General features: G+C 44.2%; 106 protein-coding genes, 2 pseudogenes, 2 riboswitches and 1 other annotated feature (1 of these 111 running past the window's edge). Of the genes and pseudogenes, 89 read left to right on the forward strand and 19 right to left on the reverse strand.

Annotation, left to right across the window (positions count from 1 at the left end; genetic code table 11):
• Positions 1 to 70: 70 nt before the first annotated feature.
• From WMO28_RS03480 to WMO28_RS03505, 6 genes are all read left to right on the forward strand, one after another.
• The gene (locus tag WMO28_RS03480) at positions 71 to 931 is read left to right on the forward strand and encodes a carbohydrate ABC transporter permease (protein WP_119239679.1); all 861 of its coding nucleotides are present in this window, start codon (positions 71 to 73) and stop codon (positions 929 to 931) included.
• Between the two features lies 1 nt (position 932).
• A complete protein-coding gene (locus WMO28_RS03485) occupies positions 933 to 1,763 on the forward strand; it encodes a carbohydrate ABC transporter permease (RefSeq protein ID WP_173757142.1) in 831 nt (276 codons plus the stop codon).
• A 199-nt stretch (positions 1,764 to 1,962) separates the two neighbouring features.
• Positions 1,963 to 3,777 carry a sensor histidine kinase gene (locus WMO28_RS03490; protein WP_349056075.1) on the forward strand — a complete coding sequence of 605 codons (1,815 nt, stop codon included), beginning with the start codon at positions 1,963 to 1,965 and terminating at the stop codon, positions 3,775 to 3,777.
• Positions 3,755 to 5,257, forward strand: coding sequence for a response regulator (locus WMO28_RS03495; protein WP_349056077.1), 1,503 nt, complete (start codon positions 3,755 to 3,757; stop codon positions 5,255 to 5,257). The genes WMO28_RS03490 and WMO28_RS03495 overlap by 23 nt, the downstream gene beginning before the upstream one ends.
• 18 nt (positions 5,258 to 5,275) lie before the next feature.
• Positions 5,276 to 8,458 (forward strand): glycosyl hydrolase, encoded by a 3,183-nt coding sequence (locus WMO28_RS03500; protein WP_349056078.1) that lies wholly within the window; start codon positions 5,276 to 5,278, stop codon positions 8,456 to 8,458.
• A gap of 45 nt (positions 8,459 to 8,503) precedes the next feature.
• Positions 8,504 to 8,621, forward strand: a riboswitch (FMN riboswitch).
• A gap of 132 nt (positions 8,622 to 8,753) precedes the next feature.
• Entirely contained in the window at positions 8,754 to 9,389 is a 636-nt protein-coding gene (locus WMO28_RS03505; protein ID WP_178643589.1) for an ECF transporter S component, read from the forward strand.
• A gap of 94 nt (positions 9,390 to 9,483) precedes the next feature.
• Here the strand turns inward: WMO28_RS03505 and WMO28_RS03510 are convergent, their stop codons facing one another.
• The gene (locus WMO28_RS03510) at positions 9,484 to 10,872 is read right to left on the reverse strand and encodes an MATE family efflux transporter (RefSeq protein ID WP_349056079.1); all 1,389 of its coding nucleotides are present in this window, start codon (positions 10,870 to 10,872) and stop codon (positions 9,484 to 9,486) included.
• Between the two features lie 205 nt (positions 10,873 to 11,077).
• On the opposite strand from WMO28_RS03510, the gene WMO28_RS03515 reads away from it, so the two are divergent.
• The gene (locus WMO28_RS03515) at positions 11,078 to 11,689 is read left to right on the forward strand and encodes an NUDIX domain-containing protein (RefSeq protein ID WP_178643587.1); all 612 of its coding nucleotides are present in this window, start codon (positions 11,078 to 11,080) and stop codon (positions 11,687 to 11,689) included.
• 55 nt (positions 11,690 to 11,744) lie between these two features.
• Here the strand turns inward: WMO28_RS03515 and WMO28_RS03520 are convergent, their stop codons facing one another.
• From WMO28_RS03520 to WMO28_RS03530, 3 genes are all read right to left on the reverse strand, one after another.
• Positions 11,745 to 12,266: a hypothetical protein gene (locus WMO28_RS03520; protein WP_178643586.1), complete on the reverse strand. Its 522-nt coding sequence runs from the start codon at positions 12,264 to 12,266 to the stop codon at positions 11,745 to 11,747.
• A gap of 238 nt (positions 12,267 to 12,504) precedes the next feature.
• Positions 12,505 to 13,497 carry a uroporphyrinogen decarboxylase family protein gene (locus WMO28_RS03525; protein ID WP_349056080.1) on the reverse strand — a complete coding sequence of 331 codons (993 nt, stop codon included), beginning with the start codon at positions 13,495 to 13,497 and terminating at the stop codon, positions 12,505 to 12,507.
• Between the two features lie 15 nt (positions 13,498 to 13,512).
• On the reverse strand, positions 13,513 to 14,823 hold the full coding sequence (locus WMO28_RS03530; RefSeq protein WP_349056081.1) for a uroporphyrinogen decarboxylase family protein: 1,311 nt from the start codon (positions 14,821 to 14,823) through the stop codon (positions 13,513 to 13,515).
• A gap of 147 nt (positions 14,824 to 14,970) precedes the next feature.
• Here WMO28_RS03530 and WMO28_RS03535 point away from each other — a divergent pair, with 147 nt between their 5' ends.
• The 8 genes and pseudogenes from WMO28_RS03535 to WMO28_RS03570 all read left to right on the forward strand — a co-directional run.
• Positions 14,971 to 16,452, forward strand: a complete 1,482-nt coding sequence (locus tag WMO28_RS03535) for a PucR family transcriptional regulator (protein ID WP_349056082.1) — start codon at positions 14,971 to 14,973, stop codon at positions 16,450 to 16,452.
• An 80-nt stretch (positions 16,453 to 16,532) separates the two neighbouring features.
• Complete coding sequence (locus WMO28_RS03540; protein WP_349056083.1) at positions 16,533 to 17,639, forward strand: ROK family transcriptional regulator; 1,107 nt, start codon at positions 16,533 to 16,535, stop codon at positions 17,637 to 17,639.
• A gap of 262 nt (positions 17,640 to 17,901) precedes the next feature.
• The gene (locus WMO28_RS03545) at positions 17,902 to 18,930 is read left to right on the forward strand and encodes a zinc-dependent alcohol dehydrogenase (RefSeq protein ID WP_349056084.1); all 1,029 of its coding nucleotides are present in this window, start codon (positions 17,902 to 17,904) and stop codon (positions 18,928 to 18,930) included.
• Between the two features lie 97 nt (positions 18,931 to 19,027).
• Complete coding sequence (locus WMO28_RS03550) at positions 19,028 to 20,392, forward strand: glycoside-pentoside-hexuronide (GPH):cation symporter (RefSeq protein WP_178644006.1); 1,365 nt, start codon at positions 19,028 to 19,030, stop codon at positions 20,390 to 20,392.
• Between the two features lie 147 nt (positions 20,393 to 20,539).
• Complete coding sequence (locus tag WMO28_RS03555) at positions 20,540 to 21,010, forward strand: pyridoxamine 5'-phosphate oxidase family protein (protein ID WP_349056085.1); 471 nt, start codon at positions 20,540 to 20,542, stop codon at positions 21,008 to 21,010.
• Positions 21,011 to 21,064: 54 nt separating this feature from the next.
• A complete protein-coding gene (locus WMO28_RS03560) occupies positions 21,065 to 22,759 on the forward strand; it encodes an AAA family ATPase (protein WP_349056188.1) in 1,695 nt (564 codons plus the stop codon).
• A gap of 102 nt (positions 22,760 to 22,861) precedes the next feature.
• Positions 22,862 to 23,026: a hypothetical protein gene (locus WMO28_RS03565; protein WP_178644002.1), complete on the forward strand. Its 165-nt coding sequence runs from the start codon at positions 22,862 to 22,864 to the stop codon at positions 23,024 to 23,026.
• Positions 23,027 to 23,151: 125 nt separating this feature from the next.
• Positions 23,152 to 23,361, forward strand: a pseudogene (locus tag WMO28_RS03570) (MATE family efflux transporter); the annotation flags it as partial.
• Here WMO28_RS03570 and WMO28_RS03575 read toward each other — a convergent pair.
• A complete protein-coding gene (locus tag WMO28_RS03575; protein ID WP_349056086.1) occupies positions 23,360 to 23,797 on the reverse strand; it encodes a MerR family transcriptional regulator in 438 nt (145 codons plus the stop codon). The pseudogene WMO28_RS03570 and the gene WMO28_RS03575 sit on opposite strands and share 2 nt — an antisense overlap.
• Positions 23,798 to 23,885: 88 nt before the next feature.
• Here WMO28_RS03575 and WMO28_RS03580 point away from each other — a divergent pair, with 88 nt between their 5' ends.
• The 11 genes from WMO28_RS03580 to WMO28_RS03630 all read left to right on the forward strand — a co-directional run bounded on the left by WMO28_RS03580 (position 23,886) and on the right by WMO28_RS03630 (position 32,398).
• Positions 23,886 to 24,992 (forward strand): MATE family efflux transporter, encoded by a 1,107-nt coding sequence (locus WMO28_RS03580; RefSeq protein WP_349056087.1) that lies wholly within the window; start codon positions 23,886 to 23,888, stop codon positions 24,990 to 24,992.
• Entirely contained in the window at positions 24,989 to 25,525 is a 537-nt protein-coding gene (locus tag WMO28_RS03585) for a methylated-DNA--[protein]-cysteine S-methyltransferase (RefSeq protein ID WP_349056088.1), read from the forward strand. Before WMO28_RS03580 ends, WMO28_RS03585 begins: the two co-directional genes overlap by 4 nt.
• A gap of 164 nt (positions 25,526 to 25,689) precedes the next feature.
• On the forward strand, positions 25,690 to 26,187 hold the full coding sequence (locus WMO28_RS03590; RefSeq protein ID WP_178643996.1) for a nitroreductase family protein: 498 nt from the start codon (positions 25,690 to 25,692) through the stop codon (positions 26,185 to 26,187).
• A 36-nt stretch (positions 26,188 to 26,223) separates the two neighbouring features.
• Positions 26,224 to 26,826: an HD domain-containing protein gene (locus WMO28_RS03595; protein ID WP_178643994.1), complete on the forward strand. Its 603-nt coding sequence runs from the start codon at positions 26,224 to 26,226 to the stop codon at positions 26,824 to 26,826.
• A gap of 112 nt (positions 26,827 to 26,938) precedes the next feature.
• Positions 26,939 to 27,187, forward strand: a binding site (T-box leader).
• A 59-nt stretch (positions 27,188 to 27,246) separates the two neighbouring features.
• Positions 27,247 to 28,944, forward strand: coding sequence for a carbon starvation CstA family protein (locus WMO28_RS03600; protein ID WP_349056090.1), 1,698 nt, complete (start codon positions 27,247 to 27,249; stop codon positions 28,942 to 28,944).
• Positions 28,945 to 29,110: 166 nt separating this feature from the next.
• Positions 29,111 to 29,332 carry a hypothetical protein gene (locus WMO28_RS03605; protein ID WP_349056091.1) on the forward strand — a complete coding sequence of 74 codons (222 nt, stop codon included), beginning with the start codon at positions 29,111 to 29,113 and terminating at the stop codon, positions 29,330 to 29,332.
• 16 nt (positions 29,333 to 29,348) lie between these two features.
• On the forward strand, positions 29,349 to 29,474 hold the full coding sequence (locus WMO28_RS03610; protein ID WP_349056092.1) for an NAD(P)H-dependent oxidoreductase: 126 nt from the start codon (positions 29,349 to 29,351) through the stop codon (positions 29,472 to 29,474).
• 91 nt (positions 29,475 to 29,565) lie between these two features.
• Positions 29,566 to 30,006: an Rrf2 family transcriptional regulator gene (locus tag WMO28_RS03615; protein WP_349056093.1), complete on the forward strand. Its 441-nt coding sequence runs from the start codon at positions 29,566 to 29,568 to the stop codon at positions 30,004 to 30,006.
• A gap of 299 nt (positions 30,007 to 30,305) precedes the next feature.
• Positions 30,306 to 30,701 carry a pyridoxamine 5'-phosphate oxidase family protein gene (locus WMO28_RS03620; protein ID WP_349056094.1) on the forward strand — a complete coding sequence of 132 codons (396 nt, stop codon included), beginning with the start codon at positions 30,306 to 30,308 and terminating at the stop codon, positions 30,699 to 30,701.
• A 227-nt stretch (positions 30,702 to 30,928) separates the two neighbouring features.
• Positions 30,929 to 31,543 carry an SIR2 family NAD-dependent protein deacylase gene (locus tag WMO28_RS03625; protein WP_349056095.1) on the forward strand — a complete coding sequence of 205 codons (615 nt, stop codon included), beginning with the start codon at positions 30,929 to 30,931 and terminating at the stop codon, positions 31,541 to 31,543.
• Positions 31,544 to 31,576: 33 nt separating this feature from the next.
• The gene (locus WMO28_RS03630) at positions 31,577 to 32,398 is read left to right on the forward strand and encodes a protein-ADP-ribose hydrolase (protein ID WP_349056097.1); all 822 of its coding nucleotides are present in this window, start codon (positions 31,577 to 31,579) and stop codon (positions 32,396 to 32,398) included.
• An 84-nt stretch (positions 32,399 to 32,482) separates the two neighbouring features.
• Here the strand turns inward: WMO28_RS03630 and WMO28_RS03635 are convergent, their stop codons facing one another.
• Positions 32,483 to 33,409, reverse strand: a complete 927-nt coding sequence (locus WMO28_RS03635; RefSeq protein ID WP_349056098.1) for a LysR family transcriptional regulator — start codon at positions 33,407 to 33,409, stop codon at positions 32,483 to 32,485.
• A 120-nt stretch (positions 33,410 to 33,529) separates the two neighbouring features.
• Between WMO28_RS03635 and WMO28_RS03640 the strand changes: the two genes are divergently transcribed.
• The 8 genes from WMO28_RS03640 (at position 33,530) to WMO28_RS03675 (ending at position 40,861) form a co-directional block, all read left to right on the forward strand.
• On the forward strand, positions 33,530 to 34,687 hold the full coding sequence (locus WMO28_RS03640; RefSeq protein WP_349056099.1) for an MFS transporter: 1,158 nt from the start codon (positions 33,530 to 33,532) through the stop codon (positions 34,685 to 34,687).
• Positions 34,688 to 34,704: 17 nt separating this feature from the next.
• Entirely contained in the window at positions 34,705 to 36,183 is a 1,479-nt protein-coding gene (locus WMO28_RS03645; protein WP_349056100.1) for a subtype B tannase, read from the forward strand.
• A 157-nt stretch (positions 36,184 to 36,340) separates the two neighbouring features.
• Positions 36,341 to 36,982, forward strand: coding sequence for a nitroreductase family protein (locus WMO28_RS03650; RefSeq protein ID WP_178644144.1), 642 nt, complete (start codon positions 36,341 to 36,343; stop codon positions 36,980 to 36,982).
• On the forward strand, positions 36,982 to 37,344 hold the full coding sequence (locus WMO28_RS03655) for a metalloregulator ArsR/SmtB family transcription factor (RefSeq protein WP_178644146.1): 363 nt from the start codon (positions 36,982 to 36,984) through the stop codon (positions 37,342 to 37,344). Before WMO28_RS03650 ends, WMO28_RS03655 begins: the two co-directional genes overlap by 1 nt.
• Before the next feature lie 550 nt (positions 37,345 to 37,894).
• The gene (locus tag WMO28_RS03660) at positions 37,895 to 38,350 is read left to right on the forward strand and encodes a cytidylate kinase family protein (RefSeq protein ID WP_178644148.1); all 456 of its coding nucleotides are present in this window, start codon (positions 37,895 to 37,897) and stop codon (positions 38,348 to 38,350) included.
• Between the two features lie 14 nt (positions 38,351 to 38,364).
• On the forward strand, positions 38,365 to 38,673 hold the full coding sequence (locus tag WMO28_RS03665; RefSeq protein ID WP_178644150.1) for a hypothetical protein: 309 nt from the start codon (positions 38,365 to 38,367) through the stop codon (positions 38,671 to 38,673).
• A gap of 215 nt (positions 38,674 to 38,888) precedes the next feature.
• Positions 38,889 to 40,253: an MATE family efflux transporter gene (locus WMO28_RS03670; protein ID WP_349056101.1), complete on the forward strand. Its 1,365-nt coding sequence runs from the start codon at positions 38,889 to 38,891 to the stop codon at positions 40,251 to 40,253.
• A 20-nt stretch (positions 40,254 to 40,273) separates the two neighbouring features.
• Positions 40,274 to 40,861, forward strand: a complete 588-nt coding sequence (locus tag WMO28_RS03675; RefSeq protein WP_178642595.1) for a cytidylate kinase family protein — start codon at positions 40,274 to 40,276, stop codon at positions 40,859 to 40,861.
• A 108-nt stretch (positions 40,862 to 40,969) separates the two neighbouring features.
• Here WMO28_RS03675 and fliB read toward each other — a convergent pair whose 3' ends face one another.
• Entirely contained in the window at positions 40,970 to 42,118 is a 1,149-nt protein-coding gene (gene fliB / locus WMO28_RS03680; RefSeq protein WP_178642589.1) for a flagellin lysine-N-methylase, read from the reverse strand.
• A gap of 271 nt (positions 42,119 to 42,389) precedes the next feature.
• Between fliB and WMO28_RS03685 the strand changes: the two genes are divergently transcribed.
• Together WMO28_RS03685 and WMO28_RS03690 are read left to right on the forward strand one after the other, a co-directional pair.
• The gene (locus WMO28_RS03685; RefSeq protein ID WP_349056103.1) at positions 42,390 to 44,411 is read left to right on the forward strand and encodes a beta-galactosidase; all 2,022 of its coding nucleotides are present in this window, start codon (positions 42,390 to 42,392) and stop codon (positions 44,409 to 44,411) included.
• Between the two features lie 85 nt (positions 44,412 to 44,496).
• Entirely contained in the window at positions 44,497 to 46,224 is a 1,728-nt protein-coding gene (locus tag WMO28_RS03690) for a S8 family serine peptidase (RefSeq protein ID WP_178642585.1), read from the forward strand.
• A 44-nt stretch (positions 46,225 to 46,268) separates the two neighbouring features.
• Here WMO28_RS03690 and WMO28_RS03695 read toward each other — a convergent pair whose 3' ends face one another.
• Positions 46,269 to 46,715: a PAS domain-containing protein gene (locus tag WMO28_RS03695; RefSeq protein ID WP_349056104.1), complete on the reverse strand. Its 447-nt coding sequence runs from the start codon at positions 46,713 to 46,715 to the stop codon at positions 46,269 to 46,271.
• 82 nt (positions 46,716 to 46,797) lie between these two features.
• Between WMO28_RS03695 and WMO28_RS03700 the strand changes: the two genes are divergently transcribed.
• The 14 genes and pseudogenes from WMO28_RS03700 to WMO28_RS03760 all read left to right on the forward strand — a co-directional run bounded on the left by WMO28_RS03700 (position 46,798) and on the right by WMO28_RS03760 (position 57,888).
• Positions 46,798 to 47,028: a response regulator gene (locus WMO28_RS03700; protein ID WP_349056106.1), complete on the forward strand. Its 231-nt coding sequence runs from the start codon at positions 46,798 to 46,800 to the stop codon at positions 47,026 to 47,028.
• A gap of 171 nt (positions 47,029 to 47,199) precedes the next feature.
• Positions 47,200 to 48,033: a hypothetical protein gene (locus WMO28_RS03705; RefSeq protein ID WP_349056107.1), complete on the forward strand. Its 834-nt coding sequence runs from the start codon at positions 47,200 to 47,202 to the stop codon at positions 48,031 to 48,033.
• A gap of 67 nt (positions 48,034 to 48,100) precedes the next feature.
• Positions 48,101 to 48,925 carry a DUF4428 domain-containing protein gene (locus tag WMO28_RS03710; protein ID WP_349056108.1) on the forward strand — a complete coding sequence of 275 codons (825 nt, stop codon included), beginning with the start codon at positions 48,101 to 48,103 and terminating at the stop codon, positions 48,923 to 48,925.
• A gap of 219 nt (positions 48,926 to 49,144) precedes the next feature.
• Complete coding sequence (locus tag WMO28_RS03715) at positions 49,145 to 50,812, forward strand: histidine kinase N-terminal 7TM domain-containing protein (RefSeq protein WP_349056109.1); 1,668 nt, start codon at positions 49,145 to 49,147, stop codon at positions 50,810 to 50,812.
• Positions 50,767 to 52,152, forward strand: a complete 1,386-nt coding sequence (locus tag WMO28_RS03720) for a sensor histidine kinase (protein WP_349056110.1) — start codon at positions 50,767 to 50,769, stop codon at positions 52,150 to 52,152. The genes WMO28_RS03715 and WMO28_RS03720 overlap by 46 nt, the downstream gene beginning before the upstream one ends.
• A complete protein-coding gene (locus tag WMO28_RS03725) occupies positions 52,100 to 52,726 on the forward strand; it encodes a response regulator (RefSeq protein ID WP_349056111.1) in 627 nt (208 codons plus the stop codon). The genes WMO28_RS03720 and WMO28_RS03725 overlap by 53 nt, the downstream gene beginning before the upstream one ends.
• Before the next feature lie 88 nt (positions 52,727 to 52,814).
• The gene (locus tag WMO28_RS03730; RefSeq protein WP_349056112.1) at positions 52,815 to 53,666 is read left to right on the forward strand and encodes a hypothetical protein; all 852 of its coding nucleotides are present in this window, start codon (positions 52,815 to 52,817) and stop codon (positions 53,664 to 53,666) included.
• 58 nt (positions 53,667 to 53,724) lie between these two features.
• On the forward strand, positions 53,725 to 54,249 hold the full coding sequence (locus tag WMO28_RS03735) for a hypothetical protein (RefSeq protein WP_349056113.1): 525 nt from the start codon (positions 53,725 to 53,727) through the stop codon (positions 54,247 to 54,249).
• 70 nt (positions 54,250 to 54,319) lie between these two features.
• Positions 54,320 to 56,056, forward strand: coding sequence for a leucine-rich repeat protein (locus tag WMO28_RS03740; RefSeq protein ID WP_178643848.1), 1,737 nt, complete (start codon positions 54,320 to 54,322; stop codon positions 56,054 to 56,056).
• Positions 56,057 to 56,344: 288 nt separating this feature from the next.
• The gene (locus tag WMO28_RS17205; RefSeq protein WP_494337481.1) at positions 56,345 to 56,518 is read left to right on the forward strand and encodes a DUF2290 domain-containing protein; all 174 of its coding nucleotides are present in this window, start codon (positions 56,345 to 56,347) and stop codon (positions 56,516 to 56,518) included.
• Positions 56,508 to 56,837 (forward strand): helix-turn-helix domain-containing protein, encoded by a 330-nt coding sequence (locus WMO28_RS03745; RefSeq protein WP_016289755.1) that lies wholly within the window; start codon positions 56,508 to 56,510, stop codon positions 56,835 to 56,837. Before WMO28_RS17205 ends, WMO28_RS03745 begins: the two co-directional genes overlap by 11 nt.
• 210 nt (positions 56,838 to 57,047) lie before the next feature.
• On the forward strand, positions 57,048 to 57,254 hold the full coding sequence (locus tag WMO28_RS03750; protein WP_349056114.1) for a helix-turn-helix domain-containing protein: 207 nt from the start codon (positions 57,048 to 57,050) through the stop codon (positions 57,252 to 57,254).
• Between the two features lie 56 nt (positions 57,255 to 57,310).
• Positions 57,311 to 57,622 (forward strand): annotated as a pseudogene (locus WMO28_RS03755) (KilA-N domain-containing protein); the annotation flags it as partial.
• A 44-nt stretch (positions 57,623 to 57,666) separates the two neighbouring features.
• The gene (locus WMO28_RS03760) at positions 57,667 to 57,888 is read left to right on the forward strand and encodes a hypothetical protein (protein ID WP_349056116.1); all 222 of its coding nucleotides are present in this window, start codon (positions 57,667 to 57,669) and stop codon (positions 57,886 to 57,888) included.
• Between the two features lie 20 nt (positions 57,889 to 57,908).
• On the opposite strand, the gene WMO28_RS03765 is transcribed toward WMO28_RS03760, so the two are convergent.
• Positions 57,909 to 58,565: a DUF1638 domain-containing protein gene (locus WMO28_RS03765; RefSeq protein WP_349056117.1), complete on the reverse strand. Its 657-nt coding sequence runs from the start codon at positions 58,563 to 58,565 to the stop codon at positions 57,909 to 57,911.
• Positions 58,566 to 58,951: 386 nt separating this feature from the next.
• On the opposite strand from WMO28_RS03765, the gene rsxC reads away from it, so the two are divergent.
• From rsxC to udk, 6 genes are all read left to right on the forward strand, one after another.
• Positions 58,952 to 60,916: an electron transport complex subunit RsxC gene (gene rsxC, locus WMO28_RS03770; RefSeq protein WP_178644640.1), complete on the forward strand. Its 1,965-nt coding sequence runs from the start codon at positions 58,952 to 58,954 to the stop codon at positions 60,914 to 60,916.
• A gap of 1 nt (position 60,917) precedes the next feature.
• On the forward strand, positions 60,918 to 61,538 hold the full coding sequence (locus tag WMO28_RS03775; protein ID WP_178642806.1) for a methylenetetrahydrofolate reductase C-terminal domain-containing protein: 621 nt from the start codon (positions 60,918 to 60,920) through the stop codon (positions 61,536 to 61,538).
• A gap of 47 nt (positions 61,539 to 61,585) precedes the next feature.
• Positions 61,586 to 62,464: a methylenetetrahydrofolate reductase gene (locus tag WMO28_RS03780; protein WP_349056118.1), complete on the forward strand. Its 879-nt coding sequence runs from the start codon at positions 61,586 to 61,588 to the stop codon at positions 62,462 to 62,464.
• A gap of 360 nt (positions 62,465 to 62,824) precedes the next feature.
• Complete coding sequence (locus WMO28_RS03785) at positions 62,825 to 63,475, forward strand: BMP family ABC transporter substrate-binding protein (protein WP_349056119.1); 651 nt, start codon at positions 62,825 to 62,827, stop codon at positions 63,473 to 63,475.
• Between the two features lie 14 nt (positions 63,476 to 63,489).
• A complete protein-coding gene (locus WMO28_RS03790; RefSeq protein WP_349056120.1) occupies positions 63,490 to 64,410 on the forward strand; it encodes a PfkB family carbohydrate kinase in 921 nt (306 codons plus the stop codon).
• 6 nt (positions 64,411 to 64,416) lie between these two features.
• A complete protein-coding gene (udk, locus tag WMO28_RS03795) occupies positions 64,417 to 65,037 on the forward strand; it encodes a uridine kinase (RefSeq protein ID WP_178645517.1) in 621 nt (206 codons plus the stop codon).
• Between the two features lie 88 nt (positions 65,038 to 65,125).
• Here the strand turns inward: udk and WMO28_RS03800 are convergent, their stop codons facing one another.
• Positions 65,126 to 66,259, reverse strand: coding sequence for an ROK family transcriptional regulator (locus WMO28_RS03800; RefSeq protein WP_349056121.1), 1,134 nt, complete (start codon positions 66,257 to 66,259; stop codon positions 65,126 to 65,128).
• Positions 66,260 to 66,556: 297 nt separating this feature from the next.
• On the opposite strand from WMO28_RS03800, the gene WMO28_RS03805 reads away from it, so the two are divergent.
• From WMO28_RS03805 to WMO28_RS03840, 8 genes are all read left to right on the forward strand, one after another.
• Positions 66,557 to 68,173, forward strand: a complete 1,617-nt coding sequence (locus WMO28_RS03805) for a mannitol dehydrogenase family protein (RefSeq protein WP_349056122.1) — start codon at positions 66,557 to 66,559, stop codon at positions 68,171 to 68,173.
• Positions 68,174 to 68,236: 63 nt separating this feature from the next.
• Positions 68,237 to 69,595 carry a GntP family permease gene (locus WMO28_RS03810; protein WP_349056123.1) on the forward strand — a complete coding sequence of 453 codons (1,359 nt, stop codon included), beginning with the start codon at positions 68,237 to 68,239 and terminating at the stop codon, positions 69,593 to 69,595.
• Positions 69,596 to 69,609: 14 nt separating this feature from the next.
• Positions 69,610 to 70,830: a PfkB family carbohydrate kinase gene (locus tag WMO28_RS03815; RefSeq protein WP_349056124.1), complete on the forward strand. Its 1,221-nt coding sequence runs from the start codon at positions 69,610 to 69,612 to the stop codon at positions 70,828 to 70,830.
• Positions 70,831 to 70,902: 72 nt separating this feature from the next.
• The gene (locus WMO28_RS03820) at positions 70,903 to 71,316 is read left to right on the forward strand and encodes a VOC family protein (protein WP_435375808.1); all 414 of its coding nucleotides are present in this window, start codon (positions 70,903 to 70,905) and stop codon (positions 71,314 to 71,316) included.
• Between the two features lie 302 nt (positions 71,317 to 71,618).
• A complete protein-coding gene (locus tag WMO28_RS03825; RefSeq protein WP_349056125.1) occupies positions 71,619 to 72,629 on the forward strand; it encodes a leucine-rich repeat protein in 1,011 nt (336 codons plus the stop codon).
• Positions 72,626 to 73,978 (forward strand): vWA domain-containing protein, encoded by a 1,353-nt coding sequence (locus tag WMO28_RS03830; protein WP_349056126.1) that lies wholly within the window; start codon positions 72,626 to 72,628, stop codon positions 73,976 to 73,978. The genes WMO28_RS03825 and WMO28_RS03830 overlap by 4 nt, the downstream gene beginning before the upstream one ends.
• 145 nt (positions 73,979 to 74,123) lie before the next feature.
• On the forward strand, positions 74,124 to 76,538 hold the full coding sequence (locus WMO28_RS03835; protein ID WP_349056127.1) for a glycoside hydrolase family 94 protein: 2,415 nt from the start codon (positions 74,124 to 74,126) through the stop codon (positions 76,536 to 76,538).
• A 96-nt stretch (positions 76,539 to 76,634) separates the two neighbouring features.
• Positions 76,635 to 79,334 carry a GH36-type glycosyl hydrolase domain-containing protein gene (locus WMO28_RS03840; protein WP_349056128.1) on the forward strand — a complete coding sequence of 900 codons (2,700 nt, stop codon included), beginning with the start codon at positions 76,635 to 76,637 and terminating at the stop codon, positions 79,332 to 79,334.
• A 137-nt stretch (positions 79,335 to 79,471) separates the two neighbouring features.
• On the opposite strand, the gene WMO28_RS03845 is transcribed toward WMO28_RS03840, so the two are convergent.
• On the reverse strand, positions 79,472 to 80,212 hold the full coding sequence (locus WMO28_RS03845; protein ID WP_178641918.1) for a helix-turn-helix domain-containing protein: 741 nt from the start codon (positions 80,210 to 80,212) through the stop codon (positions 79,472 to 79,474).
• A 173-nt stretch (positions 80,213 to 80,385) separates the two neighbouring features.
• On the opposite strand from WMO28_RS03845, the gene WMO28_RS03850 reads away from it, so the two are divergent.
• The 10 genes from WMO28_RS03850 (at position 80,386) to WMO28_RS03895 (ending at position 92,996) form a co-directional block, all read left to right on the forward strand.
• Positions 80,386 to 81,753, forward strand: a complete 1,368-nt coding sequence (locus WMO28_RS03850) for a carbohydrate ABC transporter substrate-binding protein (RefSeq protein ID WP_178810327.1) — start codon at positions 80,386 to 80,388, stop codon at positions 81,751 to 81,753.
• A gap of 72 nt (positions 81,754 to 81,825) precedes the next feature.
• Positions 81,826 to 82,779 (forward strand): carbohydrate ABC transporter permease, encoded by a 954-nt coding sequence (locus WMO28_RS03855; RefSeq protein WP_110102965.1) that lies wholly within the window; start codon positions 81,826 to 81,828, stop codon positions 82,777 to 82,779.
• Positions 82,779 to 83,624 carry a carbohydrate ABC transporter permease gene (locus tag WMO28_RS03860; RefSeq protein WP_044961860.1) on the forward strand — a complete coding sequence of 282 codons (846 nt, stop codon included), beginning with the start codon at positions 82,779 to 82,781 and terminating at the stop codon, positions 83,622 to 83,624. The genes WMO28_RS03855 and WMO28_RS03860 overlap by 1 nt, the downstream gene beginning before the upstream one ends.
• Positions 83,625 to 83,644: 20 nt before the next feature.
• Positions 83,645 to 86,104 carry a glycoside hydrolase family 3 C-terminal domain-containing protein gene (locus WMO28_RS03865; RefSeq protein WP_178810324.1) on the forward strand — a complete coding sequence of 820 codons (2,460 nt, stop codon included), beginning with the start codon at positions 83,645 to 83,647 and terminating at the stop codon, positions 86,102 to 86,104.
• Between the two features lie 153 nt (positions 86,105 to 86,257).
• Complete coding sequence (locus WMO28_RS03870) at positions 86,258 to 87,745, forward strand: AAA family ATPase (RefSeq protein WP_349056129.1); 1,488 nt, start codon at positions 86,258 to 86,260, stop codon at positions 87,743 to 87,745.
• A gap of 200 nt (positions 87,746 to 87,945) precedes the next feature.
• A complete protein-coding gene (locus tag WMO28_RS03875; RefSeq protein ID WP_178641778.1) occupies positions 87,946 to 88,680 on the forward strand; it encodes an FCD domain-containing protein in 735 nt (244 codons plus the stop codon).
• 100 nt (positions 88,681 to 88,780) lie between these two features.
• Positions 88,781 to 89,983 carry an Ldh family oxidoreductase gene (locus tag WMO28_RS03880; protein WP_435375814.1) on the forward strand — a complete coding sequence of 401 codons (1,203 nt, stop codon included), beginning with the start codon at positions 88,781 to 88,783 and terminating at the stop codon, positions 89,981 to 89,983.
• Between the two features lie 56 nt (positions 89,984 to 90,039).
• Positions 90,040 to 91,215: an NAD(P)-dependent malic enzyme gene (locus WMO28_RS03885; protein WP_349056130.1), complete on the forward strand. Its 1,176-nt coding sequence runs from the start codon at positions 90,040 to 90,042 to the stop codon at positions 91,213 to 91,215.
• A 211-nt stretch (positions 91,216 to 91,426) separates the two neighbouring features.
• Positions 91,427 to 92,482 (forward strand): histidinol-phosphate transaminase, encoded by a 1,056-nt coding sequence (gene hisC / locus WMO28_RS03890; RefSeq protein ID WP_178641772.1) that lies wholly within the window; start codon positions 91,427 to 91,429, stop codon positions 92,480 to 92,482.
• Positions 92,483 to 92,495: 13 nt separating this feature from the next.
• The gene (locus tag WMO28_RS03895) at positions 92,496 to 92,996 is read left to right on the forward strand and encodes a small multi-drug export protein (protein WP_178641769.1); all 501 of its coding nucleotides are present in this window, start codon (positions 92,496 to 92,498) and stop codon (positions 92,994 to 92,996) included.
• Between the two features lie 109 nt (positions 92,997 to 93,105).
• On the opposite strand, the gene WMO28_RS03900 is transcribed toward WMO28_RS03895, so the two are convergent.
• The 7 genes from WMO28_RS03900 to WMO28_RS03930 are packed head-to-tail and all read right to left on the reverse strand — an operon-like array spanning position 93,106 to position 97,994.
• Positions 93,106 to 94,167 (reverse strand): PilT/PilU family type 4a pilus ATPase, encoded by a 1,062-nt coding sequence (locus WMO28_RS03900; protein WP_178641766.1) that lies wholly within the window; start codon positions 94,165 to 94,167, stop codon positions 93,106 to 93,108.
• A gap of 4 nt (positions 94,168 to 94,171) precedes the next feature.
• Positions 94,172 to 94,657, reverse strand: a complete 486-nt coding sequence (locus tag WMO28_RS03905; RefSeq protein ID WP_349056131.1) for a hypothetical protein — start codon at positions 94,655 to 94,657, stop codon at positions 94,172 to 94,174.
• On the reverse strand, positions 94,654 to 95,106 hold the full coding sequence (locus WMO28_RS03910; RefSeq protein WP_349056132.1) for a hypothetical protein: 453 nt from the start codon (positions 95,104 to 95,106) through the stop codon (positions 94,654 to 94,656). The genes WMO28_RS03905 and WMO28_RS03910 overlap by 4 nt, the downstream gene beginning before the upstream one ends.
• Positions 95,103 to 95,627: a DUF4860 domain-containing protein gene (locus WMO28_RS03915; RefSeq protein ID WP_349056133.1), complete on the reverse strand. Its 525-nt coding sequence runs from the start codon at positions 95,625 to 95,627 to the stop codon at positions 95,103 to 95,105. The genes WMO28_RS03910 and WMO28_RS03915 overlap by 4 nt, the downstream gene beginning before the upstream one ends.
• Positions 95,624 to 95,986, reverse strand: coding sequence for a hypothetical protein (locus tag WMO28_RS03920; RefSeq protein WP_349056134.1), 363 nt, complete (start codon positions 95,984 to 95,986; stop codon positions 95,624 to 95,626). The genes WMO28_RS03915 and WMO28_RS03920 overlap by 4 nt, the downstream gene beginning before the upstream one ends.
• Positions 95,987 to 95,998: 12 nt before the next feature.
• The gene (locus WMO28_RS03925) at positions 95,999 to 97,042 is read right to left on the reverse strand and encodes a type II secretion system F family protein (RefSeq protein ID WP_349056135.1); all 1,044 of its coding nucleotides are present in this window, start codon (positions 97,040 to 97,042) and stop codon (positions 95,999 to 96,001) included.
• 28 nt (positions 97,043 to 97,070) lie between these two features.
• Positions 97,071 to 97,994, reverse strand: a complete 924-nt coding sequence (locus WMO28_RS03930; protein ID WP_178645299.1) for a transglutaminase domain-containing protein — start codon at positions 97,992 to 97,994, stop codon at positions 97,071 to 97,073.
• Between the two features lie 139 nt (positions 97,995 to 98,133).
• Positions 98,134 to 98,223, forward strand: a riboswitch (cyclic di-GMP riboswitch).
• A gap of 169 nt (positions 98,224 to 98,392) precedes the next feature.
• Here WMO28_RS03930 and WMO28_RS03935 point away from each other — a divergent pair.
• The 15 genes from WMO28_RS03935 (at position 98,393) to WMO28_RS04005 (ending at position 114,611) form a co-directional block, all read left to right on the forward strand.
• On the forward strand, positions 98,393 to 99,376 hold the full coding sequence (locus WMO28_RS03935; RefSeq protein WP_349056136.1) for an anthrax toxin lethal factor-related metalloendopeptidase: 984 nt from the start codon (positions 98,393 to 98,395) through the stop codon (positions 99,374 to 99,376).
• A gap of 264 nt (positions 99,377 to 99,640) precedes the next feature.
• The gene (gene rho / locus WMO28_RS03940; RefSeq protein WP_178644701.1) at positions 99,641 to 101,239 is read left to right on the forward strand and encodes a transcription termination factor Rho; all 1,599 of its coding nucleotides are present in this window, start codon (positions 99,641 to 99,643) and stop codon (positions 101,237 to 101,239) included.
• Positions 101,240 to 101,345: 106 nt separating this feature from the next.
• Positions 101,346 to 101,549: a 50S ribosomal protein L31 gene (rpmE, locus tag WMO28_RS03945; protein WP_015526151.1), complete on the forward strand. Its 204-nt coding sequence runs from the start codon at positions 101,346 to 101,348 to the stop codon at positions 101,547 to 101,549.
• 93 nt (positions 101,550 to 101,642) lie between these two features.
• Positions 101,643 to 102,641 (forward strand): DUF1385 domain-containing protein, encoded by a 999-nt coding sequence (locus WMO28_RS03950; RefSeq protein WP_178644699.1) that lies wholly within the window; start codon positions 101,643 to 101,645, stop codon positions 102,639 to 102,641.
• Complete coding sequence (prmC, locus tag WMO28_RS03955; RefSeq protein WP_349056137.1) at positions 102,628 to 103,515, forward strand: peptide chain release factor N(5)-glutamine methyltransferase; 888 nt, start codon at positions 102,628 to 102,630, stop codon at positions 103,513 to 103,515. The genes WMO28_RS03950 and prmC overlap by 14 nt, the downstream gene beginning before the upstream one ends.
• Positions 103,508 to 104,584 carry a peptide chain release factor 1 gene (prfA, locus tag WMO28_RS03960; RefSeq protein WP_178644695.1) on the forward strand — a complete coding sequence of 359 codons (1,077 nt, stop codon included), beginning with the start codon at positions 103,508 to 103,510 and terminating at the stop codon, positions 104,582 to 104,584. Before prmC ends, prfA begins: the two co-directional genes overlap by 8 nt.
• Before the next feature lie 57 nt (positions 104,585 to 104,641).
• Positions 104,642 to 105,559: a sugar phosphate nucleotidyltransferase gene (locus WMO28_RS03965; protein WP_178644694.1), complete on the forward strand. Its 918-nt coding sequence runs from the start codon at positions 104,642 to 104,644 to the stop codon at positions 105,557 to 105,559.
• A 14-nt stretch (positions 105,560 to 105,573) separates the two neighbouring features.
• On the forward strand, positions 105,574 to 106,920 hold the full coding sequence (gene glmM / locus WMO28_RS03970) for a phosphoglucosamine mutase (protein WP_349056138.1): 1,347 nt from the start codon (positions 105,574 to 105,576) through the stop codon (positions 106,918 to 106,920).
• 8 nt (positions 106,921 to 106,928) lie between these two features.
• The gene (locus WMO28_RS03975; RefSeq protein WP_178644690.1) at positions 106,929 to 107,987 is read left to right on the forward strand and encodes a tetratricopeptide repeat protein; all 1,059 of its coding nucleotides are present in this window, start codon (positions 106,929 to 106,931) and stop codon (positions 107,985 to 107,987) included.
• Between the two features lies 1 nt (position 107,988).
• Complete coding sequence (gene hflX / locus WMO28_RS03980; RefSeq protein ID WP_349056140.1) at positions 107,989 to 109,224, forward strand: GTPase HflX; 1,236 nt, start codon at positions 107,989 to 107,991, stop codon at positions 109,222 to 109,224.
• A gap of 150 nt (positions 109,225 to 109,374) precedes the next feature.
• On the forward strand, positions 109,375 to 111,747 hold the full coding sequence (locus WMO28_RS03985) for a ribonucleoside triphosphate reductase (RefSeq protein ID WP_349056141.1): 2,373 nt from the start codon (positions 109,375 to 109,377) through the stop codon (positions 111,745 to 111,747).
• Positions 111,748 to 112,522: 775 nt separating this feature from the next.
• Complete coding sequence (locus tag WMO28_RS03990; RefSeq protein WP_178645257.1) at positions 112,523 to 112,969, forward strand: amino acid-binding protein; 447 nt, start codon at positions 112,523 to 112,525, stop codon at positions 112,967 to 112,969.
• 96 nt (positions 112,970 to 113,065) lie between these two features.
• On the forward strand, positions 113,066 to 113,434 hold the full coding sequence (locus WMO28_RS03995; RefSeq protein ID WP_349056142.1) for a hypothetical protein: 369 nt from the start codon (positions 113,066 to 113,068) through the stop codon (positions 113,432 to 113,434).
• 153 nt (positions 113,435 to 113,587) lie between these two features.
• Positions 113,588 to 114,307: an AzlC family ABC transporter permease gene (locus WMO28_RS04000; RefSeq protein WP_178645259.1), complete on the forward strand. Its 720-nt coding sequence runs from the start codon at positions 113,588 to 113,590 to the stop codon at positions 114,305 to 114,307.
• Positions 114,297 to 114,611: an AzlD domain-containing protein gene (locus tag WMO28_RS04005; protein WP_178645260.1), complete on the forward strand. Its 315-nt coding sequence runs from the start codon at positions 114,297 to 114,299 to the stop codon at positions 114,609 to 114,611. The genes WMO28_RS04000 and WMO28_RS04005 overlap by 11 nt, the downstream gene beginning before the upstream one ends.
• Before the next feature lie 183 nt (positions 114,612 to 114,794).
• On the opposite strand, the gene dapF is transcribed toward WMO28_RS04005, so the two are convergent.
• Positions 114,795 to 115,343 carry the 3' portion of a diaminopimelate epimerase gene (gene dapF, locus WMO28_RS04010; protein ID WP_349056143.1) on the reverse strand. The gene runs 306 nt beyond the window's last position, so 549 of the gene's 855 nt are visible here — the last part of the coding sequence; the start codon falls outside the window, past its right edge — the gene reads right to left on this strand; the stop codon is at positions 114,795 to 114,797.

Below are 115,343 nucleotides of genomic sequence, written 5' to 3' on the forward strand. Positions count from 1 at the left end.
GGCCGCCTGAAACACAGGCGGCCGGCTTTAATGTCAGCCAGACATCTGGAAATCGGAAAGGAAATGAAGCATGAACAAAAAGAAAATATACAGTTTATGGTTTCTTCTTCCGGCAGTACTGATTTTTGTGATCTTCTTCATCATCCCGATGGTGACATCACTGTTTTTCAGCTTAACTGTATGGGATCTGAAATCATTTACATTCTGCGGCCTTGATAACTATAAAACATTCTTCAGTGAAAACTCCTTAAGTATATCTGTAAAAAATACGTTGATCTATGCAGTCCTTACAAGTGGACTGAAGGTAATCATTGCATTCTTTATCGCATTGTTCCTGACAAGTAAGATCAAGACAAAAGATTTCTTAAGATCTCTTGTGTTTTTCCCAAACCTTGTCAGTGCAGTAGCAATCGGTATTATTTTTAAGGCACTGATGCATCCGAGCAAGGGACTTTTCAACACAGTTCTTGCAGCTATTGGAATTTCCGGACCTAACTGGCTGGGTGATACACATCTTGCCCTGTTTTCCGTAATTGCGGTTGATGTATGGAAAGGTGTCAGCATTTCCACAGTAATCTTTATTGCCGGTATCACATCTATTGATTCCAGCTATTATGAAGCTGCTTCTATCGACGGTGCAACCCGTTGGCAGACTATTCGAAACATCGTAATGCCACTGGTTCGTTCTTCAACAAATACCATTATCACACTTTCCCTGATCGGCGGACTTCGCTGCTTTGACCTGATCTGGGCTATGACAAAGGGTGGTCCTGGATTTGCAACAGACGTACTTGCATCCGTTGTTTACAAACAGTACGCAGCAGGATTCTTCGGTCTGTCTACAGCAGGAAACGTTATCATGTTTGCGGTAATTGCGATCATCGCATTCCCGCTTCAGAAATTCCTTAACAGCAGGGAGGTGTACAACTAAAATGAAAAAACAGAAAAGACTTACATTATTAGGAGACATCCTTGGATGTGTTTTCGGTATTCTCATTTTTGCAGTACCGTTTCTCTTCATGCTGATCAATGCACTGAAGGACAGAAAAGAAGCAAACCTTCTGAGACTTTCCCTTCCGACTGAGTGGATGTGGAGCAACTTCAAAGAAGTATTTTCCGCAAATAATTATCAGATCATCACAGCATTTAAGAACAGTATTATCCTTACGATAGGATCCCTGATCGTGCTTATCATTGTAGGATCCATGGCAGGCTATGTTCTTCAGAGAAGATCTGACAGACCTGTAAAGATCGTGGATACACTTGTTATGACAGGTCTTATGATTCCTCCTGCAATCCTTCCTACAATCTGGATTATGCAGGGACTTCACATTTACAAAACCATGTTTGGTATGATCATGGTTGAGACAGCACTTCAGATTCCGTTTACCATCATGCTTTACAAAGGTTTTATGAATACAATTCCTGTAGAGCTTGAGGAGGCAGGATACATCGACGGATGTACAAAAAGCAATCTGTTTGTAAAGATTATTTTCCCTCTTCTGAAACCGGTTACATCCACAATTATCATCCTGAATGCGGTAACAATTTTCAACGATTTTACTAACCCGCTGTACTTCCTTCCGGGAAATGATAATGTAACAGTTCAGCTTACTCTTTATAACTTTATGGGCAGATATTCCAGTTCTTATAACCTGCTGTTTGCAGATGTACTGATAATCACTATCCCGATGCTGATCCTCTTCCTGTTTTTCAACAAGAAGATCGTAGACGGTATGGTAGCCGGAGCTGTCAAAGGTTGATGCCAAATATGCAAAATCGGATTTGTGTGGTATTATCATAATTGAATCAACTGCGAAGCAGTTATTCGGTTATGATAAGCAAGCAGTGGATAAGGATGGTTTTATCCGCCAGACATGCCATGCAGATAAAAGAAAACAGATACTCTGCTGTGACGGCAGGGTATCTGTTTTGGCAAATAAAAATATATGAGGTGTGTTTATGAAATTTCGCACAAAACTGATTTTGGGTTTTTCCATTGTAATATTTTTTATATCGGCAATCCTGGGTATAGTCTGCTATAACTATAATTCAAAAAGGCTATCTGAAAAAGCAGCTCAAAGCCTGAAATTCTATTCCAGGCAGACAGCTGCTAATGTTGATTTTACAGTAGATTCCATGAAGCATGTGACAGATTATATCCTGTCAGAACAGGATATGCTCAATGCAATGAAAACATTGCCGAAATATTATGAAAAAGGCAATTATGGATTTGGTAAAACGATAAAACATAATGATCTTCTGGATACCTTAAATATAGGACTTGCCATGTACTATATCGACAGTAATTTTTACAGGGTGATCATTTTTAATGAGTTCGGAGATGTGGCATCCAGTACAAATACCGGTTCCAAGCTTACCAATAAGGCAAGGAATATATCCGACATCAAATGGCTGAATTCAGCAACCAGAATGCATGGTAAACCGATCCTGATAGCACCACATATGGATGGCTGGGGAATCAGGGAAAGCGAGGAAGTTTTTTCCCTGGCAAGAAAAGTTCAGGGTGGAGATTTCGGATATATTGAAGTTCAGTATGCTACGGATGAACTGAAGGATATATTTGAGATTCCGGATTCCGATATTAAAGTTGTGGCATTTCTTCCGGGAGGAGAAATCTTGTATCAGTCCGAGGGCCTGACCGATGATCTGGTAAGCTATATAAAAAAACATCCGGAAGTAACAAAAATGGATTCTATTACCGTTTCTTCAGACACAAGCATGTGGGCATCAGCATCAGAGATATCCGATAATTATGGGATTCGTGTGGTTGCCCTGGAGGAAAAAACAGAGATCATTGCGGGGATGAAAGAGGCTGTGATGATCGCTCTGGGAATGGCTATAGGCTGCTTTGTGATCTCCATGGGAGTGGTAATCTTTATTGCCAGCAAGCTTTCCAGGCCGTTGACTGTGTTAAAGGATCAGATGGAAAATACAGGAATCGAGAATATGGATGCAGAGCTTGTGGTACCGAATACAGATGATGAGGTTCAGGCAGTAGGAATCGCATACCAGAATCTGATGCACAGACTGAACGAATCCATTGTAAAAGAAAGACGAATGTCATTGCTTCAGCTTCAGGCACAGTTCGATACCCTGCAGGCGCAGGTCAATCCACATTTTCTTTACAATGTGCTCAATGTAATATCAAGCAGAGGCATTATGGACGGTGATGAGGAAATCTGCGAGATCTGCGGCTGTCTGGCAGCTATGCTCAGGTATTCCACGAACACAAAGGAGAGATATGCAACAGTAGAAAAGGAGCTGGAGTATCTTGAACGTTATATTTTTCTGCTGAAATCCAGATATGAACATCGGTTGGAAGTGGAAGTGGATTGTGAGGAATCCGTAAAACAGGAGCAGCTTCCCAAAATTGTGCTGCAGCAGCTGGTAGAGAACAGCATACAGCACGGATATAATAACAGCAAAAATATCATGAAAATTTACGTACATGGCTGGAGAGATGAAACAGGCTGGTACTTTGAAGTCCGGGATAACGGACAGGGTACCACGGAAGAAGTGCGTGAAGAGTTAAACAAAAAAATGAGAAAAATCCGGAAAAAGATCATGTCCAGAGGAAGCAGTATAGAATTGGAAATCGGAGGTATGGGGCTGGCGAATACCTATGCAAGAATGTTTCTTGTGTACAATGGAAGAGCAGTATTCCGGATACGAAACCTTGAAGAGGGATTAAGTGTCATCATAGGGGTATCGGAAAAGGAGGATGAAGCCGATGTATCAGGTGATGATTGTTGATGATGAGCCGATGGCAGCCAGTCTGATCGTCAACATTATAAAACGAAAATACAGTAATTTTGATATCATGGGAACTGCCTATGACGGTGAGGAAGCACTGGAACTGATGGAGAAAAAAGGAGAACCGGATGTTCTGATCACAGATATCCAGATGCCGGTGATGAATGGACTGAAGCTTGTAGAAGAGACAAAGAAACGTTATCCGGAAGTGCTCAGTGTGATAGTCAGCGGATATCAGGAATTTGAATATGCGAAGCAGGCTATCGCATTTGGGGTGTGTGATTATATCCTGAAACCGATCGTGCCGTCAGAGTTTGCCAAGCTGATCAAAAAGATTGAAGAGAAGCTGAGACAGAAATATTACAAGGAACGGAACGTTCTTATGCACAGGATGGTAAATGAGCTTCCTGTAGATGAAAAAGCTCTCAGAAGATACTTTCAGTCGGAAAATTACTACGGGGCGATCGTCAGGCTGAACGGACTTCCAAGCCGCTATGGGGAGCGCGGAAGAAAAGAGATCTTTTCGGATATCAATGAGATGATACTGGCTTATGGCCGTGACACACAGGAGACCTTATATCTCTGTCCGGGCGAGATCGTCAGTGATGTGGATTATGAACAGATGATCCGCAGACGTATTGGAAAGGAGCAGCCGGAAGCTGCGTATGTTACTACCATCATCCGCCGAAAATCTGTTCCTGTGGGTCAGATCGGAGAAATGGTCCGGGAGCTTTACCGTAAGCTGGACGCCTCAATCATTCTGGGAAAAAATCAGACTCTGATCATTGAAGAGACAGATGGAGGACAGAGTACAGGGGCGCCCGGCAGAGATTATGAGTATCTGGAAGAGCTGGAATATCTTGCAGGAAAACAGAAGTATGACCGTCTCCAGAAAAAAACGGAGGAACTGATCCGCAAATGGGTAAAAGAAGAACATACCCAGCTCTGGATCGAAGGACGTGTTCGGCAGATCGGTTATCTGCTCCAACGCTACGATGCCGGAAACTGGGATTACCGTGAGACAGAATTTCTTATGGATGACATTTTCTCTACAGCAGAAAATGTGGAGCAGCTTTGCAGCGGGATATCTGATATTTTCTTTAAGGATGTGCATGAGGAGACGGCTTCTGCGCAGAAAACAGATACAGAGGAATATTTTGAGAGTGTGAAAAAATATATCCAAAAGCATATGTCGGAACAGCTTTCCCTGCACAGTGTGAGCAAGGCTGTAGGTGTTTCACAGACATATTTAAGCCGGCTTTTCCGCAAGTATGAGGATGCGTCATTTAATACGTATCTTACCGCGCTTCGAATGGAAAAGGCGAAAAAGCTTCTTCTCCGTGAGGAAAAGATGTATGTAAAGGATGTAGCAGAGCAGGTAGGTTATAAAGATCAGTTTTATTTCAGCCGGATTTTTTATTCCTATACAGGAGTAAGGCCGTCAGAATACGTGGAAAAAGAAACAATTGAAACAATATAAAAAATGGAGGGCAAAGGTATGCTGTACCATAATGGGGAAAAACTGACAGAGGAGAAATTTCAGAATCCGGGAAGCGAGTACCGGGCAGCACCGTTCTGGGCATGGAACTGCAAAATGACAGAGGCGGAGATCGACAATACACTGGAGGCATTAAAGGCCATGGGAATGGGCGGCGGACATATTCACTGCCGTACAGGAATGGACAACCCATATATGAGCGAGGAATTTCTGAATCTGGTGAAGTATGCCTGGAAACAGAGCAGGGAAAAAGATATGCTCACCTGGCTTTATGATGAAGATCGCTGGCCGTCAGGAGCAGGCGGCGGACTGGTAACGAAAGATCATAAATACAGGATCCGTTTTCTTCTTTTTACACCGGAACGCCAGGAGGGAAAAAAGATCGAAAACAGCGAGCTGCGTTCTTCCGGACAGGCGGTAAGAAGCAACGAGAGAACTTTTCTCGGAAGATATCAGGTGCGTCTTGAGGGCGGGTATCTGGCCGAGTATGAAAAGATCAGCGAGGATGCACAGCTGAAAGATGGATTTGCGGAGTGGTTTGCATATCTTGAGGTGTCCGGTGACAATCCGTGGTTCAATAACGAAGCGTATCTGAATACCCTGGACAAAGAGGCTGTAAAGCGTTTTATTCAGGTGACACATGAAAAATATTTTGAAAATCTGGGAGAGGAATTCGGAAAAACAGTTCCTGCGATCTTTACAGACGAACCGCAGTTTTCTCATAAAGAATGCCTGGATTTTGCAGAAGAGAAAAAGGATGTGACGATTCCGTATACGGATGATCTGGATGAAACCTTTCAGGCTGCATACGGACACAGTCTGCTTGAACATCTGCCGGAGCTGTTCTGGGAGCTACCGGGAGAAGCAGTTTCCCGGATTCGATATGAGTATCATGACCATATTGCAGAGCGTTTCGCAGATGCTTTTGCAGATACCATCGGTGGATGGTGCAAGGAGCATGGAATTGCACTGACCGGACATATGATGGAAGAGCCGACTCTGGAGACACAGACAGCAGCACTTGGTGAGGCGATGCGTTCTTATCGTTCTTTTGAGATTCCGGGAATCGACATGCTCTGTGACAGAAGAGAGCTTTCTACCGCGAAACAGGCAGAAAGCGCGGTTCATCAGTTTGGAAGAGAGGCCATGACCAGCGAGCTCTATGGAGTTACAAACTGGGATTTTGATTTCCGTGGACATAAGCTTCAGGGTGACTGGCAGGCAGCACTTGGTGTAACCGTCCGTGTTCCGCATCTGACCTGGACTTCCATGGCCGGTGAGGCGAAGCGAGATTATCCGGCATCCATCAGTTATCAGTCACCATGGTATAAAGAATATCCTCTTGTGGAGAATTATTTTGCCAGAGTGAATACAGCACTGACAAGAGGTATTCCGCATGTGAAGCTTGCTGTGATCCATCCGGTAGAGTCCTATTGGCTTTTCTGGGGACCGAAGGAGCAGACAGCACCGATCCGTGAGGAGATGGATGAGAACTTTATTCACATGATCGACTGGCTGCTTTATGGGACAGTGGATTTTGATTTTATCTCAGAATCTCTGCTTCCGGACCTGAATAAGGGACAGAAGGATGAGAAGCTTCTGAAGGTCGGAGCTATGAAATATGACACGGTGCTTGTTCCTAATTGTCTGACACTTAGAAACTCCACACTGGAGATCCTGGAGAAATTTAAGGCAAGAGGCGGCCGCGTGATCTTTGCGGGACAGCTTCCGAAATATGCAGATGCCTATCCGTCTGACCGGGGAACGAAGCTGGCAGAAAAATGCGAGACAGTAGCATTCAGCAAGTATCGTCTTCTGGAAGCTGTAAAAGCTGCAAGAGATATCGAGATTCTGGAGGCAGATGGAAAACCATCCACAAATCTGATCTATCAGATGCGTGAGGAAGGGGAGAACCGCTGGCTGTTCCTGTGTCATGTGAACCGTACAGAGAAGGTTTCAGATGCCTGCATTGTGATCAATGAGCTGCAGGAGCGTAAGAAAAATCAGGATCTTCCAAGAGAAGAGAAGCTTCGTATCCAGATTCGTGGTTTATGGAAAGTAACGGTATATGATGCCATGACCGGAAAAATCTATCCGGTGACAGCAAAGTACCATAAAGGGGACACTGTTCTGAAACGCAGCATGTTCGACCATGACAGCCTGCTTCTCTGGCTGGAACCTCTGACAGAAGCAGAAGTGAAGAAACTTATTTTAGAGAGAAAGAGCTGTTCTGCCGGTGCATGCGAAGTATCAGGTTTCGGATATGAGCTTCCGATTTCTGATCAGGTGGAGATCGTACGAAGCGAACCGAATGTAAGTATTCTGGATCTTGCAGAGTATGCTTTTGACGGAGGTGAATGGAAGCCGGAGGAAGAGATCCTGCGTATTGATAACCGTTTCCGTGAAAAGCTTGGTTATCCGCTCCGTATGGAGGCTTTTGCACAGCCATGGACCAATGATAAGGTGGAAGGATTTGAGCATACACTGTCTCTTAAATTCCACATTCATACAGAAGCAGATCTGAAAGGAACTTTCCTGGCTATGGAGAATGATGAGAAGACGAAGATCTTCTTGGATGAGAAAACTGTGGAAAACAAGGCAGAAGGCTGGTATGTGGATCACTGCATCCGCAAAGTTCCAATGCCGGATATGGAAGCAGGTGAGCATGAGCTGATCGTGGAGATTCCTTATAATTCCAAGGTAAATATTGAAGCAATGTTCCTTCTGGGAGAATTTTCCGTGAAGGTTGTGGGACGGGATCAGGTGTTTGGAGAAGTGCAGCATAAGGCTGCATTCAGTGATCTCACAGCACAGGGCTATCCGTTCTACGGTGGAAATGTGACTTATAAGATTCCGTTTGTCAGCACCGGCGGCGAGGTGACAGTGCGCGAAAACATGTTCCGAGCACCGGTTCTCAAGGCTTCCGTTGATGGAAAGGAAGCCGGTTACATTGCGTTTTCTCCGTATGAATTATCTCTCGGAGAGCTGGAAGCCGGCGAGCATGAGCTGGAGCTGACTGTGTTCGGAAACAGAGTGAACACTTTCGGAACTCTGCATAACTGCGATCAGAAAGAGGACTGGTACGGACCAAACGCATGGAGAACAACCGGTGATCTCTGGGCGTATGAATACCAGCTGAAACCAACAGGACTTCTCAAGGCACCGGTGCTTATGAAAAAATAGGGTTGTAATTACTGAATAAGTGCGTTATAATGACCACAGAAAAGAAAATTTCTTCGGGGCAGGGTGCAATTCCCTACCGGCGGTATAGTCCGCGACCCGCTTCGGCGGCTGATCTGGTGAAATTCCAGGACCGACAGTAAAGTCTGGATGAGAGAAGAACGCGCAGTATTTTTAAACGTGATCAATACCCCGGGAAGAAGTTCCCGGGGCTTTTTATGTCAGGAAATATTTTTCCGGCATAAAGATTTCTTGTAGAAATTTTCTTTGGAATATTTCGAAAGAAGGAGAGAGAATTATGAGTGAACAGGTATTACAGAGAGGAAATGCCATGGAAAGGAGCAGAACAAGGACGATTGCCCAGGTAGCTATGCTTGGTGCTGTCGCAGGAGTATTAATGAATCTGGAATTTCCGATTCCGTTCCTTGCGCCGTCTTTTTATCAGCTTGACTTTTCCGAGGTGCCGGTTATGGTAGGAACTTTTGCCATGGGACCGGTGGCAGGTATTCTCATTGAGCTTGTGAAGATTCTCGTACATCTTGTGACTAAGGGAACCATGACAGCAGGTGTCGGTGATGTGGCCAACTTCCTTTTTGGATGTGCTTATGTAGTGCCGGCAGGACTGATCTACCGTTTCCGTCATAAGAAGAGCAGAGCACATGCAGTTGCAGGTATGGCAGTGGGAACGATCCTGACATCAATTCTTGCATGCTTTATCAATGCATTCGTATTGCTTCCGGCCTATGGTAAGGCTTTTGGAATGCCGATCGAGACCTTTATCCAGATGGGAAGTGCTGTACACAGCTCTGTAAACGGATTGCTTACATTTGCGCTGCTGATCATTGCACCGTTTAATATCTTCAAGTATGCAGTAACCTCCCTGATCGTATTTGTGATCTACAAGAAGATCCGTGTTGTGCTGAAGGGTGACTGATAAAATAAATAAAGCAAAAGTGCCATGTAACTGGTAGCTGCCATCTGGCAGCAAGGTTACATGGCACTTTTGTTTTATACGGCTTGTTGTATTGCTATGCAGCTCTTTCGGCATTTTTCATAATGCCGAGCTCTCTTCTGGCAAAAATAACTGCAAGTACGAAAGCAGCAGTATCTGCGATCGGACCTGCGTACATGACACCGTCGATTCCCATGAAAAGCGGGAAGATGATGATCAGCGGCAGCAGGAAGATCACCTGTCTTGTGAGGGACATGACAATACCCAGCTTTGCCTTACCGATGGAGGTAAAGAATCCGGAGGACATAGGCTGGATACCGTTGGCAAAGGTCATCAGCATGAAGATCTTGAGATAACGTTCTGCAAACTGGAAGTACAGGTCGCTTCCGTTTCCGAAGATGCTTACGATCTGATGTGGGAAAAACTGGAAGCAGATAAAAAATATCGTTGCGATCACAGTACATAAGGTCACAGAATAGCGATATGTCTGACGTACACGGCTGTAATTTTCGGCACCGTAGTTAAAGCCCCAGATGGGCTGGGAACCCTGCGATATTCCGATACAGATAGCCATGAATACCTGGTTGACTTTTGAGATGATACCAACGCAGGCGATGGGAATATCACTTCCATAAACAGAAGCTGCGCCATAATGACGAAGGATATTGTTCATGACGATCTGGACGGCAGCCATGGCGATCTGATTGATACATGCCGCAAGTCCCAGGGAAAAGATCATGGACAGATTTTGCATTTGGGGGATCAGCATGGAACGGTCAAGATACATTTTTCGCAGTCTTGCGAAATAGAAGATGACCAGTAATCCGGAAACCATCTGTCCGATCACGGTTGCCCATGCAGCGCCCTTGATGCCCCACCCGAATCCGAAGATAAAAAGTGGATCCAGGATCGTATTGATAATGGCACCGATCAGTGTACAGGTCATGGAGTATGTGGGGCTTCGGTCTGCACGGACCAGATGATTGCCGCCGGTACTCAGAACATAAAACGGGAGACCGATGGCTGTGATTCCCATATAGTCAATGGCATATGGCATTACATCCGGCGTTCCGCCAAAAAAAGTGAGCAGTGGCTTCAGGAACAGAAGAACGATCATTGCGATCACTGCGCCGAAGAGCACCAGTGAGGAAAGTCCGGTTCCTGCGATAGAGCTGGCTTTTTTTTCATGGCCTGCACCCATTTCCAGGTTATAATTGGAGGCACTTCCGATACCAAGGAGAAGTGCTGCCGCTGTGGAGATGATCGTTACCGGAAAAGCGATATTGGTAGCCGCATTTCCAAGCATTCCCACCCCCTGCCCGATAAAAATCTGATCGACAATATTATAAAGGGCACTGACCAGCATACTGATGATCGCGGGAATGGCGAATTTTGCGATCAGGCTGCCTACGGGAGCTGTTCCCAGGGGATTCCCAGCCTGAGTGGCAGTTGTCTGGTTTTTCAATTTTTTTCCTTCTTTCTTAGTAGATATTGCGTAATAAAAGACAGCATTTTTGCAGAAGCAGAAAGGCTGTCAAAGTGTAATTGTACGTTGAGTATAACATTTTTTTCAGATGAGTGAAAGCATAAAATTGACCTTTCTTCTGAGATGGGCTACAATGTTTTTATGAAATTTCAGCAGAAAATATTTCGGAAGGAGCTTTTTTAAGATGGGTAAGATCAACAGTGTAAAAAAACTTACAGACAATAAATTCGTGAATCTTTACGGGGTGGATGCGACCAGTGTACATAACACACCGGTTTCTTATTTTGTGGCTTCCAGAGCGAAGAGTGTAGAAGATATGAAGCTTTCTACAAGGGAGAATCACCCGGATGGCGTGATCATCTACAGTGTTTACGGTGAGAATCATGATAAAGTAGTTCTGATCCGTCAGTACCGCTACACGATAGGGGGATATATTTATGAATTTCCGGCAGGCCTGGTGGAGCCGGGCGAGGATTTTCATGAGAGTGCAGTGCGGGAGCTTTTTGAGGAAACAGGACTGAAGCTTGATCCGCTGAAGGTTGATGAGGCTTTTGAGAAGCCGTACTTTACGACGATCGGAATGACAGATGAGTCCTGTGCAACTGTTTACGGCTATGCCAGCGGTGAGATCAGTGCAGCGGCACAGGAGGACAGCGAGGAAATCGAGGTTGTCATCGCGGACAGAGACGAAGTCCGCAGGATTCTGAAAGAAGAGAGAGTTGCGATCGTATGCTCCTATATGCTGATGCATTTCCTGAATGAAGAGGAGCCGTTTGATTTTTTGAAGAGGATCTGAGAAAACACAGGGGGAATCTGCTGATATAGCAAATTCCCCCTGACTGTTTGTTGACTTACAATTCGACGATCATACCGGTTTCTTTATCATATTTACAATATTTACCGCTTCCGGAAATAAATGGCTGATAGGTATCGGTACGGGTATCTTTGATATAAACGATTCCTGTGGCAATCATCTCTACCAGTGAGAAACGTTTGCTGAGGCTGGAGATCCAGCGGTAGGTCTTCTGGTTGCCATCGTCCGCCATGATAAGATTGTAGCCGCCCGGACAGGCCTCCAGTGAAAAATATACCTTCTGTGCCCGGAAGGATACATTAAATACCTGACCTGTGATATAGTCGGAAAAATTATCTTCCACGAATTTATGGAAAGAAAGCAGATCATAGGTCTTGCCGGTCACTTCATCAGTGATCTTGTCACCACGTTCGATACGTGCTTTCAGCAGCTTCAGGACTTCGATCGTCCAGTTCACAAAGGAAATACTGCTGTAACTCATGCTCTCCTGAAGCTGATCGATCAGTTTCTTGGAAAGGACATTGGATCTTGACGCTTCGTTAAAAAGTTCTTCGTTCATAATATTCCCTCCAGAATTTTATTTCCATGTAGGATCTTACGTGTTTTTTGTACCTTTTATTATAAGTCTGAATTGTGCATAAAGCAATAAAAAAACACACAAAATAAAAACAAAAGCACATAATTGATACAAAATTAACAAATATATACGAAAAATGTCAGTATTTCAAATGAAAAAGAACCGACATTCCGGGTTTACGAAATGCCAGTTCTTCCGTCAGGATTCAATATATTTTATATTATAATGGAAAATAAATCTTATCAAACTCGCCGACGATCTCAGATACAGCCTCATAAAGACCAGGATAAGTAGTTTCCGGACCCCCCATGGTAAGTCCCGGAATGATATAGCGAGGTCCGGATGCCTCCAGAAGCTCCTTAAGACCTGCACGGACTTTTTCACGGGTCCAGTCTGCACGGTCATAGATACCGTTATCAAGCCCGCCCATGATGGTGATCTGACCGCCGTATTTCCGGATCAGCTCAGGAATATTATTAGTTCCGACGGCACCCTGGAAAACATCAATTCCCATTTCAATCATTTCAGGAACGAGATCAGCAGCATAGGAATCAGAGTGATGAATGATAACCTCAACACCGTGTGCTTTCCAGTAACCGTAGATCTTTTTGTATGCAGGAAGAATAAACTCATCAAACATCTCCTTGGAGATAAACAGGCTTCGCTGGCTGCCCCAGTCATCGTGGTGGAAAAGGGCATCCGGATGAACATATTTGATCGTTTCTTCTGCAAGAGTGATTTCCCAGTCAGTCAGATAGTCGATCAGTTCGTGCATAGCCTCCGGCTCGTCGTAGAAATTGATCATAGCGTCTTCCATACCCATCAGATAATGAAGCTTTTCAAAAATACCACAGAAAACCTTTGCAGTGACAAATTTCTCTTTACGGTCAATGTGGGAAACCTGTTCGATGCAGTCCTTCCATGCTTCGGGCGGAAGAACAAGATTTGGGGCTTTTACATAGTCACGCCAGTGTGCAACATCCTTGCAGACCTTGTCTTCACCTTCACAGCATGGAAACGGTCCGGGAACACCAGCTGGGAATTTGTTTTTTACGCCCCAGCCATTGACCCATTCACCGCCGGGAATGATATTTCCGAAGTAGATCGGAAACAGAGGATCGTTGATCCATTCCTGATATTCATACTGTTTCACGAAACGGTCCGGATGGCCGCCTTTGATTGTTTCCATAAAATTTTCACGAATTGTAAGCATGGTAAAAGCCTCCTTTTATTTATGTCCGTATGTATACAGTGTCTCAAACATTGCTTCCAGATTTTCGCGTTTTGCATTGTCGATGCAGGCGTTGGTGTCAAAGATATATCCGCCGCCAGGTGCACAGATATCGATCAGCTTCTTGGTCTCGTCAATAACCTGCTGTCTGGTACCATGCTCCAGAATATAGATCGGAAGATTACCGGAAATAGCAGCAGTACCGCCGAGGATCTTTTTTGCACGGGCCATGTCCGCTGTCTCAAAATGATAGATGACCTTGCCCTTCGGTATATCAGCCAGCTGTTCCAGACGGGTGTTGTAACGGCCTTCTGTATAAATATATGGAGTAACTCCCATATCGATCAGGGCCATCATACATTTCTTAAGCGGTTTCCAGTAGATACGTTCATACTGCTCCGGACTCATAAAGCCGTCCATTCCTTTGTGAAGTGGGAAGAAAACACGTTTTACAGGGAGCGGTGCAAAGCGGAAATACTGCCAGGATTCAATCTGGATATCGGCAAGCATATCACAGGCTGCCTCCAGCTCATCCGGATATTCCAGCTGGTCAGTAAGCGTTGCGAGAGTTCCGCGGTAGTAATCACCGATGATATCAAACGGTGCCTCGCCTGCACCTGTGAACATTGGTGGGAAGCCAAGATCAGCAAGGCGGTTGGATACGGCATTGGAAGCATCAGCAGCCTTGGCATCCTCTTCACCGATCTTTGCGAGAAGAGAAAAAGCTTCCTGTGCCTGCCTGGAATAAAGGGAAGCCAGCGGCGTGGTATTCAGAATGATGGATGGAACGAAACGGATATCAGCCAGACCTTTCAGTGCAGGAAAAGCTCTCGGAATATATTTACGTAGCATAAAACCGGTAAAATCCTTCAGAAGCTCGGGATATTCACTGTCATCCATATATTCGTTCTCGATAACCTGATGTGTGGAAAAATCAGGAACGCTGGTTCCGGGACGGCCCGGCCAGTCGATCATGGTGGACTGTGCCAGCTCATTGGCTTTTCCGCTGGTGAAGCCGGTATGTGTGGCTGCGTCAGGCTGAAATTCCTGATAAAATTTCACCAGAGCTTCGGAGGCAGCCGGAAAATCATACATGGCGGCTTTGTAAGAGGAGCCTTCCAGGTTATAGGGAAGAGCGCCGAACATGGGACACATCGGGATACGTTCCGGCTCTTTTAAAGCGGTGGCATCTTCTACCAGATGGATACGTTTTGCAAATTTTTCGGCTGCAGGAGCATCTTTTTCGGATGCACGGACATTAGTAGCAAACCATGAGGAACTTGCATCAAAATTCTTTCTATCTTCCATAACAATGAACACCTCTTTCTTGATTTATTTGTATATTTTAACTATACTTAAATTATATCAGACAATTATTTTTCGTATATATCCAGAAGAAACACAGATCAGAAGAAAAAAAGGAGGAAATTCGTCTGCACAGACGAAAAAAATAGCATGAAACTGAGTATGGACATTATCGAGCAGTGGATACGCAAATATGAACCAGTATCTACGATTGTTTCTAATGAACTAACCATAGCAGGAATCCGACTTTTTTCTTATGAAAAGACACCGGATCCGGATTATCTTTACATCGGACGGACAGGGGATTTTTTTGAAAGGTCACAGGCCAAGGAGGTTCTGCTTGTACACAGAAAAGATGTGATCAGTCTTCGGACAGAGGAGATGGAGGATGTTTTTGATATGGTGATGGATGCTTTTGTCTATTATCAGAAGTGGGAGCAGACGATGCTTGCAGCCTTTCAGCAGGCGAATCCGGAGCAGAAGATCATTGATGCATGCCGGGATATTTTCGGACCAATGTTTTTTACAGATACCAGCCTTCAGGTGACTGCTTTTTCCAGGCAGTATCCGAAAGGAAGTGTAAACCGGAACTGGGATGATTTCTGGGAGATCGGCACATTATCTGTGGATTCGCTGGTGAATATGCAGGACGGGGAATATATGGAAAGATTGCCCGGAAAATGGAACTGTGAGATCTTTTATGAAAAATGTGCAAGCGAATATCCATGGTCCATGATGATCAGCCAGGAAAACAGTGAGCATCAGCTGACAGGGCAGCTGACTATCATCAGCAGGGAAAAATTTCATAAATATCAGAAGCACCTGGCGCAGATCTTAAAGCAGGCACTCTGTCTTGTGGCGGGACATGATTCAGGAAGACAGCAGGGAACGGTAGCCCAGAGTCTGTTCCGGGATTTTCTGCAGGGGAGACATTTGGATGAAAACGGCTTTCGCATGTTTTATCAGATACAGGGCTGGGAACCGGAGCAACCCTGTATTGTGGCTATACTGGAAAGAGAAAATTTGGTTGGACGAAATTATGGATACCAGAGGTGGGTGCTTTGCAGATATTTTCCTGAGCTTGTGTTCTGTCAGGATCCTGATGGAAATCCCGGGAATATTGTATGCGGAATCCCGGTGCAGGAGCAGATAGCGGCAAAGTCAGAGAACCGATATGGGGTTTCATATCCGGAAAAATTTCAGGATATGTTGAAAAGACTGGGCTTTCGGATACATTGCAGCTATCCCTTTTCCGGAATCCGCAACATGAGCATTCAGTACAAGCAGGCAAAAGAAGCCTGGGAAAAGAAAACAGAGGACTACTACGACTGTGCTCTTGCAGATTTGACTGCGTTATACAGAGATTCCACACTCAGGCGACTTGCCATCCATCCGGCTCTGGGAAGACTGCGGGAATATGACAGTAAAAAATCCACGGACTTTTATAAAATCCTGAGAGAATATCTGCGCTGTGAACGAGATCGTGTTCTCACAGCAAAGCGACTTTTTGTGCACAAAAATACACTGGTTTATCGACTGAAAAAAATTGTGGAGCTGTTTTCACTGGATCTGGACGATGCCTATGAGCGGGAATATCTGATGGTATCTTTTCTGGTGATGGAGAATAAATGAGCCTGGATAAAAAACGCTTTACAAACCAGTCAGAAAAGGCTATCATTCTTTTATAAAAGAGTTTATAAAAGAGGTTCGATATGTCGCCAAAAGCAGAGAAAAAAAACAATACAAGATCCAGGATCATCAGCTATGTGATCAATAATCAGAATACCTCAAAGGTGGAGATCTCCAAGAATCTGAACATGAGTATGCCAACGGTTCTTTCCAATGTAAATGAGCTGATCGGCAGCGGGGTTCTGGTGGAGACCGGTGAGTATGCGTCAACAGGCGGACGGAAGGCGAAGCGCATAGGAATCAACCCAGGATACCGTTATGCTCTGGGAATTATGATCACAGCCAATCATGTGGGAATGGCTCTGGTAAATATGGGATATGAGATCGAAAAACAGCAGAGGGTTAGAATGAAATTTTCTCCGGAAGCATCCTACTGTGTGGAGTTATCTTCCCTGGTAAAAAAATTTCTTGCAGATATGGCAGAGCCGGATAAGCTTCTGGGAATCGGGATATCCATTCCGGGTATCATCAGCCGGGAGCAGCAGCTTGTTGTGAAGTCCCATGCACTGCGGATTGAGAATTACAGCTTAAGCTTCCTGGAGCAGGCTTTTTCCTGCCCGGTTTATTTTGAGAATGATGCCAATGCAGCAATGATGGCGGAGGATATTCACCAGTACAAAGATGCGATCTATCTGTCATTAAACAATACGCTTGGCGGTGCGTTCTGTATTGAAGGGAAACTGTTTGCCGGACAGAACCAGAAGGCGGGAGAATTCGGTCATATGATCCTGGTTCCAGGTGGCAGACAGTGCTACTGTGGAAAGAAAGGATGTGCGGATGCCTACTGTGCGGCCAGTGCACTGACCGGTGATAATTATGAAAATCTGGATCAGTTTATGGAGGTTCTTTTCAGGGGAGAAGCGGATGCCGCAGAAAAATGGTCAGAATATCTGGATCATCTGGCAATCCTCATTTCCAATCTCAGGATGGCTTATGATATGGATATTATACTTGGTGGAGAAGTCGGTGGATATCTGGCTGATTACATGCTGCCTCTTGGGGAAAAAGTGATGGAATACAATGGTTTTGATCGGGACATCCGATATCTGAAAAACTGCAGCTACCGTAAGGAAGCATCAGCAGTTGGTGCAGCGAAGCACTTTTTTAACGAGCTTATAAAAAATATATAGAAATAAAACAGATCGTATGTCTGTAGTTTTGAGGACCTGTAAATACAGTGGATGTTGATAAGACTGTATTTGCGGGTCCTTTTTTTGTTCGGTCAACTGCACAATAGTAAAAAGTGCATAAAAACGATAAAGCATATTTGTTCAACAGGTAGAATCCTACGAAACACTATTGACAAATCATCTCAAAAGAATAATAATGTAATTACTTTAATAAAACAATTAATAAAAGATAATATATAACAAAACAAGGAGGAAAAACATTATGATTCAGCAGGTAATGACAAATCCAGGAGAGATTATTTTCAGAGAGGTACCGGTTCCGGAAGTAGGAGACGATCAGGTTCTTGTTAAGATCATGAACATCGGTATCTGCGGATCTGATATTCATGTATATCATGGCAAGCATCCTTTTACCAAATATCCGGTAACACAGGGACATGAGGTGTCCGGTGAGATCACAGAACTGGGAAAAAATGTCACAGGATTTAAAGTAGGACAGAAGGTGACGATCGAGCCGCAGGTATATTGCGGACACTGTTATCCATGCCGTCATGGCAAATATAATCTCTGTGAAGAGCTGAAGGTTATGGGCTTCCAGACAACAGGAACTGCATCAGAATTTTTTGCAGTAGATGCGTCCAAGGTTACACCGATCCCGGAGGATATGTCCTATGAGGAAGGTGCCATGATCGAGCCGCTGGCAGTTGCAGTTCATGCTGTGAAGCAGATGGGTGATGTAAAGGGAATGAACATTGCAGTTCTTGGTGCAGGTCCGATCGGAAACCTGGTCGCACAGAGTGCGAAAGGAATGGGCGCAGCGAAGGTTATGATCACAGATGTCAGTGATCTTCGTCTTGAGAAAGCGAAAGAATGCGGAATCGATGTATGCGTAAACACAAAGGAAAAAGATTTCGGAGAGGCAATGGTGGAAGCTTTCGGACCGGATAAGGCTGATGTTATTTATGACTGCGCCGGAAACAACATCACCATGGGACAGGCGATCAAATACGCAAGAAAAGGAAGCGTGATCGTACTGGTAGCCGTATTTGCAGACATGGCAACGATCGACCTGGCTGTTGCCAATGACCATGAGCTGGATATCAAGAGTACTATGATGTATCGTCATGACGACTATGTGGATGCCATTGACCTTGTAAATGCAGACAAAGTTCACTTAAGACCGTTGATCTCCAAGACCTTTGCATTCAAGGATTACCTCAAGGCTTATCAGTATATTGATGCTAACCGTGAGACGACGATGAAGGTCATCATCAACGTACAGGAGAAATAACAGCAGGGAAGGCATTAACAGGAGCTCTCCCGGATGTGGCTGTCCGGGAGAGATATTATAAGTAGTATACGAGGAGAAACGGAAAACAGGAGGAGTTATGGGTAGCGAGGACAGATACGGAAAGGTACCGCTGATCAGTAAGATCGCGTATGGTTTTGGTGATGTGGGCTGTAATTTCAGCTGGATGTTTGTCAGTAATTTTTTGATGATATTTTATACGGATGTGTTTGGAATCAGTATGACAGCGGTTTCTGCACTGATGCTGTTTTCAAGATTCTGGGATGCGATCAACGATCCCATTGTGGGAGGACTTACTGATAAGACGAAAACCAGATGGGGACGGTACCGTCCGTGGCTGCTTATTGCGGCACCTATTACAGCAGTCCTTTTGATAATGACATTCTGGGCACATCCGGACTGGTCAGATACATCCAAGATCATTTATATGGTGATCACATACTGTCTGCTGGTTCTGGGATACACATGTGTAAATATTCCTTACGGAACCCTCTGTGGAGCGATGACACAGGATATTGATGAACGTGCGAAGATCAATACTTCGCGTTCTGTGTCTGCGATGATCGCGATCGGAATCATTAACATTATTACCGTACCGCTGATCGGAAAACTGGGAAGCAGCAGTCAGAAAACAGGATATCTTCTGGTAGCGATTATTTACGGATGTATTTTTGCAGCGTGCCATATTTTCTGCTTTGCAAAGACGAAAGAGCAGGTGACAATTCCGGAGAAGGAAAAAATCTCTATCAAAGTACAGATAAAGGCAGTTATGCAGAACCGGCCGTATCTTCTGGCACTGGTAGGACAGGTCCTTTTCGGATTTACCCTTTATGGAAGAAATGCAGATGTCCTTTATTATTTTACATATGTAGAGGGAAATGCTTCTTACTATACAACGTACTCTATGTGCATTATCATTCCGTCCATTATCGGAGCTGCCTGCTTCCAGCCGGTATTCCGTAAGCTGAATAATAAAGGACGGACAGCATCCATGTTTGCACTGCTTACAGGAATTGCCATGCTTGCGATGTATTTCTTTAATATAAAAGAATCTCCGGTCGCATTTTATGGACTGGCAGGAATTACGCAGTTCTTCTTCTCAGGATTCAATACAGCAATCTATGCGATCATTCCTGATTGTGTAGAGTATGGTGAATGGAAAACAGGACTTCGAAATGATGGTTTCCAGTATGCATTTGTATCTCTTGGAAATAAGATTGGAATGGCAATTGGAACCGCACTTCTTGCAGCGCTTCTCGGAAAATACGGTTATGTGGCAAACCAGGCTCAGAACTCTGCAGTGCTCAGTATTATGAAGCATTCCTTTACTACGATTCCGGGAATCCTGTGGATCGTTACAGCAGTAGTACTGTTCTTCTACAGACTGAACAGAAAGAGATATAATGAGATCGTGGAAGATCTGAAACATGGAAAAAGAGGATAATATCTGGATATGAAAAAACCTCCCGGGCGTGGCTGTCCGGGAGGTTTTGTTGTATAAGATTGTGAGTTGTCGGAATGTTTGTTTTTTGATATGTAGAAGTTCTGTAAAATATGATATGATAAAAGAAAAGCAACAGGAGCATATCTTATGAGAAGAAAAGAACGTGAAGTGACTGATAAAGAAGAAATCCGACAGATCCTGGAGAACGGTCAGGTGATCCGCATAGCAATGAATAATGGAGAATATCCGTATATTCTTCCTGTAAACTATGGATATGAAATGGAGAATGAAAGGATTACACTGTTTTTCCACGGAGCAAAGGAAGGAACCAAGTATGAAATCCTGGAAAAGGATGCACATGTATCGGTAGAAACAGACTGTGAACACCGTTTTATCCCACCAACAGGCGAGGAAGGCTGCACAGCCAGCTACGCATACGCAAGTGTGATCGGACAGGGAACCGCATCAGAAGTTTCTGGTGTGGAAAAAGAGAACGCACTTATCCATATCCTGGAGCATTACGGTGTAAAGCAGCCGAAGATGAACCCGGCTTATGTGGAAAAGACACGTGTTTTTAAGATCGAGCTTGAGAAATATACAGCGAAGCATCGCAGGTAAGGATTTTGGAGCAGATAGAAGGCATTTCTAATGAATGAGAAAGCAGGTAAAGGAATGGAAAAAGTAATCAGTATTGGAAAACAGAATTTTGCATCCCTGAGAGAAAATGATTATTTTTTTGTAGATAAATCTCTTTTTATAAAATCCTGGTGGGAAAATGGAGATGACATTACTTTGATCACCCGTCCGCGCAGATTTGGAAAAACATTGAATATGAGTATGCTGGAGAGTTTCTTTTCCAATAAATACGCAGAAAGGCAGGACCTGTTTGAAGGTCTTCTTATCTGGAAAGAAGAAAAATACAGAGAATTGCAGGGAACCTGGCCGCTGATATTTTTAAGCTTTGCAGCAGTGAAAGCTGCAAAGCTTGAGGATGCAAAAATACAGATTAAACAACAGATTACGAGAGTGTATGAAGAAAATCGGTATCTTCTGGAGGGAAATATACTCAGTGAAAATGAGAAGCGGGAATATGTAAATGTGACTATGTATATGGGAGATGCAGAAGCAGCAGCCGCACTTAACAATATGAGTATGTATCTGGCACGTTACTGGCGGAAAAATACAATCATTCTTCTGGATGAATATGATACACCTATGCAGGAAGCATATATTCACGGTTACTGGCAGGAGTTTACAGATTTTGTCAGAGGTCTGTTTAATGCAACATTCAAGACGAATCCATATCTGGAACGGGCAGTTATGACAGGTATTACGAGAGTATCCAAGGAGAGTATATTTTCAGATCTGAATAATCTGCAGGTGGTGACGACGACATCAGATCTGTATGCTGATTGTTTTGGATTTACGGAAGAAGAAGTATTTGCAGCGTTAGATGACTTTGGGCTGAAAAAAAATCGCGAGTTAGTCAGACAGTGGTACGATGGCTTTATTTTTGGAAAACATCGCGATATTTATAATCCATGGTCTATTACCAATTATCTGAAAGAAAAGAAAATAAAACCTTACTGGGCATCAACCAGTTCCAATACGTTGATTGGAAAGCTGATACGTATGGCATCAGCAGAAATAAAAGAAAAAATGGAAGATCTGATAAATGGTAAGGAGATACTGGTAAGCTTTGATGAACAGATGGTGTTTGAGCAGCTGGATCATAATGAGAATGCAATCTGGAGTCTGTTGCTTGCAAGTGGTTATCTCAAGGCGGAGACAGTTGAATATCGAGGAATCATATTAAAACCCTGGTATCGGCTTTGCATTACAAATCTGGAAACAGCAGGTATGTTTAATGAAATGTTCAGAGGATGGTTTGAACTGTCAGAGTCAGATTATGGAAGATTTATAAAAGCATTTATGCTGGGCGATCTGGAAGCCATGAATTATTATATGAATAAAATTTCTCTTACAACATTCAGCTATTTTGATGTGGGAAAAGAAGATAGTGAAAGTACAGAACCAGAACGCTTTTATCATGGGTTTGTTCTGGGACTGATGGCAGAACAGGCAGAATCTTATGAGATACGATCAAACAGAGAAAGTGGATTTGGTCGATATGATATCATGATGATTCCGCATGATTACAGACAGAATCCTGCTATCATCATTGAATTTAAAGTCTGTAACCGCATGCAGAAGGAGACGATGGAGCAGGCAGTTCAGTCAGCGTTACGGCAGATTAAAGACCAGAATTATGAGACAGAGCTTTTAGCTATTGGTATTCCGAAAGAGAGAATCAGGCATTATGGATTTGCTTTTAACGGAAAAAAAGTATTGATCGGACAAAATTAAAATAAGATTGTTTAGAAAATGTTTAACTTTTTCCCTTCCAAATGTTTAACGGACAGGAGTATAAAGAAACTGAATAAAAATGTCCTTCAGGAGGGTGAAAATATGGAAAAAGGAACGGTAAAAAGAAGAATTTTTATATCCAATGCACTGATGGTACTGACCACACTGGTGATCTTTCTGCTGATCAATATGGTCGTGGTGAAGATTTATACGGAATCAATAGAGGTAGTTCATGATAACGGAGTGGTGTTCCGATTCTCATGGTGACGGCCCGTACAGAATCTGTGGATAAGATCAGGGGGCTTGGCCTTGGTGCGGATGATTATATAGGCGGCAGCGCCACCGTTATGGTGCATGTGAACCGGATCCGGGAAAAGATCGAGGATGATCCCAAGAATCTGGTGAACAGCTTCGGGGCTACGATCATGGCGGCTTTTGCAGCGGCTGTGAAGATCGATACCTTTGCTTATCTTCCGGTGCAGGATTTTGGAAATGCGTTTTCTACTTTTGTGGCGCAGAATTACGGAGCCGGAAATAAAGAGAGGATCCGTAAGGGTACGAGGGTGGCCTTTGGAATGAGTATCGGGTTCAGCGTGGTGCTCATTTGTGACCGTTGTCGTAGAGGGTCTGGATATCGGATGGAAGGTGGTCTGGGAGCATTTTTTTGATGTGGTCTTCGCTGCCTTCTTTGATGGCCTGGTCGTAGTACCAGCATTTGTATTTGAGCATATCAAGGGTTTTATTGAGTCGTAGAATTTCCTGTTCTACGGCTTTTTTTCTGGTTTCGAAGAGTTCTTTGCGGTTTTTGTAGGTGCTGCTTCCCTGGCTGCACCATTCGAAGAATTGTTTGATGTCTTTGATCTCGAGGCCGGAGGCTTTGAGGCATTCGATCATGCGGAGGGCTTCCAGTTCGTTGTCGGTGAATTTGCGGATGCCGGATTCGTGCTTGAGGTTTGGGAAGAAGCCTTCTTTGTCGTAGTAGCGTAGGGTGGAGATGGGGAGATTGAACATTTCGGATACTTGGCCGATGGTGTACATGGGTGTGTGTCCTCCTTTGGGGTTTTTGGTTTTTATTTTAGAGGAGATGGGTGGGGTTGGCAAGAGGGGAGTGGAGAAATAGGACGCCGTGACCAGATATTCCATATGCAGAGGCCAGAAAAAAGAGAAAGAAGCAGATAAAACGTTTTCGATGACTGTATATATGATGGCGATTCTGGCACTGATCTATGTACTTGCCGGAGCTTTTTGTCCGGGAAAGATCGCGTCACTTCTGGGAGCAGAGGGAGAAATCTGGCAGATGACAAAAACCTATCTGAAAGTCCTTCTTCTGTTTGCACCTGCGTTTATGACAAATGATACCCTTCTCTGTTTTGTGCGGAACGACGGAAATCCGGGGCTGTCTATGACCGCCATGCTAACAGGAAGTTTTTTCAATATTCTGCTGGATTATATTTTTATCTTCCCCATGAAAATGGGAATTTTCGGCGCTGTTTTTGCCACAGGGCTGGCACCGGTGATCAGCTTGGGCGTGCTTTCCGTGCACTGGATCAGACAGAAAAATCAGTTTCATTTCCGGATCTGTACACCGAAGCTTTCCAGCGCCGGAGGAATCCTGTCACTGGGCTTTCCGTCAATGATCACAGAGCTTGCCTCCGGAATCGTGATCATTGTTTTTAACATGCTTATCCTGAAATTAAAAGGAAATATCGGAGTGGCGGCATATGGTGTTGTCGCTAATCTCTCTCTTGTGATATCATCTGTTTATACGGGAATCGCACAGGGAATGCAGCCGGTATTAAGCCGGCTTTACGGAGCTCGTGAAAAAGAAAAGATCCGAAATATCCTCCGGTATGGAATATGCCTGACCGCGATCATTTCAGTACTTGTATATGTGGCATTCTGGATCGGTGCGGAACCTGTCACGGCTATATTTAACAGTGAAGGAAATCCGGTACTTCAGGAGCTTGCGGTGACGGGAATGAAGCTGTATTTTACGGCGGTATTTTTTGCAGGCTGCAACATTGTTCTGTCTGCGTATTTTACTTCCACAGAAAAAGCAGTTCCCGCACAGATCATATCTCTGGGCAGAGGACTTGTTCTGATCATTCCGGTTTCTGTTCTGATGGCGTCACTGTTTGAAATGAACGGTGTCTGGCTGTCCTATCCGGTTACAGAAGGGATCATTGCGGTGATCGGAATATACTTATATAAAAAAAGAGGGAAAATATTGTGATCTATACAACAGATTATCAGTCACCACTGGGAAAGATTTTTCTTGCGGCAGATGAAAAAGGTCTTACAGGGCTTTGGCTGGAAGGGCAGAAATATTATGCTGCCCAGCTTGAAAAAGAAGAATGTAAACAGGAAGAAACGCCGGTGTTAAAGGATGCAAAGCGCTGGATGGATATTTATTTTCAGGGAAAGGAACCGGATTTTATGCCGCTGCTTCATCCGGTGGGAACGGAATTTCAGTGTGCTGTATGGGAAATTCTGCGTAAGATTCCATACGGACAGACGATTACTTATGGTGAGATCGCCAGGCAGCTTGCCGTACAGCGGGGTGTGAAAAAAATGTCTGCGCAGGCAGTGGGCGGAGCAGTCGGTCATAATAAAATATCCATTATCATTCCCTGTCACCGCGTGGTGGGAAGCAATGGAAGCCTTACGGGATATGCAGGTGGAATTGACAAGAAGATCGCTCTCCTGAAGCTGGAAAAAACAGATATGAGCAGATTTTTCGTTCCGAAGAAGGGGACTGCACTGTAGAAAAAATGTGATCGTGAAAACAGAAAACGTTTTCAGAAATGTGCCCTGTTGGTTCCGCTGTAATTATGATAAAATAGATGGGAAATAGCTGTAATTATTTCAGCAGCAGGTGTTCAATGGAAAATGCTATGGAAAGATAAAAATCTGGTATGGGAGGAATCATCATGGAGAATATTTTTCACAGAGTAAGTATCCGGAAATATGAAGACAGACCGGTTGAGAAGGAAAAAATCCTGCAGATCCTGAAAGCAGGCATGCAGGCTCCAAGTGCATGTAATCAGCAGCCATGGGAATTTTATGTTGTAACGGATAAAGAGAAAATCAGGGAGCTTTCAGGCGCGACGCCATATTCCGGCTGTGCGGCAGGAGCGCCGGTCGTGATCGTTCCTGTATATCGAAAAGAGGGGCTGGTGGTACAGACCATGGCACAGATCGACATGTCCATCGCTCAGGAGAATATCTGGCTGGAAACTGACGCATTGGGACTTGGCGGCGTGTGGATCGGAATCGCGCCGATGCAGGATCGGATGGATGCCGTGCATGATATGCTGAACCTTCCGGAAAATGTAGAGGTATTTTCACTGTTTGCTCTTGGATATCCGGCAGAGAAGAGAGAGCAGCAGAACCGGTTTGACGAGAGCAGGATTCATTTTGTGGAATAAAAACAGATAAATAATAACAGAATCGAGGAACAAAAAATGGAACACATCGCAAGAGATGAGGCATTTGCATTATTAAAAAAATATAACAAGGATCCTTTTCATATCCAGCATGCACTGACTGTTGAGGCAGTGATGAAATGGTACGCAAAAGAGCTGGGATACGGCGATGACGCAGAATACTGGGGTATTGTAGGACTGCTTCATGATATTGATTTTGAACTTTATCCGGATGAGCACTGTCTGAAAGCACCGGAACTTCTTCGTGAGGCAGGTGTGGGAGAAGACATCATTCATGCAGTAGTTTCCCATGGTTACGGAATCACTGTCGGATGCGGTGCGACCATCGAGACAGCACCGGAGCATGAAATGGAAAAAGTCCTTTTTGCAGCAGATGAGCTGACAGGCCTGATCTGGGCAGCAGCACTGATGCGCCCGTCAAAAAGTACCAAGGACATGGAGCTGAAGTCTCTCAAAAAGAAATACAAGAGCAAAGGCTTTGCAGCAGGCTGTTCCAGAGAAGTGATCCAGCGTGGTGCAGATCAGCTGGGCTGGGATCTTGCCAAGCTTCTTACCATGACACTGCAGGCTATGGCAGACAGTGAGGATGAGATCCAGAAAGAGATGGAAGCAGAAGCATAAAAAACTGGATATGTATAAATTACACAATAAAACATAGACAAAATTATAAAATATGTCCAAAATATTTCTTGCTATTTTATAAAAAAAGGAGTAAAACATTAGATAAATAAAAAAAAATGCAAAGAACAGGACAAGTCACAGAAATAACCGGATTACAGAGAATTGCAGAAAGATGAGAAGCGACAGAAGGATTTGTGTGATATCACCTGGGAGCATCCCACTGAATACTGAATGCTTGAGTAGGCAGGGACGTAGTCTTCACGTTACAGAAGAAACTGTTTCTAAAGACAGTATCAAGAGATCATATCCAGTAATGAATATGATAATACAAAGTGGTACCACGGAACATTCCGCCTTTGTTATCCAACAGGATAACAAGGGCTTTTTTCATATATATAAATAAAGGAAAGAGGAGATATTATGAACGGAATCACAATGATGATAATTGCCATCGTAGTATTAGGCGGAGCCTATCTGCTGTATGGCCGTTATCTCCAGAACAAATGGGGGATTGACCCAAAAGCAAAAACACCGGCATATGAGCTGGAAGATGGAGTGGACTATGTACCGGCTGACACCAATGTAGTATTTGGACATCAGTTTGCATCCATAGCAGGTGCAGGACCGATCAACGGACCGATCCAGGCAGCAGTTTTTGGCTGGCTGCCAGTTCTGCTGTGGATTCTGATCGGTGGTGTATTCTTTGGCTCTGTTCAGGATTTTGCATCCATGTATGCATCTGTAAAAAACAAAGGTCGTACAATTGGTTATATCATTGAAGAATACATTGGAAAGCTTGGAAAAAAATTATTTCTTTTATTCTGCTGGCTGTTCTGTATTCTGGTTGTTGCGGCATTCGCAGATGTAGTAGCAGGAACCTTTAACGGATTTGTGGCAAATGATGCAGGAACTGTTACAAAAGTAGCTGCAAACGGAGCTGTTGCAACCACTTCCATGTTATTCATACTGGAGGCCGTTGCACTGGGATTTTTCCTGAAATATACGAAGTTTAACAAATGGGTCAACACAGCAGTGGCAATTTTATTACTGGTAGTAGCGATCGTTATTGGACTTAACTTCCCGATGTATGTAAGCCTGGGAACCTGGCATATCATTATTTTCGCATATATTCTGATCGCCAGTGTCGCACCGGTATGGGCATTACTTCAGCCCCGTGATTATCTGAACAGTTATCTGCTTATCTTTATGATCGTGGGTGCTGTCATCGGTGTATTTGTATCCAATCCTTCCTGCCATCTGAAAGCATTTACAAGCTTTAATGTAGATGGACAGTATATGTTCCCGATTCTGTTTGTAACCATTGCCTGTGGTGCAGTTTCCGGTTTCCACTCTCTGGTATCCTCCGGTACCGCATCCAAACAGATTAAAAGTGAGAAGAATATGCTGCCGGTTTCTTTCGGAGCAATGCTTATGGAAAGTATGCTTGCAGTGATCGCGCTGATCGCAGTTGCGTCTTTCGGAGACGGAGAGGCTGCAGCACAGGGACTTACCACACAGCCGCAGATTTTTGCAGGTGCCATCGCAAACTTCCTTTCTGTGATCGGTCTTCCTCATTCCCTGGTGTTTACACTGATCAACCTTGCAGTGTCTGCATTTGCGCTGACCTCTCTTGATTCTGTAGCCAGAGTAGGACGTCTGTCCTTCCAGGAGTTTTTCCTTGATTCTGATACAGATGAAGAGAATATGAGCCCATTCTTAAAAGTAGTAACAAATAAATACTTTGCAACAATCATCACACTGGTACTTGCCTACATGCTTACAAAGGTGGGATATGCGGAGATCTGGCCGCTGTTTGGTTCCGCAAACCAGCTGTTATCTGTACTTGCTCTTGTAGCCTGTGCAGTGTTCTTAAAGAAAACAAAACGTCAGGGCTGTATGCTCTGGATCCCTATGGTATTCATGATGGCAGTTACATTTACAGCTCTTGGAATGACCATCACGAAGCTTTCAAAAGCACTGGTAACAACGGGTCTGGATCTTGGAAATACGTTACAGCTTATATTCGCGGTATTACTTCTGATCCTTGGTGTACTGGTAGCAATCCAGGGTGTTAAGAAACTGTTTGAAAAAACAGATGATAAAAAAGTTGCAGCATAAATTTATCGGTAAAATCAGATTATAAAGCGAGAAAAGGGCATGGATCAGATACAGGGTTCATGCCTTCTTTATATTTATAAACAGCAGAGATGAAAAGAAATCTTTTGCAGATAAAAAATTCTGTGGTAAAATGAGAATATAAAATTTCGGAGAGAGGTGTACGAATATGAAGGAATATGAGATTATTATTGAAACGATCAATCCATGTGGGGGAGAACGTCATTCCCAGCAGGAGATCATTGAAGCGGAAATTGAGAGTCCGGAAGCTTATGTAGCACAGAACGGAAGATTTCCGGTGATCGATACGACACGGAACGCAGACGGAGATGTGGTGATCGTAACCGGTGACGGAAATGGATACATGGTGAGATATACATTTACAGAATAAAGAAGAAGATTTATAAATGAAAGTATTAATGCTTAACGGAAGCCCCAGGGCGAAAGGAAACACAGCACTTGCGCTGGAAGAAATGAAAAAAGTCTTCGAGCAGGAAGGTATGAAAGAAATCCGGGAATACTTTGGAAAATAAATGGTTTGCATTCAGATTCACCTTAGTGTAATCATTGACATTACAACGGGAACGATATATGATAAGAAAAAACAGCAGAGGTGAAGAGAAAATGCAGATATCCAGTAGATTTACGTTAGCAGTGCATATTTTTACATGCCTTGATACGTTTCAGAATGAATATAAAGTAACCAGTGATTTTATCGCGTCCAGTACCAATGTAAATCCGGTCATCATCCGTAAGATCCTTCTGCGGCTGAAAGCTGCCGGTCTGGTGCAGGTTGCCAGAGGAACAGGGGGAACCACAATTACCAGACCTTTGTCAGAAATCACATTTCTGGATATATACCGGGCAGTGGAATGTGTGGAGGATAACAAGCTGTTTCATTTCCACGAGAATCCGAACCCGCAATGTCCGGTTGGAAAAAATATCCACAACATTCTGGATGACAAGTTGCAGCGGGTGCAGGACGCAATGGAGAGAGAGCTTCAGGCCATTACTCTTGAGGATGTGAAGGAAGATCTGGAGAAATATCTTCAGCAGCAGAATTAAAACAGAATAGGAATGTAAAAAGTGCATTCCGGAAATGATACGCCGCTACAAAGCAGAGAAGTATGAAGTCTGCCAAGTAGCGGTTTTTTTATATTGTAGGAAATTATTCAGTAACATTTCATTGTATAAAAAAGTTCTTTAAAAAAATATAAAAAACTTGGTTGTAACTATTGATATTACAACAAAACGGTGCTATATTTCTAAATGTAATAAAGACAGTTACAACAAAGACCGGTCAGTCACAAACATAAAAAAAGGATATTTAAGCGAATAATTCTAAAACAAAGGAGAGAGATATCATGAAGAAAGTAGTAGAATTTTTACAGGCAAACCCAGTACAGTATCTGGCAACAGTAGGACGCGATGGAAAGGCGAAATGCCGTCCGTTCATGTTCTGTTTTGAGAAAGACGGAAAGCTCTGGTTCTGCACCAACAATACCAAAGATGTTTACAAGGATATTCAGGCAAACCCGGAGATCGAGGTTTCCGTATCCAGTCCTGAGTATGCATGGATCCGTCTCCATGGAAAGGCTGTTTTTGAGAACAACCATGAAGTAAAGGTAGCCTGCATGGAGAACCCGATCGTTAAAGGTCAGTATGAGACTGCTGAGAACCCGATCTTTGAGGTATTTTATCTTGAGAACCCACATGGAGTAATCGCAGATTTCTCCGGCAACCCGCCATACGAATTTTAATAGAATCGATAAAATCCCCTTGATTCTACAGCATAACAGATTTTAATAGCACACCGGGAAAATTCCTGCATTCATTTCTGCCCAATGGACGCAGGAATTTCCTGTATATAAAAAGTGGACATTCACAGCAGATATATTCCGCAGGTTTTTATCCGTTCCAGACAGAGGAAGAACGCTGGGGTTACTGGTGCAGACATTCTTATGTAAATCGTATCAAACCACCGGCCATGCCCTTGTATGAGCAGCTTTTTGATCTGGTAAAAGAAAAAGACTATTTTGTGCTGACGACCAATGTGGATCATCAGTTTCAGAAAGCCGGATTTTCAGAAGAACGGATCTTTGCCACACAGGGAGATTACGGCCGGATTCAGTGTATGAAGGGCTGTCATCCGAAGACCTACGATGCTGTTTCCATATTTACCCAGATGGTTCAGGCGGAAAAGGACTGCAAAATTCCTTCTTACATGGTGCCGAAATGTCCGGTATGCGGCGGTCCTATGGCAATGAATCTCCGGTGCGACCAGTATTTTGTGGAAGATGAGCAGTGGAATGAGGCTGCAGAGAATTACGGGAATTATCTGAATCAGCTGAAAAAAGGCAAGGTTGTGCTGCTGGAGCTTGGAGTTGGTTTTAACACACCATCTATTATTCGCTTTCCTTTTGAAAAAATGGTACGTGAGCACAAAAATACAGAGCTGATCCGTCTGAACAGAGACGAAGCTGTGATTCCGGAAAGTTTCGGAGAGCGTGGAATCGGGATTAATCGTGACTTGTGCGACAGCTTACGGGATATTACAATAGAAATAAAGAAAAAATCTGCCGAAGTATCACAGGCAGATTAAAATCAGAATCGTCGTATAACAGAAGGAGAGCATATGGATCAGAAACAGCGACTTGACTATCTTGTAGAAAAATTTAAAGAAGATTCCGGAGAATACCGAAACCTTAAGGTCTCAGACAGCGAGACAGAAAAAAGAAGAATCCTTCGTTCTCTTATGAATATCCGGATGCCACGGCATATGGATGAGCAGGTTCTTAAGGTGCAGGATGAATTTCTGAAAGAGGATGCCAGGGAAAAAGGAATCGTGACACTGGATCAGATTCCAACTGTAAAAGAAGCGTACAACAGCTCAGCGCCTTTTGCGGAAAAAATTTCTGTCTGGCAGGGAGATATCACCAGACTTCAGGTGGGGGCTATTGTCAATGCAGCCAATTCCCAGATGCTGGGCTGTTTTGTGCCATGCCACCGATGCATTGACAATGCCATTCATTCCGCAGCCGGGGTGGAGCTTCGCGCAGAGTGTAACCACCAGATGAACCAGAAACGGATCCGTTACGGAAGATCTTATGAAGAACCAACCGGTCAGGCTATGCTGACCAGCGGTTATAACCTTCCGGCGGAGCATGTGATCCATACGGTGGGTCCCATTGTTTATTATGAGGTAACAGACAAGTTACGTCAGGATCTGAAGAACTGTTACGAAAGTGTTCTGAACTGTTGTATGGAAAACAATATCCGGTCCGTAGCGTTCTGCTGTATCTCCACCGGAGAATTTCATTTCCCGAACAAAGAAGCAGCAGAGATCGCTGTGAGTACCACCGAAGTTTTCCTGGAAAAACATGGAGAAGCTTTTGACCGGGTGATCTTTAATGTATTTAAGGATATGGATCTGGAATATTATAAAAGACAGTTTTAAATATCTGATCAACGCCTGGTTTTATGAAAACAGCCTCGCTGAAGACTGCATACAGTTAGGTATGCCATGTTTTCAACGGGGCTGTTATTTTTTGAAAAGTTTATCATTACAAAGGTCTACGAAAAGCTGAGCTGTTCGGGAAAGAGGCCTGTCACTGCGGTAGCACAGGGAAAGCTGTGAAGAGATCACAGGGGTAATGGGAACAGCACGCCACGGGGAGTAGCTGGGCTTCGGACCATTTTCGGGAAGCTGGACGTGAACATCCATCAACAGAGCGATACAATTCTGATTGGTCACCATGTCCAGAATGGAATCGGTTCTGTGGCTGGTAAAAACGATATTGGGCACAAAATTGGCATTCTGGCAGGCATCGGTGGAAATCTGATACATCAGGGAGCCCTCTTTGATGAGGCAGAACCGTTCGTTCTTTAGCTGTTGCAGGGAAATACTTTCACAGGAGGCAAGAGGATGCCCGATGGGCATGATAGCTGCCAGCCTGTCACGCATATAGGGGATACGGACAATATGCCGGTCATACAGAAAATTTTTTTCAAAAGAGGCTTTGTCCTCCCGGGTAAAGATCAGCTCGCATTTTTCATTTTCCAGATAATCCATCAGATTGACAGGGTCATCTTCTGTGATACGCACGGTAGCCTCCGGATATGTTATCTGAAACTGAGAGAGGAACTGTGTGATGTGATACTGAGGCATGGAGGGAAGGACACCAATGGTAAGCAGACCGTTTTCGATATTACGCATTCGATGAATAGCGGAGATGCCTTCAAATTCCGATCTTACTACAGATTTTGCATAGGGAAGGAAGGTCTGTCCGTAACTGGTAAGCTCTACCCGTCGGGTAGTACGTGTAAATAATGGAACTCCAAGCTCATTTTCCAGGCTTTTAATATGTTTGGACAGGGTAGACTGATTCATATACAGACGGTCGGAAGCCTCCCAGAAATTTTTTGTTTCGGCAAGAACCATAAATTCTTTCAGATTATCGGTGTTCATTACCATTTCCTCCCTTTAAGTCGGATGTTGACTTAATTCTAGCGGAAGCAGAATTGTTTGTCAACGAAGGGAGAAATATAATATTAAGTATCAAAAATACATATTTTGGGAGGAAAAAATATGGGTGGAAACAAAAAAGTCCCGCTTAAAAATAAGCTGGCATATGGTATTGGAACAGGTGGAGGATGTATATTCAATCAGATCGCGGCAGCATTTCTCCTCAATTATTACACAGATACGGCAATGCTCTGCGCCGGTGCGATTGCTACCATGTTTCTGGTGTGCAGAATCTTTGATGGCGTTACGGATCTGATCATGGGTGGCATCGTGGACAAAACATCTACAAAGCTTGGAAAGGCAAGACCATGGCTGATCGCATCTGCACCACTTTCCCTGATCGGAATCGTTCTTCTGATGAATGTTCCTATGGGACTTGGTGGAAACGGAAAACTGGTATACGCCTACATTACGTATATTTTTATGAACTGTATCGTATATACCATTTACGGAATCTCAAACACAGCACTGCTTCCTCTTATGACAAGAGATAAAGATGATTCCACACTGCTTGCAACTTTTTCAGCACTGGGAAATAACATCATCGGTCTGGCAACAGGATCCCTGATCACACCACTGGTATTGAATTTAGGCTGGAAAACTTCCAGTGTTATTCTGGGACTTGCAGCATGTGTGCTTATCCTGGTTTCCGGTCTGATGAACAGAGAGATGACCACAGAGGATGAAGCAAAAGAACAGGCTCATATTCCAATGAGCCAGCAGCTTCCGGGAATCTTTATTCTATTTCTGATGCCGGTTGTATCAAAAAAATGGAACAAGAAAACTTTCCTGCTTATCGGTTCTGTGCTGATCATCCTGGGATTTGGCATTACCGGAATTGCCGGTGACAATACAACGATGATCGTAGTAGGAACTGTGATCCGTTCTCTCGGCGTAGGTCCGATTCTTTCAGCGGTATTTGCTTTTGTTCCGGATGTGGTAGAGTATGGAAACCGGAAATTCGGAATCCGTTCCGAAGGTCTGATCTCTTCTGCACAGTCCATTGGTTTCAAGATCGGCATTGGTATCGGAAGTGCTCTGACCGGATGGATCCTTGCATCTGTGGGATATGATCCGACAGCAAAACCAACTGCAGCAATAATCAGCGCAGTAAAATTTGATTATACATGGATGGGTGCGATTCTGGGAATCGTAATTCTTGTTCTTGTATTACTGCTGGATGTGGAAAAATATACAGACAAAGATAACGAGAAGAAATAAAAAGAGGTGTGACACAAATGTATGACTTAAAATTTAATCCTGAAAAATATGAAGTAAAAACCTGTGAGCTTGGGGGCCGGAAGATCACTTACCGGGCATTTGAAAACATTGTTTACTGCAAAAATCCGGTGAACAAAGTGCAGAAGCTGAATCTTTTTGTACCGGAAGCATATTATCACGGGGAAATGATCAATGGATATGATCTGAAAACGGCGCCGATCTTTGCACCCAATACCGTAGGCGGATATATGGAAGGTCCGGCTATGGAAGTGGGAATTGACAAGTTCAATCATAAACCGAATACAGCGTTTGAAGGGCTGCTTCATGGATATGTGGTAATGTGCGCCGGTGTCCGGGGACGAAATACCGGTATGAGATCCAGAGAGTTTTTTGTAGGTGGAGCAGGAAAGGACAACGGAGAAACAGAAGAAGCATTATGTGGACGGGCTCCGGCACTGATCGTAGATATGAAGGCAGCAATCCGTTACATGCGGCATAACAAAGGTCTGGTTCCGGGAGATGTGGAAAAGATCATTACAAACGGAACTTCGGCAGGAGGAGCACTTTCCGCACTGGCAGGAGCTACAGGAAATGCAAAAGAATATGAGCCGTATTTGAAAGCTATCGGAGCAGCCGAGGAAAGAGATGATATTTTTGCGGCAAGCTGCTATTGTCCGATCCACAATCTGGAACATGCAGATGCTGCCTATGAGTGGCTTTTCCAGAAGGAAACCGTGTCTCACATGATGAGATTTGAAATGGGACCGAATGGGCCGAAGATGATTCCTGTGGTAAGGGAACTCAGTGAGGAACAGAAGGAGCTGTCAAAGGAATTGAAGGCATCATTCCCGGCATATGTAAACAGCCTGAACCTGAAAGATGACCAGGGAAAATCGCTCTCCCTGGATAAAAACGGAGAAGGTTCTTTCCGTGAATATGTGATGCAGTTCGTGCTGAAATCAGCTACAAAAGAAAAAGCAACTCTGGATTCCCAGAATCGTCTGAAAGGTCTTGCAGTTCCGGGAAGCGAGATCGAAAGCCAGGATTACATCACCTATACTGGGGAGAAGGCGACAGGTATTGACACAGATGCTTATGTGGCAAAGATCACCCGTATGAAACCCACACCTGCATTTGATGCCCTGGATCTGAAAAGTCCGGAAAATGAAGAATTTGGTGATGAAAAAGTACCTGCAAGACATTTCACAGCATTTTCCATGGAACATTCCAAAGCCGGCGGAGAGATGGCAGATCCGGAGAAAATCCGCCTTCTGAATCCTACAGAGTTTATCGGAAGCCGTGATACCACCAGAAACTGGAGAATCCGTCATGGTGCATTTGACAGGGATACCTCCATTGCGATTCCGGTGATCCTGGCTACAATGCTGAAGAATAAAGGCTTTAATGTAGATTTTGCGCTGCCATGGGGACTCCCTCACAGTGGAGATTACGATCTGGAAGAATTGTTTGCGTGGATCGATGATCTGGCAAAATGATCGGAATCTGATAAAAAAATAATTGCAGACAGGTACGGAAGGCCTGTCTGTTTTTTTACAAAAAATTTAATCGTCTCAATTTTCTTTACCATTGAATATTTTATGAAAATATATGGTATGATTGGTTTAAACGATTAAACGAAAGCGAGGATATCATATGGATATTATGGAAATAATGAAGCAGAGACACAGCGTTCGCCAGTACAAGGATCAGGCAATTGAGCCGGAGAAGAAAAACGAGATCAATGCCTGCATCAAAGAGATCAATGCAGAGAGCGGGCTGGATATTCAGATTTTTTATAACGAGCCGAAATGCTTTGACTCCTTTATGGCACACTACGGAAAATTTTCAAATGTAAAGAACTATATTGCCATCGTAGGAAAAAAAGAAGACCAGGAAAAAGCAGGCTACTATGGCGAAAAGCTTGTGCTGAAATGCCAGGAGCTGGGACTGAATACCTGCTGGGTAGCAATGACACACGGAAAATCTCAGGCGAGGGTTAAGAAAGGACAAAAGCAGCTGATTCTGATCTCTCTTGGATATGGAGAAAATCAGGGAGTTGCTCATAAGAGTAAAGAAATCGAAAAGCTCAGCCAGGCAGATCAGACTGCAGACTGGTTCCACAAAGGAATGGAGGCAGCGTGCCTTGCACCTACAGCTATGAATCAGCAGAAATTCCTTTTTGAACTGAAGAACGGAACTGTGACGGCGAGATCTCTTGGAGGATTTTATTCAAAAATTGATCTGGGAATCGCAAAATACCATTTCGAAGCAGCTTCCGGACATGAGGTAAAATAATGTATAAGAAAGAAGACATTGATAAGCTGGCAGAAGATTTTGCAGGATGCCAGAAAATTCTGATCGCACTGGGAGATGCAAACCGGCTGCATATGATCCTGGAAATGATGAAGATCGGCAAGTGTTCCGGGGTTCGTGTAAATGAGATCACAGAAAAAACGCATCTCTCCAGACCGGCAGTTTCCCATCATATTCAGATTCTGAAAGAGGCAGGAATCCTGAAGATGCGGCGGGAATCCACCAAGAATTATTATTATTTTGACCCGGATATGAACAGCTTTTCCCTGCTTATCGATGTTCTGCAGAAAGCCGTCAGCATCACATCCTCACTCCCGGACAGAAGTCAGAAGGAGTTGGAATAAACAGGGCAGATTTACTAACAGGAAGATTTACTAACAGGAAGTCTATTGCTTTTCAAAGCTGCATATGCTATAATATCAACAGGCAAAATGAAATTATGTTCCAGCTATGGACGACAAGCAACAAACAAAAACCCCAGTGTTCGCAGCACTGGGGTTTTTTATTCCTAATTTTGGCAATGGAAAGGTTTAGCTCCATAGGCTAGTTACCGACTATCGCTTGTCTAACCATTTGCAGATGAGATGGCAAGTCACACCTGCCGCAACAGCGATTAAAAATGAAATTATGTACTCCAACTATGTTCACCCCCTTTCTTTACCTGTCTAGGGGCGGTAACACGCTTAGCATATTATAGTTTAGAACAAATTGGAACATATATTCAAAATATCTGATATATATTCTGCATAGAGCAGAATGATGATTGGATAGGCAGATTACACAATAACATACAGCCAGAATTTTGTGCAAAATGCCTTTTGAAGAGGAAGAAATTCTTTGATAAAATAATTCCAGCGCAAGAGGAAACGATATTCTTAGAGATATGACACAGAGGTGCATATCTCTTTTTCGGAAGAAACCGTAGAAGCTACAGAGCAGAGAGTTACCAGCAGCTTTCTTTTTAACCTGGTCATGGGTGTGGATGATGCACATAACAATCTGAAAAAGATCGAAAAAGCAGAACATGAGATCATTGAGAGCTTCGTAAAAGAAGGCCCCTGTGTGATCGTGGGAAGATCTGCCAATTTTGTACTGGGAGAGAAGGATGCCCTGAATGTATTTATATATTCTGATATGAAAGACAGAGTCCGCTATGCAGTGGAGCATTACCAGGCAGAGGAAAAACAGGCGCAGGCCATGATAAAGAAGACCGATCAGGAAAGAAAGATGCACGCTCTGAGCTTTTACAACAAAGAGTGGGGAAATAAGAACAATTACGATCTGCTGTTAAATTCCGGAAAGCTTGGAATCGAGAAATGTGTGGAACTGATCGTAAACGCGGCGAAATAGAGGAGAGTGAGAGAATGGAGAGAAAAGTAAAAGTACCTGCAAAACTTGCCCTTGCTGTAGTGGCGGCATGTCTTGTTTCGTTTTGCGGGCTGATCACAGAAACAGCTGTAAATATTGCGTTTCCGGTGGTTATGGAAACTTTTGGCGTATCAACAAAAACCGTACAGTGGCTTACAACAGGAAACCTTCTGGTAGTGGCAATGATCACACCCTTGTCTGCACTGCTGACTGTAGGAATTCTCCTGTTTGCAGTGCTGGGAATGAAATTAAATACAGGAATGATCATTGGTTTCAAGACATATGAGACAAAAGAAAATCAGTAATTTTTTTGTTTGACTTTTGGGAAAACAGGTCATATAATTACAACAAACGAGTAGCGAACTAGCGTAAATCCAGTTTTCAGCTACTCGTTTTCTTTTTGTTAAAAATACATATCTGTCGTAAAAAAAGTGTGTAGCCTGTCAGCGTAAGTCCAGCTTATCAGACAGGTACACACTTTTTTTCGTACAGAAAGGGTAAAAAGGAGGACTATGAAAAAATGGCAGAAAGTAACAAGATGAAGGATATGCCGGTGAATAAGCTCATGATCCAGATGGGAATTCCCATGATCTTATCCATGGCATTACAGGCAGTGTACAATATCGTGGACAGTGCCTTTGTGGGAAATATGCGCTCCGGCAGTGAGGCCGCGTTAAATGCCCTTACGCTGGTGTTTCCTGTTCAGATGCTTATGGTGGCAGTAGGAATCGGAACAGGAGTAGGAACCAATGCACTTCTTGCCAGGACACTGGGACAGGGAAACAGTAAAAAGGCTGCAAAGGTTGCAGGAAACAGTCTTTTTCTGGGAGTACTCATTTATATCGTATGTCTGCTGTTTGGAATCTTTGGGGTAAAAGCCTATATTTCATCACAGACTGTAGATCCCCAGGTTCTGGAAATGGGAACCAGCTATCTTCGGATCTGCTGCGTGATCTCTTTTGGAATTATTTTCTTTTCGCTGTTTGAAAAATTACTGCAGGCAACAGGCCGTTCCCTTTATTCTACGATCGGTCAGGTAGTGGGAGCAGTTGTCAATATCATTCTTGACCCGATCATGATCTACGGTATCGGTCCGGTTCCGGAAATGGGAGTAGAAGGTGCTGCCTATGCTACTGTCATCGGTCAGGTGGCATCCGCTGTTTTGTTGTTTATTTTTCATACGAAACTGAATAAGGAATTTGAACATGGAATGAAGTACATGAAACCGGATGGAGAGATCATAAAAGAAATCTATGCCATCGGACTGCCGGCCATCATTGCCCAGGCACTGATGTCCATCATGGTTTATGTGATGAACCTGATCCTGAAATTCAGTCCATCCGCGCAGACTGCATATGGTCTGTTTTACAAGGTCCAGCAGTTTGTACTGTTTCTTGCCTTCGGACTTCGAGACGCCATCACGCCGATCATTGCTTTTGCTTATGGAATGCGGAGCAAAAAAAGAATCCAGGATGGAATCCGTTACGGACTTATCTATACCATCGTACTGATGATCGTGGGTGTTGCGATCACGGAAATTTTCCCGGGAGCTTTTGCTACGTTGTTTAATGCCGGACAGTCCAGAGAATATTTTATCAGCGCAATGCGGATCATATCCATCAGCTTTATTTTTGCGGGAATCAACGTTGCCTACCAGGGAATTTATCAGTCTATGGATGGTGGTATGGAATCTCTGATCATTTCACTTCTGAGGCAGCTGGTGATTATACTTCCTCTAGCAGCGCTCTTATCTCTGGCAGTACGAAGCGGCAGTGCAGGAATCTCACTGATCTGGTGGGCATTTCCGGTTACGGAGATCGTATCCTGCATAGTGGGTTATGTGTTCCTGAAAAAGATCAGAAAGAATAAAGTGGATGTTTTATAAAGGCGAAGGGGGTACGGAATATGACAAAAAAAATCATTACCATCAGCAGAGAGTTTGGAAGCGGCGGCCGTTTTATCGGTGAGCAGGTTGCAAAAAAGCTGGGCATTGCTTACTATGACAAAAATGTGATTGCACAGGTTGCAGAAAAGTCAGGACTGTCACCGGAATACATTCAGGAAAGTGCCGAGCTGTCACCAAAAAGAGGAATTTTTGCGTACGCACTTGCAGGACGTGACATAACCGGAAAATCTGTGGAAGACATGGTATATGAAGCACAGAGAAAAGTCATTCTGAATATTGCGGAAAAAGAGCCCTGTGTGATCATTGGAAGAAATGCGGATTTTATACTGAAGGACAGAGAGGATGTATTGAATGTTTTTATTCACGGAAACATTCCGCAAAAGACAAAACGCATCTGCGACCTTTATCATGTAGAGGAAAAAGAGGCTCTGAAAATGATGGCAGATACCGATAAGAGACGAATGACGAATTATAATTTTTATACAGAGCAGAAGTGGGGAAAAGCCAGTAACTACACCCTTTGTCTGAACAGCTCGGAGCTGGGGTATGAGCGGTGTGAGGAGATTATTTTGAAATGTGTGGAATAAAAATTACTTACATCCCTTTTTGTTTATGTAATGTGTCTTCAGAAGGAAAGAGAGGGAATTACTCGGAAAGGCTCCTTCGGGAGCCTTTTGATCTGTGTGTAAGTAAATTTATATTTCCAGCAGATTTCCCAGAGAAAAAATCTCTTCCCAATCAAGAAGTTCTTCCAGTTTATTAAGATTCTGGTCAGAGTGTTCCAGCTCCCGGGAAAAACGGTAACAGATAGAAACCAGATCCGGAAAGGAAAACTGTTTTTGCTGCAAAAGCCAGGTTCCCACTGCAAGTTCATGGATCATGAAGGTGCAGACAACAGCCATTTTTACCTTGGCAAAAATCTGCTCATCGTATATAGCACCGCAGAAATATGTATAGATCCAGTAGAGCAGAAGCTGTTCTTCCTGAATCTTCCAGTCCGGATAAAAGGTTTCGAATTCGAGACAGACATTCTGGTATTGCTGTTCGGTATCACAGGAGGTATATAACGGAGTTAAGGTATCACGCAGGTAATCATGCCATCCGGATCGAAGGATTTCCATCTGGGGAATGATAGTTTTCCATATGCTTTTTCTCAGGTTATCAGAAGATTTTTCAGCATCTTTCCACTTGAAGATTTTTTTCTGAAAAGAATCTCCAAAAGCAGAATTCTGATGACGTGTGCGGATCGTTTCCCACTGAAATAATTCATTCTGGTCAAGGCAGAGCTGGAAATCATGACCGCAGGCCAGAAGCTTCCGGCGGCGCAACGCACAGGGAACGGAACGATCCTGAATTACGGAGAAGAGATAGTCCCTGGTATCCATCAGCGCTGTGAAAAGGAAATAGTCGAAGTCGTCATAAGTCTCTTCTGGAGTTTCCTTTTCCACAGTCCGGAATATGATCTTTTCTTTATGACTGAGAAAAATTCTGGCGGCTTCCGGGCAGGAAAGAGACAGAGACAATTCCCTAAGTCCCTCAAATTCTTCGATATGCCTTGGGTATTTACGGCAGGTATCACAGAGCATATCTTTGCCTGCTTCGCTGTAGATATCACAGAGATTATCTTCGTTCAAAAATGCACAGCGTTTCTGATACTGACGGAAAGAATGTTCCTTCCAGTCGATGTCATTGAGAAGACGATTGCGAAAAGCTCCTTTGCAGTGGCGGTATTTTTTGAGACTGTTTTGATCGATCATGATCTGCCATCCGGCACAGCAGGTATCAGGACAGCTGCCGGCGATGCAGGAAAATTCATTATAAAAAGTAGGTTTTGTAATCTGCATAAATATTTCCCCCGGAATTTGTAAATTTTAACTGGAATTATAGCACTGCATAAAAGAAACTACAACAGAAATGAATCCGGATATTCTAACAGTGCCAAGAATAAGAACTGAAAACTTATGGAAGTAAAAAATAACTGTATTCCGTTTCAAGAAAAAATATATAGACAGTGGAAAGAACAAAATAAACGATAAATTACTAAAATAAAAGATATAATATGTGGAAAAATTCTGTTAGTATGTGTTTACAATAAAAAATACGGGAGGCAAACGAATGAAAGAACTTCTTTTTGGAGCAGCATATTATGATGAATACATGCCATGTGAGCGGTTAGCGCAGGATGTTGCAATGATGAAAAAGGCAGGGATTAATACTGTCAGGATCGCGGAGTCTACATGGAGTACCTGCGAACCGCAGGAGGGCGTTTTTGACTTTTCACATGTTGAAAGAGTAATGGATGTCATGGAGGAAGCCGGAATCAATGTGATAATCGGAACTCCCACGTACGCGGTTCCTACATGGATGGTAAAATCCCATCCGGATGTTATCGCAGAAACAGTACATGGACGGGGAATTTATGGAGCCCGTCAGATCATGGATATCACACATCCTGTATATCTTTTCTATGCGGAACGTGTGATACGGGAATTAATGAAGTGCACAGCACACAGAAAATGCGTCATTGGTTATCAGATAGATAACGAAACAAAATATTATGGAACAGCAGGAAAAAATGTACAGGAAAGATTTGTAAAATATCTCCGCGAAAAATTCCATGATGATCTCGATGCAATGAATCGGGAGTTTGGATTAGATTACTGGAGTAACCGCATCAATGCCTGGGAAGATTTTCCAGATGTACGTGGAACGATCAACGGAAGTCTGGGCGCGGAGTTTGAGAAATTCCAGAGAACACTGGTTGATAAATTCTTAAGCTGGCAGGCAGATATTGTAAATGAATATCGCAGAAATGACCAGTTTATCACACATAATTTTGATTTCGAGTGGAGAGGATATTCCTATGGAATACAGCCGGATGTTAATCATTATCATGCTGCACAGTGCCTGACAATTGCAGGTGTTGATATTTATCATCCTACCCAGGATGATCTTACAGGAGCAGAGATTGCATTCGGCGGGGATATGACAAGATCTCTTAAAAATGGAAACTATCTGGTCCTTGAAACAGAAGCGCAAGGATATCCGGGATGGACTCCATACAAAGGTCAGCTCAGGCTGCAGGCATACAGCCATCTGGCTTCCGGTGCGAACAGTGTAATGTACTGGCACTGGCATTCCATTCATAATTCCTTTGAGACATATTGGAAGGGCTTGTTGAGTCATGATTTTCAGGAGAATGATGCTTATCGGGAGGCTTGCCTGATCGGACAGGAATTCCAGAAAATCGGGAAGTATCTGATTAATATAAAGAAAAAGAATGAAGTAGCGATCCTTGTCAGCAATGAGGCTCTTACAGCATTAAAATGGTTCGGAATCCAGGCAACGGCAGCAGGAAATGATGGCATTGGATATAACGATGTTGTGCGTTGGATCTATGATGCTTTATATCAGATGAACGTTGAATGTGATTTCATCTGGCCTGAATCAGAAAATCTGAATCAATATAAGGCAATCTTTGTACCGGCTCTTTATGCGGCACCGGATGAACTGCTTCAGAAACTGAACCGTTATGTTGCAGATGGAGGAAATCTGGTTGCTACTTTTAAAACTGCATTTGCAAATGAAAATGTGAAGGTAAGTCATGAAGTACAGCCACATATTCTGAATAACTGCTTCGGAGTAGAATATCATCAGTTTACTTTTCCGAAGAACGTAGGATTAAAGGGAACCGTTGTTGGTGAAAATCCTGAGGCAGAAGCAAAAATCTTTATGGAGCTGCTGATTTCGAAAGGCGCAGAAGTTTTGGCACATTATGACCATTACAACTGGAAAGAGTATGCTGCAATCACAAAGAATCATTATGGACGTGGAACGGCAGTATATCTTGGCTGTATGACAGACCAGGCAACACTGAAAGCTGTAATGAAGGATATTCTCCAGAGTGCACAGGTAGAATTGCCGATATACAGCTATCCGGTTATTGTGCGAAAAGGAATCAATGATTTTGGAAAAAATGTAAAATATTTCTTTAACTATTCTGCTGAGGAACAAAATGTGCCATATATTTATAAAAATGGCGTAGAACTTTTGGCAGAAAATCCGATTAAAGCACAGGAAAACTTAAACATTCCGGCGTGGGGTGTGAAGATTGTTGAGGAATGTGATGAGCAGTAATCCAGGAGAGTGCATTGGAAATTAAGTCAATTAATGCGGGCAGACTGTGTATAGTAAAGTAAGGAATCAAAGAAGCGAGTTTATCATGCCCGATCAGAAGCTCGACAATCTTTTAAATCTGGCCCTGGATGCAACAGAAGAGGAACGTCAGAAATCCGGAAATCTGAATATCGGATATGATCCGGATGAGAAAGCCTGGGATGTGATCGTGAAGTACACAGGCAGGGAGGAGGAACTTACCGGGAAAGGAATACAGGCAGTTCCGCTTCTGGGAAATTATGCAGTTGTTACTCTGCCTGAGCGGGAGATCGACAGGTATTCCAGCCGGGAAAATGTAATCTTTATGGAAAAACCGAAGCAGCTTTATTTTGAAGTGTTTCAGGGAAAAACAGCCAGCTGTATCCAGCCGGTACAGACAGGTGCTGAAGGATTGACCGGAAAAGGAATCCTTATGGGAATCGTGGATTCCGGTGCTGATTATTTCCATCCCGATTTCCGAAACGAGGATGGAAGCAGCCGGATTCTGTATTTATGGGATCAGGGAATTCTTGGGAGACCGCCGGCAGGATATACAAGAGGAACAGAATATACGAAAGAAGAAATTGACGAGGCGCTTGCACTTGGAGAAAACCAGGGCAGGCGCTTTGTTCCGTCTATGGATACCAGCGGACATGGGACAGCGGTACTGGGAATTGCAGCCGGAAATGGAAGAGCTTCCGGTGGTGTGAACAGAGGTGTTGCTTATGAAAGTGATCTTCTGGTTGTAAAAATGGGGATTCCCGGAGAAAATTCTTTCCCCAGGACAACGGAGTTGATCCAGGGGATCGACTATCTGATGAGAAAGGCATTGGAGATGAACCGGCCATTGGTGATCAATCTGAGTTTTGGGAATAATTATGGGTCACACAGAGGGGATTCCCTTCTTGAAAATTATATGGATACTGTTGCCGCTATGGGGCGAGTTGTGATCGTAACGGGAACCGGAAATAACGGAAGCCAGCCATGGCATGCAGGAGGCATTCTGGAACAGGGAAAAAGAGAGGAAATTCAGCTGGCAGTGGGAGCTTTTGAGCCAACACTGAATGTGCAGCTGTGGAAAGATTATGAAGATGAAATGGAAATATACCTTCAAAGCCCTTCCGGTGAACAGATCGGTCCGCTGTTTGAACGCCTTGGATCACAGCGCCATCGTCTGGAAAACACAGATCTTCTGATCTACTATGGTAAACCGGGACCATATCAGCTGTCTCAGGAAATCTACATAGATTTCATTCCTGTGGGTAATTATGTGGACAGTGGTGTCTGGAAGATTGTTTTAGGTGGAAAACGTGTGCGTTCCGGCCAGTATTTTCTTTGGCTGCCGGGAGGGAATGTGCTGAATCGTGGAACCGGTTTTTATTTTCCGAGAGCAGTGGGAACGCTGACGATTCCTTCAACAGCCGGGAAGGTGATTTCTGTGGGAGCTTATGATTCCAGGCTGAATGCCTATGCGGATTTTTCCGGAAGAGGAAGTCAGTATCTGCCTCATCAGAAACCGGATCTGGCTGCACCGGGTGTTAATATTACAGCACAGATTCCCGGAGGCGGCTATGCAGCCGTCACTGGAACTTCTTTTGCGGCACCGTTTGTCAGCGGCAGCGCAGCGCTTCTTATGGAATGGGGAATTGTCAGGGAAAATGACCCTTATCTTTATGGGGAAAAAGTTAAGGCGTATCTCAGAAGAGGAGCCAGGGCAGTGGGTGGGATTGAGCGGTATCCGAGTGTGGAGGTGGGATGGGGGGCGCTTTGTGCAGCACAAAGTATTCCATTATAGTTGAAAAATAAGCCTTTTCGAGAAAAACAGTCGTATGTCTGTTATTATCCGGAAAATTTATCACTGTAATGAATATGTATATCTTCCCAGTCCATGAATAATACATAGAACACCCTTCCATATTGCTGGCTTTCTACGATCCTTCCGTGATCGAGGACAGAAAGATAGGAGCCGTCAGCTTTTCGGAGGTGAAAGTGAATATAGTCATTTTCATTACCACTATCAATCTGTTCCCAGATGCTGGATTCTATCTGTTTCTGTTCATCTTTCAGGATCAGGTTGCGGAAGCGCTTATTGGTGAGTCTGAAGAGCTCGTCCATATCTTTATATCCGGTCATATGAAGGAACTCATGGTTTGCATAAAAGAGTTCGTCATCGTCTTTGTCCGCTCTGTATATGATAAATGCACCCGGAAGGTGTTCAGAGATATCTTTAAATGCGAATCCCAGTTGTTTACGGATTCCGGACTGAAGACCTTCCCTGTAGGCCATACACCCGTTTTTTCCGTGAAGTTTTATTTCATAAAGGGCTGCATCTGCAGAGCGCATAAGCTGTGAACGGCTGGCTGCAAATGTGGGATATACCGCAACCCGGGAAATCCGTACATTGAATGATCCGAAATGCGCCAATATACCAATCATTGCGATGACTGCCAATGCTTTTGAGGAAGATCGCAAAAAGGCAATCAAGGCGGGTATGAACGCTCATATTGCCAAACCAATCAGTGTAGATATAATTCTGGAAAATCTGGAGAGAATGCGCCAAAACAGAAAGTATTTTAATGAACCTGCTGAGAAAAGTTAAAAACTTTTCAGCAGGTTTTAATTTATCCAAAAAAATTACATGCATGCTGTCAGAAGTGCTAGTGTAAATATCTGAGCGTTCACGTATAATGTAGATAAACAAAAAATCTTCTCACAAAATTAAGTAAAAAAGAGTCCGAGGAGTACATTAAAAAAGAAAGGAGATGTTTGTATGAGTAAAAAAATGAGGTTGTGGATGGCAGGAACAGTAGGAGTCTTAATGGCAGGCTTTATGAGCGTAAGTGTTTATGCCCTTGAAGAAAAGGATGTTATTGGAACCTGGTATGTAAATGAGCTTTCTATGGGCGAAGGTGCATCCTTTCATCCGGGGGCAATAGGAATGGAAGTGACCGTGGACATTAAAGAAGACGGTAAAATGGAAACAACAAGTTCTGTTTATGGGGAAGAGCCTGAAGTAGATGAATCAGAGTGGAAAATAGAAAATGATAAAATTTTGATGACTCATAATGATCAGACAGAAGAATGTGAGTACAAGGACGGTAAGATAACCTTAACAGCAGATGGAACGACAATGATCCTGAGTCAGGAAAAGGAAGAGTATGAGCCTTATGTACCGGGCAAACCGGTAGAAAATCCAACTATGAAGGATTTTGAAGGAGAATGGAGCTGTACTCTGATGGAAGCATTTGGAATGCAGATGCCGGTTAATGCTGACTTTACAGGATTTGAAATGAGTATGTCTGTGGAAGACGGAAAGGCTGAAATTATCTTAATAGAGAGCGGAGAAGAGACAAAAGTAGAACTTCAGGGCGACGTGGAAGGAAACGCACTGGTATTAAAGGCTGTAACAGAGGATGAGGCAGGAACTATGTTTTTCAGTCTTGATAATATGAAGTTTAATTTACTAGATGATGGAAAACTGTGTTTGATAGCAGAAGATGATGCAGAGGAATCTGATGACGGCGAAGAAGCAGATGATTCTGAAACAGGTGAAGTTGATTTTTCCGTAAAGACATATTTTGAAAAAATAATTGTTACAGAATAAGGTAAAATACTGCCGCACCATTCCGGTGCGGCAGTATGGGATTTCAGATAAAAAAGGAGGATAGGGTATGGGATTATTTGATAAGAAAATCTGTGACATCTGCGGGGAGAAAATTGGTTTATTGGGAAATCGAAAACTGGATGACGGAAATCTGTGTAAGGATTGTGCGAAAAAATTATCACCATGGTTTGAGGAGCGGCGGCACAGTACAGTAGAGGATATCAAACGCCAGCTGGAATATCGTGAAAAAAACAAAAAAGCGGTAATGGACTTTTGTATAACCCGTCAGATCAATACCAGAAATTACAATGTTTTTATTGATGATAATAAAGGAAATTTTACTGTTGCACGGAAACTGGATGTCAATGAAAACCCGGACATAGTTCCTTTATCAGCCATTGTACAGTGCAGAGTTGATGTAGATCAACAGCAGCATGAGGAAACATATACAAAGGATGGAGAAAATGTAAGTTATCAGCCACCGGTATATAAATATGAATTTGATTATACCATGCGTATTAAAGTGAGAACTCAGTGGTTTGATGATATGGATTTTCGCCTGAATACTTTCTCCATAAGCAGTGACAAAAGACGAGAACTGATGGAAGTGGAGCAGACCGCTTATCAGATTATTGCGGCACTGACACCAAATGCAGCGGGAATGCAGCCCGGGATGTCAGGAATGAACATGAACGGAGGAATGCAGCCCGGGATGTCGGGAATGAACATGAACGGAGGAATGCAGCCAGGAATGTCGGGAATGAACATGAACGGAGGAATGCAGCCAGGAATGTCAGGGATGCAGCAGAACAGCAGTTTGTGGAAATGCCAGTGTGGTGCAGAGAATACCGGAAGGTTTTGTGAATACTGTGGTCAGCCAAGACCGTTTTAAGTAATGATTAAACAGAGTGGACATAATTGTTCACTCTGTTTGTGATAAAAACTCTGAAAATAGATGATTTCTCTAAAAACTATATGACAAAATGGTGCTTTATAGTATAATTATTACAAAAATAGATTAGGGCGTATTTGAAAAATCATTCCTGCAAATTGTGACGCACATCTTGCGTAAAGCATTTTTCAAACACGCTCCGGTGAAAGAGGAATTTTCATGACATACAACAAAAAGAGGACTCTGTCATATGGAGTGATTCTGATAAGTGTGTTGCTGGCTTATTTCTGCAGGCAGGTGAGAACGGAAAATGTTTTTATGAGAAATCTGGCAGATCAGTGTCGTAGCTGTATTTATCTGGGAATGTACTGTGCCTGGGTGATTTATCTTGGAAAGCATGTAGTACATAAAAAAACGCGCAGATGCCTGACTGCAATTGGCTGTCTGATGGTATTCTGGTTCTTTGTGCGGACAGTAAAATTTCATATTTTTCATGATCCTCTTGGAGAACATATCTGCTGGTATCTATATTATATTCCCATGATCCTGATTCCGGTTCTGGGTTTGGCAGCAGCAATGTTTTTGGGCGAAAAGGAGGAAGAGAAAACGGTCAGAAAGGTTATAATTTTATTGACCGTGGCAGCGATATTGATCGTAAGTGTTCTTACAAATGATTTGCATCAGATGGTATTTCGTTTTTCCAAACAGCCCCCATTTTCGGATAAAGATTACAGCTATGGTATTGTTTTTATGGTGATTCAGGGATGGATCTTGATCTGTCTGACAGGGATGGAAATCATTCTGATCAGAAAAAGCAAAATTCCGGGAAAGAAACAGTTCTGGCTGCCGGTAATTCCGGGAATATTGCTTCTGGGGTGGAATATCGGAAATATACTCCGCCTGCCTTTCATCAAAATCATTGCAGGGGATATGACGGCAGTGTGCTGTCTTTTAATGGCGGCAATTTTTCAGGGTTGTATATTATGTGGATTGATACAGACCAATAATCGATATTTTGAATTATTCCAGACTTCCGGAGGACTGGATGCAGAGATTACGGATCATTCTTTTCAGCGCTATTATCATTCCGGCGATTTCCCAGAGCTGTCGTCTGAACTGCGTAGAATCATAATCGATAGATCATCAGTACAGGAACAGGGAATCCGGATCAATCATATTCCTATAAGGGGAGGACATTTGTTTTGGTCAGAGGATATTTCGGTACTGCTGGATCAGTATCAGGATATTCGGGAACAGCAGGAGGAACTGACTGCCAGAAACCGTCTGTTACAGAAAGCTTATCAGAAAGAGGCTGAGCGTAGAAAGACAGAAGAACAGAACCGTCTGTTAAATATGATACAGAATCAGACTGCTGGTCAGCTGGAATTGCTGTCACAGTTTATGAATGAGCTGGAACGGACAGAATCAAGGGAACAATATGATCGGATTCTCGGTAAAATTGTAGTTGTTGGTACGTATTTGAAGCGGAGAAAGAATCTGGTGCTGACACAATATGCATCAGATGGAAATCTGCTTACAATGGAAGATCTCAGACAAAGCCTGGCGGAATCCTGTGACAGCTTAAAATTATGCAGGATTCGGGCTGCTTACTACGTGGAAAATGTGGATGTGCAGATGAATGCAGATGATATACTAAAATGCTATGACACCTTTGAATGGCTTGTGGAACGATTGGTTGATACCATGCAGTCTGTTTTTTACCGTGTGTCGCAGATTGATGATACTCTGCGGATTTCAGTTCATATTGTATCAGAGGCGGATCTGCGTGGATTCATGTCGGAAAGGCCGGAATTAAAAGTGCAGCAGGAAGATGAAAACGAATGGTTTATCAGATGTATCGTCTTCAGAAAGAGAGGCGGAAGATGATCAGTTTTGTGGAATGCAGTATGGCAATACAGAATGTTCTGATGATTCTTCTTGAAATCTGCATGATTCTGGAATTAATTCTCCTGCTGGTAAGAATCACCTGCTTTTCCGGGAAAAAGAAAATCGTAACGGCAGTGGCTGTCTTTATTGTTTCTTTTATGTTCATGGGTGCTCTGATGAATGATCACAGATATTGCCTGGGAGAAAGTTCCTATCAGCCAATGCTTCAGGGGTATCCGGTCAGTGTTTTAATGACGGTGGTTATAGGATTATTGCTTTATCTTTGCTGGTCAATCCGGAGCGAGAGACGCAGATATTATCATTCTCTGTCTTACTGGTCCGTGAATGAAGCTGTGAATGATGTTCCTTGTGGGGTCTGCTTTTCGGATCCTCTTGGAAGGATTGTTTTGTGTAATACCAAGATGCAGGAACTGAGCAGAATCATGACAGGTTCTTATTTGCAGGATTATGAGGTATTAAGGAAAGCAATGAGTGGGGAACTTGAATCGGAAGGTCTTTGCAGATTGAGTAAAGACAGTAATGTGTTTTATTTTCCTGATGGTTCCGTCTGGATGTTTCAGGAATATAGTCTGCAGGAGCCGGATTGTGCAGGATATCTGCAGACAGTGGCAGTTAATGTATCAGAAATTTATTACAATGGTGAAAAAATCAGGGCAAACAATGAAAAGCTGGAAATCCTGAATCATAAGCTGGAGGAAATGTACGAAAAAATCGGAGATAAAATCAGAGAGCAGGAGACGCTTGTCATGAAAATGCAGGTTCATGACAATTTTGGACGAAGCCTTCTGTCAATACGCAGAATATTGGAAAGGAAAGAAGATCCGGATAAAATGGATAAACAGTTGTCTGTATTGAAACATCTGGTTTATATTCTTACCGGTTCTGCTGTTGAGAGTATGGAAGAAGTATATGAGGATACGATCAGACATGCAGAAGAGCTTGGAATTTCAGTTCAGATCAGTGGGAACTTTCCCATGCATCCATCTTACAGGCTGCTGACAGACAGGGCAATCCGTGAATGTGTGACAAACTGTGCCAGACATGCCCATGGCAGTACTGTTTGGGTGAAGATAGACAAAAATGCAGATGAATATAATATTCAGATTACCAATGATGGAGAGGTGCCTGACAAAAATGCGGAAGAAGGCGGTGGTTTATCTGCGCTGAGAAAGGCCGCTGAATCAGGAAAATGCAGGATGCAGGTTTCTTTTTTTCCTGAGTTTTGTCTGATATTGAAAATGCCGTTGACAGAAAGGATGGGATTCGATGGTACGGATACTGATAGTAGAAGATCAGAAGATCATGCAGAAGTATTTTGAATATATTATTATGCAGGAGCCGGAATTCCGACATGTCCAGACAGTGTCAGATGCACGTGAAGCTGTAAAAATCTGTGGTTATTCGGCAATTGATCTTGTGATCATGGATGTGCAGACGTTTCATAATCATGATGGGCTCAGTGCCGGAAAAGAGATCAGGGAGAAGTATCCATATACAAAGGTATTGATCGTTACTTCCCTGATCGATCCCAAGGTGCTGGAGCGGGCCAGGAGTGGATGTGCAGACAGTCTCTGGTATAAGGATCATGGGGAAGAGGAAATACGGAGTGTGATCCACAGAACCTTAAATGGTGAGCATGTATTTCCGGATATGACGCCGAAGGTGGAGCTTAACTGGATCACAAGCGGTGATATCAGTCCCAGACAGCTTGAGATGCTTCGCCTGTATATCCGTGGAATGTCATATTCAGAGATTGCAAGAGAAATGAAATGTTCTACCTCCGGGGTGAGATGGAATTTTCAGGAAATGATCGCCAGGGCAGGATACAGCTGTAAAGAAGATCTGATAGCGGCTGCACTGGAAAGTAAGCTAATCGTAACTACGTTAAAATAGCAAGCTGATAAACTGCGAAGTTATTCTGTTATGAGCAGAAAGCGAAGTGTAGTGTAAATATCTGTTTGACAAGAAGGGAGATGAGAGTATGAAAAAATATTCGGTTGCTGTATGTGTTTGTGCGGTACTGTTTTCTGTTGGTATTCATGGCGCAGGTATGAGAGAAGTATTTGCCAGAGCACCTGGGGCAGATGAGAATCTGGCAATTCTGCAGGACATTATCAGGGAAAATGAATGTCAGGCCGGAATGGCATTTCTGGGATATACCTATGAAGGTGCAGAGGCAGCAGAGATACTTGAATATACCAGACAGGGAGAAGTGTCAGCTGCTTATCCTTTTTTACAGGATGGAACAGTGGTTGATGCAGGGGGATATGAAATTTATGCCATTGTCCCGGGGGATGATTGCAGGGTCAGCGTTTATCCGGCTCAGCCTACGGAAGAAGGGGAATATCTGGACGATCTGAATGCCCCATACTATACGGGGCAGGAGAATGAAATCATTATCCTGCGCTGCAATGTGAGTGAGATTCATTCCAATGTGATGGTTTCTGTACAGAAGCAGAATATGAGTGTGCAATACCATCCGATGGTGTCGTTAAAGGATGGACATCTTGCAGCAGAAACCCACTGCTATGATTTCTCCATATATTATAATTGGGATGAGTGTGATCCCGGGTATGATTCGGAACTGGATATCAGGATTGCCAGAGAACAGCTTTCAGAAACAGATGAAGTCAGCTATTACCTTGGTCTTGGGATGGCTCTGTGGTATACAGGTACTGAGGAGTACATTGAAGGAAGAAATTGTCCGGTATTTGTTCTGGGAACGGATCACGAGGATCATTTTACAAAAGAACATTATTATGCAGTAGGAGACAATGTGGTTTATTATTATGATCCGTCAGGTGATGCATGGATTCTGCTGGGGGCAGGCTGACAGAAGCTTCACCAACATATTATAGAATTTTGATTAATCAGAGAAAGAGGAAACAGACATGAATGATTTTTTGACAGAAAAAAATAAAAAAGCAGGGGTGTTGGGGAAACTGAAGTGGGTTCTTTGTGGCTTCTGCATACTTTTATCCCTGGGAGCCATTGGTGCATCGGAGAAGTATATTGGTGAAGGACGCTGGGGAATGGCAGCAACAGAGATTCTGCTCTGTCTGTTATTTTTATATCCGACTTTCAGGGAAGTTCAGAAAGCATTACGGAAGAAAAAATCCAGGGAAATTGCCTGCTGGTTTGAATCTTATGCCCAGAATACGGTCTCATTTGAAAAACTTGAACAGGAGCTGGGAAAAGGTGCAGTAAAAAATCTGGAAAAATTTATTGCCAGGGGATATATCCGGAATATCCAGATAGACAGAGAAGGAAATTATATTATGATTACTGCACCAAACAGACGTGTAAATGAAAAGATTTATATTACAGTTACCTGTGCCAGCTGCGGTGCAAAAAATCAGGTAATAAAAGGACGTCTGAGCAATTGTGAATATTGCGGACAGCGCCTTAACTCATGATAAAAGCTCTATGAGTGAGAGGAGGAAAATGGTTATGTAACTAAAGAAAGGATTCAGAAAGGAGAAAGCTATGAAAAGTTTAAAAAGAGTGATGCTTCCGATTGTATTTTTGTGTGTTTGTCTTTTGTGTGCATGTGGTGAGAAAAAGCCTGAAGAAGCAGCGCCCACAGCAACTCCTGCACCTACGGCAACACCCACACCGCTGCCGGAGTATAAAGAATATGATTATGTGGAGGGGAAATTTACGGTTACTCTTCCCTATGAAGCAGAAGAACCGACAGAAAAAGAGAGCTATCTGGAATTTACAGATCCAGATGGGAAATGGACAATGACACTTGCTCCCATAACAGCGGGACAGCTTTCTAATCGCATTACGGAGCTTGAATATGCACAGAATGCCCGTGAAGGAGGCGCAAAGCAGGTAAAAACAGAAGAAACCACCATCAGCGGTATGAATGCAATTGTATTCAGCTCTAATCTGGATGAAGCTAAAAACGGACCGGATCAGACAGCAGTATATCTGGGAAGCGGAGAATATGCTGCAATTCTGAAATATGAGGATCATTATGTAGGAAACTGGGATGGTCTGAAGATTGAAGTAAAAACAACAGAGCGTTTTGATGATATCTATACTGTGATGGAAGATAAGCTGATACAGACTGTGATGAAGGGAATAAAATTCCAGGAAGGAATTGAGTATGAAGAGGTGACTGCCAAAGGAATTTCCGTGAAACTGCCAACCCGGTGGCAGGGCAGAGAATATGCAGAGTTCTTTGTGAATGGAAAGATTCATTGCGCTTATGAGGGTAACCTGAATATTCAGATCGTCCACTTCCCGGATGCAAAGAAAAATGCAGAAAGAAAGGCAGACGGAGAAATAAAAGAAACAGATGTGGGAGAAAGCCATTACTATGTGGCATGCCGCAGGGAGGAAGGAGACATTACTCTTTACAGAGATCTGACAGATCAGTATATTTTAAGCATACTGGTGAGCATTCCTGATTGTCTGGAAGAAGAACTCTGGAAATTCCTGGACAGGGAAGAGATGAAAACATTGCTGGAAAGTCTGGAGATTGACCTGGAACAGCTTGAGGAGGAACAGCAGGATAATGGCGGCTATGAGAAAAATGGCTATGAGGAGCTGAGTGGTTATACAGGAGAAGGAACGGAGCTTGTTCTGCCTTCCAGCATTGAAGACACGGTAATGAATGGTGTTGCTAGACTGGCATTTAAGGATAATACAAAGATTACTTCTGTTGAAGTTCCGGAAGGAATGCGCTATATTGACGTTTCAGCATTTGAGGGCTGCACCGGTCTGAAAAAAATAACACTTTCGGATTCTCTGACCTGGATTGGAGGCTATGCTTTTTCAGGCTGTACCAGTCTGGAAACTGTGGTTTTCGGTAATCAGGCAGTAGAAATTGACGGATCTGCATTCAGAGATTGTGTAGCCTTGAGAGATGTGGAACTGCCTGCCAGTGAAAATTATCTTTGGGATTCCGCTTTCAGTGGGGCAGGAGCCGGGGGATACATACATATAGGAGATGGTTCAACAGTAAACGGCTGTTGCTTCATGGACACTGGATTTGAGGAAGCTGTCTTTGGAAAGGAATGTATTTTCGAAGGATTCGGAACCTTTTCCGGATCAAAAATCAAAAAGATCACATTGGGTGAAGGGATAACGGAATTACCGTCAGCATTTGCTTCCTTCTGTGATAATCTGGAGCAGGTAGATATGCCGGAAAGTCTGACGAAAATACCGGATGACTGTTTTTCGGCAAGTCCAAAGATGGAAAAAGAACAGTAGATTTATCAGATGTGCTCAATCAAAAATAGCGGCAGTGTTGCCGCTATTTTTATGTGTGCGCCTAGCGGCGCACGTTTCTAACGGGTTAAAATCCCGAATCCGCCCGGTAGTGGGAAGGATATAGCCGAAGGCAAGGGTGTCCATCGAGAGATGGAATCTGAAGGAAGCTGGATGTGAGGAACATACTAACTCACGGGCAAATCTCTGGTCTGACGAACAGAAATCTCATATGAGGTCATGCATGAGGGTAAGATTGCAGCTCAAATTGAAGCCCAATAACTACACGGAATGGAATGTAGAATATTTATTGAAAAACCAATGTGCTTTAATTCATTTATAAAACTGATATTTAATAATTTTTATCCTGATTGCAAGATTTATTTGGACCCCAATGATTATATATCTTTTGAGGTTGATGATAATTACGAATATGTAGAAGGTTTGACTAAAATTGTGTGTTAAGAAAAAAGAAGATAGCCAGTTTTATAAAAGTGGAATCAATATAGAATATATACAAAATAACGTCAGAAAATCATTGGTTAGAGAATATACATATTTAAGAAAGTTAAAAGGATTAACTCAAGCAGAGGTGGCAGAGAGAGCAGGAATTTCGAGAACAAATATATCAAGATTCGAAAGTGGGGAATATAATCCAACATTAGAGATGTTGGTAAAATTAGCAACAGCGATGGATTTGGATATTTTAGTTACATTAAAACCTAAAAATAATAATGATACAGAGTGTGACAATGACGTAACATCCTCTCCACCTACTTTGTGACAATTATATAACGTCCTCTATACAGAAATATTCGGTTTTAAGCCATTTTCGTGGCAAAAAAGCCGCATATTTTTTGTAGCAATGACTTGACATCCTCGGGGAGCCTGTGTATTTCGGAGAGTATACCAAAATGAAGATGATAGATGTTGTAACAAATGAAAAAATATGCTACGATATATACACAATGTGTAAAATACAAGGGGGAAGAAAATGGAAACAAAAGATGAAATTAGGAAATTACGAGAAAGTACCGGAATGAACAGAAAAGAATTTTGTGAATATTTTGAAATTCCGTATAGAACAGTGACAGAGTGGGAACGAGGAACCAGAAAGATGCCGGATTATGTATTACGTTTGTTAGCATATAAGGTAAAGATGGATAATCTTATCGTAAAGGAAGGTGTGAATGAAGAATAAAGTAATTGAAGTACAAAATGTGCAGATTTCTATTTCGAAACAGGAATTAGATGATTACATTTGTATTAAGTGCAGCGGAATGGATCAATAAAACAAATGCCATTGGATTATATGTAAAACGTGGGAAATATGGTGGTACATATGCACACAAAGATATTGCTTTTGAGTTTGCCTCTGCAATCAGTCCTGTGTTTAAGTTATATCTGATAAAGGAATTTCAGCGGTTAAAGGAAGAAGAAAACAACTCTGAACAAAAGGAATGGGATGCAAAACGTTTCTTAAGTAAAAATAATTATCTGATTCAGACGGATGCTGTAAAAAAATATTTGCTTCCTCAAATGAATTACAGGGAAAACCTTCAATGGTTGAGGTCATGTTGCCCAACGGAAGTACGGGACAGCTGCTAGATATTATGGATTATATCAGCAACAGTTTTATGATGCCGTTTATTGCATTGCTGTCGGCCATTTTTATAGGCTGGGTTATGAAACCTGACTGGATCGCAGAAGAGATGGAACGTGGTGGAAAACATTTCGGGCGTAAGAGGCTCTATGTGGTTATGATCAAGTATATATTGCCGGTTATTATGCTGATCTTGTTCCTGCAATCCACAGGTATACTGAATAATTTTTGATTTGAGAAATCTGTCTGCACTCAGAAGAAAATTCCCTGTGTAATATTAGTCCGGGGTGGGACGACCAGAAACTGGGAGTCCCATTTACCGGACACTAATTTTTCCAGAAGGATGTTGCTGCCCGGAACGAAATCCAGTTCCGAATGGATCCGGTCAGCATCCTTCTGGGCTTTTTTTACGAAATCCAGATCGTAACAGTCATAAAGACCGTTATCTATGATATCTACATGATAGTAATGCTCAAAATACATATCGAAAACAATATCTGCCATTTCTTTATCATATTTTTCCAGGAGACTGTCGTAAATAGAGTGGATGGAAAAGCCACTGTTATCTTTTCCAAACAGATACATATGACCGGGTTCTTTCAGATCCGGTGCATATCGCTCCGGAGTGATCAGGGCAAGTGCAACGCAGTCGGCAACTTTGGGGATGACTACAGTCTGTGAGCAGGAAACATCCTGCCAGGAGCCGCCGCAGAAGCCCATAGCTACAAGGACAGTATCAATGTCTGCGGGCAGCAGAGAGAGTGTTTCTAAAATATGAACTCGCATTTTTGCAGGATCCGAATGATATTCCCGATTGAGCTCAACGATCGGAAAATCAGTATGGCAGGCCAGTTGTGCCTGTCGGACAAATTCAGTCAGTGTCTGACAGGAAAGGATGACAGGATTCATTAATGAAAAACCTCCGATCATATAAAAGTGGTAACAGATAATAACATAGTAAATGCAGCAGTCTGAAAAAGCAACAGAAAAAGTACAGAGGAACAGCAACATTAAAACAGGAAAAAAGTTTTATATAACTAATACATGTTCCATAACAGTTGATGTACGAATATTAGTACATTCATAGACGGAACGGAAAAAATTATAGAAAAAATTTATAAAATTAGCCAATAAAACTAGATAATGCCACCATTTTGTGGTACATTTAATGAGAAGTACGTAAGAACTTATTTATCTGGTTTTATTGGTCCTTTTTTTGGAGTGCAGAGAAGGAGGGAACGGATAAGGGCAGATAATCATAAGGATATAATCTTTATCATAAGGAAGGTGAGCAATTGGAAAACTATACTAAGTACAAGCTGAAAAGCAGTGATGAGCTTACATCAGTGCTGAGCGGCAAGGACAACCTGTTCGTGATTGCCTGTAACAAATGTTTCAAGGAATTTGAGACTGTTGACGAACCGGATTGCGATGAGTTCCTGAAATTCGCCAAAGAGCAGGGAAAAACCATCACAGGCAGTGCGAAATTTGATTTCCTGTGCAATAAGATGCACACAGAAAGAAAATTACAGGATCTGCTTCCGGAAGGTACAGAGAATGTAGTAGTGATTTCCTGCGGTCTTGGTATTCAGACTGTTGCAGACCTGGCTGGCAAACCGGTCATTGCGGCAAGCAATACCCTGAATTACAGAGGCCATCACGGCATGGCACTTACGAAGAAGAGCTGTGATGCATGTGCACAGTGTTATCTGAACGTTACCGGAGGTGTCTGTCCTATCGTCGACTGTTCCAAGAGTCTTGTCAACGGACAGTGCGGCGGAGCTAAGAATGGCAAGTGTGAAGTAGACCCGAACAAGGACTGTGCCTGGGAAAAAATCTACCAGAGACTGGCGAAGCAGGGCCGTCTGGAGGAATTCCTCAATCAGCCCGTACAGGTTCGTGACTACTCCAAGGTTAACTTCAAGGTAATCAATGATTATGTGAAGTCCATCAGAGAAGACAGACTGAACGGATACTATGGCGGTGTTCATCCTTCAGAGCGTAAGGAATTCAGTGAGCACATTGCCCTGAAGAAATTCCCGGATCCGAAGACAGTTGTGATCTCCATGTCACAGCATCTTGGTGCACCGGCGAATCCGATCGTTCAGGTTGGCGATACCGTTAAAGTAGGTCAGAAGATCGGTGAAGCTGCCGGATTTATCAGTGCACCGGTACACTCAAGTGTAAGCGGAACCGTAGTTGCTGTTGAGCCACGTATGCATGGCACAAGAGGCAGCGAAGTAATGGCTGTTGTTATTGAATCAGACGGAAAAAATACTCTGCACGAATCCGTACAGCCACATGGCGATCTTGACAGCCTTACACCGGACGATATCATTGATATCATTCGTGAAGCAGGAATCGTTGGTATGGGCGGAGCTGGTTTCCCGACATGTGTTAAGCTGAAACCGGCCAAACCAGTTGACACTATTCTCCTTAATGGATGTGAGTGTGAGCCGCTTCTTACAGCAGACCACAGAGTTCTTCTTGAGTTTGCAGATGACATTATCTTCGGTCTGAAAGCAATCCTTAAGACAACAGGTGCCGGGAAGGGTATCATTGTTATTGAGGACAACAAGCCGGATGCGATTGAGTTAATGCAGGAAAAAGTTGCCAATATCGGTAACATGGAAGTTTTTGTTGCTAGAACCAAATACCCGCAGGGTGCTGAGAAAACCCTCATTAAACGCGTTATGGGCAGAAAGGTTCCAAGTGGCGGTCTCCCGGCAGATGTTGGCGTTGTTGTAGATAATATCAGTACCGTAAAAGCGATCTCCGATGCGATCCAGAAGGGCATGCCTCTGGTTGAGCGTGTTGCAACTGTAACAGGTGAGAAGATCAAGAATCCTGGCAACTTCATTATCAAGATCGGTACCAGCGTAAAAGAGCTGATCGATTACTGTGGTGGATTTACAGATGACGATGTTCAGGTCAAGATGGGCGGTCCGATGATGGGATTCCCTCTGAATACACTGGAAGTACCGATGATGAAGGGCTCCAACGGTATCATTGCCATCGATACAGACGAGACAAAAGAGCAGCCATGTATCAAGTGTGGACGCTGCGTGGATGTCTGTCCGATGGAGCTTTCTCCTCTGTATTTCGTGAAATATGCGAAGGAAGAGAACTGGCAGGGCATGAAAGACATGAATATCATGGATTGTGTTGAGTGCAGATGCTGTCAGTATATCTGTTCTTCCAAGATTCCGATCATTAACAGTATCAAAGCCGGAAAAAATGCAGTAAGGGGGATGAAGTGATATGTTGATTACCCAGTTAAAAGCAAAAGAAACGATCACATCACTGACAGCCGGAAAGAAAGTTTTTATCATCAACTGCCATGGATGCAAAGAAGTTCGTTTTCCGGAAAAAGAAGCTGTCAGCCTTCAGAAAGAGCTTTCTGCTGAAGGAAATGTGACCGGGATCATGACAACGGATTACATCTGTAATCCTGAAAATATGCAGTTACGTCTTCAGAAACACATGGATAAGATCCAGGCGGCAGATCTGGTTCTGGTATTCTCCTGTGGTGTTGGTGTACAGACAGTGGCTGAATATCTGGAAGATAAGATGGTTTGTGCAGCCTGCGATACATACCCGGTACCTGGTTTCCAGGGTGTGACACCGTTAGAGTATAAATGTGACCAGTGTGGGGAGTGCTATCTGAACCTCACCGGCGGAATCTGCCCGATCACAGCATGTTCCAAGAGTCTTGTCAACGGCCAGTGCGGCGGTTCCAAGAACGGTAAATGTGAAGTGGACAGTGATATGGAATGCGGCTGGGAGCGTATCTACAGACGACTGAAAGAGATCGGACGTCTTGACGCACTGAAATGCCCGACACAGATCCATAATTTCGCAACAGATGATGAAGTGAAATAAAACGGAGTGAACATATCTCAAATTTTAAATGATTGGAGCAATGTATAATGAAGATGAAAGAATTATTCGACCGTGGTGAATTCGTAGTTTCAGCAGAAGTAGGACCGCCAAAGGGAATCCATGTAGATGAGCTGGTAGAAGAGGCAAAAACATATCTCAAGGGTGTTCATGCAGTAAACGTAACAGATAACCAGTCTTCTGTTATGCGTCTTGGTTCTCTTGCAATGTGTAAGGTTCTCAAGGATGCGGGTATGGATCCGATCTTCCAGCTTGCATGTCGTGACAGAAACCGTATTGCTCTGGAGTCTGACCTTTTAAGCGCAGCAATGCTGGGCATCGAGAATATCCTCTGCCTGACAGGCGACCATACCAAGATGGGTGATCATCCACAGGCAAAACCGGTATTTGACCTTGATTCCGTATCTCTTCTTCACACAGTGAAGCTTCTGGAGTCTGGTGTAGATCTTGGTGGCAATCAGCTTGTGGGCGAGCCTCCGAAATTCTCCAAGGGTGCAGTAGTATCTCCATGCAGCGATTCCGTTGATGCACAGCTTGCAAAGATGGAGCGTAAGGTTGCAGCAGGTGCTGATTACTTCCAGACACAGGCTGTATTTGAGCCGGAGAAATTCATTAAATTTATGGAAAAAGCGAAACAGTTCGGAAAACCTGTACAGGTTGGTATCATCATCCCGAAGTCCGCAGGAATGGCAAAATTCATGAATAATAACGTTGCCGGTATCCATGTTCCGGATGAGATGATTGAAGAGCTGAAAGCAGACAAGGAAAAAACAAAAGCAGGTATCACAGGTGTTGAGATCGCAGCACGCATCATCAAAGAGTGCAAGCCATACTGTCAGGGTGTACATATCATGGCACTTGGCTGGGAGTCCAAGATTCCGGAGCTGCTGAAACAGGCTGAGATCTAAACATAAAAAATTCTGACGGGAAACAATTGTCGGATCAATTATCAGAAATATTATTCAGGAATAACAGGAAAGAGCTTTCCGAAAACGGATGCAGGAGTTGCATTCAGAACGGAAGGCTCTTTTTTTTGTAAGAATATGTAGAATGCTGTAAGAAAAAACTTCTCTACAGTACAAATTTATGCTATGATTTTCATGCTGGACATACTATGGTCCTGCAGCAGTTTCAGAAATTACTGCATCCGAAGCGGCAGAAACGGGTACAGTAATTTCCGGGACTTCTGTAAAAAGGATAAGAGAATAAATAACGGAGGAAAGACTTCAGCCAGTGAAGATACGGGAAGCTCTGAGTACAAAGTTTGTATGATCACGGATGCTGCGGATATTACAGACCAGTCATTTAATCAGACAACGTATGAAGCGTGCAGAGATTACTGTAAAGCCAACAATATTGACTTCACGTATAAGAAAACGGACGGTGATACAGACTATGCCAGAACAGCCATGGTGGATGTGGCAGTTGCGGAAGGGTACAACATTATTGTACTTCCGGGCTATGTATTCGCGCAGACAGTCGTGGACACTTCTTTTAAATATCCAGATGTTAAATTTATTGCACTGGATATGAATGCCGGAGATATCGGAGCAGCGGCAGCTACCGTATTTGTCAAAGCCATCAATATGGCGGAGAATCCAAACAACGTATCATCCACGATTCAGTACATTCACCAGAAAAAAGCGTTTTCTATTGTGAAGATCGCAGGTTTTGAGGTGAACTGGTTTATGATCATCACGATCGTACTTCTGATCGCGGCGAACATTGTATTATACCGTACTCGTCTGGGACTTCGCCTGATGGCCTGCGGTGAGCATCCACAAGCAGCAGATTCCGTTGGAATCAATGTTTACAAGATGCTTCCGTATATTATTTTTCTGCTTGTGCTTGCTGTTTCTTCCAAGAAATCAAGAGCACCGAAGGCAGAAGGAATCCCTTATGATAAGGGACAGAGATAAAGGAGGAAAAGGTAATGGGAATTGTAGTGATCGGAGATGTTTTTATTGATGTCAAGGGCTATTCTACATCGCCATATATTCCGTATGGACGAAACGCAGGGACTGTGGTTCAGATCCATGGCGGAGTAGGACGAAATGTGGTAGAGGATATCGCCAACGTGGAGCTGGAGCCTACATTTGTCAGTGCCGTAGATGATGACAGTATGGGCGAGGATGTGATCCGTAAGCTGGACCGCCATAAGGTAAATACCCAGTATATGAAAAAAGTTGAAAACGGAATGGGAACATGGCTTGCAGTTTTTGACCATGAGGGAGATGTAGTTGGTTCCATTTCAAAAAGACCGGATCACAAATGGATCGAGCAGATCCTGGATGAACACGGAGACGAGATCTTTAAGGATGCGGACAGTGTTGCAATCGAGATCGATCTGGACAAGGACATCGTAAAAAAGACATTTGCCTATGCTGAGAAATACAACAAAAAGGTCTATGCCCTGGTTTCCAATATGAGTATTGCCATTGAGAGAAGAGATTTCCTGCGGAAAACAGAGTGTTTTGTATGCAATCAGCAGGAAGCGGGAATTCTTTTTTCAGAGGACTATGAGAATGTGTCTCCGGAAGATCTTGCAGATATTCTTCTGGAGCGTATCCGTTCCGCAACGATCTCAAAGATGGTAGTGACCATGGGTGATAAAGGTGCTGTGTATGTAGATGAGAATGGTGATAAAGGTGTCTATCCGGCACTGAAGGTCGACGTCATTGACACCACCGGAGCAGGAGATGCGTTTTTCTCCGGTGTATGCATCGGGCTTACATACGGAAAAACCTTACGGGAAGCCTGCGCGATCGGCACCAGACTTTCTTCAACTGTAATCTGTACATCAGAGAATATCTGCCCGAGATTCATGCCGGAAGAGTTCGGGCTTACGAGGTAAGAGAAGATGGAAAGTATTATTATCGGAATTGCCGGAGGATCTGGCTCTGGTAAATCTACATTTACAAACAGACTGAAGAAACATTTCGGAGATGATGTGGTAGTGATCTATCATGATAATTACTACCGCAGACAGGATGGAATCCCTTTTGAAAAACGTGTAAAGGTAAATTATGACCATCCGGATTCTCTGGAAACAGATCTTCTGGTGGAGCAGCTGAAGCAGCTGAAGGAAGGCAAAACCATTGAATGCCCGGTATATGACTACAGTCAGCATAACCGCTCAGACAAGGTAATAAAGATCGAGCCGCGCCCGGTCATTCTGGTAGAAGGAATCCTTCTTCTTGCAGATGAGAGGATCCGGGATCTTCTGGATATCAAGGTTTATGTGGAGGCTGATGCAGATGAGAGGATCCTGCGCCGTATCTCCAGAGATGTGGAGGAGCGTGGAAGAGACCTTAACGGAATCATCGATCAGTATCTGACTACGGTGAAACCGATGCATTATCTGTACGTGGAGCCTACAAGAGCCAAGGCAGATATTGTGATCAACAGCGGTAAGAATAATGTAGCGTTTGATCTGTTTGTATCCAAGATCGAGCAGCTGCTTGAGGAACTGAAGAAATAAAAAATAAAACAACCGACAGACAGAAGCATTTCAGAGATCAGAAAATACAGGATCTCTGAAAAAATCTGGTGTCGGTTGTTTTTTTGTTTTAAACGCTTCGGATAAACTGATCCACATAAAACAGTGCAGCGCCGATCGCAGGGGTATACTGTCCGTGTGTGCCAACCAGAATCTGCGATTTGCCAATCGGAAATGGCGAGGAAGAATTAATATGCTCCAGCAGCTGGTTAATATCTTCTTCTGTGAAATATGGTGCCAGATATCCGCTGATAATGATCGGCGCGTCCACGATCAGGTTCAGGTTTCTCATGGCAAAGGCCAGATGCCTAAGATAATCTTCCCAGAGACTGGTAAGCCGGGGAGATTTTTTTTCGCGGAGAAGAGGAAAAAATTCTTTTACAGGCATGCCAGCAGACTGCTCCAGGGAATTGGCGGAACAGTAGGTTTCCAGGCAGCCGTGGTTTCCGCAGTAGCATAAAGGACCATCCGGATCCATGCACATATGCTCCAGAGTTCCGCTGTGCATGGAGCTGCCCTGATGGATCCTGTGATCAGTAATGATGGCACCGCCCAGGTTGCGGTTCAGAAGAAAGACCACAGCACTGTCAAGCTCCGGATGATTCCACAGCTCCAGGAAGGCTGCTGACTTGGAATCGTGCTCCAGATGGCAGGGATAAGGAAGATGACGGGAAAAATCCTCCAGGCACATGCCGGTATTGTTCATGATATTTCCATAGATCACCGTGGAGTTATCCGGTGAGGTGATTCCCTGAGTGGCGATGGAAATGCCGAGGATCTTCTGCTCGTCGTAATGATGTTCTGCGATAAATCCGCGGATTTTATCCGTAAGCTTTTTATAGTAATCCTCTGTATTGGAATATGGCAACGGAATAGTATCTGTGTAAAAAGCATTTCCATACAGATCAATAGCTGTGATATGGAACATGTTTTTCAGGATTCCGATTCCGATGGAAATGCGGAAATCTGCGACGATCTGTATAGCCTGAGCCTTCCGCCCGCCTGTGGAATCAAAATATCCGTTACGGTCAATCAGCCCTTCTTTTTCGAGGAGATTTAGATTCTGGCTTACAGTGGAAAGTCCCATCTGAAGATCCTGTACGATCTGCATTTTGGAAGTCTGCCTGTTTCTGTAAATATATTGATAAACCTTGGAACGGTTTATTTTCTTTAAAGTGATAGTGGTTAATCCTTTTTCGCTCATAAAATTCTCCCGATTCTGTTAACAAATATGATTCTTTAATAGTGTTAAAAGATATGATTAAGTCTAAATTGTATTTTATATGAAAAAGTCTGAAAATGCAATGACAGCACTTTCTAAATACAGGACAGGGTGGAAACAAGTAAAAGTGTACAAAAAAAGATTTAAAAAATTAGAGCTTCTGTCAATGGATTTTTAAAAATGAAAGTTATATACTCTACTTACAGTTAAGACATAAACATAAGTCAAAGACGCAACTATAATATTAAAGTGAAAAGCGAAAAACAGGGAGGTTTCAAAATGAAATTAACAAGAAACGGAATCAAAGAACATGAAGCATGGGAAAAAGCAGGAATCGATCTTCCGGGATATGACGTGGAAGCAGTTTCCGAGAAGGCAAGAAGAGAACCGGGCTGGGTACACTTCGGAATCGGAAATATTTTCCGTGTATTTATTGGCGGGATCGCAGACGGACTTCTGGAGGAAGGCGTTCTGGACCGCGGCATTACCTGCGTGGAGACTTTTGACTATGATGTAGTAGATAAGATCTATGAGCCATATGACAATCTGGGACTGAACGTGATCCTTCACGGAGACGGAACACGTGAATATAAAGTACTCGGAGCACTTGCAGAGGCAGTGAAGGCACAATCCTCAGATCCGGCACAGTGGAACCGCCTGAAAGAGATCTTTGCAAGCAAGTCACTGCAAATGGTTTCTTTTACTATTACAGAGAAGGGCTATGCACTTCAGAAAGCAGACGGAACCTGGTTCCCGTTTGTGGAAGCAGATATTAAAAACGGTCCGGATAAGGCAACAGGAGCAATGGCAGTTCTTGTGGCTATGCTGAATGAAAGATATAAAGCAGGAAAATATCCGATCGCTCTGGTATCTATGGATAACTGCTCACAGAACGGTGCCAAGCTCCGTGAGTCCGTGCTGACAATGACAGAGGAGTGGCATAAAGCAGGCTTTGTAGATGATGGCTTCGTAGATTATGTAACGGATGAGAAGGTGGTTGCATTCCCGTGGACCATGATCGACAAGATCACACCTCGTCCAAGCGAGCAGATCGCAGCAGACCTTGAGAAGCTTGGAGTTGAAGACATGCAGCCGGTGATCACAGGAAAGAAAACATACATAGCACCATTTGTTAATGCTGAGAAGCCACAGTATCTTGTTATTGAGGACAGCTTCCCTAACGGACGCCCTGCTCTGGAAAAGGGCTTCGGCGTATACATGGCAGACAGAAATACCGTCAATCTTTCCGAGAGAATGAAAGTAACCGTATGCCTGAATCCAGTACATTCTGCAACCGGCCCTCTTGGTGTGGTACTTGGATATGATCTCTTTGCACATATGCTGAACACCAACGAAGATATGATGAAAATGGCACGTATGGTTGCTTATGACGAGGGACTTCCGGTAGTTGCAGATCCTGGAATTCTTTCCCCACAGGCATTTGTGGATGAGCTTTTCAATGACCGTTTCCCGAATGAGTATCTTGGAGATACCAACCTTCGTCTGGCTGTAGATGTGTCCCAGATGGTAGGTATCCGTTTCGGTGAGACTGTAAAAGCATATGTGAAGAAATTTGGAGATGCTTCCAGACTGACAGCAATCCCTCTTGGAATCGCGGGATGGCTGAGATACATGCTGGCTGTAGATGATGAAGGAAATAAATTTGAGCTTGCACCGGACCCGATGAACGAGGAGATCACAGAGCAGCTTGGCGATATCGTGATCGGAAAACCGGAAACCTTCAAGGATCAGCTGAAGCCGATCCTTTCCAATGAGAGACTGTTCTTCACAGACCTTTATAAAGATGGTGTCGGAGAGAAGATCGAGGATATGTTCCGTGAGATGATCGCAGGACCCGGAGCTGTAAAGGCAACTATTCATAAATATGTAAAATAAAACCAGGGTTACGAAAACAGTTTATGTAAGTATTGAATAAAGAGAAATGAGGTAAATGGAAAGATGACAGAACCGGTATTTGCGGCAGATCCGGCAAGACTGTTGATCGCGGCAGCAGCAGGAATTTTATTATTATTGTTACTTATCATAAAATTTAAGATCCACCCGGTTTTATCTCTGCTGATCGCTGCACTGGTTATCGGACTTGGTGCCGGAATGCCGGTTCCAACACTGGTAAGCACTGTGGAAAACGGCGCAGGAGAAACTTTACAGGGGATCATACTCCTGATCGGTCTGGGTTCTCTGTTCGGCGGGATATTGGAAGTGTCCGGCGGCGCACAGTGCGTTGCCCAGACACTGGTAAGCAAATTTGGTGAAAAAAAGGCAGGGATCGCTCTTGGAATCACAGGACTTGTGGTAGGAACTACCGTATTTTTTGAGGCTGGCGTTGTGATCCTGATCCCTCTGGCATTCGGACTTGCGAAGAAAACAAAGAAATCTACTTTATATTATGTAATCCCGCTTCTTGCGGGCCTTGCCACCGGTTTTGCATTCATTCCGCCATCAGCAGGATCTGTTCTGGTGGCAAATATGCTGAATGTAGACCTCGGAGTGATGATCGCGGTAGGTGTGCCGGTGGGTATTTTATCCCTGATCTTTGCGGGAATCTTATGGTCCAAATTTATCGGTAAAAAGATCAACACAGGGCTGCCCTCCAATATCCAGGAGGTACGTGAGGAGGAAGAAGCCAATCTTCCTAAGTTTTCTACAGTATTATGTATCATTCTTGTTCCGCTGGTGCTGATCCTGTGCAATACAGTTTCTGAATACATTCCGGGGATCGACGCGGCACGTCCTGTTATGGAATTCCTGGGAACACCTTTTGTGGCACTGATCATAGCAGTATTGCTTGCCATGTATTTCCTCGGAAAGAAACAAGGCTACAATGGAGATCAGTTAAAGAAGATCCTGGATCGTTCTCTGAAGCCTACAGGACAGATTCTTCTGGTTATCACTGGTGGAGGTATCATCCGCTGGGTGCTGCAGGACTGCGGTATGGGAAACATTATAGGACCAGCTCTGGAAAAAAGCGGACTTCCGCTGGTACTGGTTGCATTCCTTATTGCAGCTCTGATCCGTGCATCTGTTGGTGCGGCAGTTGTGGCTATGACAATGGCAGCAGGAATTATGGCCGCTATGCCTGGAGGTGCAGACCTGTCACCGGTTTATCTGGCAGCAATGGTCTGTGCCATCAACGGCGGTGCAACGGCATTCAGCCATGTAAATGATTCCGGATTCTGGCTGGTAAGCTCTCTTCTTGAGATTGATGAGAAAACAACCCTGAAATCCTGGACAATGATGGAAACCATCGTAGGAGTAACAGGTCTGGTCTGTGCTGTTGTGATCAGCCTGTTTGCATAGGAGAGTGGATAAAAATGATAGTAAAAGTAATTTTAGGCACAATGCAGAATGCAAGAAAGCTGGTAAGTATTGCAGAATCCATCCCCTGTGATGTAGAATTATGTTATGGCCGTTATGTTGTAAATGCGAAGTCTATGCTTGGGGTTCTGAGCGTGCCCGAATTTGATGAGGGAGAGCTGCATGTCCATACAGATAATGAAAAAGAATGTGAAAAGATCCTGTTTCAGCTGCTCGAACAGAATCTTCTTGCGGATACCAACGATGCAGCGCAAAGATCTATCTACGATATCACAACCTTTGGTGAGATCCTGATCGATTTTACATCTCAGGATATCAACGAGGACGGACAGATGCTTTATGCCAGAAATCCGGGCGGGGCACCTGCCAATGTTGCAGTTGCAGCCAGCAGACTCGGTGCACATACTGCATTTATCGGAAAAGCCGGAAAAGACATGCATGGAGAATTCCTCCGTTCTGTTCTTCAGAGAGAAAAAGTAGATACAAAAGGGATGCTTCTGGATGAGGATTATTTCACAACTCTGGCTTTTGTGGAGGTAAATGAAAGTGGAGAGCGTACATTCTCCTTTGCAAGAAAGCCGGGCGCAGATACGAAGCTCCAGAAGGAAGAGGTAGATGTGGATGTGCTGGACCGCACGAATATTTTTCATGTGGGCTCTTTGTCACTGACAGACCAGCCTGCAAGGGATACTACATTTTATGCGGTAAGAAGAGCGAAAAACAAAGGCAGTGTGATCTCCTATGATCCCAATTACCGTGCGTCGCTGTGGCCGGATGAAAAAACTGCGAAGAAGCATATGAGAAGTCTGGTTCCCTATGTGGATCTTATGAAGATTTCAGATGAGGAAACTGAGCTTTTGACAAATCATAAGGATGTCCGGGAAGCAGCAGAAGCACTGTACAGCCAGGGCGTGAAAGTTGTGGCAGTTACACTTGGCGGCGAAGGAGCATATCTTTACAGCAAGGATGGCGGCTGTATGGTGCCGGGATTTGCAGTGAAACAGATCGCAGACACGAACGGAGCCGGAGATTCTTTCTGGGGTGGTTTCTTGTATAAGGTCAGCACATCGGAGAAAAATCTGGACGAGCTGACCCAGGAGGATTTGAAGGAATTTGCGCGTTTCGGCAATGCAGTGGCCAGTCTCTGCGTAGAGAAAAAAGGCGCGATCCCGGCAATGCCGGAGCTTGCACAGGTGGAACGCAGAATTGCAGAGTGAACGTATTCATAAACCTGTAGCAGAGTTGAATCTAAATTGCGAAGCGATTGTGTTTATGAGCATGTCAGATTTATGAAAGAATGGGGTTTTGAAATGAATTTAAAGGATCAGATGAATGGAGTTCAGCACGTAGGTGTGCCGACAAATGACATTGAGACAACTATTAAATTTTATGAAGCACTGGGCTTTGAGGTCGCTTTCCGAACAGTAAACGAGGCTGCAAATGAGGCAGTTGCTTTCCTGAAGCTTGAAAATCTTGTAATCGAGACTTACGAGAATAAAGCAGCAAAAATGGAATCCGGTGCTATCGATCATGTTGCCATTGATGTGAAGGATATTGAGAAAGTCCACGAGCTGGTGACAGCAGCAGGACTGAATACCACCAATGATGAGGTGCATTTCCTTCCGTTCTGGGAGAATGGCGTGAAGTTCTTTACTATTGAAGGCCCGAATAAGGAGAAGGTGGAGTTCAGCCAGTATTTATAAGAAGTAAATGAAATTGTGTTCATGAGTGTGGAACAGAGTACAATACAGAGGTTCGTTTTGTGTTGCATACAGCCTGTCAGATATAAGATGATTAAAGATCATCGTGTATCCGGCGGGCTGTTTTATGTATCAGACAGAATTTGGGGCCGTGGGAAAATTTCTTGCATGAAATGGATAATGAGACTACAATGAGATGCAGATGTGCTATAGAAGATCAGGATTAGCAGTAGATGAGATGATTCCTGAAGAATAAAAACGGGAAATGGATTTCGGATATCTGTTTCTCGGTATGATGGAGAATTATGAAAATACATTACAGAGTCAAAAATAATACAATAGAAATTATCCGTTGTTACGGAACAGACAGCCGGGTGGTGCTGCCGGAAGAGATCAACGGCATTTTGGTAGTCAGTGCGGCACCTTATGCGTTTTCCGCACATAAGGACGACGAGGAAGAGGCGGAAGTCTGGGAGAGCGAAGACGCTGTTTCGTTCGGAGAGGAACGACTTCTTGCCGGGGAGGAAGTGCAGGAGATCGTTTTTCCCGATACACTGAAGGAAATTGGAAGATATATTTTTTATGGGTGCAAAAAACTGGAACGGCTGGAATTTTCGGATACGCTGATGCAGGTGGGAACCGGGGCGTTTACGGGCTGCAGCGGGCTGAAGGAGCTTGTGATCCATCAGAAAAAGGGAATCAAATCCTGTGCAAAGGAAATCCTTGGGGAACTGTGGCAGAAGATCGATGTGGATTTTCTGTATGAAAATGGCGAGGCCGCAGGAAAACGGGCGCATATGGTTTTTCCGGAGCATTACGATGAGGCAGTGGAAAATACGCCTGCGAGAATTCTGTTTACGGAGTATCATGGCTCGGGGACCAATTACCGTCAGTGTTTTTACAGTAAGGAACTGGATTTCGCAGAGTATGACAGCCTGTTTGACATGGCAGTGGTGATGGATAAGCTGGAAGTTTTGGTGGATATGAGCTTCGGGCGGCTTCGTTATCCGTGGCAGCTTGGCGAAAGGGCGAAGAAGCAGTATGAGGATTATATCCGGGGAAATCTTAATGACATCGGTGAATATCTGGTGGAGAGCGGAAACTTAAATGGTCTGGAGCTGCTTTCCCGGGAAAAGCTCTGGAACAGAGAGGGCCTGGAACATAGTATTGATGTGGCTTCCAGTAAGAAAGATATGGAGATTTCGGCGTTTCTGATGAATGAGCGAAGCAGGATGATTGAGGAAGAACAGAAGGTGGCCGGGGAGAAGGAAAATGAGGGGTGCCCTGTTAAAAGGAGAAAGAAGTTTCAGTTATGAGTGACATAGAAACAATTGAAAACAATAAAAATAATTTCCTGACCGGTCAGGAATCCAACTCCCAGGATGCAGCCCAGCGTCTCCAGGACATCGGCAGCAGCATTTTTCAGGCAGCAAGAGACGAGCTGTATCTTGGCATGCGTTTTCTGGACGTGGCGCTGAGCAGCTTTATTTATCGGATGGATGGTTCGGTCAGTCCATTTGGAACAGACGGGGCTGTGATATACTTCCATCCGGCGCAGCTTGGCGGGCTTTATAAAGAAAACAGGATTCTTGTGAACCGAGGATATCTCCACATGGTATTTCACTGCATTTTCCGGCACTTCGGGAAGCCGGGAACAGAGAAGCGTCTGTGGAATTTAAGCTGCGATATTGCAGTGGAGCATATGATCGACGGAATCTACCACCGCTCAGTCCGATATTCCAGAAGTCTTCTCCGGAGGGAAACCTACCGTCTTCTGGAAAAGGAAAAGAAGACGCTGAATGCAGAGAGAATCTACAAGATTCTGAAAGAAGAATTTCTGAAGGAAAAAGAACTGGCACAGCTTGAAAAAGAGTTCTACGTGGACGACCATAAATACTGGGCAAACCAGCAGCCCGACCGGAAACCCAATCCTCTGATGAGTAAAAAATGGGGAGATATCAGCGATGGGATCGAGACAGATCTGGAGACCTTTTCCAGGGAGGCAGGAGCGCAGGACGGAGATTTTCTGGACCAGCTGAAAATAGAGAACCGGGAACGATATGATTATCGGGAATTTCTGCGGAAGTTTGCAGTATTTCGGGAAGAACTGACTGTAGATCCGGACAGCTTTGATTATAATTTTTATACCTACGGGCTTTCCCTTTACGGGAATATGCCGCTGATCGAACCCCTGGAAACCAGAGAAGTGAAAAAAGTTTCGGAATTTGTCATTGTGATCGATACCTCCATGTCCTGTTCAGGAGAACTGGTACAGAGATTTCTGGAGGAAACCTATGGGATTTTAAGCGACAGCGGGAATTTTTTCCAGAAGGTAAATATACACATTATCCAGTGTGATGAGAAGGTGCATTCGGATGTAAAGATCACCGGTGCAGAGGAATTGCAGGAGTATATGAACAGCCTGGAACTTTACGGTGATGGAGGTACAGATTTCCGTCCGGTTTTTGCTTATGTGGAAGAACTGATGGAAAAACGTGAGTTTGAAAATCTTAAGGGCCTGGTGTATTTTACAGACGGATACGGGATTTTTCCGGCAAAGATGCCGCCATACCGGACAGCATTTGTATTTATGGAGCAGGAGCCTGAGGATGTGGATATCCCGGCCTGGGCCATGAAGCTGGTGATCACGGAGGAAGAATTGTAAAGAATTATATCCATATCTTATGTCATGAATCTGATATTTTAATCTTTTATTTTGTATATTGCTATCTGCATATCAGTTATAGTGTAGAAAATAGGTAACAACAGACAATGTTACGGAAAATATACAGAACAGGAGATTGTATGGCATGAGATATGGGTATTTTGATGAAGAAAAAAAGGAATATGTGATTACCAGGCCGGACACACCTGCTCCGTGGGTGAATTATTTGGGATCGCCGGAATACGGAGCAATCGTTTCCAATAATGCAGGGGGATACAGCTTTGCAAAATCCGGGGCGAACGGCAGAATCCTGAGATATATTTTTAATCAGTTTGATCAGCCGGGAAGATATATTTATCTCAGGGATAATGACACAAAAGATTATTGGTCAGCATCCTGGCAGCCGGTTGGCAAAGATCTCAGTGAGTATAAAAGTGAATGTCATCATGGCACAGCCTATACTAAAATGATGGCAGATTACAGCGAGATACATTCAGAGGTGAGATACTATGTACCGCTTGGGCAGTCCTATGAGGTATGGAATCTGAAAGTTACCAACTGCTCAGACAGAAAACGTGAGATCAGTGTGACTGGATATGCAGAGTTTACAAATAACAGCAATTATGAACAGGATCAGGTGAATCTGCAGTATTCCCAGTATATTACAAGAACAGTATTCTGTGGAGATCGTGTACGTCAGATGATCCATGCGAATCTGGACGGCCTTAAGGATGGGGAAGAGGTTGATAACAAGAACGTGTTCAACCGATTCTTCGGCCTGGCTGGAGAGAAGGTTTCTTCCTGGTGTGGTGACAGGGAAAAATTCCTTGGAAGATATCACGGATACAACAATCCGGCAGGGGTTGAAGCCGGTGTATTATGTAATGAGGGAAATTATAATGAAAACAGCTGTGGAGCTCTTTCAGCTGTAATTACTCTGGAACCGGGAGAAAGTCGGGAAATGGCTTTTCTGGCAGGAATGAAGGAGGATAATGAAGCAGCGGAGATTATAGCACATTATGCAGACTGTGAAAAAACATGCGCGGTGGAGCTTGAAGAACTGATCAGTTACTGGCACGGACAGCTTGCACATTTTCAGATCAGAACACCAAGTCCGGAATTCGATACCATGATCAATACATGGAACGCATATAACTGTTTTATGACATTTATCTGGTCACGTGCAGCATCTTTTACTTATTGCGGACTTCGTAACGGATATGGATACCGTGATACTGTACAGGATATCCAGGGTGTGATCCATCTTGCACCCCAAATGGCACTGGATAAGATCCGTTTCATGCTGTCAGCACAGGTAGATAACGGCGGCGGTCTTCCACTTGTGAAATTCACACATAATCCGGGACATGAGGATACACCGGATGATGCGTCCTATGTACAGGAAACCGGTCATCCGGCATACCGCGCAGATGATGCACTCTGGCTATTCCCTACTGTATACAAATATATTTCAGAGACAGGAAATTTTGCATTCATCGATGAAGTGATCCCGTTTGCAAACAGGGATGAAGGAACTGTATATGAGCATCTGAAAAGAGCTATTGACTTCTCCATGAACCATCTTGGCAGACATGGAATGCCGGCCGGACTTTATGCAGACTGGAATGATTGTCTGAGACTTGGAAAGGATGGGGAATCTACTTTCGTTGCATTACAGTTCTATTATGCAATGACTATCCTGAAAGAGTTTGCAAAGTACAAAAAAGATGAAAAATATATAAAATACCTGGAAGAAAAACAAGAGCAGCTTGGAAAATTGATCCAGGAACTCTGTTGGAATGAAGATCGTTTTATCCGTGGGTTTACGGAGCGGGGAGAGGTTATCGGAAAGAGAACTGACCCGGAGGCAAATATGTGGCTGAATCCACAGAGCTGGGCTGTGATCAGCGGCCTTGCAACGGAGCGGCAGGCAGATCTGGCTCTTCAAATGGTTTATGAAAGATTGAATACAGAATACGGTGCAATCCTTATGGATCCTCCATATCATGCAAATGCTTTCGACGGAGCACTTGCGGTTATCTACAATGCAGGAACAAAGGAAAATGCGGGAATCTTTTCACAGTCACAGGGATGGCTCATTCTGGCAGAAGCACTTTGCGGACATGGTGAGCGTGCATTTAATTATTTCCTGGAGAATGCTCCGGCAGCGCAGAATGACAGGGCTGAGATCAGACAGCTGGAGCCATACTGCTATGGTCAGTTTACAGAAGGAAAAGCAAGCCCGAATTTCGGACGATCTCATGTGCACTGGCTGACAGGAACAGCATCTACTGTGATGGTAGGATGTGTAGAAGGAATTCTTGGCATGCGTCCGGATTTCTATGGCTTACGTATAGCACCATCGATTCCAAAAGAATGGGAGAAGTTTGAGATAAGCAAGGATTTCCGTGGATGTCATCTCCATATCACTGTGAAGAATCCGGGACATGTGGAAGCCGGATGTAAAAAACTCTATGTAAATGGAGAAGAACTTCCGGGTAATTATATTCCGCAGGAGAAACTTACCGGTGAGACAGAAATTGAATTCTATATGTCATGACATAATGGATATAAATTGCGAGGAGATCACATTTATGAATACAAAGTAAAATGGAATATAAATACCGTTTTATTTTGGCAGGAAGGAGATCACAGAATGAAATATATAAAATTTCAGGATAAAAATGGAAGTTTTTCCATAGAAAATCCGGAGAATTACAGCGGTTTATATATACCTCTGGCCGGAGAAAACGGATTGAAATCCGCGATCACCCCTTCTCTGGGAGGAGACAGCAAACTGGATCAGAATCATTTTCTGCTGGAACCGGTAAGCATTGAGAATCTTCATAATAATCGAAACACCAGAAATTTCTGGTGCAAGATAAAAGGAAAAGGTTACTGGTCAGCATGCGGAGTTTCGGCAGAACAGGAATTTCAGAAATATACTGATAAACAGGATAAAAGCAGCCTGGAAGCCGGATTTATGTGGCAGAAGCTGCACAGAACTTCTGAGAAATACGGACTTCAGTCAGAGATTTTGTCTTTTGTGACAGTGAAAGGTGATGCGGAGGTCCATCTTGTAAAGATTACCAATATTGAAGAGGAAGAACAGGAGATCACATCGGTTGCTGTAATACCTGTATATGGAAGAAGTGCAGACAATCTCAGAGATCACAGGCATGTGACTTCCCTTTTGCACAGGATAAGAACAACGGAGTACGGTGTTGAAGTAAAACCGGTGCTTTCTTTTGATGAAAGAGGTCATCAGAAGAATAATACTGCATATTTTGTATATGGATCTGAAGGCGAGGGAACGGAACCGGAAAGCTTTTATCCTGATGTGGAAATGTTTATCGGAGAAGGCGGTTCTTTCCTGATTCCGGAGGTGGTCAGAGAAGAGAAAAAAGGTGTTCCGGCAGGAACAGAAATTGAAGGAAAGGAAGCTGTCGGTGGTATTCGTTTTGCATCCAGGGTTCTGAGACCACATGAAACAGCTGTATATGTTGTGACAGCGGGAATATCTGAAAGAAATCAGCTGCCGGAGGAGACTGCACGGTTTTACAGAACTGAAAAACAGGTTGCAAGAGAATTTGAACATGTAAAAAAACACTGGACAGAAAAAGTGAATGTTTCTTTTGAGACAGGTGATGAGGACAGAGATAATTATCTGAAATGGATCTGTTTTCAGCCGATATTAAGAAGAATTTACGGTTGTTCATTCCTCCCGTATCATGATTATGGAAAAGGTGGAAGAGGCTGGCGTGATCTCTGGCAGGACTGTCTAGCACTTCTGATCATGGAGCCTTCTGTTGTACGTCAGATGATTGTCGATAATTACGGTGGAGTACGCATCGATGGAACCAATGCCACGATCATCGGAAACAGACAGGGTGAATTTATCGCAGACCGCAACAACATTGCCCGCGTGTGGATGGATCATGCTTTCTGGCCATTTGTGACAACGCAGCTTTATATGGATCAGACCGGGGATATGAATGTCCTTTTTGAGAAGATTCCATATTTCAAGGATCTTCAGACAAAAAGAGGAACTGCGCATGATGAAAAATGGAGCAGTGCCTATGGAGAAAATCAGAAAACAGAATCCGGTGAGATTTATTACGGAACGGTTCTGGAACACATTTTGCTGGAAAATCTCTGTGCTTTTTATGATGTAGGAGAGCACAACGAGATGAAACTTCACGGGGCAGACTGGAACGATGCCATGGATATGGCATGGGAAAATGGTGAGAGTGTGGCATTTACCTGTGCATATGCTGGAAATATGAAGAACATCGCAGAATATCTGAGAAAACTTCAGGAAAAGGAAATGTTTGACAGGATTGAAGTTGCGGAAGAAATGGAAATCCTGTTTACCGGAGACCGTGAGCTTTATGAAAGCCCGGAGAAAAAGCAGCAGCTTCTGAGACAGTACACAGAAAAATGTGCACATGATATCAGCGGAAAGACTATTGTGATCCGTCTGGACCAGCTTAGCCGGAATCTGGATGAAAAGGCAGACTGGATGATGGAAAACATCCGCAGAAGAGAATGGGTAAAAGACGGAGAAAACGGCTGGTTCAACGGATATTATGATGATCATAAACGTCCTGTGGAAAGGGCAGAAAACAGCCAGATACGTATGATGCTTACCAGTCAGGTATTTGCGATCATGAGTAAAACCGCACAGAAAGATCAGATTGAGTCTATCTGTAAAAGTGCGGATAAATATCTTTTTGACCGTCAGGCAGGAGGATATCGCCTGAATACCAATTTCCATGAAGAAAAATTTGATTTGGGAAGAATGTTCGGGTTTGCTTATGGAGAAAAGGAAAACGGAGCGGTATTTTCCCATATGGCTGTTATGTATGGCAATGCACTGTATAAAAACGGCTATGCAAAAGAAGGACATAAGGTTCTGGAAACGCTTCTGGACGCTGCCATGGATTTTGAGAACAGCAGGATGTATCCTGGAATTCCGGAATATTTTGATAATCAGGGAAGAGGATTGTATGCATATCTTACCGGTGCTGCAAGCTGGTATATGCTGACCATGATCACAGAGGTATTTGGCGTCAGAGGAGATCTTGGAGATCTGGTGATCGCGCCGGCACTGATGCCGGAGCAGTATAATGAGAATGGACAGGCATCTCTTACTATGGAATTTGCCGGAAGAAAGCTGGAGATCTGTATCTGCAATCCGGAGAAAAAACTTCCTTCAGAATATAAAATAAAAACAGTATGGTGTGATGAAAAGGAAATGAAAAACGAACAGAGTACCTGTGTACGTATAGATCGGGAACTGCTCGAAAAGCTTTCTGTAAAAGAAACACACAGGATCAAAGTGGAACTGATGTAACAGAAATCGGTTATACATAATTGTTAAATTACAGAAACAGAAGTATCAATAGGAAAACGGCATCCCACAGTTGTAAAAAGCTGCGGGATGTCGTTTTTGATGCTGATAAAAAATATCAGCCATAATAATAAGGATGTTTACCACATGGATTTGTAATATTTGTCACGGTACTTCTTTGGGGTAAGGCCGGTGAAGTTTTCAAAGATCTGGATAAAATGACTCTGTGAAGAGAAATTCAGATAATTGGCAATATCAACGACTGTTTTATCAGAGTATCGGAGCAGGTGAGTGGCTTTTTCGATTTTTTTCTCGCGAATGTAATCACTTATGGATACTCCAAGATTCTGTTTGAATACTCTGGACAGATAACTGGGAGAGAGTCCGGTATGTTCTGACAGATCCTGAATGGTGATACGCTCCTTAATGTGACCGTAAATATAGTCCACGCATTGCATGACCGGTCTGGAAAGAATAGAGCTTTTTTTCTGGAGGATCATTTTTCCGGTAAAATCTCTGGCCATAATATGATGCAGATCTGCAATCTGGCGTACAGTGGTGCAGGAATCCATTTTCAGAATGTAAAAATCGCTGAGACGATATGCCTGTTCAGGCTCCAGTCCACCGTCAATACAGTAACGGGTGAGCATGGCAGTAGTGACAACGAAATGATACTTCAGGTTGGTCAGAGGATTTCTGGAGAGGATACCGGTTCCCTTCAGATGCAGAAAAGAGTCTTCCTCGCAGTTTTTGTTTACAGCTTCCATATCACCGGCTCTTACGGCATTGTAAAAAGAATATTCCACAGAGGGAGAGCGATGAAGAGCTTCCAGTTCTGTATCTTCCAGTTCATTAGTAATCCAGTCTTGGGAAATGGACATATTGATATCCTCCTTATATGTTGATGTTTAGGGAATGTGTTGGTTTTTTATATTATGACATGAATCTGACATTTTGTTAAGATTAATAATATAATCGCAGATAAAAAAATGGTATATTTTCATCATCAAAGGTAAAGCATCGGGGATGCTACAGAAAAAGGAGGATTTATACTATGAAGAAAAGAGCGGTATCTATGATCCTTGCAGCAGCAATGGTTTGTGGAATGATGGCAGTAAATGTAAGCTGTGTATCTGCAAAAGGATCGGATGAGGGAAAAGTGATCAATATTTATTCCTGGAATGATGAGTTCCGTCAGAGACTGGAAGCTATTTATCCGGAAGTAGAGTCCACTTCCAAAGATGGTACAGTTACAAAACTGAAAGATGGTACAGAGATCCACTGGATCGTAAATCCGAACCAGGATGGCGTATATCAGCAGAAACTGGATGAGGCACTTCTCAACCAGGCTGATGCAAGTGCAGATGATAAGGTAGACATGTTCCTTTCTGAGACAGATTATGTGTTCAAATATACAGACAAAGATGCAGATGTTGCAATGCCTCTTACTGATCTTGGCATTGATCCGGACAAGGATCTTGCAGATCAGTATGATTTCACGAAAACAACAGCTTCTGATGCGGATGGAGTACAGAGAGGCGCCACATGGCAGTGCTGCCCGGGTGTCCTTGTATATCGTCGTGACATTGCGAAAGATGTTTTCGGTACTGATGACCCGAAAGAAGTTGGCGAGAAGATGAAAGACTGGGATACAGCCAAAGAATCAGCGGCTCAGCTGAAAGAAAAAGGATATTATACATTTGCTTCTTATGCAGACACTTTTCGTTTATATGGAAACAGCATTGAGAATCCGTGGGTAGAGTCCGGTGATTCTGTGATCAAAGTAGATTCAAAGATCATGGACTGGGTAAAAGATTCCAAAGAGTGGCTGGATGCAGGTTATCTTAACAAAACTGTAAAAGGTCAGTGGAACGATGACTGGAACAAGGCAATGAGTTCTGGGTCCAAGGTATTCGCATTCCTCTTCCCGGCATGGGGTATCGACTTTACTCTGAAACCAAACTGGGATGGAGCAGAAGGTGACTGGGCTGTTACAAATCCTCCGCAGGAATACAACTGGGGTGGTTCTTACATTCAGGCTGCAACAGGAACAGATGATCCGGAACATGTCAAAGATATTATTCTGGCAATGACGGGAAATAAGGATAATCTTCTTAAGATTTCCAAAGAATACTCTGATTTTACAAATACAAAATCCGGTATGAAAGATGCAGCTACAAATGCAGATTTCGCATCTGATTTCCTTGGTGGACAGAACCCGTTTGAGTATTTTGCACCGGTTGCAGAGAATATCAAGATCGCACCGCTTTCCGCATATGACCAGGGTTGTGTAGAGCTGATCCAGAACGCTTTCAGTGATTACTTCCAGGGTAAAGTAGACTTTGACAAAGCAAAAGCCAACTTTGAGACAGCTATTCAGGAGCGTTATCCGGAGATCACAGAGATCCAGTGGCCGGAATAAATACCACATGAGGATAATTGTTGATGCTGCAGGATCTTTGGATCCTGCAGTTTGCTGGAAAGGAAGAGCATTATGAAGAAAAAGAGCGTTAATTACGGAAAATGGGGATACATATTTATTCTTCCGTTTTTTGTGATCTATTTTATCTTTTCGCTGATTCCGCTGTTTGATACAGTGAGATACAGCTTTTTTGAATATTTCCGTTCTGGAATCAAGCAGATTGGTCCTAATTTTGTAGGACTTGCCAATTATGTCAGTCTTCTGCATTCTGACATGCTGAAATACGGACTGAATACACTGATCCTTTGGGTGATCGGATTTGTTCCGCAGATCGTTGTTGCACTGGTGCTTGCATGCTGGTTTACTGATGCCAGGTTGAAGCTTCATGGCAAGCAGTTTTTTAAGGTTGTAATTTATCTGCCGAACCTGATCATGGCATCAGCATTTGCACTTCTGTTTTTTACCATGTTTTCCACAAACGGACCTGTAAACTCCATTTTGTGTTCACTGGGCTGGATAAAGGAACCGATTGATTTTCTGGGCTCTGTTCTGGGAACAAGATCATTGGTAGGTTTCATGAATTTCCTGATGTGGTTCGGAAACACGACCATCATGCTGATGGCAGCAGTAATGGGAATCAGTATGGATATTTTTGAAGCATCGGATCTGGACGGATGCAACAGCATTCAGCGTTTCGTCTATATTACGCTTCCACTGATTCGTCCGATTCTTTCCTATACTCTGATCACTTCCATCATCGGTGGCCTTCAGATGTTTGATGTACCGCAGATCCTCACAAACGGACAGGGTAATCCGGACAGAACATCCATGACACTGATTATGTTCCTGAACAGCCATCTGAAGAGCAAGAATTATGGTATGGCCGGAGCATTGTCTGTATACCTGTTTATTATCAGTGCAATCCTCTGCTTCTTTGTATATCGTATGACTAACGACAATGATCCGGACGGATCTAAGAAAGCAGCGAAAAAGAGAGCAAGAGCAGAAAGGAGAAAAACAAAATGATGAAAGATAAGACAGCCAGCAGGATCAGAAGTATCGTGGCACATGTGGTACTTATTATTCTTTCCTTTATGTGTCTCTTTTTCTTTTATGTACTGATCGTGAATGCGTCTCATTCTCATGCAGAGCTTCAGAAGGGATTTTCTGCTCTTCCTGGAAAATATTTCTGGAAAAACCTGATGAATGTTGCAAATGACGGAAGCTTTCCGATGTTCAGGGGAATTCTTAACAGTATTATCGTGTCCGGATGCAGTGCAGTATTATGTACATATTTTTCCTCACTGACAGCATATGGTCTTTATGCCTATGATTTCAAGGCAAGGAATGTAGCGTTTACATTTATCATGGCGATCCTCGTCATGCCGACACAGGTAACTGCAATGGGCTTCCTTCGTCTGATCACAAAGATGGGATTATATGATTCCCTGCTTCCGTTGATCATTCCGTCTGTTGCGTCACCGGCCGTATTCTATTTTATGTACAGCTATCTGCAGTCCTCACTGCCGATGTCACTGGTAGAAGCAGCCAGAATTGACGGCTCCGGAGAATTCCGTACTTTCAACAGTATTGTCCTGCCAATCATGAAGCCGGCAATCGCTGTACAGGCGATTTTTACATTTGTAGGCTCCTGGAACAATTATTTCGTTCCTGCTCTGGTTATCCAGTCTAAAAGCAAGATGACTGTTCCAATCCTGATTGCAACACTTCGTGGAGCAGATTATATGAATTTTGATATGGGTAAGATTTACATGATGATCACAGTTGCCATTGTGCCGATCATTATCGTATATCTCCTTCTTTCCAAGTTTATCATCGCAGGAGTGACACTTGGAGGCGTAAAAGAATAACAAAAGGTAGCAGGTAAGATATGACAGTTAAGAAATGGAAACACAGCGGAACAAAGAAACACAGCATGTCAGACCGTGAAATACGAAACGGTCTTCTTTCGGAAAAAGCAGCAGAGGAGGGCATTGTACTGCTGAAAAATGATAAAAAAATACTCCCTCTGAATATTTCCACGAAAATAGGTTTATACGGCGCCGGTGCGGGAAAGACAGTGAAAGGCGGAACAGGTTCCGGTGATGTGAATAACAGAAGTAACATTTCTATTTATCAGGGACTGAAAGAAAACGGTATTCAGATCGTAAGCGAGAAATGGCTGGCCAATTATGAGTCAATATACGCAGAAGCACGCCGGGCATGGAAAGAAAAAATACTGGAAGAAGCAAAGTTTGTGGAAAATCCTTTTGATGCCTATGCGGAAAATCCCTTTGCAATGCCGGAAGGCCGTGCAGTCACAGCAGAAGATACTGTCGATGCCCAGACAGCAATCTATGTGGTAAGCAGGATTTCCGGTGAGGGAAAGGATAGGCGCAGGGTCGAGGGAGATTATTATCTGAGCAGACGGGAGCGGGAGGATATCCGGTTCCTTGATGCACAGAAGATTCCTACAGTACTTATCCTGAATTCCGGCGGTCCGGTAGAACTGACAGATATTCTGGAAGAAACAGAAAATATCTGTGCTGTCCTAAATATTTCCCAGCTTGGACAAAGAGGCGGACTTGCCCTCGCTAATGTCCTTCTGGGAAAGGTAACTCCAGGCGGCAAGCTGACTGCAACATGGGCCAGAAGGTATGAGGATTATCCGTGTGCAGAGGAATACAGCTATCTTAATGGCAAGCTTGAAAGAGAAGAGTACAAGGAAGGAATTTATACAGGATATCGTTATTTTGATACTTTTGGTGTAAAACCGCTGTTTCCGTTTGGATATGGACTTTCTTACACAGAAATGCAGATACGCTTCCATGGGATGAAAACATCAGGGGATGGCGTTGAAGTTGAAGCAGAGGTAACGAATACAGGAGAAACTTTTTCGGGAAAAGAGGTCGTGCAGGTCTATGTGTCTCTTCCACAGGATGAATCAGGGAAGGAATACCGTCGGCTGGCTGGCTTTGCAAAAACAAAACTTCTGAAGCCGGGGGAAAAAGAACTGCTGAAAATCAGGATCGACAGAAAGACACTGGCATATTTTTCCGAAGAGCAGCATGCCTGGATTGCTGAAAAAGGTTATTATGCTGTCTGGGTCGGAAACAGCGTTGCATCGCTTACGCTGGCTGCAATGCTTGAAGTGCCGGAGAGTGTGATCCTAGATAAAACGAATATCCTTGAGAATCAGACTGATATTACTGAAGAAGTTTATGATCGCCAGAATCTTTCTGCCAGAACTCTGAAATGGAAAGAGAAGGCAGAGAATGAGAAGATTGGAAGATATATCTATTATCCTGAACCAGAGAAGAGAACAGAATGCACCTGCCAACCGGAAAATAAGATTCCTGCAAAGGATCTGCTCCCGCTGTTTTATGGGAATATTGCTGGAATCTCCAGTAATCTGGGGGCGGCAGGAATCCGTGTTCCTGGCTCTGCTGGTGAGACCACGGCTGCTCTTTATGAGCAATATGGCGTTTCCCCACTGATCATGGCCGATGGGCCTGCAGGACTGAGACTTCAGCAGAATTATGAAGTAGACAGAGAAACAGACACAGTATATGGAATCGGTGTCCTTGGATCTCTGGAAAACGGATACCTGAGAACAGATGAGATTCACGAAAACGCAGACAGATATTATCAGTTCTGTACGGCATTTCCGGTTGGAACTGCACTGGCTCAGACCTGGGATACTGCCCTTGTGGAAAAAGTTGGAATAGCAGTGGCAGAAGAAATGGAAGAATTCCACATAGATCTCTGGCTAGCACCTGGTCTTAATATTCAGAGAAACCCTCTGTGCGGCAGAAATTTTGAATATTATTCCGAAGATCCGCTGCTTTCCGGAACCATGGCAGCAGCCATGACAAAAGGAGTGCAGAGCAGACCTGGCTGCGGTGTTACCGTTAAGCATTTTGCCTGCAACAATCAGGAAGATAATCGTATGGGCGTGGATGCACAGGTATCAGAACGTGCCCTGAGGGAAATTTACCTGCGTGGTTTTGAGATTGCAGTTAAAGAAAGCAGACCAGTGGCAATCATGTCTTCCTATAATTTACTGAATGGTGTCCATGCTGCAAACAGTGTTGATCTCTGTACAGCCATTGCCCGGAAAGAATGGGGATTTGACGGTGTGATCATGTCAGACTGGAATACAACGGTTCCGGAAGATGGAAGTATTCCGTGGAAATGCGTGACAGCAGGAAATGATATTATCATGCCTGGTAATGCAGCCGACGCAGAAAATATCCGAAAAGCTTTTGAAGACGGAAAGCTTTCGGAAGAAGTTGTCAGAATGTGTGCGGGACGTATTCTTAACCTAATACACACACTGACAGCAGAATAAAAAAATTATATAGTAGTGAAAAACTTGCCTGAATTCAATTTTCGATTTATCATTGGATTCAGGCATATTTTTTGCAGATGTCGTGCAAGGCAACCCGTTTTAGGCGGAGGATCCTGCAGGCAGTTTTTTATATGCCGTGAAAAGGAGAATACCATGAACATAAAACGAGCAAAGCAGGAGATCAGAGATTCCATAGAAGCATATCTTTCAAAGGACGAATTCGGTGAGTACCGGATCCCGGCGATCCGACAGAGACCGATCCTTCTTATGGGCCCTCCGGGAATCGGAAAGACACAGATTATGGAACAGATAGCAAGGGAATGCGGGATTGCTCTTGTTTCCTATACCATTACCCACCACACCAGGCAGAGTGCTGTGGGACTTCCTTTTATTGTAAAAAAGAATTATGGTGAGGAAGAATTTTCTGTCACGGAATATACCATGAGTGAGATCATTTCGTCCGTTTACGATAAGATGGAAAAAACAGGTCTGAGAGAGGGAATCCTGTTTATTGATGAGATCAACTGTGTATCCGAGACACTGGCACCGATGATGCTGCAGTTCCTTCAGGGAAAAACCTTCGGAAACCAGAAGGTGCCGGAGGGCTGGGTGATCGTCACAGCAGGAAATCCGCCGGAATATAACAAATCTGTCCGGGAATTCGACGTGGTTACGCTGGATCGTATCAAGAAGATCGATGTGGAGGCAGATTTTGATGTGTGGAAGGAATATGCCTATCAGCAGGGAATCCATCCGGCAGTGATTTCTTATCTGGAGCTTCGCAGAAAAAATTTCTACAGGGTGGAGAATACCGTAGACGGAAAGATCTTTGCCACAGCCAGAGGCTGGGAGGATCTTTCCCGTCTGATCCAGGTTTATGAGATCCTTGGAAAAACCGTAGACCGTGAGGTGGTCAGTCAGTACATTCAGCACAGGATGATCGCGAAGGATTTTGCCGGCTATCTGGCTCTTTATTATAAGTACAGAACGGACTATAAGGTGGAGGATATCCTGCAGGGGAAATGGGATTCCATCACACTGGGCAAGGTTCGCACAGCATCTCTGGATGAGCACTTAAGCATTGTAAGCCTCCTCAATGGAAAGCTTGGTGAGCTTTTTACGGAGTGTTATCTTACAGACCAGTATCTTACGAAGCTCTATGAATATATGGTGCATTTTCGGGAGCATGGGGAGAGCCTTACGGCAAAAGATCTCCTGAAAAAAGCAGTGGAAGATATTGAGCGGGATAAAAAGAGCGAGCTTCTTACGAAACAGCAGGAACGTATACAGAAGCGAGTTGTGTCTTTCTTTGAACGGGCTGCGGGAGCAGATGGAAGCTATGAATCTGCAAAGAGCGCCTTTGAAGAAGAAACAGAGCGATACGAGAACCGTACGGATGAAGTTTCCCTGACTTTGCAGAATGTATTCGATTTCATGGAGGCTGCTTTCGGGGATGGTCAGGAGATGGTTGCGTTTATCACAGAGCTGAATGCCAGCTATTACAGTCTCTGGTTTATCCGCGAAAATGGTTCGGACCAGTATTACAGATATAACAAGGGACTGCTCTTTGATGACCGGCAGAAGCTGATCCTGGGGCAGATGGAGGAAGCGGAAAATCTTCTTGGTAACGGGATAAAATAAGCAGCACAAAATTTGTCATACCAATTTTGGGTTTCCTATTGAATAATCTGGGGAATTCCCGTATAATATTGACAATAAAAGGCCATGACAGGGGATGCACATCTGTGCAGGTTCACAACTGATGTGGCCTTTTGTCATGACAAGAGTGCGAAAAAAATGATATTAAAATATTAAAAAGGAAGGCGGCCAGAACGGACGACATGTTTACGAAAATTACAGAGGAAAGAGCATTTGACGGAATATTGAGACAGATCATAGATAATATCCGACAGGGAGATTTGAAGCCGGGAGATACTTTGCCTGCAGAACGTGTTATGGCAGAAGCGCTGGGAGTTTCCAGACCTGCTGTTCGTGAGGTTCTGCGGGCACTGGAGCTGATGGGGATCGTCACAACAGTCCGTGGTGGTGCCAATTATATCACCGAGAATATGGATCAGTGGCTTTCCGCACCGCTGGCACTTCTTTTTCAGCTGAATAACAGCCATGTGCAGCAGGTGCAGCAGCTTCGTTCTGCACTGGAGCAGGAGGCGGCACTTCTGGCAGCCGGGAAATGTACAGAGAAGGACGCATTAGATCTGCGTTCCATTCTGGCACAGCTGGAGAGTTCAGAGGATGAGAAAGCCCGTGCAGGTCTTGATAAGGAGCTTCATACGAAGATCGGCAGGATCGCAGGGAATCCTATGATCTACAATGTCCTGGATGCGGCAGCGCAGCTGACTGAGGAGATCATTTCCGGCACCCGAGCCTATATTATGCAGAAACATAATTCCGCTCTGGAGGTGGATGAGCAGCACAGAAGGCTGGTGGAAGCTATTATTTCCGGAGACCGGAACCAGGCGGAGAAGCTGATGCGCGAACATATGGAAACCATTGAGAAATATATACTGGAGATTGCGCAGCAGCAGGGTGAGAACAGCCTTGCATTTCATCGCTGATCCACCTGAAAAAATTAAATAAAATTTCAGTAAAAATCCCGTTAATCTGGTAAGACCACTATTGATTTTGGTAAGACCGCGTGCTATAATAGGGACTGTATTGGTAATACCAAAAAAGTTTGATATTATGGCAGTAACCTGCCGGAAATATCAGGAGAAAGGACTTACGATTATGGGATATGTAAAATGGAGTTATGACACACTGAACCATTTCTGCGGAGACGTTTTTAAAGCGTTTGGCTTTTCTGAGGAAGAAGGAAATATCATTAAAGATGTTCTTCTGACTGCTGATCTGTATGGGATCGAGAGCCACGGAATGCAGAGGATGGTTCGTTACCATAAAGGAATCGAGAAGGGGACTATTCATCCCCAGGCGAAACCGGAAGTTGTTTTTGAAACACCGATTTCTGCTGTGATAGACGGACATAACGGAATGGGCCAGCTGATCAGCCATTTTGCCATGGAAAAGGCAATTGAGAAGGCGAAGACAACTGGTGTGGGAATCGTAAGTGTACGAAATTCCAATCATTTCGGTATTGCAGGATATTATGCGAACATGGCCTGCCATGAAGGCCTTCTTGGAATGGCATGTACCAACTCCGAGGCGATCATGGTACCGACCTTCGGAAGAAAGGCTATGCTGGGCTCCAACCCGATCGCAGTCGCTATGCCTGCAGACCCGTATCCGTTTTTCTTTGACTGTTCCACAACAGTTGTAACCAGAGGTAAACTGGAAATGTATAATAAGATGGGCAAGCCTCTTCCGGATGGCTGGGCACTTGACAAAAACGGTCATGCCAGCAATAATGCACCGGATGTACTTGCAAACATCGTAGCCAAGAAGGGCGGCGGAATCATGCCTCTTGGTGGAAACGAGGAAGTCAGCGGAAGCCATAAGGGATATGGCTATGGAATGCTCTGTGAGCTGTTCAGCTCTATTCTTTCCATGGGCGTTACCTCCGACAAATGCTGTACATTCCCGGATAAGACCGGTATCTGCCATGGATTTATGGCAATCAACCCGGCGGCATTCGGAGATCCGGATGCGATCCGCAAGCATTTTTCAGAATATCTTGAGGCACTTAGGGAGAGTCCGAAGGCAGACGGTCAGGACAGGATCTATACACACGGCGAGAAAGAGGTAGCTGCTGAAAAAGACAGAAAAGAGAATGGCATTCCGGTCAACGACAATACCATGGTAGAGCTTGCTGATCTCTGCAGTTATCTGAAGCTTGATTTTGGCTCTTATTTTGAAAGCTATGAGCTTCCGAAGGACAGTAAATTCTTCAATGGTAATTATTAATTCAGGTAATCCTTTTGAAATGAAATATATCATAATTATCCAAGGAGGAAAAGAAAATGGATTATGCAAAAGAGTCATTAAGACTGCACGGAGATTGGAAGGGTAAGATTGAGGTTGTTACAAGAGTACCGGTTGAGAATAAAGACGACCTTTCTCTTGCATATACACCAGGTGTAGCTCAGCCTTGCCTTGAGATCCAGAAAGATATCAATAAATCCTACGAGCTTACAAGAAGATGGAATATGTGTCTTGTTGTAACAGACGGTTCTGCAGTTCTTGGTCTTGGTGACATCGGACCGGAAGCTGGTATGCCTGTAATGGAAGGTAAATGTGTACTTTTCAAAGCATTCGGCGATGTAGACGCATTCCCGCTTTGCATTAAGAGCCATGATGTAGATGAGATTGTAAATACTATTTACATGATCTCCGGATCCTTCGGTGGTGTAAACCTTGAGGATATCTCTGCTCCAAGATGCTTCGAGATCGAGAAAAAACTGAAAGAGAAATGCGATATTCCGATTTTCCATGATGACCAGCACGGAACTGCAGTTATCACACTTGCAGGTCTGACAAATGCGCTGAAGGTTGTCGGAAAGAAGAAAGAGGATGTTCGTATCGTTATGAACGGTGCAGGTGCAGCTGCTATTTCTATCTGCAGACTTCTTCTGAAAGCAGGCTTCAAGGATGTTACACTCTGCGACAGAAAGGGTGCCATCTATGAGGGACGTACAGAAGGAATGAACCCGGTTAAGGAAGAGATGAGCAAGCTCACAAACCTTCAGAAGAAACAGGGTACTCTTGCAGAGATGCTGGTTGGTGCTGATGTATTTATCGGTGTTTCCGCTCCTGGAGCAGTGACAACAGAGATGGTTAAGACAATGAACAAAGATGCCATCATCTTTGCATGCGCAAACCCGACACCGGAGATCTTCCCGGATGACGCAAAAGCAGGCGGAGCCAAGGTTATCTCCACAGGAAGAAGTGACTTCCCGAACCAGATCAACAACGTTCTTGCATTCCCTGGAATCTTCCGTGGTGCATTCGATGTAAGAGCAAGTGATATCAACGATGAGATGAAGATCGCAGCTTCCAAAGCACTTGCAGATCTGATCACAGATGAGGAACTTTCTCCGGAATACATCATTCCGAAGGCATTTGACAAGAGAGTAGGACCGGCTGTAGCAAAAGCTGTAGCAGAAGCAGCAAGAGCAACAGGCGTAGCCCGTATCTGATAGGAAATTTACCTGAAAGACCAGAACAGCCCTTCATAAATCATATAGCAGACACCTGTACCAGGATTGCCCCCTGTACAGGTGTCTTTCTTAATATTGACAGGCATTAACCTTTGACAAATGTCCTTACAGTGAGTACAATAGCAAAGAACGGGTCAGACGCGAAGAAAAAAGCGTTTATGAACATAACTGACAGGAGGAAATGCATAGCATGAAACCATGGGAAGCAAATATAAGAAAAGTAGTGCCATATACTCCGGGCGAGCAGCCAAATGAGACAGGCATGATCAAACTGAATACAAATGAGAATCCATATTCACCGGCACCGGGAGTTGAGAAGGCACTGGAAGCTCTTGATACCGATACACTGAGACTGTATCCGGACCCGACAGCAGGGGATCTTGTACACAGCATTGCACAGTTTTACGGGCTGAAGGATGAGCAGGTATTTACAGGTGTGGGTTCGGACGATGTACTTGCCATGTGTTTCCTTACATTCTTCAATTCAGAGAAGCCGATCCTGTTTCCGGATATCACATATTCATTTTATGATGTATGGGCAGAGCTTTTCCGCATTCCGTATGAGCGCCCGGCGCTGGATGAGGAATTCCATATCCGTAAAGCGGACTATTTCCGTGAAAACGGTGGAATTGTTTTTCCGAATCCGAATGCACCGACCGGTGTGGAGATGCCTCTTTCTGAGATCGAGGAGATCGTAGCCAAGAATCCGGAGAGCATTGTGATCGTTGATGAGGCTTACGTGGATTTCGGAGCAGCATCTGCGCTTCCGCTGATCGACAAATACGATAACCTTCTTGTTGTGCAGACATTTTCCAAGTCCAGATCTCTGGCTGGAATGCGTATTGGCTATGCTTTCGGTAATCCGGAGCTTATCAAGTATCTTAATGATGTGAAGTATTCCTTCAACTCCTACACCATGGACCGTACCACGATTGCAGCAGGTGTGGCATCCATGAAGGACAGAGTGTATTTTGAGGAGTGCTGCAATAAGATCATTGCAACAAGAGAATGGACAAAGACAGAGCTTAAGAAGCTGGGCTTTTCCTTCCAGGATTCCAAAGCGAACTTTATCTTTGCAACCCATGAGAGCTGTCCGGCAAAAGAGCTTTTTGAGGCCCTTAGAGAGAAGCATATCTATGTAAGATACTTCCCGAAGGACAGAATCGACAATCATCTTCGAATTACCATCGGAACCGATGAAGAGATGAAGAAACTTGTGGAATTTCTGACAGAATATCTGAAATAAAAAAGGAGGTACTATGGAAGTACTGGTACAGTGGTTTTCGAATCACCTTGCACAGTTTATCTCTCCGGAGGGAGCTGTATTCATCATTTCCATGATCCCGATCCTGGAGCTTCGAGGCGGCCTTCTGGCGGCATCACTTCTGAAGATTCCGGCATTAAAGGCAATGCCGATCTGTATTGTGGGAAATATTATTCCAATTCCGTTTATCCTGCTTTTTATCCGGCAGATCTTTAAATGGATGAAAAAAACGAAGCTTTTCCATGGGCTGATCACGAAGCTGGAGAACCGGGCCATGGGAAAAAGTGACCAGATCAAGAGATACGAATTTCTGGGACTTCTGCTGTTTGTGGGAATCCCGCTGCCAGGCACAGGTGCCTGGACAGGAGCGCTGATTGCTTCTCTGCTTGAGGTGGATATCAAAAAATCCTCCATCGCGATCCTGTGCGGACTGTTTCTGGCAAGTGCGATCATGTACATTGTTTCCTATGGCATCGTGGGAAATGTAGTGCACTAGAATTTATAAAAATACGGATAATATAAAAATGCCCTGTCACTGGCTGTATGATGTGAAGTACAGCTGTGATGGGGCATTTTTCTTAATATTACAGAGTTTGCATAAAAGTTTACATAAGTTTCCGCTTCAGCATGTCCGGATTCAGGGCATATTTCAGGGCAGTGTCGCGTGTGATTCTGCCTTTTTTGTACAGCTCCAGAAGGCTCTGATCCATGGAACGCATCTGCTCCTGACTGGAGGTGGAGATCACACCTTCGATCTGATGTACCTTATTGTCGCGGATCATGTTCCGGATGGCAGGGGTGAGACGCATGATCTCAAATACGGGGATGCTTCTGCCTTCAATATCCGGGATCAGCTGCTGGGAGATGACTGCCTGAAGAACCATGGAAAGCTGAATGGCGATCTGGCGCTGCTGGGAAGGCTCAAATACATCCAGGATACGCTCGATGGTGTTGGCAGTTCCCAGTGTGTGAAGGCTGGAAAGAACCAGATGACCGGTTTCGGCAGCAGTCATGGCGGTCTGGATCGTTTCATAATCACGCATTTCACCGAGGAGGATCACATCCGGGCTCTGGCGTAGTGTGGCACGCAGGGAGGTAAGATAGCTCTCAGTGTCTGTACAGATCTCACGCTGGCTGACAATGCAGCGGTCGTGGCGGTGCAGGTATTCCAGAGGATCTTCCAGCGTGATGATGTGGCCTTCCCGGGTGTGGTTGATTCGGTCGATCAGGCAGGCCATGGTGGTGGATTTTCCGCTTCCGGCAGAGCCGGTCACAAGAACCATGCCGCGGGTGTAATCGGCGATACTCATCACATCGTCGGGAATGGAGAGTTCGGCAGGATCCGGCAGACGGAAAGCGATCACACGGATGACAGCGGCCAGGGAACCACGTTGTTTGTAGGCGTTGACACGAAATCGTGAAACGCCGGAAATGGAAAACGAAAAATCGTCATCACCGATTTCCAGAAGACGTGTGATATCACGGTTCCCTGCAAGCTGGTATATGATACGAAGCAGATTTTCAGTCTGTTCGGGCATCAGGCGGTCACCGCTGTTAAAAAGATGACCGTCGATCTTTTCCGACAGCGGGCGGCCTGCAATGATAAAGATATCAGAAACGCGCTTGTTGGCTGCTTCTGCTAAAAATTCAGGAATCGGGGTTTCCATATGTTTATTCTCCTTTAAATACATTCTGGCTGTTATCTGGTTTCCAGGTATCGGTAAGCTCTGTGCTCCACTGAAGGGGTTCAAGAACAGGACTGTTCTGAGAGTCTGGATAGAGAACCTTCAGTATGACAGAAAGCTGCTGGGTGTCTGAAATTTTCTGTGAAAAAGAAATGGTATGCTGATCGGAATCCCAGGTAAGTCCGTCCTGTTTTTCTGCAAGTTGTCCGGCCTCTGAAAAATAAGCGTCCTCATCGGATGTGTTCCGGACATTCTGTGCCAGAAGATTTTTTAACGTTGTTATTGTTTCGGTGGCTTCCCGGCAGGCTGTGTAATAGGCCTCGGTCTGATCCAGAGAACGTCTGGCTGTATTCAGACTGCTGCGGGAATTACCAAGCGTAAGCAGAGAGAGAACAGCAAGAACTAACACAGAAAAGATCAGAAACAGAGAAGGAATCCCGGCTGTTACAAAAAAAGAGTGTTTTTGTTTCATCTGGAGTCCTCCTTTTCTTCACTGTAGGCAGGAAAGCTTAAGTTGATCTGATAAAGCTCCTTGTGATCCGTAGTGCGGTAAAAAGTCAGGGAGCCGGATTTTTCCTGTGAGGAAGTAGCCGGGGTAAAGACCATCTCATAAGCAGATTCGCTGTCTTCACAGTTCTGCCATGCCGCATCGTAGTACCAGACGAGATCTGCGGATTTCCGGCTTCCGTTCGGAAGAAGGGATAAAATCTGCCCGTTTGAACCGTCTGTACCCTCCAGTGCCTCGCCCATGGATGTGGTCAGAGCCTGAATCTGATTCAGCTGCTGTGCCCGGAGCCGGTTGGATCTTGCAGCTGCAAAGACCTGAATACAGGCAGCACAGGAAAGGGAAAGAAACAGAAGCGCAAGGATCATTTCCATAAGAAAGAGGCTGTTTCCGGAATTATGCTGCAATTTTTTCATGATGTGGGCTCCTTTCCGGTTCCGGTATCAGCAGATGCTGCGGAAGCTGTGCTGTGAAGCAGAAACTGCGAGGTGATCTGTGAGGTGTTTTTCAGTGTGATGCGGTAAAAACCATCGTTCAGAGCTTCCGCCTGAAAATCAGAAAGCTTTGCGATCGCAGTACCGGCAGCAGAGCCGGCACTGGAATCGGCAGCAGTGAAAAGCTCCATAAGGCTGTTGTCTTTCAGATAAATATAGGTGATGTAATCTTTTCCTTTGATCGTATCCCGGAAACAGAGGGCATTGACACCGTCCAGAGTGCCGGTAAAGATCCCATCTGTCTGGTCATGCTGCCGGAATTTTGTGGTGAGATAGGCAGTGGCAGTTCCCAGGCTGTCATTGGCTTCGGTCTGTTTCAGGGTCTGCTGGTAAACTCTTGCAGAAAAAAGAAGCATCAGCATAAGAAACAGGGCAAAGATTCCAAACAGCAGGAGTGAAAAAAGTGAGGAGACGGAATGACTGTTGTTTTTCTGAAGCTTCATGAAACGGTGCCTCCTTTCATGCCGGAACTGTTTTTCCGGGTAATGACACTGATAGACGGCAGAAGGTTGGAACCGTTTGGTATGTATTCTACCAGGAACCGGTTTCTGTCATAAGTGATATGGTAGTCATCAAGAAGCTGCGAAAGATCTTCCGGGTATTCTCCGGTCATGGCGTATGTGCGTATGGCGCTGCTTTTTAATGTCTGTTCCAGAGCAGAACGTTCTCTTGCAACGGTCTGCTCAGAAGCATGTCCTATACCTGCAATAAACAGAATACAGATCAGAATCAGCAGAAGTGCAGGGAGGAGAAACAGAAGATTTCGCAGAATTTTTTTTCTGCGGCTTTCAAAAAGTTCCATTCACTCACCACCTTACACTGCAAAATCTGAGAGGATTCCCAGAAGCGGCATCATTACAGAGAGAAGTACAAGTCCGACCAGAAGCGAAAGCAGGATCACGATAGTAGGCTCCACAACAGAGACGGCCTGTGAGATCAGGCTTACAGACTTTTCTGTGTACTGCCGGGAAAGCGTGTGCAGAGTCTCGTCACTGGTTCCGGAATAAAAAGAAACAGTGACAAGCTGTCCTTCCATGCCGCTGAACAGGCCGGATTCTGTAAGAGCTTTGGAGAAAGCCTCTCCTTCTTCCAGCAGTGCAGAAGTTTTTTTTACGCGGGAAAGAAGCTTGGGCTGTGTGATAAGTGCCTGGGTAAGCTGAAGAGTGGTTTCCGGGGAAAGACCGCTCTTTAAGCCAAGGGACAGTCCCTGTGCCAGACGGCTGTAATCCATGGCAACCGGAATTTCGCGGAATACAGGAAGGTGTGTGACCAGTTTCCGGAGCTTTTGACGGCCTTTTTCTGTGAGACTGAAAAACAGGACGCAGCCGGTCAGCACAGCAGCCAGGATGAGAAAGAGCACAGAATAACGGCTGATTACATTTCCGGCGTTCAAAAGTCCCTGGGAAACGCCGTCCATTTCCATTCCCATCTGCTGAAATACCTGCTGGAAAACAGGAAGGACTTTTATAAGGAGGACCAGGATCACCACAGCCATCATACCCAGCATAATCAGCGGATAGATAACAGCACTGCGGATCTGGTCGGAAATTTCCTGTTCCTGCTCGTAATGGTCGGAAAGACTTTTCATGATCTCATCCAGACATCCGGTTTCCTCGCCGGTTTTTATGTAGGCGGTCATGGATTTCGGGAAGCAGCCTGCTTCCTCCATTGCCTGGGAAAGAGAGCCGTTTTCATCGATGGAGTGGATCAGAGAGTTAAGAATCTCGCGGTCCGTATCGGTCTTACTTTCATCGCAGAGGATATGAAGTCCTTCTGCTGTGGATATGCCGGAATGCAGAAGCATTCCCATCTGCCCGCAGAAGCTTGCCAGCTCACGGGCGGTAAGTTTATATTTCATAGTATTGTCTCCTTTTTGTGAATGACTGTCAGCGTATGAACTGTACCGTATAGTTGCTTTCATCTCCGATGTAATCCTGAATAGCGTCCTTGTCATCGCTGTTAGAATCAAAGGTGGGATCCATCAGCTTCCAGGTATCACCTTCAAAGGATATGGCTTTTGTGACCCAGCCTTTATTTCGGATGTAGACATCAATCCAGGCATGCTTGATCTCGCCGGAAAAACCGATCTCAAGCTTGCAGGGAATATCCTGACTTCGCAGCATGGCTGTAGTGAGTGCAGCGTAATCAAAACAGATGCCGGTACCCGTCTTAAGAGTATCATCCACATCCGGAAGATATCCGGCTTCTACAGAATCTGCCTTGTCATAGTCGTAGGTGATGTGCTCGGTAACGTATGTATAAATGGCGTTCAGGATATCCACATCTTTCATACCTTCTGTGACGAGAGACTGTGTTTCTTTGCAGGCCTGGCTTTCCGGCGAAAAATCCACATACTGGTTAGGATACAGAAACGGAAGAAATTCATTTTCAAGCTTCACAGAGAGCGTTTCTGTATACAGAGCTGCGTACTGGCTGCCTTCAACCTGCTGGTAGCAGGTGATGAGATAGTCGCCGGAGCCCTCCGAAAAAGGAAGGACAGCCTGTTCATCCGGTTCCAGAAAATAAGAATAAAGGACACCGGATGGAGTGGTAAGCTGTATATTCATACGGGAATCACCGGAATCGGACTGTGCAGTGAAGTATCCCTGAGCCTGATTGGAAATATCCAGGATCAGCGGAGAACTGCCGAGAGTCTGACTGCCAGGAGCTTCCGGAACAAGGATGCGGGCCGGAGAATAGGAAGGGGGTTCCCCACCGGAGCTTTTTGCGCCACCGCAACCTGTGAGACTGACCAGCATTCCGGAAAGTATTAGCACAAAAAGGAGACGGATAGATAAAAATTTAGACATGTTTACCGTTCTCCTGATATATAATGGCTTTTTTTACTTTTACAGACAACAGTATAGCAGATTGTGGAAAAAAAAGACAGAAGCAGGGGAGAAAATGAGGGGGAAAATATTGACATTTCGCGAATAAAGCAATATACTGTGTATATAAAGGCAAACCTGTTGAAAAGCAGGGACGCAAAGCCAAGGGTCTAAGGTCAAAATTGAAAGACTATGACAGCCGGTTGCCGCATTAAATTCCGATTTAGTGACGTACTGTAATCACATCCAGGTGAAAATAGGATTTATGTGTTGACGCGGCCGTTTATTTTAAGGGATAAGCGGTTTTTTTGATGCAATAAATCAGCGGGCACCATATGGATGATGGCAGGAACGTCCATTTTCAGAAAGGTGTGAAAAGTATGAAGAAAATGAACCTTATAAACTTTTTAAAGAAGAAAAAAATCGCAGCAGGGTGTGTTGCAGCAGCAGCGCTGATCACAGCCGGAAGTTTTGCAATGGTATGGCAGGATTCACAGGTACCGGAGCTACCGAATTATACGGATCCGGTAGTAGAACAGACGATTACGGATGATGATACTCCATTAGCTGCCAAGCCAAAAGTAACAACCAAAACAACAAAGCGGACAAAGACAACGAAGAAAAACATCAAGTTAAACAAAGCAGCTACGAAAACCTATACGAAGAATCTTCCGACAACAAAGAAAGTTTCCTCAAAGACAACAAAGAAAAACCAGACAACAACTGTAAAAACCCAGACAATGGTACAGACAGCTACAAGTCAGAAATATACCAAAAAATCCAAAAACGTTGTGCAGACACAGAAAGTTGTAACAACTGTAACAACAACGACAACTGTTGCAGCAGCACAGGCAACAAGTGCAAAAACCACAGCAACCAGTGCAAATGCGAAAAAAGAGAAATACACAGTCAGCAATGTAGCGTCTATTGCACCAAAGATGAACAGCAAAGTCCTGAATGCTTATACAAAAATGGGATTTACTGTAACCGTTGATCCGAGCGTTTCCTATGCGGGTTATTTTGATGCCAGAACAAGAAGTATCACACTTCAGAAACAGGATGATACGATTTACCATGAGCTGGGACATTACCTGGCATTTATAGCAGGAAATGTAGACAGATCGAGCTCTTTTGCAGCAGTATATAACAGTGAAAAATCTAAATTTACAGGTGTCAGAAAGGCATATGCAACACAGAATGCATCCGAGTATTTTGCAGAGTCTGTTCTGAACTATGTCGAGAATCCAACAGCATTGAAAAAAGAACGTCCGAAGACATATGAGGCAGTTGTAAACGCACTGGCTAAGGTTACAGATACACAGGTAAATAAGATTATGACGGTTTATAAGGTTATCTGGAAGTAATTAATTACATAGCTGAACACCCGGGAGAAATTCCGGGTGTTTTTGTGTCATAAATAATTTCCGCAATTGTTCATAGGAAAAAAACGCGAAAAAGAGATATTCAGGATAAAATTGTCGACAAAAATTTCTTGCATTGCTTCAAAAATGGTGTATATTATTATCATAATTATTACATTCAATGACGGTTCAGACACCAGATACAGCCATGTCAGGCTGTATAGGATTCCATTAATTTTAAAAATTACAATAAGAATAGAGGTATTTATGAGAGAAAAGTATGAATCATTATCTCTGGCTGTGCTGAAAGATCTGGCAAAGGCAAGAGGGATGAAAGGCATTTCCACTTTGAGAAAACCGGCGCTGATTGAAAGAATGCTGGAGGAAGACGCTAAAGAATCCGCAAAGGGAAATAGCACTGAAGTACAGAGAAGCACATCCGAAGAGATAACTGTAAAAGATAAGAAGTATGAGAGGGAAAATGAGGAATATCATACTCATTCCACATCGGAGAGTATGCAGGAACAAAGAGAAAATTATCGTATAAACAGGAATGATCAGGAACACAGAACAACAGCACGCAGAGAAAACATCAGAGAAGGATATAATAAGGACGGCTATAACCGTGAGAATTACCGGAGACCGATAAGAGAGGAACGTACATCTATGCGCGAGAATGCACATGAGACGGATCTGCGTGCCGAGAACGGGAATGTTCCGTCAGAACCGGCACAGCTTGACAGCGGTGAGAAGGCCAATGGAATTCTTGAGGTGCTTCCGGACGGTTATGGATTTATCCGCTGTGAGAACTATCTTCCGGGAGAGAATGACATTTATGTTTCCCCCTCTCAGATCCGCCGTTTTAACTTAAAGACAGGAGATATCATCCAGGGAAATATCCGGATCAAGACTCAGGGCGAGAAGTTCAGCGCACTTCTTTATGTTTCTTCTATCAACGGTTTTCATCCCAGCGAAGGCCAGAGACGATATAATTTCGAAGATATGACACCGATCTTTCCAAATGAGAGACTTGTCATGGAGCGTGCAGGTGGCACAACTGCCATGCGTATAGTGGATCTGATAAGCCCAATCGGAAAAGGACAGAGAGGTATGATCGTATCTCCACCTAAGGCAGGTAAGACAACCCTTCTTAAAGACGTTGCCAAATCGATCCTTAAGAACAACCGGGACATGCATCTGATCATTCTTCTGATCGATGAGCGTCCGGAGGAGGTTACGGATATCAAGGAAGCGATCCAGGGACCAAATGTGGAAGTGATTTATTCTACCTTTGATGAGCTTCCGGAGCATCACAAGAGAGTTTCCGAGATGGTTGTGGAGCGTGCCCGCCGTCTTGTGGAACATAAGCAGGATGTTATCATTCTTCTGGATTCCATTACCAGACTGGCCAGAGCCTATAACCTGATCATCCCGCCAAGCGGAAGAACCTTATCCGGTGGTCTTGATCCGGCAGCTCTTCATATGCCGAAGAGATTTTTTGGCGCAGCCCGTAATATGCGTGAGGGCGGAAGCCTGACGATCCTTGCGACTGCACTTGTGGATACCGGCAGTAAGATGGACGATGTGATCTATGAGGAGTTCAAAGGAACCGGTAACATGGAGCTGGTACTGGATCGAAAATTGCAGGAAAAACGAGTATTTCCGGCTATCGATATCCAGAAATCCGGCACAAGAAGAGAGGATCTTCTTCTCAGCAAGGATGAACAGGAAGCTGTCTATATTATGCGAAAAGCACTCAACGGAATGAAGTCCGATGAGGCTGTAGAACAGATACTGAATACCTTTGCGCGTACAAGAACGAATGCAGAACTGGTACAGACAGTAAGAAAACAGAAATTTTTATAAAGTCCTTGCATTTTAAGGAAAGCTATGTTATACTTAGCAAGCTGTTTAAAATGGAATTCGTCAAATGTATACGAATAATATTAAATTATATAGAGAGGTGAAAATCATGAGAGAAGGAATCCATCCGAACTACTATCAGGCAACTGTAACCTGCAACTGCGGAAACACTTTCGTAACAGGTTCCACTAAAGAGGACATCCACGTTGAGATCTGCTCCAAATGCCATCCGTTCTACACAGGACAGCAGAAGGCTACACAGGCTCGTGGACGTATCGATAAGTTCAATAAGAAATACGGCCTGAATAAGTAATTATTACGAATACAGGAAATGAGAAGGTTGAGGTTGGGAAATCTCAACCTTTCTTTAACTGAAAATATTTTTCAGCTGCACAGGAGAGAATGAATGAAATCATCGAATATCGGCGGACAGGCCGTGATGGAAGGAATCATGATGCGCCACAAGGACAAGTATTCCATCGCAGTGCGCCGCCCGGATAAAGAAATCGAGCTGAAAGTAGAAGATTATAAGTGCATATTCGGAAACGGACAGTTTTTAAAGAAGCCCATTATCCGTGGAGTAGTAAGCTTCGTGGATTCTCTTGTGGTGGGCACCAAATGTCTGATGTATTCGGCAGAGATTGCGGGCGACGAGGAGGATGAGGAAGAGGCGAAGAAAAATGCCCATCTTACCGACAAGGAGCGCTCTGCGAAGAAAGCAAAGGAAGACAGGCAGTTTAAGTGGCTGCTTTATGTGACGGTGGCTTTTTCCATTGTTGTATCAGTTGCTGCATTTATGTTGCTTCCTTATGCACTGGCCAGTCTGATCCGCAAAGTCGGGGCATCGGAATTTGCAGTCACAGTTGTGGAAGCTTTTGTGAAGCTGGCGCTGTTTATGGGATATATGCTTCTGATTTCCAGAATGAAGGATATTCAGAGGACTTTTATGTATCATGGTGCGGAGCATAAATGTATCAACTGTGTGGAGCACGGAATGCCCCTGACGGTTGAGAATGTGCTGAAGAGTTCCAGATTACATAAACGCTGCGGAACAAGCTTTCTGTTCCTGGTTATGCTGGTAAGTATTGTGCTTCACTTTGTGTTTGTACTGGTTCCGGTTTACTGGGTGAGGCTTTTCGGAAGACTGCTTATGGTTCCGGTAGTTGCAGGAATTTCTTTTGAGATCATTCAGTGGGCAGGAAGAACAGACAGTAAATTTGCAGATATCATGAGCAAGCCAGGTCTTGCCATGCAGAGACTGACCACCAAGGAGCCGACAGCAGATATGGCAGAGGTTGCCATTAAGGCTGTTGAAGCGGTTTTTGACTGGAGAGCATATCTGAAAGAGGAATTCGATCTGGATATTCCTTATGAGACAGAGGAGACATGCCATGCAGACTCTTGAGTCCCTTCTGAAAAAAGGCACAAATATATTGAAAGAAAATAGACTGGAAGAAGCCGGGCTGGATGCCTGGCTCCTTCTGGAATTTAAGACCGGAATTAATCGGGCATATTATTTTGCACATGGAGATGAACCGGTGTCTGATGAGACCGCAGCAGAGTATCTGGAGCTGATCGGCAGGCGTGCAGGCCATATTCCTGTACAGCAGCTGACTCATCAGGCTTTTTTTATGGGCTATGAATTTTATGTAAACGAGAATGTACTGATTCCCAGACAGGATACGGAGACGCTGGTGGAAGAAGCACTAAAGCGTATGGAAGATATGAAAGAGCCTGAAATTCTTGACATGTGTACAGGCTCCGGATGTATTCTCATCAGTCTTCTTCTGGAACGGGAGGATGCCCGTGGTGTGGGAGCAGATATCTCAGGAAGTGCTCTTGAGGTGGCAGAAAAGAATGCCAAAGTGCTGGGGGTGGAAAATCGTGCCCGGTTTGTGGAAAGTGATATGTTTTCTGCACCGTATTTTTGCGAAAAAGGTGGAAAAGAGGACAGGAAATATGATATCCTTATTTCAAACCCGCCTTATATAGCAACGGAAGAAATTGAGACATTAATGGAAGAGGTGCGTCTTCATGACCCGAGGGGAGCGCTTGACGGCAGGGAAGACGGGCTTTATTTTTACAGAAGCATTACATCTGAGGCAGGAAAATATCTGAAGCCCGGAGGATGGCTTCTGTATGAGATCGGCTGCACACAGGGAAGTGCAGTCAGTGATATGATGAAAGAAGCTGGTTTTACACACATTCAGGTCATAAAGGATCTGCCTGGACTTGATCGTGTGGTGATTGGACAGAAACAGGAGGAAATACATGTTTGATAAACTGGATGATCTGCTGGTGCGCTTTGATGAGCTTCTCAATGAGCTTGGAGAACCGGGAGTGACCGATGACCCGGCACATTTTCAGAAGCTTATGAAAGAGCAGAGCGACCTGCAGCCAATCGTAGACGCATATAAAGAATATAAGAAAAATAAAGAGACGATCGAGGACAGCCTTTCCATGCTGGAAAGCGAGAAAGATGAAGAGATGCGTGAAATGCTCAAGGAAGAGCTCTCCGATGCAAAGAAGAGAGTCGAAGAGCTGGAGCATGAGCTGAAGATCCTTCTTCTTCCGAAAGATCCTAACGACAGCAAGAATGTTATCGTTGAGATCCGTGGAGGCGCCGGTGGTGATGAGGCAGCACTTTTTGCAGCGGAGATTTACCGTATGTATGTGAAATATGCAGAGTCCCGCCGCTGGAAGACAGAGATGCTCAGCCTCAATGAGAACGGAATCGGCGGCTTCAAGGAAGTAACCTTTATGATCAAGGGAGAGGGTGCCTATTCCAGACTGAAATATGAGAGTGGTGTACACCGTGTACAGCGTGTGCCGGAAACAGAGTCCGGCGGAAGAATCCATACTTCCACCTGTACAGTAGCGATCATGCCGGAGGCAGAGGAGATTGATTTCCATCTGGATCTCAACGAGTGTAAATTCGACGTATTCCGTGCATCCGGAAATGGTGGTCAGTGTGTCAATACAACAGACTCCGCGGTACGTCTTACCCATATTCCGACGGGAATCGTTATTTCCTGCCAGGATGAGAAATCACAGCTTAAGAATAAGGACAAGGCACTGCGTGTACTTCGTTCCCGTCTTTATGAAATGGAGCTTGCAAAACAGCATGATGCGGAGGCTGAGGCCAGAAGAAGCCAGATTGGTACCGGAGACCGTTCCGAGAAAATCCGTACCTATAATTTTCCACAGGGCCGTGTGACGGATCATCGTATCAAGCTTACGCTTCATCGTCTTGAGAATATTCTTAACGGAGATCTGGATGAGATCATTGACAGCCTGATCGCAGCAGACCAGGCCGTGAAGCTGACAAAGCTTAATGAGCAGGAGTAACCGGATAATTACAAATATAAATTAAAAAAAACTATAATAATCAGGAGGAAACGTAACATGAAAAAGACAGCACTGGTAATTATGGCAGCCGGAATCGGCAGCCGTTTCGGAAAAGGTATCAAACAGCTTGCACCGGTAGGACCGAAGGGTGAGATCATTATGGACTATTCCATTCATGATGCACTGGAGGCAGGTTTCAACAAAGTTGTATTTATCATCCGTAAGGATATCGAGGATGAGTTCCGTAAAGTTATCGGCGATCGTATAGAGAAGATTACAGAGGTAGCTTACGCATTCCAGGAGATCGATGATCTTCCGGGAGACTTTAAGAAGCCGGCAGACCGTACAAAACCGTGGGGAACAGGACATGCTGTACTTGCAGCAAAGAAGGTTCTCTCTGAGCCGTTCGCTGTTATCAATGCAGATGACTACTATGGAAAAGAAGCATATGTGAAGGTTCACGACTATCTTGTACAGGATCATCCGCAGGATGGTCCGATGCATATCTGTATGGCCGGATTCCGTCTTGGAAATACCTTAAGTGATAACGGAAGTGTTACAAGAGGCGTATGCCATATCGAAGAGGGCAAGCTTGTTGGTGTTACAGAGACACATAATATCTTCAAGACAGCTGACGGTGCTGAGACAAGAAATGACGATGGTACAGCAGAAACACTGGATACAAAGAGCCTTGTTTCCATGAACATGTGGGGACTGACACCGGAATTCATGGAGATCCTTGAGAAAGGCTTCGTGGAGTTCCTTGGCGGAATCGAAGAAGGCGACATCAAGAAAGAGTACCTTCTTCCTGAACTGATCGACCAGCTTATCCATTCCGGCAGAGCGGCCGTAGATGTTCTTGAGACACAGGACGAGTGGTTCGGTGTTACATATCAGGAGGATAAGGCATCTGTACAGGCTGCATTTAAGAAACTGACAGATGACGGTGTTTATCCGGAGGGGCTGTATCAGTAATAAAGGAGAACATTATGGGCAAATATTTCGGAACAGATGGTTTTCGTGGTGAGGCAAATGTAAAGCTTACAGCAGATCATGCATTTCACGTGGGTCGTTATCTCGGCTGGTATTATGGCAGAGATCACAAGGCAAAGATCGTGATCGGTAAGGATACAAGAAGAAGCAGCTACATGTTTGAGTATGCTCTGGCAGCAGGACTGACAGCTTCCGGAGCAGATGCTTATCTGCTTCACGTAACAACAACGCCAAGTGTTTCATACGTAGTACGTACAGAAGATTTTGACTGCGGTATCATGATTTCCGCAAGTCACAATCCATTTACTGATAACGGAATCAAGGTTCTCAATGAGAACGGACAGAAAATTTCCGCTGAGATCGAGAAGCGCATTGAAGCTTACCTGGATGGTGAGATCGAGGAACTTCCACTGGCAACAGGAGAAGATATTGGACGCACAGTGGATTTTGCATCAGGAAGAAACCGTTATATCGGACATCTGATTTCCATTCCATGTCATGACTTTAAGAATGTCAAGGTTGGACTGGACTGCTCCAACGGAAGCTCATCTGCTATTGCAAAGAGTGTTTTTGACGCACTTCGTGCAAAAACATATGTGATCAACAATGAGCCGAACGGAACCAATATCAACCGTGGCTGTGGCTCCACTCATATCGAGGTGCTGAGACAGTTTGTAATCGATAAAGGTCTGGATATTGGTTTTGCATACGATGGAGATGCAGACAGATGTATCGCAGTTGACCATCGCGGAAATATCATTGATGGTGACAAGATCATGTACGTATGCGGTAAATATCTCAAAGAAAAAGGTCAGCTCAATGGCAACACAGTTGTGACCACTGTTATGTCCAATCTTGGCCTTTACAAATCTCTGGAGCGTGAAGGCATCGACTATGAGCAGACTGCAGTTGGTGACAAATACGTTGCTGAGAACATGATGGAAAATAATTATAGTATCGGTGGCGAGCAGTCCGGACATATTATTTTCAGCCGCTATTCTGCTACAGGTGACGGAATCCTTACTTCCCTGATGATCATGGAGGCATGTGTGGACAAGAAGGCAACACTCTGTGATCTTGCAAAGGAGATGAAGGTTTATCCGCAGCTTCTCCGCAATGTCCGTGTGTCTGACAAGAAGACAGCACTGGACAATGAGAAGGTGAAAGCTGCAATCGAGGCTGCAGCAGAGGCACTGGGCGATGATGGACGTATCCTTGTACGTGAGAGTGGTACAGAGCCACTGATCCGTGTTATGGTAGAAGCAGGAACAGATGAGCTCTGCCATAAATACGTAGACAGTGTTGTTGATGTAATGGAAGCCGAAGGGCTTGTTGTAGAATAAGGTAATCCATGAAAAATACAAAGACAGTATTGATTCTTGCAGCCGTGACAGGGGCGTTGCTTCTGGGCGGCTGTGGCAGTGAAAAAACAAAAACATATGAGCAGGCAGGCAAAGATCTTTCACAGGGAAGTTACAAGTATGCGCTGGAGGAGTATCAGACTTCGATCCAGAACGGAGTGAAGCTGGCACAGTCTTACAGAGGAGCAGGAATTGCGAATCTCCGTCTTGGTAAGTATGAGGATGCTATAACCAGTTTTACGGATGCGCTGAACTGTGACAAGGTAAGCAAAAGTCTTCGCAAGGATATTCTGTCCTACCGGACAACTGCAGAGCTGAAAGCAGGTAAATACGAGGATGCAATGGCAGACTGTCAGACACTTGGAGTAGATTTTGAGATGGATGCAGGTACCTATTTCCTTACAGGAAAAGTTGCTCTTGCCATGGATTCCTACGAGGAAGCTGCTTCTAACTTCAAGCAGGCATATGGAGAAAACGCTACCTACGATATGGCTATTCAGATCTATGAAGCATATCTGGACAAGGATATGGAGGCAGACGGAACCAGATATCTGGAAGCTGCGCTTTCCTCAGAGGCGAAGGATGCCCAGGATCACTGTGACAGAGGCCGCGTTTATTATTACATGGAAGACTACAGTAATGCCAAGAAAGAGCTTCTGGAAGCTACCAAGAAGGACAACACAGAAGCAGTACTTTTGCTTGGCATGGTGTATCTGGCACAGGATGATGTGGATAATGCAAAAGCTATGTATACACAGTATATCTCAGCAGAGGGAGATTCGGCAAAAGGCTATAACGGGCTGGCACTGTGCGATATCCGTAACGGAGATTATGATTCTGCACTGGACAATATCACCAAGGGACTTCCGACAGCATCCACAGATGAGATGCAGAGTCTGTTGTTTAATGAGATTGTTGCCTATGAGAAGAAGCTGGATTTTGCCACAGCTCTGACGAAGGCTCAGGAATATATTGATATGTTCCCGGAAGATTCCGCTGCAAAAAAAGAGCTGGCTTTCCTTAAGACCAGAACATCTTCGGAGGGCTGATATGGAATATTTTGACGAGATACAGGACCGTGTGATCCTGATCGGCGTGCAGGCCAGTGCCGGAGATGATATGGAAGAATCACTGGATGAGCTTGGTGAACTTGCTTCTACAGCCGGTGCCTCCGTGGCGGGCAGGATCATTCAGAACCGGGAGGCTGTTCACCCGGGTACCTACATTGGTAAGGGAAAGATCGAGGAGGTTAAAGGTCTTCTCTATGCTTTAAATGCCAATGGTGTGATCTGTGATGATGAGCTTTCTCCTGCACAGATGAATAATCTGGAGAGGGAGCTGGAATGTAAAGTCATGGACAGAACTCTTCTGATCCTTGATATTTTTGCGAAGCGTGCGGTGACCAGTGAGGGTAAGATCCAGGTGGAACTTGCACAGCTTCGTTACCGTTCTGCGCGTCTGGTAGGACTTCGCTCCTCATTTTCCCGTCTGGGAGGCGGAATCGGAACAAGAGGACCCGGTGAGAAGAAGCTGGAGACAGACCGCCGTCTGATCCGTAACCGGATTTCCGCGCTGAAGCAGGAGCTTTCCCAGGTGGAGAAGCACAGAGAGCTGATCCGTTCCAGAAGATCGGAGGGCAATCTTAAGACTGCAGCCATCGTAGGCTATACCAACGCCGGAAAATCCACACTTCTGAATACACTGACAGGGGCAGAGGTGCTTTCTGAGGATAAGCTTTTTGCAACTCTGGATCCAACGACCCGTCTTCTCACACTGGATGACGGGCAGCAGCTGCTTCTTACAGATACGGTAGGTTTTATCCGCAAGCTGCCGCATAATCTGGTGGAGGCGTTTAAGAGTACTCTTGAAGAGGCGAAATACGCGGATTATATTATCCATGTGGTGGATGCTTCCAATCCACAGGCGGAGATGCAGATGCATATCGTATATGAGACCCTGAAAGAGCTAGGTGCCCTTGGTAAAAAAACGATCACGCTTTTTAACAAGCAGGACCGTGTTTCCGGAGAGAGTCTCCGGGATCTGCGGGCAGATCATACTCTGAAGATTTCTGCACGTACAGGAGAAGGACTCCATGAGCTGAAAGAACTTCTTTCAAAAATCCTGGCAGAAGGCCAGATCTATATGGAGCGGCTTTTTCCCTATGCAGAAGCTGGCCAGATCCAGCTGATCCGTGAGTACGGCCAGCTTCTTTCCGAGGAATATACAGAGGGCGGGATTGCGGTAAAAGCAAGGGTTCCGCGTGAAATCTACCCGAAAGTTACATAAATGTTAAAAACTAAACTCAGTACCATATATAGTACCCTGAACAAAACGGACACTATATATGGTACTTTTTGTATTGACGTTCGATAGTGTGTCTGCTACAATAAGCCTACAGCGCTTTAAAAATATATGCGTGAGGGAGGCATTTTTTTTATGTTTCAGGTAGTAAAAAGAGACGGTGAATTAGACGAATTTAAGATGGGCAAGATCACAGCTGCCATTGACAAAGCCTTTGATGCGAAGGATAAGAATTACAGCCCGGATATGATCGATCTTCTGGGGCTTCGTGTTACCGCAGATTTTCAGAATAAGATCGAAAACAACAGGATCTCAGTTGAAGATATCCAGGACAGTGTGGAGAATGTACTGATCCAGGCAGGATATTCTGATGTAGCCAAGGCTTATATTCTTTACCGCAAACAGCGTGAGAAGATCCGTAATATGAAATCTACCATTCTTGACTATAAAGAGATCGTAAACAGCTATGTGAAGGTTGAGGACTGGCGTGTAAAAGAGAACTCAACAGTTACCTACTCCGTAGGCGGCCTGATCTTAAGCAACTCAGGAGCAGTTACCGCGAATTACTGGCTTTCTGAGATCTACGATAATGAGATCGCAGAGGCACACAGAAATGCAGACATTCATATCCATGATCTGTCCATGCTGACAGGTTACTGTGCAGGCTGGTCACTGAAGCAGCTGATCAGGGAAGGTCTTGGCGGAATCGAGGGCAAGATCACTTCTGCACCAGCCAAGCACCTGAGCGTGCTTTGCAATCAGATGGTCAATTTCCTTGGAATTATGCAGAATGAATGGGCAGGAGCACAGGCATTTTCATCCTTTGATACATATCTGGCACCTTTTGTAAAGGTGGACAATCTTTCCTACAGAGAAGTGAAGAAATGTATCGAATCTTTTGTATATGGTGTGAACACACCAAGTCGTTGGGGAACACAGGCACCATTTTCCAATATTACACTGGACTGGACAGTTCCGGATGACCTTGCAGAGCTTCCTGCTATCGTAGGCGGCAAGGATATGGACTTTAAATATAAGGACTGTAAGAAAGAAATGGACATGGTCAACAAAGCATTTATCGAGACCATGATCGAGGGCGATGCCAACGGACGTGGCTTCCAGTATCCGATTCCGACCTATTCCATTACGAAAGAATTTGACTGGTCCGACACTGAGAATAACCGGCTTCTCTTTGAGATGACTTCCAAGTACGGTACTCCGTATTTTTCAAACTATATCAACAGTGATATGAAGCCAAGCGATATCCGCAGCATGTGCTGCCGTCTTCGTCTTGATCTCCGTGAGCTTCGCAAAAAGAGCGGCGGTTTCTTCGGCTCCGGTGAGAGCACAGGCTCTGTTGGCGTTGTTACGATCAATATGCCGCGTATCGCTTACCTTTCCAGAACACCGGAGGAATTCTACCACCGTCTGGATCATATGATGGATATTTCAGCAAGATCTCTTCATATTAAGCGAGATGTGATCAGCAGACTTCTTGACGAGGGTCTTTATCCGTATACCAAGAGATATCTTGGAAGTTTTGAGAATCATTTTTCAACCATCGGTCTTGTGGGAATGAATGAGGCCGGACTGAACGCATGCTGGCTTAAGAAGGACATGACAGCTCCGGAGACACAGAAGTTCACAAAAGAAGTTCTGGAGCATATGAGAAGCCGCCTGTCCGATTATCAGGAACAGTATCCGGGTGAGCTTTTCAATCTGGAGGCAACACCGGCAGAATCCACTGCTTATCGTCTTGCGAAACATGACAGAAGCCGTTATCCGGATATCAAGACTGCCGGAAAAGAGGGTGACACACCGTATTACACAAACAGCTCTCATCTGCCGGTTGACTATACATCCGATATTTTTGATGCACTGGATATCCAGGATGATCTGCAGACATTGTATACATCAGGAACGGTTTTCCACGCATTCTTAGGAGAGAAGCTTCCGGACTGGAAAGCAGCAGCAGCCCTTGTGCGAAAGATCGCCGAGAATTACAGACTGCCGTATTACACAATTTCTCCGACTTACTCTGTATGTCAGGAGCATGGCTATATCAGCGGCGAGCACTTCACCTGTCCGAAATGCGGCAAAAAGGCTGAGGTTTACAGCCGTATTACAGGATATTACCGTCCGGTACAGAACTGGAATGACGGTAAGACACAGGAATACAAGAACCGTACACTGTACGACATTACACATTCCCAGCTTAAGAAGGTACACACCAGCATGATGACCATGAAGGGCGACGAGGTGGAGATCCAGCCGGTTGCATCTCACAAGTATCTTTTTACAACCAGCACCTGCCCGAACTGCCGTATGGCAAAAAAGATGCTGGAAGGTGAAGAACTGGAGATCATCGACGCAGAGCAGAATCCGGAGTTGGTAAAACAGTATGGGATTCGCCAGGCACCAACACTTGTGATTACCGACGGTGCACAGGTTAAGAAGTATGTGAATGCTTCTAATATTCAGAAGTATGTGGATGAAGAGCTTGATTGAAACAGGTGAGTTTTTCTTTAAATGAATTTTTGGGGTACCCTTTTTGCTGGAGTGGCAGCGAAGAGGGTATCTTTTTATATTGTTGGATATTTTTTTTGTTTTTGGTATAATAGAGTAAAGTGTGATTTGGGTTGACATTTCGTGGCGGGATGGTATACTGATATATGAAATTTAACGATTAAAAGCGTTACGCTTTAAAGAGGGAAAGCTGCGGACAGCTTTGGAACGCCGGGAATTGTTTCCCGTGGAAATTTGCGAGGGGGAAAGCTCTCAGAGTTGCGAAGCTCGCATATTTCCCCCTCGCGCTCCCCCTTTCTGGGCACGCTTTTTTTAGGGCTACGCTGTAGAAAGTGTGAGATTATTGGTGGGGTGAGGGATGCGACTTTCGTTGAGCGTGTCAGGCTGAGCCGATGAATGCAGACGGACGGGAAAGCGGCTCGCGCAGCGGGCCTGTTCCCTGTTATTATGAAAAAAAGTTTCATTCCGGAAGGGGAACCTGCTGCAGCGAAAAGCCCCACCCGTGATGGAACAGAAGTACCACAGTCACCAGTATCGGCAGAACGCAGCCCCATTAGACAATCGCAGAATACATCTCCTCTCCAACCGCGAACCACAACCGCAACGCAGAACAGCGGCGTGGCCGGGAGGGGAGGAGCGCGAGGAGGGGACGATGGCCTTCGCAACTACGAATGCTTCCCCTCCTCGCACCTGCCGCTTGCGAAGAAAGCTCCACCCCGGAAGGGAAAATAAATAAAAGAAAAGAGGACCCCAAACTATGGTAAAACAGAATATTGTCTTTGTAGAAAACACACCAGGAAGCCTGCAGAAAGTAACCCGCATTCTTGCGGAGAATCAGATCGATATCTACGGATTCGGTTGCTTCGACGCACCGGAATTCGCAAACTTCCGTATGGTATGCGACAACCCGGAAAAAGCAGACGAGATCATAGCAGAGCAGGGCTACATGACCCGTATCACACAGGCCATCCTTGTAGACCTTCAGGACGAGATCGGCGGTCTTGACAAGCTTTTAAGCGTCATGGGCGACAGCAATGTAAACCTTCATTACATCTACACATTCTTCCACAGAGGACTCAAGGTACCGGTAGCAATCATGCATTGCGAGGATCTTCTGGTTGCAGAGAGTGTTCTCCGTAACAATGGTTTCAGAGTTCTGGACCGTCTTGTAAATCCGGAGGGAGTACAGACAGAAGAGAAATAAAAAAAGGATGATCAGGAATGAAGTATCGTATTTTTATTGTAGAAGATGATGAAACAATCGCAAGTCTTCTGAAAAAACAGCTCAGTTCCTGGGAATATGAAGTTTTTTCTGGCTGAGGATTTTTCCAATGTACTGCAGGAATTTGCGGGGAAAGATCTGACGGTTCATCTGGGTGTGGACATTAAAGGTGACGATAAACAGAAGATCCGGTATGGAAATGTTGTTTATCAGACACTGAAGGATTACAGGCAAAGAGAAAATTTTTCCGAGAATATCATTTTGCTGGGAGGTGTCCGTCAGGTCGAATACGAAACCTACTATGCAGATAACGGAAGTCTTCTGTTCATCGGAATCTTTCTGGGCAGTCTGTTTCTGATGGGAACGGTGCTGATCTTTGCAGTGGTTTACGGTCTGATCTATTCCATGACTGCCAGGGCATACTACCGGATCGTAGAAAAAACATAACGTTTTAAGGTAAAGTGTTGAAGTTTTAATGTCACAATGCTAAAATAAGAGAGCGTGTCGGGAAACTGTGAAGGGTTTCCGGGGCACGCTCTTATTGCGTATATACGGAAGAACGGTGGAATGGACACCGTGGGTATACAATGGAGGAAATCAATGAAAAGAGAAAGTTTCAGAAAAGGTATGAAGGATGGAGTACCCATTGCACTTGGATATTTTGCAGTGTCCTTTACCTTTGGCATGATGGCCGTTGCCGGAGGCTTAAGTATCTGGCAGGCAGTTCTGATCTCACTGACCAACCTGACATCGGCAGGACAGTTTGCGGGACTGGATATTATTTTTGTGGGAGGCTCCATGTGGGAGATGGCGATGACCCAGCTGGTGATCAATCTACGGTATTGTCTGATGTCTTTTTCATTGTCCCAGAAATTCCGGCGTGAAGAATCAGGAATTCTGAAATATGTGGCGGCTTTTGGTATCACAGATGAGATCTTCGGTATCAGTGCAGCCCAGGAGGGAAAAGTCAGCGTATTTTATAATTACGGAGCCATGTGCGTGGCAATTCCGGGTTGGACACTTGGAACTTTGGTAGGAGGTATCTCCGGAAGCCTTCTTCCGGATTTTATGCTCAGTGCCCTGAGTGTGGCTATTTACGGAATGTTCCTGGCGATCATCGTTCCGCCGTCCAAAAAGAGTAAACCGGTTCTGGGAGTTGTTGTGGCATCCATGGCAGTGAGCACCATTTTTGCGGTAACACCTGTGCTGAAAAAAGTATCTTCCGGATTTATGATCATCATCACAACATTACTGGTAGCAGGTCTGGCGGCTTATTTCTGTCCGGTGGAGGAGAAGGAGGAAGCGTCTCATGAGTCATAATGTATATCTTTATATTCTTGTAATGGCAGTGGTTACCTACCTGATCCGAATGCTGCCGCTTGCACTTGCGAAGAATGAGATCCACAGTCCGTTTATCAAGTCCTTTTTGTACTATGTTCCGTATGCCTGTCTGGCGGCTATGACATTTCCGGCGATTCTGAAAGCCACAGACAGTATGATCTCCGGTGCAGCAGGATTCTTTGTAGCACTGATCGCTGCCTACAAAGAAAAAAGCCTGATCACGGTGGCACTGCTGGCGTGTGTGGCGGTGTTTATTGTGGAAAGAGTGCTGGTATTTTTATAAAATCATATAAAATAAAAAAGGAGCTTTTGAAGCTCCTTTTTATTTGGGGTGGATGTCTGTAATCCATTTTCATTGTGTAGCTTTATACGGAATAACTGCTTACCGTTCAGCAGGGAATTGACTCGAATCGAGCAAATTTCCTGCTGCAATTGCGAATATCGGTTTAATTTAATTATTAAGAACTTACTCTCCAAGAAAAGCAAGATCAATCTCGCCGTCAAATACGGTAGTTGCCGGGCCGGTCATGTAGACCAGATTTTCGTCTCTTTCCCAGGAAATATTTAAGTCTCCGCCAAGGAGCTTGACAGTAACAGGTTTGGTTCCGTCAACTTTATCATTGAGAATAGAGGCAACAGTTACTGCACAGGCGCCGGTGCCGCAGGCGAGAGTTTCTCCGGAACCACGCTCCCATACACGCATTTTGACAGTATTGCGGTCAATGACCTGAACAAATTCCGTGTTCACTCTGTCAGGGAAACATACATGATTCTCGAAGGACGGACCAATCTTTTCCAGGTCAAGGCTGTCTACATCATCTATATAAATGATGGCATGAGGATTTCCCATGGAAACTGCTGTCATGTGATATTCTTTTCCATCAACGGTGATCGGTGCGTTAATGACCTGATCGGATTCAGAGACTACCGGAATCTCTTTTGCAGTGAGGATGGGGGAGCCCATGTTGACTTTTACCATGGAAGCCTTGCCGTCGCGGATCGTAAGATCTACATA

The organism is Blautia aquisgranensis (genome assembly GCF_040096615.1).
In the GTDB taxonomy this organism is placed as follows: domain Bacteria; phylum Bacillota; class Clostridia; order Lachnospirales; family Lachnospiraceae; genus Blautia_A; species Blautia_A aquisgranensis.

What these genes read in the sequence shown, in the direction of transcription:
- WMO28_RS03480 (WP_119239679.1), top strand. Translation starts at nt 71, where the DNA reads ATGAACAAAAAGAAAATATACAGTTTATGGTTTCTTCTTCCGGCAGTA.
- WMO28_RS03485 (WP_173757142.1), top strand. Translation starts at nt 933, where the DNA reads ATGAAAAAACAGAAAAGACTTACATTATTAGGAGACATCCTTGGATGT.
- WMO28_RS03490 (WP_349056075.1), top strand. Translation starts at nt 1,963, where the DNA reads ATGAAATTTCGCACAAAACTGATTTTGGGTTTTTCCATTGTAATATTT.
- WMO28_RS03495 (WP_349056077.1), top strand. Translation starts at nt 3,755, where the DNA reads ATGTATCAGGTGATGATTGTTGATGATGAGCCGATGGCAGCCAGTCTG.
- WMO28_RS03500 (WP_349056078.1), top strand. Translation starts at nt 5,276, where the DNA reads ATGCTGTACCATAATGGGGAAAAACTGACAGAGGAGAAATTTCAGAAT.
- WMO28_RS03505 (WP_178643589.1), top strand. Translation starts at nt 8,754, where the DNA reads ATGAGTGAACAGGTATTACAGAGAGGAAATGCCATGGAAAGGAGCAGA.
- WMO28_RS03515 (WP_178643587.1), top strand. Translation starts at nt 11,078, where the DNA reads ATGGGTAAGATCAACAGTGTAAAAAAACTTACAGACAATAAATTCGTG.
- WMO28_RS03520 (WP_178643586.1), bottom strand. Translation starts at nt 12,266, where the DNA reads ATGAACGAAGAACTTTTTAACGAAGCGTCAAGATCCAATGTCCTTTCC.
- WMO28_RS03525 (WP_349056080.1), bottom strand. Translation starts at nt 13,497, where the DNA reads ATGCTTACAATTCGTGAAAATTTTATGGAAACAATCAAAGGCGGCCAT.
- WMO28_RS03530 (WP_349056081.1), bottom strand. Translation starts at nt 14,823, where the DNA reads ATGGAAGATAGAAAGAATTTTGATGCAAGTTCCTCATGGTTTGCTACT.
- WMO28_RS03535 (WP_349056082.1), top strand. Translation starts at nt 14,971, where the DNA reads ATGAAACTGAGTATGGACATTATCGAGCAGTGGATACGCAAATATGAA.
- WMO28_RS03540 (WP_349056083.1), top strand. Translation starts at nt 16,533, where the DNA reads ATGTCGCCAAAAGCAGAGAAAAAAAACAATACAAGATCCAGGATCATC.
- WMO28_RS03545 (WP_349056084.1), top strand. Translation starts at nt 17,902, where the DNA reads ATGATTCAGCAGGTAATGACAAATCCAGGAGAGATTATTTTCAGAGAG.
- WMO28_RS03550 (WP_178644006.1), top strand. Translation starts at nt 19,028, where the DNA reads ATGGGTAGCGAGGACAGATACGGAAAGGTACCGCTGATCAGTAAGATC.
- WMO28_RS03555 (WP_349056085.1), top strand. Translation starts at nt 20,540, where the DNA reads ATGAGAAGAAAAGAACGTGAAGTGACTGATAAAGAAGAAATCCGACAG.
- WMO28_RS03560 (WP_349056188.1), top strand. Translation starts at nt 21,065, where the DNA reads ATGGAAAAAGTAATCAGTATTGGAAAACAGAATTTTGCATCCCTGAGA.
- WMO28_RS03565 (WP_178644002.1), top strand. Translation starts at nt 22,862, where the DNA reads ATGGAAAAAGGAACGGTAAAAAGAAGAATTTTTATATCCAATGCACTG.
- WMO28_RS03575 (WP_349056086.1), bottom strand. Translation starts at nt 23,797, where the DNA reads ATGTACACCATCGGCCAAGTATCCGAAATGTTCAATCTCCCCATCTCC.
- WMO28_RS03590 (WP_178643996.1), top strand. Translation starts at nt 25,690, where the DNA reads ATGGAGAATATTTTTCACAGAGTAAGTATCCGGAAATATGAAGACAGA.
- WMO28_RS03595 (WP_178643994.1), top strand. Translation starts at nt 26,224, where the DNA reads ATGGAACACATCGCAAGAGATGAGGCATTTGCATTATTAAAAAAATAT.
- WMO28_RS03600 (WP_349056090.1), top strand. Translation starts at nt 27,247, where the DNA reads ATGAACGGAATCACAATGATGATAATTGCCATCGTAGTATTAGGCGGA.
- WMO28_RS03605 (WP_349056091.1), top strand. Translation starts at nt 29,111, where the DNA reads ATGAAGGAATATGAGATTATTATTGAAACGATCAATCCATGTGGGGGA.
- WMO28_RS03610 (WP_349056092.1), top strand. Translation starts at nt 29,349, where the DNA reads ATGAAAGTATTAATGCTTAACGGAAGCCCCAGGGCGAAAGGAAACACA.
- WMO28_RS03615 (WP_349056093.1), top strand. Translation starts at nt 29,566, where the DNA reads ATGCAGATATCCAGTAGATTTACGTTAGCAGTGCATATTTTTACATGC.
- WMO28_RS03620 (WP_349056094.1), top strand. Translation starts at nt 30,306, where the DNA reads ATGAAGAAAGTAGTAGAATTTTTACAGGCAAACCCAGTACAGTATCTG.
- WMO28_RS03625 (WP_349056095.1), top strand. Translation starts at nt 30,929, where the DNA reads ATGCCCTTGTATGAGCAGCTTTTTGATCTGGTAAAAGAAAAAGACTAT.
- WMO28_RS03630 (WP_349056097.1), top strand. Translation starts at nt 31,577, where the DNA reads ATGGATCAGAAACAGCGACTTGACTATCTTGTAGAAAAATTTAAAGAA.
- WMO28_RS03635 (WP_349056098.1), bottom strand. Translation starts at nt 33,409, where the DNA reads ATGAACACCGATAATCTGAAAGAATTTATGGTTCTTGCCGAAACAAAA.
- WMO28_RS03640 (WP_349056099.1), top strand. Translation starts at nt 33,530, where the DNA reads ATGGGTGGAAACAAAAAAGTCCCGCTTAAAAATAAGCTGGCATATGGT.
- WMO28_RS03645 (WP_349056100.1), top strand. Translation starts at nt 34,705, where the DNA reads ATGTATGACTTAAAATTTAATCCTGAAAAATATGAAGTAAAAACCTGT.
- WMO28_RS03650 (WP_178644144.1), top strand. Translation starts at nt 36,341, where the DNA reads ATGGATATTATGGAAATAATGAAGCAGAGACACAGCGTTCGCCAGTAC.
- WMO28_RS03655 (WP_178644146.1), top strand. Translation starts at nt 36,982, where the DNA reads ATGTATAAGAAAGAAGACATTGATAAGCTGGCAGAAGATTTTGCAGGA.
- WMO28_RS03665 (WP_178644150.1), top strand. Translation starts at nt 38,365, where the DNA reads ATGGAGAGAAAAGTAAAAGTACCTGCAAAACTTGCCCTTGCTGTAGTG.
- WMO28_RS03670 (WP_349056101.1), top strand. Translation starts at nt 38,889, where the DNA reads ATGGCAGAAAGTAACAAGATGAAGGATATGCCGGTGAATAAGCTCATG.
- WMO28_RS03675 (WP_178642595.1), top strand. Translation starts at nt 40,274, where the DNA reads ATGACAAAAAAAATCATTACCATCAGCAGAGAGTTTGGAAGCGGCGGC.
- fliB (WP_178642589.1), bottom strand. Translation starts at nt 42,118, where the DNA reads ATGCAGATTACAAAACCTACTTTTTATAATGAATTTTCCTGCATCGCC.
- WMO28_RS03685 (WP_349056103.1), top strand. Translation starts at nt 42,390, where the DNA reads ATGAAAGAACTTCTTTTTGGAGCAGCATATTATGATGAATACATGCCA.
- WMO28_RS03690 (WP_178642585.1), top strand. Translation starts at nt 44,497, where the DNA reads ATGCCCGATCAGAAGCTCGACAATCTTTTAAATCTGGCCCTGGATGCA.
- WMO28_RS03695 (WP_349056104.1), bottom strand. Translation starts at nt 46,715, where the DNA reads ATGGCCTACAGGGAAGGTCTTCAGTCCGGAATCCGTAAACAACTGGGA.
- WMO28_RS03705 (WP_349056107.1), top strand. Translation starts at nt 47,200, where the DNA reads ATGAGTAAAAAAATGAGGTTGTGGATGGCAGGAACAGTAGGAGTCTTA.
- WMO28_RS03710 (WP_349056108.1), top strand. Translation starts at nt 48,101, where the DNA reads ATGGGATTATTTGATAAGAAAATCTGTGACATCTGCGGGGAGAAAATT.
- WMO28_RS03715 (WP_349056109.1), top strand. Translation starts at nt 49,145, where the DNA reads ATGACATACAACAAAAAGAGGACTCTGTCATATGGAGTGATTCTGATA.
- WMO28_RS03720 (WP_349056110.1), top strand. Translation starts at nt 50,767, where the DNA reads ATGGTTTATCAGATGTATCGTCTTCAGAAAGAGAGGCGGAAGATGATC.
- WMO28_RS03725 (WP_349056111.1), top strand. Translation starts at nt 52,100, where the DNA reads ATGGTACGGATACTGATAGTAGAAGATCAGAAGATCATGCAGAAGTAT.
- WMO28_RS03730 (WP_349056112.1), top strand. Translation starts at nt 52,815, where the DNA reads ATGAAAAAATATTCGGTTGCTGTATGTGTTTGTGCGGTACTGTTTTCT.
- WMO28_RS03735 (WP_349056113.1), top strand. Translation starts at nt 53,725, where the DNA reads ATGAATGATTTTTTGACAGAAAAAAATAAAAAAGCAGGGGTGTTGGGG.
- WMO28_RS03740 (WP_178643848.1), top strand. Translation starts at nt 54,320, where the DNA reads ATGAAAAGTTTAAAAAGAGTGATGCTTCCGATTGTATTTTTGTGTGTT.
- WMO28_RS17205 (WP_494337481.1), top strand. Translation starts at nt 56,345, where the DNA reads ATGGAATGTAGAATATTTATTGAAAAACCAATGTGCTTTAATTCATTT.
- WMO28_RS03750 (WP_349056114.1), top strand. Translation starts at nt 57,048, where the DNA reads ATGGAAACAAAAGATGAAATTAGGAAATTACGAGAAAGTACCGGAATG.
- WMO28_RS03760 (WP_349056116.1), top strand. Translation starts at nt 57,667, where the DNA reads ATGGATTATATCAGCAACAGTTTTATGATGCCGTTTATTGCATTGCTG.
- WMO28_RS03765 (WP_349056117.1), bottom strand. Translation starts at nt 58,565, where the DNA reads ATGAATCCTGTCATCCTTTCCTGTCAGACACTGACTGAATTTGTCCGA.
- WMO28_RS03775 (WP_178642806.1), top strand. Translation starts at nt 60,918, where the DNA reads ATGTTGATTACCCAGTTAAAAGCAAAAGAAACGATCACATCACTGACA.
- WMO28_RS03780 (WP_349056118.1), top strand. Translation starts at nt 61,586, where the DNA reads ATGAAGATGAAAGAATTATTCGACCGTGGTGAATTCGTAGTTTCAGCA.
- WMO28_RS03785 (WP_349056119.1), top strand. Translation starts at nt 62,825, where the DNA reads ATGATCACGGATGCTGCGGATATTACAGACCAGTCATTTAATCAGACA.
- WMO28_RS03790 (WP_349056120.1), top strand. Translation starts at nt 63,490, where the DNA reads ATGGGAATTGTAGTGATCGGAGATGTTTTTATTGATGTCAAGGGCTAT.
- udk (WP_178645517.1), top strand. Translation starts at nt 64,417, where the DNA reads ATGGAAAGTATTATTATCGGAATTGCCGGAGGATCTGGCTCTGGTAAA.
- WMO28_RS03800 (WP_349056121.1), bottom strand. Translation starts at nt 66,259, where the DNA reads ATGAGCGAAAAAGGATTAACCACTATCACTTTAAAGAAAATAAACCGT.
- WMO28_RS03805 (WP_349056122.1), top strand. Translation starts at nt 66,557, where the DNA reads ATGAAATTAACAAGAAACGGAATCAAAGAACATGAAGCATGGGAAAAA.
- WMO28_RS03810 (WP_349056123.1), top strand. Translation starts at nt 68,237, where the DNA reads ATGACAGAACCGGTATTTGCGGCAGATCCGGCAAGACTGTTGATCGCG.
- WMO28_RS03815 (WP_349056124.1), top strand. Translation starts at nt 69,610, where the DNA reads ATGATAGTAAAAGTAATTTTAGGCACAATGCAGAATGCAAGAAAGCTG.
- WMO28_RS03820 (WP_435375808.1), top strand. Translation starts at nt 70,903, where the DNA reads ATGAAAGAATGGGGTTTTGAAATGAATTTAAAGGATCAGATGAATGGA.
- WMO28_RS03825 (WP_349056125.1), top strand. Translation starts at nt 71,619, where the DNA reads ATGAAAATACATTACAGAGTCAAAAATAATACAATAGAAATTATCCGT.
- WMO28_RS03830 (WP_349056126.1), top strand. Translation starts at nt 72,626, where the DNA reads ATGAGTGACATAGAAACAATTGAAAACAATAAAAATAATTTCCTGACC.
- WMO28_RS03835 (WP_349056127.1), top strand. Translation starts at nt 74,124, where the DNA reads ATGAGATATGGGTATTTTGATGAAGAAAAAAAGGAATATGTGATTACC.
- WMO28_RS03840 (WP_349056128.1), top strand. Translation starts at nt 76,635, where the DNA reads ATGAAATATATAAAATTTCAGGATAAAAATGGAAGTTTTTCCATAGAA.
- WMO28_RS03845 (WP_178641918.1), bottom strand. Translation starts at nt 80,212, where the DNA reads ATGTCCATTTCCCAAGACTGGATTACTAATGAACTGGAAGATACAGAA.
- WMO28_RS03850 (WP_178810327.1), top strand. Translation starts at nt 80,386, where the DNA reads ATGAAGAAAAGAGCGGTATCTATGATCCTTGCAGCAGCAATGGTTTGT.
- WMO28_RS03855 (WP_110102965.1), top strand. Translation starts at nt 81,826, where the DNA reads ATGAAGAAAAAGAGCGTTAATTACGGAAAATGGGGATACATATTTATT.
- WMO28_RS03860 (WP_044961860.1), top strand. Translation starts at nt 82,779, where the DNA reads ATGAAAGATAAGACAGCCAGCAGGATCAGAAGTATCGTGGCACATGTG.
- WMO28_RS03865 (WP_178810324.1), top strand. Translation starts at nt 83,645, where the DNA reads ATGACAGTTAAGAAATGGAAACACAGCGGAACAAAGAAACACAGCATG.
- WMO28_RS03870 (WP_349056129.1), top strand. Translation starts at nt 86,258, where the DNA reads ATGAACATAAAACGAGCAAAGCAGGAGATCAGAGATTCCATAGAAGCA.
- WMO28_RS03875 (WP_178641778.1), top strand. Translation starts at nt 87,946, where the DNA reads ATGTTTACGAAAATTACAGAGGAAAGAGCATTTGACGGAATATTGAGA.
- WMO28_RS03885 (WP_349056130.1), top strand. Translation starts at nt 90,040, where the DNA reads ATGGATTATGCAAAAGAGTCATTAAGACTGCACGGAGATTGGAAGGGT.
- hisC (WP_178641772.1), top strand. Translation starts at nt 91,427, where the DNA reads ATGAAACCATGGGAAGCAAATATAAGAAAAGTAGTGCCATATACTCCG.
- WMO28_RS03895 (WP_178641769.1), top strand. Translation starts at nt 92,496, where the DNA reads ATGGAAGTACTGGTACAGTGGTTTTCGAATCACCTTGCACAGTTTATC.
- WMO28_RS03900 (WP_178641766.1), bottom strand. Translation starts at nt 94,167, where the DNA reads ATGGAAACCCCGATTCCTGAATTTTTAGCAGAAGCAGCCAACAAGCGC.
- WMO28_RS03905 (WP_349056131.1), bottom strand. Translation starts at nt 94,657, where the DNA reads ATGAAACAAAAACACTCTTTTTTTGTAACAGCCGGGATTCCTTCTCTG.
- WMO28_RS03910 (WP_349056132.1), bottom strand. Translation starts at nt 95,106, where the DNA reads ATGAAAAAATTGCAGCATAATTCCGGAAACAGCCTCTTTCTTATGGAA.
- WMO28_RS03915 (WP_349056133.1), bottom strand. Translation starts at nt 95,627, where the DNA reads ATGAAGCTTCAGAAAAACAACAGTCATTCCGTCTCCTCACTTTTTTCA.
- WMO28_RS03920 (WP_349056134.1), bottom strand. Translation starts at nt 95,986, where the DNA reads ATGGAACTTTTTGAAAGCCGCAGAAAAAAAATTCTGCGAAATCTTCTG.
- WMO28_RS03925 (WP_349056135.1), bottom strand. Translation starts at nt 97,042, where the DNA reads ATGAAATATAAACTTACCGCCCGTGAGCTGGCAAGCTTCTGCGGGCAG.
- WMO28_RS03930 (WP_178645299.1), bottom strand. Translation starts at nt 97,994, where the DNA reads ATGTCTAAATTTTTATCTATCCGTCTCCTTTTTGTGCTAATACTTTCC.
- WMO28_RS03935 (WP_349056136.1), top strand. Translation starts at nt 98,393, where the DNA reads ATGAAGAAAATGAACCTTATAAACTTTTTAAAGAAGAAAAAAATCGCA.
- rho (WP_178644701.1), top strand. Translation starts at nt 99,641, where the DNA reads ATGAGAGAAAAGTATGAATCATTATCTCTGGCTGTGCTGAAAGATCTG.
- rpmE (WP_015526151.1), top strand. Translation starts at nt 101,346, where the DNA reads ATGAGAGAAGGAATCCATCCGAACTACTATCAGGCAACTGTAACCTGC.
- WMO28_RS03950 (WP_178644699.1), top strand. Translation starts at nt 101,643, where the DNA reads ATGAAATCATCGAATATCGGCGGACAGGCCGTGATGGAAGGAATCATG.
- prmC (WP_349056137.1), top strand. Translation starts at nt 102,628, where the DNA reads ATGCAGACTCTTGAGTCCCTTCTGAAAAAAGGCACAAATATATTGAAA.
- prfA (WP_178644695.1), top strand. Translation starts at nt 103,508, where the DNA reads ATGTTTGATAAACTGGATGATCTGCTGGTGCGCTTTGATGAGCTTCTC.
- WMO28_RS03965 (WP_178644694.1), top strand. Translation starts at nt 104,642, where the DNA reads ATGAAAAAGACAGCACTGGTAATTATGGCAGCCGGAATCGGCAGCCGT.
- glmM (WP_349056138.1), top strand. Translation starts at nt 105,574, where the DNA reads ATGGGCAAATATTTCGGAACAGATGGTTTTCGTGGTGAGGCAAATGTA.
- WMO28_RS03975 (WP_178644690.1), top strand. Translation starts at nt 106,929, where the DNA reads ATGAAAAATACAAAGACAGTATTGATTCTTGCAGCCGTGACAGGGGCG.
- hflX (WP_349056140.1), top strand. Translation starts at nt 107,989, where the DNA reads ATGGAATATTTTGACGAGATACAGGACCGTGTGATCCTGATCGGCGTG.
- WMO28_RS03985 (WP_349056141.1), top strand. Translation starts at nt 109,375, where the DNA reads ATGTTTCAGGTAGTAAAAAGAGACGGTGAATTAGACGAATTTAAGATG.
- WMO28_RS03990 (WP_178645257.1), top strand. Translation starts at nt 112,523, where the DNA reads ATGGTAAAACAGAATATTGTCTTTGTAGAAAACACACCAGGAAGCCTG.
- WMO28_RS03995 (WP_349056142.1), top strand. Translation starts at nt 113,066, where the DNA reads ATGAAGTTTTTTCTGGCTGAGGATTTTTCCAATGTACTGCAGGAATTT.
- WMO28_RS04000 (WP_178645259.1), top strand. Translation starts at nt 113,588, where the DNA reads ATGAAAAGAGAAAGTTTCAGAAAAGGTATGAAGGATGGAGTACCCATT.
- WMO28_RS04005 (WP_178645260.1), top strand. Translation starts at nt 114,297, where the DNA reads ATGAGTCATAATGTATATCTTTATATTCTTGTAATGGCAGTGGTTACC.